A 115,343-nucleotide genomic window follows, 5' to 3' on the forward strand; every position below is an offset into this window, starting at 1 on the left:
CAAGCGTCCCTGCGCCAGCACGGTAATCCGGTCGCAAATCTCGAACAGCTCGTCGAGTTCTTCGGACAGCACCAGCACGGCCACGCCGCGCGCCGACAGGTCCAGCAATTGCTGCCGGATGAAGGCCGCAGCCCCGACGTCCACGCCCCACGTCGGTTGCGCCACCACCAGCACCCGCGGCTCCTGCAAAATCTCGCGTCCGACGATGAACTTCTGCAAATTGCCGCCCGAGAGGCTTTGCGCGGCAGCGTCCGGGCCACCGGCCTTCACGTTGAAGCGCTCGATGCAAAGCGTGGCGAACTTACGCAACGTGCCACGACGAATCCATCCCCCGCGAAGCAAGCCAAGATGCGCCGTGCCCGACGCGCCCAGCAGGGCGTTATCCGTGAGCGACAGGCTCGGCACTGCCCCGCGCCCAAGACGCTCCTCCGGGACGAAGGCGAGTCCGAGCCGTCGCCGTGTGGCGGCGCCCATGCGGCCGACCGCGCGGTCGTGCAGCGCAATGGCCTCCGCTTGCGGTGCGCGCGCTTCGCCCGAGAGCGCTGCCAGTAGTTCCGCCTGCCCGTTGCCGGACACCCCCGCGATCCCCACGATCTCGCCCGCATGTACATCGAGATTGACGTCATGCAGCGAGGTCCCGAACGGATCTTCACTCGGCATCGAAAGGTTCTTGAGCGACAGCAGCACGTCGCCCGGCTGATGCGCGCGACGTTCGATCTGAGGCAACGCGCGTCCGATCATCATCTGCGCCAGCGTCTCGGCCGTTTCCTCACGCGGCACGGCGTGACCGGAGACGCGCCCGCCGCGCAACACGGTCGCGCGGTCGCAGAGGTCGCGAATTTCGTCGAGTTTGTGACTGATATAGACGATGCTGCATCCCTCGGCGGCGAGGCGGCGCAACGTCGTGAAGAGTTTCTGGACGGCCTGCGGCGTGAGCACCGAGGTCGGCTCATCCATGATGAGCAGACGAGGATTCTGCAACAGGCAGCGCACGATCTCCACGCGCTGACGCTCGCCGACCGACAAGCTATGTACGTGGCGCACCGGATCGACCTCAAGCCCATACTGGGTCGAGACCTCGCGGATGCGATTGGCCAGCGCCTTGAGATCGCGACCGGCGTCGTCGAGCGCAAGCGAAATGTTCTCGGCGACGGTCAGCGTCTCAAACAATGAGAAATGCTGGAAGACCATGCCAATGCCGAGCTTGCGCGCCGCGGCCGGACTGTCGATGCGAACCGGTTGGCCTTCCCACAGGATTTCCCCGGCGTCGGGGCGTACGGCACCGTAGATGATCTTCATCAACGTGCTTTTGCCTGCGCCGTTCTCACCCAGTACAGCGTGGATCTCGCCGGGTAATACGCTCAACGCGATGTCGTCGTTGGCCACCACGCTCGGATAGCGTTTGGTGATGCCGGTCAGCGCCAGACGTGGCGTCGATTGCATGGAAAGGGTCACTGGCGGAGTCTGACTGAGTCTGAGTTCGGGACTTGGGCGGTCCGAAAATACCCAATTCACGGCGAAATGTCGAGTCTGTGTCATTAACAAGGACATCTAAGGCCACCTTACGAACGACGCGCGTCTATTTTAGTGATAGGGACTTTCCGCTATAGAGGCCCCCGGCCTTGTCCTTCATAATGATTTACTTATGCACTACAGGGTCCGACATATTCGGATCGTTATATTTCTCATGAGCCAAAACCGCGAACCGATTGACACTTATTTGCTGCGCGTTCTTCACACTTTGTTGATCGAGCGCAGCGTGACGCGTGCGGCCGTCAAACTGAATCAGTCGCAGCCGGCGATCAGCGCTGCGCTGCGCCGTTTGCGCGACATTACCGGTGATCCGCTGCTGGTTCGAGGCAAATCGGGCATGGTGCCGACCGAGTACGGCCAGTCGTTGCTGGAGCCGACGCAAAACGCATTGCGCGAAATCGAGCGCATTACGGTGCAGCAATCGAATTTCGACCCAGCCACAACGGTGCGCACGTTCCGTATCGGCTCGCCCGACTATCTGAATACGCTGTTCGTGCCGACGGTCGTCGAACGTTTTCGCCAGCAAGCCCCCAACGCGCAACTGGAACTGCACTCGCTCGGCCCCGCCTTCGACTATGAACACGCGCTCGAAGACGGCAAAGTGGATATCGTCATCGGCAACTGGCCGGAACCGCCCGAGCAGCTTCACCTCTCGAATCTGTTCGTCGACCAGATCGTGTGTCTGGTCCGTAATACGCATCCGTACGCCAAGCGCGGGCTCACGCTGGAGCAATACCTCGGCAGCCCGCACCTCGCGCCGACCCCCTACTCCGTCGCCCAGCGCGGTGCGATCGACATGCACCTCGCGCGCGAGCGTCTGAAGCGCAATGTGGTCGTCACGATTCCGTACTTCAATCTGGCGCCGTATGTCCTGCTCAAATCCGATCTGATTTTCACGACGACGCGCCTGTTTGCCGACCACTACGCGGAATTCCTGCCGCTCACGGTGCTGGAAACGCCCATCGATTTCCCGCCGATGCAGTACTACCAGTTGTGGCACGAGCGTACGCACTATTCGGACGAAGTGCGCTGGCTGCGCAGTGTGATTTCCGACGCAACGCGCACTCTGCTGGAATCGCGTACGCCGTCCTGATATCGATTCGCTCTGAGGGGCTGTGCCGTTTTTACCGGCGGAGCGGCCCCCACCGCCCCGCCGAACCGCACGGCAGCGTTCCCCATGCACAGGAACGCCACCCCGACTTCCCGCTTGCCCATCGCCACGCCGGAACCGACTCACCCGAATCTGACGATTAGGGTGAGCAGTCCCGCGACCTCACACCATGAATGTGCGGCCGGTGTGGCAACGCCTTATCGGGAAGCCTCGGCCAGTTGCCGCGCCAGCGCGTTGTGATGCGTCACGAGCGACGGCAGGTCGAGCGTCGTCAGACGCCCTTCGCGCACCACCACCCGTCCGTTCACCACGCTGTACGCGGCTTGTCCAGGATTGCAGAAAACGAGCGCCGCCACGGGGTCGTGCAGACCACCCGCCATGCCGACGCCACGCGTATCGAACGCTACGAAATCCGCCGCCATGCCCGCCGCGAGCACGCCGATGTCGTCGCGCCCCAGCACGCGCGCGCCGCCGAGCGTCGCGATCTCCAGCGCTTCACGCGCCGTCATCGCGCTCGGGCCGAATCCGACCCGTTGCAGCAGCAGCGCCTGACGCGCTTCGTTGATCATGCTCGCCGCATCGTTGGACGCCGAGCCGTCCACACCCAGCCCGACAGGCACCCCGGCGTCGCGCATCCGGCGAATCGGGGCGATGCCCGACGCGAGCCGCATGTTCGAGCACGGGCAATGTGCCACGCCAGTGCCGGTTTTCGCGAAGAGCGCGATCCCCGCGTCGTCGAGCTGAACGCAGTGGGCGTGCCACACATCGTGACCGACCCAGCCGAGATCCTGCGCGTACTCGGCTGGCGTCATGCCGAACTTCTCGCGGCTGTAGGCAATGTCGTTGACGTTCTCGGCCAGATGGGTGTGCAACGACACGCCGTAGTGGCGCGCCATCGTGGCCGACTCGCGCATCAGGTCACGGCTCACCGAGAACGGCGAGCAAGGCGCGACGACCACACGCAACATCGCGTAACGGCCTTCGTCGTGGTACGTCTCGATGAGACGCTGCGTGTCTTTGAGAATGGCATCTTCACGCTCGACCACACGGTCGGGCGGTAGTCCGCCCTGACTCTGACCAACGCTCATGCTGCCCCGGCTTGCGTGAAAGCGCATGCCGATCTCAGCGGCGGCTTCGATGCTGTCGTCGAGCTTGCAACCGTTCGGGTAGATGTAGAGATGGTCGCTCGACGTGGTGCAGCCCGAGAGCAGCAGTTCGGCCATCGCCGTCTTCGTTGAGACGCGAATCATCTCCGGCGTGAGGTTTGCCCACACCGGATAGAGGTTCGTCAGCCAATTGAACAGTTCGCCGTCCTGCGCAGCCGGAATGGCCCGCGTGAGGCTCTGGTACATGTGGTGATGCGTGTTGACCAGACCCGGAATGACGACGTGCCCCGTCAGATCGAGCACCTCATCGGCGCTCGTCGGCAGCGTATCGCTGGTGCCGACGGCCACGATCCGATTGTCTTCGATGTACAACCCGCCGCGCGCGATTTCGCGGCGACCGGCGTCCATCGTGACCAGCACTTCGGCATTCTTGACAAGCAAGGTTTTCATCAATGCGCCTCCAGGCCCATACCCGATCCGTTCTTCTCACCGTGGCCGTTGCCATGCGTCACCGGCGCTTTGAAGCCGTTGAAGTAGGCGTTCAGGATCACGGCGGACAGCGTAGCGAGCAGAATCCCGCTATGCAGCAACGGCGCGAGCTGTTCCGGCATCTTCGCAAAGAACTTGTTCGAGGCGACCGGAATCATCGCCATACCGATGCTGATGGCTACGATATACAGGTTGTAGCGGTTATGCGAGTAGTCGACCTTGGACAGGATCTTGATGCCCGTGGCGAGCACCATGCCGAACATCACAACGCCCGCGCCGCCCAGCACGAACTGGGGAATGGACGCCACGACGACCGACATCTTCGGAATCAGGCCGAACACGAGCAGGATGACGCCGGCCGAGGCACATACCCAGCGGCTCTTCACGCCCGTCACGCCAACGAGACCGATGTTCTGCGAGAACGAGGTATGCGGGAAGGTGTTGAACAGGCCGCCGATGACGGTTGCGACACCGTCGACACGCAAACCAGCGACCAGCGCCTTCTCATCCACCGGCTTGCCGACGATCTCGCCCAGCGCGAGGAACATACCCGTCGACTCGATGAACGTAATCAGAATCACGATCGTGAGCGTCACGATGGCCCACGGATCGAACACCGGCATGCCGAAGTGGAACGGCAGCACGACGTCGAACCATTTCACCTGATCGAGACCGTCGAAGTTCACTTTGTGCAGCAACAGTGCAATGCCGAATCCGAAAAGGATGCCGAGCAGCACGGCGATGTTCGAGAAGAAACCCTTCACGAAGCGCGTGATCAGCAAGATGAAGATCAGCACCGCAAACGACACCCCGAGGTAGACCGGGTCGCCATAGTCCGGGTTGCCCACGCCGCCGGCCGCCCAGTTGATGCCCACGCCGATGATGGTCAGCCCGATGGACGTAATGACGATGCCCGTCACGATCGGCGGGAAGAAGCGCAGCAGCTTGCCAACGAGTGGCGCGATCAGCGTACCGATGATGCCGGAGGCAATGGTCGCCCCGAAGATACCGGGCAAGCCTAGCGAGGGGTTCGTGCCGATGGCGAGCATCGGCCCGACGGCGGCAAACGTGACCGCCATGATGACGGGCATACGGATACCGAAGCGGCCCACACCGACGCTTTGAATCAGCGTGGCGATGCCGCAGCACATCAGATCGGCAGAGATCAGAAACGCAATCTGATCTTTAGGCAGACCCAGCGCGCCGCCGATGATAAGCGGCACGGCGACTGCGCCCGCGTACATCACCAGAACGTGTTGCAGGCCCAGCATGAACAATTTTCCGATCGGCAGTCGCTCGTCGACCGGATCCACGGTATTGGTTGTCACACTCATTGCGTCTCCGTCCCTCGGGGGGCTGTTTAATATCTATTTTTGGGTGACTCAATGGTGCAGGTCGACGCACTTTGCGGCAAGACCACGGGAGGCTATAGTGTTTTTTTCATGGAACGTATGCATGAATGCTTATCTTGCGTCTCGGGTTTTCCCCAAGCATGCACGTAACCATTGGGCTTCCCGGGCGATCCGTCCCCTGTCGCGAAAACGGCTCATACGTGATGCGTTATACGCTGGATAACCGAATCCAATAGTCCTCCAAAAAATCCCAATTCCGGTGCACGCGGCGTACGCTTCAGACGTCGGGATGCCATATTGAAGCGCGTCATCTTTTTGTCCTGCATAACGGGGTATGTGCGCGTTTTTATCTTTGGTATTGCGCGCGTTGCCGAGCCGCCATCTCCCTACAATGCACCCATCCATCACAGGAGACATCATGGGACGACTGACTACCCACGTACTAGATACATCGCACGGCAAGCCGGGCGCGGGCATCCGTGTCGAGCTGTGGCGCGTGGACGGCGAGCGCCGTTCGCTGCGCGACGTGCAAACGAATGCCGACGGCCGCTGCGACAAGCCGCTGCTCGAAGGTGAGGAATTCGCCGCAGGCGAATACGAGTTGGTGTTTCACGCGGGCGACTATTTCGCCGCACAGGGCGTGGAAGTGCCGTCGCCGCGCTTCGTGGATCGTGTGGTGCTGCGTTTTGGCATCGCGGAGCCTTCCCAGCATTACCACGTGCCCCTTCTGGTGTCGCCGTGGAGCTTTTCAACGTATCGCGGTAGCTAAATCGCGAACGTGAACGTCAGGCAGTTGAGGAGAACATAAGATGGAAGCGTTTATTACCGACTGGGTCAATCTGTTGCTGCGCTGGCTGCATGTGGTGGCGGCCATTGCCTGGATTGGCGAGTCGTTCTATTTCGTGATGTTGGACAACGGTCTGAAGCCGCCCAAAGCCGCCGAGGACAAACAGAAAGGCGTGTTCGGCGAAATGTGGTCGGTGCACGGCGGCGGTTTTTACCACGCCCAGAAGTATCTGAATTCGCCGCCGCAGATGCCGGAAGATTTGCACTGGTCCAAGTGGAAGTCGTACACGACGTGGCTCTCCGGCTTCGCCCTGTTCTGCGTGCTGTACCTGCTGCAACCGCAGACGTATCTGATCGACAAGAACGTGATGGATCTGCAACCGGGTCAGGCCGTGGGCCTCGCGGTCGCGTTCCTGATCGGCGGCTGGTTCGTCTATGACTTCCTGTGCCGTGCGCTGGGCAAGAACGAGCGAGTGCTGGGTATTGGTGTGGCACTGTTCGTGGTAGCCGCAACGTATGCAACGACGCACATCTTTGCCGGTCGCGCCGCCTTCCTGATCGTTGGCGCAATGATGGCGACATCGATGTCGGCGAACGTCTTCTTCTGGATCATTCCGGGCCAGCGCAAGAGCGTGGACGCGCTCTCGAAGGGCGAAGTTCCGAACCCGATCTGGGGCAAGCTCGGCAAACAACGTTCGGTGCACAACACGTACTTCACGCTGCCGGTCGTGTTCATCATGATCAGCAACCACTACGCGTTCACGTACAGCAACCCATACAACTGGGTGATCCTCACGGTCATCATGGCCGCAGGCGCAATGATTCGTCAGTTCTTCGTGCTGCGTCACGCAGGCAAGAATCTGTACGCGCTGCCGGTTGCCGGTGCTGCACTGCTCGCAGGCGTTGCCGTGTTTGCCGCCCCGCGCCCCGCCCCGGCACCTGCCGCCGGTGCGCACGGCGAAGCCGCTGCCCCGGCCGTGAAGCTCTCGGAGATTCAGCCGATTCTCACGCAGCGTTGCGCCACCTGCCACTCGGCCAAGCCGACGATGATGGGCAGCGCACCGGCCGGCGTGATGCTCGATACGCCCGCCGAGATCTCGCAGAACGCACAACGCATTTATCAACAATCGGTCGCGCTCAAGTCAATGCCCCTGGGCAACGTGACGCAAATGACCGATGAAGAGCGCCAGAAGATTGCCGCGTGGTTTAACGGCGGCGCACAACAATAACGGCGTTACCGTCTTTCTTGCTGGACCCATGTTGGGGCGCTTCGGCGCCCCTTTTTTTATAGTGACGTTCCCATGATGTCAGCCGCGACTTGACGTCGAGCGAGGGAACTTCGGCGTGACACCGCTTGTCTGTCATACGCGCCCGGCTTTGCGGGCCGAACGACAAACATCATGAATTTCCTCCTCTTCTGTTCCTCCCGGCAAGGCGTCGTCTGGGTGCATCTGCACCAGGCGATGTTCCCTCCGTCCGTCTGACTGCCTCGCTGACGTCCACCCGCCCGGGTGCCACGCAGCGGGGCGGAGCGCTTACGCCATCGCTTGCGCGTGAGCGACTACCCTCTCCATCCCGAAGTCTCTGAAGTTCTGAAGTCTTTGATGTGCAAGCCACGGTGAGCCGCGTCCCGACACGACGCGGTGCGAAGTCATCGGGGGGACCATGTCTCTTTCCACGTCTACCAATCATTGCAATCATTCGCAGGGCGCCAGGACGTCTCTGCTCAAGGAATTTACGTCTCTCGCGGTTCCGACGATCCTCTCCGGCTGGGTCTACACGATCTACACCCTGATCGACGGGATCTTCATCGGCCGCTATGTCGGCCAACAAGCACTCGCCGCGCTGAACCTCGTAGTGCCGCTGCTCTATGTGCCTTATGCGGTCAGCGTGATGGTCGGCGTAGGGGGCGCAACGCTCATTGCTCGTCTGTTGGGCGAGCGGCGCCATGCCGACGCGCGTCGCGCGTTCTCGCAGGTGCTCTGGGTGATGCTCGTCTCGGGCGTCCTGATGAGTGCCGCCGTGCTCATCTTCAGGCACGAGATCGCTGCCGCGCTGGGTGCACAAGGCGCGATCACGGCGGATGTCGTCGCCTACCTGTCCGGCTGGGGTTGGTTCGTGCTGTTTGCGAACGGCCTCTACGCCATGGAGTTGTTCCTGCGCGTCGAAGGTGCGCCCGCCGCCCGTTTCGGTCTGTATGCGATGTTCATGGGCGCGCTCGCGAACGTCGCGCTCGACTATTGGCTCATCGCCGTTCGTGAGATGGGGATGCACGGTGCCGCACTGGCCACCGGGTTGTCGATGATGGTGTCGAGCAGCGTGATGTTCGCGTATCACCTCTTCCTGGCGAAGCGAGTGGTGCCCGCCCGTCGCGCCTTCGGTGGGGGCGAAACACATGTGTGGCGCGCGATGTACAACGGCGCGTCGGAGTTCCTCGGCGCGATCGCACCGGCGGTGACGGTGTTCGTCTTCAACCGCGTGATTCTGGTGAGCTTCGGCGAGCCGGGGCTGGCTGCTTACGCCATCCTCGAATACATGACGCTCGGGGCCACGGTGACGATGGTCGCACTCGTGCAGAGCATGCAGCCGATGATCAGCTTCTATCGCGGTGCGCAGAATGCGAAGGCGCTTCAGGGATCGTTCCGTCTGGGTGTGATCGCGGTGATGGGGTTCTCGCTGCTGGTCGCGGTGGCGATGGCAACGCTGGCGCGTCCGCTGACGTTCCTCTTCCTGCCCGCCGGTGGCGACGCGTGGTCGATTCTGGAACACGCGGTCATCTGGTACGCGCTGGCGTTTCTGCCGGCGGCAGGCAATCTGATCGTGGCGGGCTATCTGACGGCGGTCGAAGCCCCTGGCCCATCGGCAGCCATTGCAATGCTGCGCAGCTGGATTCTGCTGCTGGGCATTCTCTGGCTGCTCGACGCGCTCTTTGGCGGCAGCGCGATCTGGTACACGCTACTCGCGACGGAAGCAGTCACGCTCGCCGTCAGTGCATGGTTGTATCGGAAGCAGCACCGCAGTCTCGGATTGGCGTGATGGCTGCGCAAATGCGCGTCGTGCAAAGGCCGACGCGCGTCTGCGCATTGCGTGTCAGGACGGCATCTTGAGCGATACCGTCTGCGCGAGCGACTGAACGCTCCTCGTTTCATCCGCTCCGGGCATGCCTTCGGGCGGTTCGGCCCGCGGCGGCAGCGACGCGGGCACACTGGCCACGCTGGACGTCGCCCACTGCGGCTCGGGCAGTTCGTCGAACACTTGACGCAGACGCGAGCCCCACGTGTCGTGGATCATCTTGTAATAGACGTTCTCGTCGTCGAGCGACGCGAAGCGCGTCACGCGCAAACTATCTTCTTCGTAGACGAGCAGATCCAGCGGCAACCCGACGGAGACGTTCGAGCGCAGCGTGGAGTCCATCGAGATGAGGGCACATTTCGCGCCGTCGTCGAGCGATGTTGCGGGCGTGATCAACCGGTCGATGATGGGCTTGCCATACTTCGACTCGCCGATCTGGAAGTACGGATTGACGGAGGACGCCTCGATGAAGTTGCCCGCCGAGTACAACTGGAACAGACGGCTGCGCGCACCGGCGATTTGCCCGCCCAGCAGGAAGCTGCAATTGAAGTCGACGCCAAACGCTTCGAGCGACTTGGCGTCGCGCGTATAGACGTCGCGAATGGCCTGCCCGACGACCCGCGCCACGTCGCTCATGGTCTTCGCGGTCCACAGCGTTTCGGTGTCGCGCGCCTCGACCAGTTGCTGGCGCACCGCCTGCGTCAACGCGAGATTCCCCGCCGAGAGCAGCACGATGACGCGCTCGTCCGGACGCTCGAAGACGAGCATCTTGCGGAATGTGCTCACATGATCGACGCCCGCGTTTGTGCGGGTGTCGGAAAGAAAGACCAGCCCGGCATCGAGCTTCATGGCCACGCAATACGTCATGTCGTTCCTGTCTTGCCGTGCAAGGCGCGCTGCCTCGCTACGTTCAAAGCTATTGTTGTTGATCGAGCGGTGCTGTATCGACGCTGACCGATACGTGCAGCTTCTCGGTCGCACCGCCGCTGCGCATTCCTCTGACGGGCGCCGCCGACTCGTAATCGCGCCCCACCGCCAGACGGCAGTAGTTGCCGCTCGCGAAGCAGGCATGCGTGACGTCGATGCTAACCCACCCTGCCCCCTCAACCCACACGTCAACCCAGGCATGGCTGGCCGCGTGCGGTACGTCGCCCGGGTCGATGTACCCGCTGACGTAGCGCGCAGGCACGCCACGTGCGCGGCATACGGCCAGCATGAGGTGCGCGTGGTCCTGACAGACGCCGCGTCCCAGCGCGAGCGCCTGCGCGGCGGTGCTGGTCACGGCGGTGATCCCCGACTCGTAATCGACCTGCTCGCAAATGGCCGCCGCCAGCGCCAGCAACTCTCCCGGCGTGGCAACCCCGGCGTCGCCCGCCAGCGCGTCGATGCCGTCGCTGCGACCCGTGAGGGGCGTAGGGCTGGCGAAGCATAACACTGGTACGGCATGGCTCGTTTCCCCCAGCCTGCCATCGATGAGCGGTGTCGTTTCGACCTCGCCTTCGGCGAGCAAATGAATCTCATCGTGCGGTTGATGCAGCACGAGCGTATGCATGTCGTTGCCAAAGGCGTCCCGCGCGGGCGTGAGCTTGCCCGGCGCGCTCAGTCGCCATTGCACGATGCGCTGCACTTCCGACGCACTCGGCGTGAGCCGGAGCTGCTGGATGGTGTAGCGCACCGGCGTGTCGTAGCGGTAAGTCGTTTCGTGGCGGATAGTCAGGCGCATAGCATCAGGCAGCGAGCGGGATCAGGAAGGTCTGGCTGATCTTGTTGCCGAGCACGTTAACTCGCTCGAGGAATTCGGTCAGCACAGGGTGTAAGCCTTGCTGTCGAATTTGCTGGATGTCGGTGTATTTGAGTTCGGACTGAAGTTTGCCTGCGTAGCGTTCGACGTCGCCGGACTGGGCGTTGGAGAGCGTGGCGAGGTTCTCGCACACACCGGTGAGGGAAGCGAGCAACGAGCGCGGCATGTGTGCGTTGAGCATCAGCAACTCGACCACACGCTCGGGTGTGATGACGTCACGGTACACCTTCCGGTAGATTTCGAAGCCGGAGACACTGCGCAGCACAGCCGACCAGTAGTAGAAGTCGGTCGGATGCGACGCATCCGGCCCCGCCTTGTCGGCACGCACGGCTTCGTGGAAACGGACGTCGAGAATGCGGGCGGTGTTGTCGGCACGCTCAAGGAACAGGCCGAGCCGGGTGAAGTAGAAGGCGTCGTCCTGAAACAAGGTGCCGAAGCTCACGCCTCGTGAGAGGTGCGAGCGCACTTTGACCCATTCGAACAGGTGCGCAGGGTCACGCTCAAGCAGATCGAGGATGCGCGGGAAATCCAGCCAGGTGCTGTTGACGGTCTCCCACAGCTCGGTCGTGAGGGTGCCACGCACGGCACGGGCGTTCTCCCGCGCGGCGGCCAGGCAGCAGGCGATGCTCGACGGGTTCTCGGGGTCGCGCACGACGAAGTCCAGCACGTTGGCCCGCGTCGCGCGCCCGTGTTTCCGATTGAACGCTGGCTCCAGCTCGGAGATGCGCAAGGTGGCGCGCCAGCCCGCTTCATTGTCGATACCGCCAGCGAGGACCTGCGTCATGTCGGTATCGTCTTCGTCATCGATGGCATCCTGCGGAAGCAGGAGGTTTTGCAGGTTGACGTCGAGCAGGCGAGCAGTGTTTTCAGCCCGCTCCATATAGCGGGCCATCCAGAACAAGTGGTCGGCGGTACGGCTAAGCATGATCTCTTCCCGATAATTTTCCGATGTGCGCGGTCAAGTTGACTTATATGCGCGCTTTGACCTTTGCCGCTTACTTTTCCAGTACCCAAGTGTCCTTCGTCCCTCCACCCTGCGAGGAGTTGACGACCAGCGACCCCTCTGTGGGCGCGACTCGCGTCAGGCCACCCGGCACCATCGTCACGCCCTTGCCCGAGGACAATACGAACGGCCGCAGGTCGATGTGTCGTGGCGCGATACCGGCTTCTACAAATGTCGGGCACGCGGAGAGTGCAAGCGTGGGTTGCGCGATGTAGCCGTCGGGTTTCGCAATAAGCCGCTGGCGGAAGGCTTCGATTTCGGCCTTGGTGGACGCCGGACCGACGAGCATGCCGTAGCCGCCCGCACCGTGAACTTCCTTGACGACAAGCTCACCGAGGTTGTCGAGGGTGTACGCAAGGTCGTCGGGCCGACGGCACTGGTAGGTCGGCACGTTGTTCAGGATCGGCTTCTCTCCGAGGTAGAACTCGATCATGTCGGGGACGAACGGGTAGATGGATTTGTCGTCGGCGACGCCCGTACCGATGGCATTGGCCAGCGTCACGCGTCCCGCACGATAGACGCTCAGCAACCCCGGCACGCCTAGCGTCGAGTCGGCACGGAAGGCCAATGGATCAAGGAAGTCGTCGTCGATGCGACGATAGATGACGTCGACACGCTTAGGACCGTTGGTCGTGCGCATGTAGACGAGATTGTCCTCCACGAACAGATCCTGCCCTTCGACCAGCTCGATCCCCATCTGCTGCGCCAGGAACGCATGCTCGAAGTAGGCGGAGTTGTAGATGCCAGGCGTCATGACGACGACGGTCGGGTCGTCCACGCCCATCGGTGCTACGGCGCGCAAGCTGTCGAGCAACAAGTCCGGGTAATGCTCCACGGGTGCGATGCGATTGCGCGCGAACAACTCCGGGAACAATCGCATCATCATCTTGCGATTCTCCAGCATGTACGACACGCCAGATGGCACCCGTAGGTTGTCTTCCAAGACGTAGAAGACACCATCGTCTCCGGATCCCGCTCTGACGACATCGACACCCGCGATGTGCGAGTAGATGTCGCCGGGGACGTCTACACCCTGCATCTCAGGACGGTACTGTGCATTCTTCAACACCTGATCCGCCGGGATAACGCCGGCGCGCAGGATGTTCTGGTCGTGGTAGACGTCGTGGATGAACTTGTTGAGCGCCTCGACTCGCTGACGCAAACCCGCCTGCAAGGTCTGCCACTCATGCGCAGGTATGATCCGAGGGATCAGATCGAAAGGGATCAGACGCTCCGTGCCCGCCTCACTCCCATACACAGCAAACGTGATCCCGACGCGCCGAAACGCCAGATCGGCCTCGGCTCGCTTATGGTGCAAGACATCGTCTGACTGACATTTGAGCCAGTCGTCAAACCGACGGTAGTGCGAACGCGTCGCACCCGTGATGCTCGCCATCTCGTTATAGCTCTCGACCATACGCTTCTCCGCAGATTGCTGTGTCGAGATCGAGCAATATCCATGCCCGAGCTGTTTTTACGCCCTTTTTTCGACCTTCTTCTACCCTTTTCCAACCTTTTCACGCTTTGCGCACGCTTTCGGTGCGCCCACTCTCCTGCTCCGCCGCCCACGCACCACATCGGTGTTTCGAAGTATAGGAGTTGGGTTTCGACTCGGACTGTTGTGTTTACCCCTGCCCCATACCCCCGCCCAATACCTCCGCCCAATAAAAAACGCCGGGCACCGCCCGGCGTCCTTTTGTCCCACTGACTTCATTCCTCACGCAGCCTTCTGCGCTCCCTGCACCGCATCCAACTCAACCTGCGTCAGCAAGTACACACCCGGCAAATCCTGCTCGTCACAGTTGTGGCCGTCACCACCCCGGTCCACCACCACGAAGTCGCTCACCTCATCCAACGCCAACAACGGGTGATGCCACACGCCTCTCGCATAGTTCACGCCCTGCCAGCCATCCGAGACGAACGCACGCATCTTGCTTACGTCCAACTCGCCTGCCGGGGCGACAACCACCAGATACGGCGTCGTCTTCAACGGGATGAACGCCTGACTGCCCAACGGGTGACGCTCCAACATCTTCACCTCGTACGGCAACTGCCTCGGCTGGCCTCGGAAGACGTTCACCAACGTACGCCCCCCCTCCGGACCCAGATCCACCGTCGCCAAATCATGGAATCGCTCGGTCGTCCCGCCATTGATCGCGAAATGCTTCGCACCCTCCAACTCGATCACATCGCCGAACGGCGCGAACGCCTCCCGCGTCAATCGCTCGATCTTCAATGCCGGTCCCACCATGTCACGCTCCTTGTTCTCTCTGTTCGTTTTGCTCTGCGACTTCTAAACCATTACGCCTTCTTGTCGCTCAACCGGCCCCACAGCCGCAGACGCGATACACCACCATCCGGAATGATGTTGAAACGGATGTGCGTGATCGCCCCCAACTTCTGCACCTGCTCTTCAAAGTAGAACTGCTTGTCCATCGCCAACTTCTGCTCCGGCAACAACACCGGCCAGAACATCGATTGCGTAATCAGCGACTGCTCAGTGCCGCCCGTCACATACGCCGCCTGGATGGAGCAGCGGTCCGGGAAGTTGCCCTTGAAGTGCGCCGTATCCACTTCGATCTTGCCAATTTCACCCGGCTGCGCCAACGCAATAATCGCCCAGTCGTTACCCGGCTCACGACGACGGCGCGTCTCCCACCCATCCCCCATGTTCACACCTCGGCCCGGCATCAGCAGGTTCGACGCCAAACCGAAGTGCTGGTTGTTCGCTGCCACGACGTAGCCGCCGTTTTCCATCGCAATCAGATCGATCAGCTCATCTCGCGAACGGCCCGCCCAGTCGCTCTGCGGCAACCCATACAAGCGCAGACGCGCGAGACCACCATCCGGGTACAGGTTCACGCGCACGTGCGTCGCTGCGCGCTGCTGCGTGATGGCATGGTAGTGGTGCGAGTTGCCCTGCAACGTGGTCGACGGCAGCAGTTCGAACCATTCGGCCGACTCGTTCGGTGCGCCGTCCGGGCTGTAGCAGCCCTCAAGCGACGCGGCCGGTGGGAAGTTGCCCGTGAAGTGGCTCGTATCCAGATCGACACCGAACAACACGCCCGGGCGCGCCAGCTTGACGATGCACCAGTCGTAACCGTTCACACGCTTGCGACGCGTCTCCCAACCATCCATCCACTTGCCGTTCTCGTCGTACTTGCCCGGGATGAACACCGCCGGTTCCGGGTTGAGCATGCGCTCTTTGGCCGCGAAGAATTCGTCGGTGGCGACGAGCGCTTCAGCCCCCAGACGCGGGTCGGCCAGATTCACATAACGGCGCACGAAGTCCGGTGCGTTCGGGTCTTGCGGGACGAGGGCCATGCCAACTCCTTGATGCTCGGTAATGTCTGAAACGTGAGATATGACGGTGTCGTGCGCTCAGTCGCGCACGAGGTCTTGCAGCCGGAAACCGGCGATACGGAAAATCTGGCGCAGGCACTCTTCGATTTCGTCCGCGCGGCTGTTCTCCAGACGCGTCGCGAAGTTCTCGATGATGCTGCTGCGGGTATGGCCACGCACGGCCAGAATGTACGGGAAGCCGAATTTGACCTTGTAAGCGTCGTTCAGCTCTGTCAGGCGCGCAAACTCTTCTGCACTGCACTGGCCCAGTCCGGCGCCTGCCTGCTCACGCGTCGATTCGGCCGTCAGTTCGCCACGCACGGCCGCTTTGCCAGCCAGCTCCGGGTGGGCACGGATGAGGTCGAGTTGCGGCGTCTCGCCAGCATCGATCACAGCCTGGCACATGGCGTCATGCAGTGCATTGACGGTTGCGAACGGGCGATCTTCCCACGCAGCTTCGGCCACCCACGGGGAATGCTCAAAAATGCCGTCGAGCGCGGCAATGAACTCGGCACGCGGTAGCGCCGACAGCTCGGCAACGGTACGTTGGGTCATAGGCAACGGGGCGTTCATTAACTGCTCTCCTGGAGAACAAAGGTGGCGCCCCGCCGCACTCCTCGCGCAGCCCGATGACGCCTGTCGGATTCGAATTCGATGTCGGCGGCACGTCCCACGGGACATGACCGCCCTATCAATTACCTGGTCTGCGATTCAATCGCCCGCTCACGCCGCCACGAACGGATGGCGCTCTTGCCAGTGGCGCGCCACGTCGATACGACGGCACACCCACACGCGATCGTGTTTTTCGATGTGATCGAGGAACCGCTGCAACGCCGCGAAACGGCCCGGACGGCCCAGCAACCGGCAGTGCATACCGATCGACAGCATCTTCGGCGCTTCGTCACCCTCTGCGTACAAGACGTCGAACGCGTCGCGCAGGTAATGGAAGAAGTGGTCCGCCGTGTTGAAGCCCTGCGGCGCGGCAAAGCGCATGTCGTTGGTATCGAGCGTGTACGGCACCACAAGGTGCGGCTTGACGTCGCCACTGCTGGTCTGCACCTGCGTCCAGAACGGCAGGTCGTCGCCATAGTTGTCGGAGTCGTACACGAAACCGCCCTGCTCCACGACGAGACGACGCGTATTCGGACTGTCGCGGCCGGTGTACCAACCCAACGGCGCGCTACCCGTCATTTCCTTGAAGATGTCGATGGCGATGCGCATGTGCTCACGCTCGGTCGCCTCGTCCATGTTCTGATAGTGAATCCAGCGCCAGCCGTGACACGCAATCTCGTGCCCAAGCGCCTGGAATGCCGCCGTCACCTCAGGGTGACGCTGCATGGCCATTGCCACGCCAAACACGGTCAGCGGCAAGCCTCGACGCTCGAACTCGCGCAAGATGCGCCACACGCCCGCGCGCGAACCGTATTCATAGATGGATTCCATGCTCATGTGACGGGCCTCGTAGGCGGCCGCGCCAATGATCTCGGACAGGAACTGCTCGGACGCCTTGTCACCGTGCAATACACAGTTCTCGCCGCCCTCTTCGTAATTCAGCACGAACTGGACGGCAATGCGCGCACGTCCCGGCCAGTCGGCAAACGGTACATGTCGGCCGTAGCCGATAAGGTCGCGGGGATAATCCTTGGAATTCGCGTTGCTGCTGGCCATGATGTCTTGGCATCCTTCTGATGGCGGAACGATCGAAGAAGTTTAGCCAAATACATCCGCACGAAACATAGCCATATTCAGATATTCAGGCTGCGCTTAAACATATAGTCGCCCCCGCAACGGCACCGTCAACGCGCCGAACCGCCCTACCAAAAGCACGCGCGGCACGCATTTTCCTGCTACCGCCCCACATGGCAATTCCATTCAAACACCCACCAAATCACTCTCAACGTCAGCAAAATCACGTCATTCTTACGGACAACAAAAAAGCACGCCGGGTGACGAAGTCCTCCCGGCGTGCTTCTGTTTCTCGCGATTGCGCCATTTCCGCATGCCCACGCACACGGCATTCGTGCTTCACCCCGCGATATAGGGATATCCCGTAAGCGTGAGCGTGACCTGTGCCCCCGACGTCGACAATTTGGCCTGCCCACCCACCGGCAAGGTCAGTTTGTCAGGACAATGACCGAACGGCATTCCCGTGACGATCGGGATACCGATGACCCGGCGCATGCTCTCCACCATGGTCGCCATGTCGTAGCCGTTGTCGTAGTCGGTCAGACGATATTGCGAAAAGTCCCCCATCACCAACGCGCGCTGACGCGCCAGAACGCCCGACTGATGCAACTGGTACAACATGCGCTCGACGCGGTACGGCGGTTCGTTCACATCCTCCACGAACAACACGCCACCGTCGATCTGCGGCAGGTATCTCGTGCCGATCAGGCTGCACACCATCGCCAGATTGCCACCCCACAAGGTGCCCGATACATCGATGTCGCCGCTCGCACCGTCCCCTGCCCATTGAACGACGTGGGACCCGGACTGCAACACCGACTGGAATTGGGATACGGTGAACTCGCTCAGCGTCTCTGCGCCGAAGTCGGCCAGTAGCATCGGGCCTGCAAACGTCGTCACATGCGATTGCGACAACAACGCCAGTTGCAATGCCGTGAAATCGCTGTGCCCGACGATCGCCACGCGCTCGCCGCACAACCGGTCATGCAACGCCTTGTAGTCCAACTGGTCGAGCAGATGTACCGCGCCATACCCCCCTCTCATCGCGAGCACGACGTCCGGCAGCGGATGATCGCGCCGCGCAAGCGCGTTGATCTCCGCGACACGCTCGGCGTCGGTGCCCGCAAAACGCAGGAAGCGCCGCGATGTGACATCGCGATTGCCGACGGTGTAGCCGAGTTGCTCCAGCGCCGCAATCCCGCGCGTGGCAACGTCGGAATCCGGGGCGTACCCGGACGGTGCAATCAGTTCGATAAGACGAGTCTGCGTCAATTGGAAGTTTCCGATGGGGGGACGGAAGTATCGCCAGCCACCTCGGCCGCTGGCGACGACTGAGCCAGACGACGCGCTCTCGCTGCCGCGCGACGCTCGCTGAAAAACGTTTGCAGAATGCCGACGCACTCGTCGCGCATAACTCCGCCAATGACTTCGGCATGATGGTTCAGGCGCGGTTCCGCAAACAGATCGACGACGCTGCCACACGCCCCCGTCTTGGGATCGGAGGCACCGAATACAACCCGCTTGATGCGCGCATGCATGATCGCGCCCGCGCACATGACGCACGGCTCAAGCGTCACGTACAACTCGCATTCGGGAAGACGGTAATTGCCCAGCGCCAGCGCCGCAGCACGCAAGGCCTGCATCTCGGCATGGGCCGACGGATCGTGACCGCCCACCGGACAGTTGTGCCCGACGGCAACCACCTGCCCGTCACAAACGACCACGGCGCCAACGGGCACCTCTCCCTGCGCCATCGCAGCGCGGGCCTGCGCAAGCGCCAGTCCCATGTAGGTCTCGTCGGTCGCGGGTAAATCTCGGTTCATGAAACGTTACGAAGTTGCAGAAGTTGCAGAAGTTGCGGAAGTCGGACGCGCTCGCTGCGCATCGCCGATCTCGGAATCATCCCGGCGTCCGCGAAGCCCGGCGCAATCGACCTCAAGGGACAGTGCACCATTCTCGCACAGCGCCCGCTCAGGCAATTCACCGGACGCGCTTTATAGGTGGTCAGCGCATCGACGTCAGAACGACGCACGCGACAGGAAGCTGAGATCTTCGCGGGCGAGCGCCTTGATCTCGTTGCGCGTGGTGAGGATGTGCGCTTCGAGCATCGATACGACGGCCGCCACATCACGTCGACGACAGGCCGCAAGAATCTCGTAATGATCGTGCTGCGGCTTTTCCTTGCCAGTCGCCTGCGACATTGCCAAATGCGAATACCGGTCAGTGTTCAGGCAATACTCTTCGATGAGGATCCGCAAACGGCGATTGTTTGCCGGTGCCGAGAGCGCCAGATGGAAACGGCGGTTGTATTCCGCCCATTCGGAGACGACCTCGGATGCCGAATACTCGGCCAGGATCTGCTCCATCAACTGGAAATCGCGCTCCGCCATATTTGGCACCGCCAGCTTGGCGGCATGGCATTCGAGCGCCACGCGAATATCGAGCATCTCCATAAGCTGTTCGAGATTCATGCTCGCAACCGTCGCGCCACGGTTCAGATGGTGCGTGACCAATCCCTCCGCTTCGAGCTGCCGCAGCGCTTCGCGCACAGGCACCCGGCTTGAACGAAAACGCTCGGCGAGCGCTTCTTGACGCAGTTGAAATCCACCCGGGAGCACGCCACTCAAGATCTCGTCTCGAAGCGTGTCGCGGATGGCCTGATGAAGGGCTTGGGGTCCGGGGGTTCGCATATGGCGCGATTAGAGCATATTTTTTACCCATATTGCGATTCTGGATCCAATCGTCTAGCATTGGATCCAATATATTATTTTGGATCCAAAATAACCCTGTTCCGACAGGTGCAAAAGGGTTCCACCAGGGGAGACAGTTCGAATGACGATGCAGGTCGTCATGCGGCGCTCCCCTGAGCGTCGCCGCCGACATGTGGACGCACGGTCATCGGCCAAACGCGCTTTTTTCTGCAGGCTCAACTGACTTTTTTCGGGGGAAATTCATGTCATTGAAACTTCGTAAGTTGATCGTCCCGGCCGCACTGGCGCTTGCCTTTGCTTCGCATGTCCACGCAGCAGACGATACGGTCCGCATGGGGGCGGTCCTCTCGCTGACCGGCGCGAACGCCACGGTGGGCGAAGATGTGCGCCGCGCCGTCGCACTTGCGGTGGAAAAGGTCAACGCTCAAGGCGGCGTGATGGGTAAGAAGTTCGACGTCGTCGTCGAAGACTCCGGGGGCAATCCGACCACCGCCCTGAATGCCGCGCGCAAGCTCGCCACCGTCGACAAAGTGCCGGTGGTCATCGGCGAATATTCGTCCGGCATTACGCTGCCGATGGCGCAATATCTGGTGAAAGAAGGTGTGACGCACATCAACATCGCCAGCACGAGCGTGAAAGTGAAGGATCTGGGCACGACGTCGTTCAACCTGATCGGTCTGGAGAATCTCGGCAACAAATTCTCCGCGAAGGACGCGTGGGATCTCGGTTATCGCAATATCGCCCTGATCGCCCCCAACAACGCCTATGGTCAAGGCGTGGCGCACGGCTTCCGTGAGGAATTCGAAAAGCTCGGCGGCAAGGTCGCCACGGAACTGCTTTACACCGCTGGCCAATCCACGTATCGCCGTGAACTTCAACAAGCGTCGCGCAGCAATCCGGACGCCTTCATCTACACAGCCTACGGGCAGGAATCTGCCGTCCTCAATCGCGAAGCGTTCGAACTCGGCTTGCGTCAAAAGCCCTGGTACGCGATTTTGCTGTCGATGAGCCTCTCGGATACCCCCGCGAACATCGCCAACGGCCAACTCGGTATGGAAGTCGGCTCAGTACAGGGCGCCGTAGGCAAGCAATACATCGACGCATTCCAGGCGAAGTACGGTCAGGCACCGAAGACGTCGTACACGGGTTACGCCTATGACGCCGTCATGCTCACCGCCGCCGCCATCAACAATGCAAAGTCGACTCAGCCTGCCGCCGTGCAGGCCGCATTGAAGAACGTTGGCAACAACTTTGCCGGGGTCACTGGCCCGATTTCGTTCGACGCGGATCGCCAACGTATCGACCCGCCGTACGCAAAGCTGAAGTACGACGGCAAGGTGGTGCCGCGCTAATCCGCCCCGCCTCTCGTTGGCTTAGTTAGCCACGTCGGTCTGAACGTGATGCACATCGGCAACGCCATGACCGGCGTTGCCGATGCCGTATCCGGTGGCGTCGAATGATCGCCGCCCGTACCAACGCTTCACTGCGAATTCAATTCATGCTCCAACTTCTTGTCGATACGCTCTTACGCGCGTCCGATCTGGCCCTGATCGCCCTCGGGCTGTCCATGGTCTACGGACTCGTCAAGTTTCCGAATATTGCCCACGTGCAGTACGCAATGGCGGGCGCCTACATCACCTACGCGATGGCGACTTTCGGTCTGCCGCTCGGGGCATCGCTCATTCTTGCGGCGCTCGTGACCGGCACGCTCACCCTGGTCATGCACCGGCTCGTCTTTCGCAAACTATTGCGCGGCGGACCGGCCATCGCCATGATCGGCTCGCTCGCCGTGTCGATGCTCGTGATCGCCTTCTGTCAGGGCATCGCAGGCTCGTTCCCCAAAATGTTCAATCTGCCGCTCACACCCCCGATGCTCATCGGCGACGCCCGCATCACCCATTTGCAGCTCTACTCAGTGTCGACCACGGTCGCGTTGCTCGCCGTCTTCGCGCTGATCCTCTTTTACACACGCGCCGGACGCGCCATGCGCGCGCTCGCTACGAACCCGTCGCTCGCCGCCGCGTCGGGCCTGAACGCCGAATGGATCACGCGAGGCGTCACCTTCGCCTCGGGCGCAGTCGCCGGGCTAGGCGGTGGGCTTCTGGCACTGTCAGCCGGTGCGCACGTGCAACTCGGCAACGACATGCTGCTTCCCGTGTTCGCCGCCGCGATTCTCGGCGGCCTGGGTAATCCCCTCGGCGCAGTGGCTGGAGCGGTGCTCATCGCGCTGACGGAAACACTGGTGACGAACCTGAATTTCGGCCCGATGCTGGGCAAGACCGTCGCCTTCCTGCCGGTGGGTTACATCAATGCCGGGGCGTTTCTCATCTTGTTGCTGGCATTGCTCTTCAAGCCCTACGGGCTGTTCGATCGCGAGGTGCGCCGTGTTTGAGTTCATTGTTGCCACACTCACAGTGGCCGGTATTTACGGGATCATGGCGCTCGGCCTGAACCTTCAGGCAGGCTACGCCGGGCTGCTCAACTTCGGTCACATTGCGTTCGCCGGTCTCGGGGCCTACGCCACCGCCATCACGATGCAAGCAGGCGGATCGCCGCTCCTCGGCATGGCAATCGGCGTCGTTGCTGCTGTCGCGCTCGGCGCGGGCATCGCACGTCTTGGACGTCAGCTCGGTGCCGACTATTGGGGCATCGCAACTCTCGCGATTGCGGAAATCCTGCGCACCATTGCCACCAACGAAGGTTGGCTCACGGGGGGCGCGAATGGCATCAGCCCGATTCCGATGCTCTTCGATTCGCTGCCGCGCCCCTACGACACGCTGGCGTTTCTGGCCCTTGTGCTCGCCGTGCTAGCGGCCTTCACATGGCTCACCAAGCGCCTCGCTGACGGTCGTTTCGGTCGCGCCCTGCGCGTGATGCGCGAAGAGCCGAAGCTCGCCGCATGCTTTGGCTACAACCTGCGCTCGCTCAAATCGCGCGCCGTCATGACCAGCGCCGCCGTCACCGCAGTCGCCGGTTCGCTGTACGCGCACTTCATGAGCTTCACCGGCCCCGACTACCTCCTCTCGTCGGAGACGTTCGCGTTGTGGACGATCCTGATGATCGGTGGCATCGGCAACGTCTGGGGCGTACTCGCAGGCACGGCAATCGTACAAGGGGCGTACACGCTGGTCCCGTTTGCCAAGGACTACCTGCATTTCAGCTCAGACAGCGCCGGTGCGCTTCGACTGGGCGTCATCGGTCTGATCCTGCTGGCCTGCCTGATGTGGCGCAGCGAAGGCCTCGTACCGGAAAAACTGAGGAAAATGGCATGACGCATCCCGTGAAACCTCTACTGGAAGTGCAAGCCGTCGCCAAAGCATTCGGCGGCAACAAGGTCCTTCAGGATGTGACGTTCGACGTCATGCCCGGCGAAATCGTTGGACTGCTGGGCCCGAACGGCTCAGGAAAGAGCACGCTGCTCAACACGATTACCGGCTTCGAAAGCCTCGATGCCGGGCGCATTTCGCTCGACGCGCATCGCATCGATACGCTTCGGGCGGACCGCATCGTGGCACAAGGCGTCGCGCGAACGTTCCAGTTGCCGTCCATGCCCGCACGCATGTCGGTGATGGAAGTCGCCATGGCCGCCGCCACGGCGCACCACGGCGTGTTCTCGACACTGCTGGGCGCGCGCGCTGCGCGAGAAGCGGAAGCCGCCGCGCGCGTCAGAGCAACGGCCCTGCTCGACGAACTGTTGCTCACCCATGTCCGTGACTTACCGTCCAGCGCGCTGTCAGGTGGTCAAAAGAAGCTATTGGGTATCGTCTGCGCCCTGATGGGCGGGCCACGCATGCTGATGCTCGACGAACCGACGGCCGGCGTGCATCCGAATCTGAGACGCGACATCGTGGCTGCACTCAAGCGTTTGAATGCCCAGGGCATGACGCTCGTGGTGGTCGAGCACGACATGCACTTCATCCGGGAGCTTTGCACCCGCTGCATCGTGCTTGATCGAGGGCACATCGTCGCCAGTTGCCATCCCGAAGATCTGTCGTCCAACGAACGGGTGCTGCAGACCTATCTTGGGGGTGGCGCTCACACGGCAACGCCAGGCGCACGCATCAGAGAAACGGAGTCCGCATGATTCAGATCGACAATGTCGTCGCGGGATATACCGCAGAAGTCGACATACTTAAAGGGATGACGCTGCATGCGGCGTCGAACGAAATCGTCACGCTGCTCGGCCCGAACGGTTGCGGCAAATCAACGCTCCTGAAGACCATTGCGGGCTTCGTGTTGCCGCGTGAGGGCCGCATCGTTCTGGAAAACGCAGACGTGTCGCAGCTTCCGGTGCATCGCAAGATCCGCCAGTGCGGCGTCGGCTTCGTGCCACAGACGGATAATGTTTTCGGTACGCTGACGATTCGCGAAAATCTTCAGGTCGGCGGACACTATCTGAGCGACAGCGAGCGCAGCCGACGCATCGATGAACTTTGCGAGCTCTACCCCGTGCTCGGCCGCAAGCGCAATGCGCCAGCGGCGTCGATGTCCGGCGGCGAACGCCAGATCCTGGCGCTTGCACGCGCGCTGATGCCCCGCCCGCGCCTGCTGCTGCTCGATGAGCCGTCTGCGGGCCTCTCACCCAAAGTGCTGCACGAAGTATTCGACGCCATCGTCCGTGTGCGGGACCAGGAGCAAGTCACCATTCTGATGGTCGAGCAAAACGCGATGGAGGCGCTCCGAATCTCGGATCGTGCCTACGTGCTGTCGATGGGAACAGTCGCGCTCACGGGCGCAGCGAACGCCCTGCTAGAAGATGAACAGGTACGCGAGCTGTACCTGGGAGGACGCGCCGCCTGACGCAGCGGGCATCGCGACGCGCAGCAGGACGCGCGTTGCGATGCCGATCACCCGAACCTACTTGCCCGCACGCGCTTCAGCCAGCGCGATGGTGAGATGGGCAACCTTTTTCTTGAGCGCATCGCGCTCGGCCGTCATCGCCTTGAGTTCCTTCGACAGCCGCGTCAACTCGTCGGTCGGATCGACACTCGTGTCCCACGGCGGCGTACCGTCATCTTCTTCGACGATCTCTTCCTCTTTCTTCTTGCGCGGCTTGACCGGACGCGCCTCGCGCACGGAGCGCGCCAGCTCACGTAACTCCTGCTTGCCCGCCACCACCGCTGCGACCTGCGCCGCCTGCGGCAAGGTCGACACCGCCGCCGCCGCATTGATCGACACTTCACCACGCTTGACCGCGTCCACCAACTCCGGTGCCGCCGCATTGTGGATCTGCTCGATCTGCCCCAGCGTATTGCTCGACAGGCGGGCCGCGCGTGCCAGCGCTGCACGCGTGAGCGCCATGGTGTGCGCCGGGATCGACGACTTCGCTCCGGCCGCTTCCGATGCCGATGCCGATGCATCACCCGCCGCAGGTGCCGTCGGCTCAGCCCCCGCCACCGGTGCATCCGGGGTATCTCGTCCCTCAAGAATGGTCTTCTTGCGCAGCGCCAGCACACCGCGCTGGTAATCGGATACGCTGCGACGCCCCAGATGGTTGTCGATCATCCACAGATGCACGTCGTCCATCGACTGGAACGTCGAATTCTGGACGGTTCTGAATTCGATGTCGTGCTTGCGGCAGATTTCGTAGCGATTGTGGCCGTCGACCAGCACGTCGCCCCACAGGACAAGCGCGTCGCGGCAACCTTCGGCAAGCAGACTCTGTTCGAGGGCAGCGTATTCATCAGGCGTGAGCGGATCGATGTACGCCTTGAGTTCTTGGTTAATCTGGACTGTCATGAATGTGTGTGACGATGCCGCTGCCCGAGGCAACGGCATGGAAAATCCGGGCAGGCGACATTATCGCCTGTCCGGCCAGGATTGACGAAATCGCCAGACGCGCTCAGGACAGCACGCCGTGGTCCGTCAGAAATGCCTGAATCCGCGCCAGACGCGCCACCGGATCGGCAATGCCCAGCAGCGTCTCCTTCTCATGCGCGGGCAACGGCAGCAGTTCGGCCCATCGGTCAGCCACCCAGCCGCATTCATCCAGACGGTACGGCGGCGCCAGCGGCAGCTTGGCCGCGCGGGCGGGATCGCGCTGCAACCCGGCGATCAGCTTGCCCAGTGTGTCCGCGCTGACTTGCAGCGTGTCGGGAATGGCGACGCTGTCGTCGGCAGGCAACATTTCCGCCTCGCCCGTCCACAACCCATACTTGCCCAGCTCGACAGACGACAGCCGGAACTTGGTCGTGCCCCGACACACCAGTTCGAGCAACGCTGGCATGGGTGCGCGCCAGTCGTCGATGCGCGCCATGGTGCCGATCATCGCGGGCTCCTCGACGCTGTCCGGCAGCCTGACCTCGCTGCCTTGTCGCAGCACCACGACACCGAATTCGGTGCCGTCCGCCAGACATCGCTTAATCATGTCGAGATAGCGCACCTCGAAGATGCGCAAATGCAACACCCCGGAAGGGAACAAGGCGTTGCCGAGCGGGAAGAGCGGGATCTGTGCCATGCCATATGATGACATGAAGTTGTCCTCTGTAAGTGTCATGTGACGCGTCGCCCCGACGCCCCGGAACACCCCGCAACGCCCTGATCTAGCTCCGCCAAGACTTACCGTGCCCCGCACGGCACGATGCCCGCTTCGGCCCCATGGCGCACCAGACAAACATCCGGCAGCGTCGCCGCCTCCTGTGCGAAACGCTCGATCAGGAAGTCGAGCAAGGCACGCACGCGCGGCACCATGTAACGCGTGCGGTGTCGCACCGCATAGACACCGGCCTCCTGCGCAACGAATGTCGGCAGCAATATCTTCAGCCGCCCGGCGCGGACGTCGTCGGCGGCGTCCCACAACGTCTTGCGCACGATTCCCCGGCCATCGAGCGCCCACCGACGCGCGATCGTGCCATCGTTCGTCTCCCACGCCTGCGCCATCGGCACCGAGAACCGCCACGTCGCTTCGTCCTTTTTGAAATGAAATTCGTTGAGCGGCCCCGAGGACGTAACCAGCACGATGAACTGATGCGCCCCCAGCGCGTCCGGGGTTTCCGGCTCGCCGTAGCGCGCCAGATAGTCGGGCGACGCACACAACACACGGCACATCGGCGCGAGACGCCGCGCCACCAGCGTGCCGTCCTCCGGCTCACTGAAGCGAATGGCGATATCCACATCGTCCTGTACGAGATTGGAGATCGAGTCGGTCAGTGCCAGCGATAGCCGAATGTCCGGGTAACGCTCGACGAATGCGTCTAGCCACGGCGAGAGCTTATGGGTGCCGAAATCGGTCGATGCCGACAGCCGGATCTTCCCTCGAATCGCATCGCACCCCGCCTGAAGCGCCGCCTCGCCATCGTCGATGGCCTGCAAGGCGACGAGGCAGTGCGACAAGTAGACGCGCCCCTCCTCCGTGAGCCGAAGCTGACGCGTCGTACGCACGAAAAGACGGGTCTGCAACGACGCCTCCAGCTTCGCCAGCCGCGCACTCGCCGCCGCAGGCGACAGCCCCAGCTTGCGCCCGGCCGCCGAGAGGCTGCCCAGTGTCGCAGCCGTGGTGAAGAGGCGCATGTCGCCCAGTTTGTCCGTCGCCATTTTCTATCTGCTTTTGAGAGTTATTCAAATTGGCGACAGATTATCAAATGCAACGAGCATCGGCAGACTACCTCACATCGTCCCGTCGGGACATTCACGCTCAACGTCCGACCATGCCCGCTTCCTCGCCAGCCGTCCCACCGTCATCCCCCTCGACCGCTCACAAGCATCAGAGCGACGCCACCGTATGGGCTTCGCTCACCGCGCTGATGCTCGCGACATTTGTCGCCGCAGCGAACGAAACCGTCCCCGCCGGATTGCTGCCGCAACTGGCAGACAGCTTTCACATCTCCGAATCGTGGGCCGGTCAGATGGTGACGCTGTGTGCGTTGGGCGCAGGCCTCGGTGCCGTGCCGCTCACCGTGTTGATGCGCAGCCTGTCGCGTCGCACAGTCCTCGTTGTCGCCCTGCTCGGCTTCGCTGTGTGCAACGCCGTCACGGCGTTCTCGTCGGACTTTGTGCTGACGCTCGCCGCACGCTTCGTCGTCGGACTCGCCACGGGGCTCGCGTGGAGTGAAATCGCCACGTTCGCACGACGGCTCGTGAGTCCGTCACGACAAGGTCGCGCCCTCGCGTTCGCCATGCTCGGCGTGCCGCTGGCGCTCGCGCTCGGGGTTCCCGCCGCCACGACCCTCGGCCACCTGATCGGCTGGCGCTGGGTCTTCGGCGGCTTGTCGGCGTGCGCACTGATCCTCGTCGGATGGATGCTGCTGATCGTGCCGGAGGTGACTAATGGAAACGCGACCAGCGCCCCCGCAGCCCGCGCCCGTGCGACGGATGTGTTGCGTTTGCCGGGCGTGCGTCCGGTGCTTGCGGTGGTCATGCTGTGGGTCGTTGCGCATTACACGCTCTACACGTATATCGCGCCGTTTCTTGCGTCGTCCGGCATGAGCGAACGGCTCGCGACGATGCTCTCGACCTTCGGTATCTTCACGCTCGTCGGGCTCTGGGGCGTTGGCCTGTGGGTGGACCGGTGGCTGCGCCGACTCGTGCTGACGGCACTGGCAACGTTTGTCGTCGTCATCGTCGCCTTTGGCTGCTGGCCGACGTCATGGCCGGTGCTGATGGCGGGCGCGGTGCTCTGGGGACTGAGCTTCAGCGGTGCGCCGACGATCTTGCAGACCGCGTTAGGCAACGCTGCAGGCGAGCACGAGAACGTGGCGCAGTCGATGCTCGTGACTGTCTTCAATCTTTCGTTTGCCGCGAGCGGCGTGCTTGGCGGCACCGTGCTGTCGACGTGGGGTGCCGCAGCACTGCCGCATGTGCTCGTGATGCTTGCCCTCGCTGCGTGGGTCGTCGCGTTCGTCGCACGACGCCACGGATTTGCGACGCGCACGCCGCATTAGATCGCAAACACGCAGCAGGCGCCCTCCTCAGCCTGCGGATGCCGTCAAACGCCGTGCGAGGGCCATCGCCTCGTCGCGCGTGGCGACGGCTTCGTGCGGGATACCGAAGGCCTTCACCGCTGTCTCTCCCATCGCGCGGACGGCCGCACGTCGCGTTTCATTCGGCTCGATACTCACCAGCGCTTTGCAGACCTCAGCCAGCGCCGCCTTGTGTTGCTTGAGCCAGATGGCGCGTTGCTTGCGGTCTTCGTGGGTCTCGTCGCGTGTGAGTTGGTCATAGACGACCACGAACGGCTCGCCGTGCTTCAGTAATGCCGTCATCTCAGCCTCCCAGTCACGTGCGTAGCCCGGCTCGGCCGCCTCCTGATTGAAAAGGACGAACGGCAGTTCGCGGACGTCGTGGATCGAAAAGAGATGGGGATCGAGTGTCATGAGGTTCGCTCCTAAGCGATGAGATCAAAGGGAAGCACGGGAAGCAGGTTGAACGGGGACGGTGTCCGGCGCCCACCCCGCGCCCAGTGCCTTGTAAAGCGCGATGGCGTTAAGCACCTCACCGCCCTGACTGATGGCAAGGGCGTCACGTGCACGATTCGCGGCACGTTGCGCCACGAGCACGGGGAGATAGGCACTCAATCCGCGTTGGTACAGACGCGTCGTGCGGACCAGCGCCTGCTGACTGTCGTCGACCGCCGAATGCAGCGCGACTTGTCGCGCACGCTCCCCATGCAGGCCCGTGAGCGCGTCTTCCACGTCGCGCAGTGCGAGCCGGACATCCCGCTCATACGCAAGCCGCGCTGCGTCAGTGGCCGCCTGCGCCACGGTGACACTGGCGCGCGCCCTTCCGCCGTCGTAGAGCGTCTGGCTGCCGATCAAGGCGGCGGACCACGCGACGCTCGCGCTGGAAAACAAGTCGTGGAGCAGACTCGCCGTCGTGCCGAGACTCAACGGGATGCTGAAGTGCGGGAAGCGCTCGGCCTCCGCCACACCGATCTGTGCCGTAGCGGCAGCAAGCCGACGCTCGGCCGCGCGAACGTCCGGGCGCTGACGAATGACGTCGGACGGTAACGACATCGGTAGCGCTGGCATGACCGGCAATACGGCAGACGGCGCGGCCAGCGTATCGCGCCATTGCGCAGGAAATCCACCTGCCAGTACGCCGATCGCGTGACTTAACTGTTCGATGTCGGCCTGCAATCGCGGCGGCTCCGCCTGCGCGAGTTCGCGCTCTGCGCGGGCCTGCGCCACTTCGGCGGAGGTTCCAAGACCTTGCGCGAAGGCGCGTTGCGCCAGACGTTCCCCTTCGAACAGCGTACGGATGTTCTCCTGCGCGATGGACAACCTCGCTTGCGTAGTCCGCAACATGGCGTAGTCGGCCGCCAGTTCGGCCAGCAGGCTCACACGCACAGCCGCTCGGTCGAACGCCACCGCTTCGACGTACGGGTCGGCCGATTCCACCGCCCTTCGCGTACCGCCGAAGACGTCGAGTTCCCAACTCGCGTCGAATCCCAATTGCCATGTGCGCGACTGCCCGATGCCCGGCGGCCAGTCCAGACGCTTGCTGGAGCGCAACGCCTGCGCCGTCCCGCCAGCCGAGATCGTCGGCCCCAGCCCGGAAGCGATCTGGATCCGCTGCGCGCGCGCCTGCACGAGATGCGCCTGAGCAATACCGAGATCGCGGTTGTTTTGCAGCGCTGTGTCGACGAGCTGGTCGAGCAGCGGATCGCCGAACGACCGCCACCACTCGCGCAGCCGCGAGGTATCGGACGTGCCCAACGTATCGAACGCATCTCGCGCCTCATGCCACTGGGCAGGCACGTCGGTCTGGGGCGTGTGGTAGTCAGGGCCTAGCGTCGTGCAGGCGGTGGTTGCGAGCAGCAGGCTTATCCCGCCCAACGAAACCGCTCGACGAAGCGCATGACTCGGCACCTCGTAAGAACCGTTTGACGCAGGCAAAGCCGCCAATGCACCCGGCCATTTCAATGCGAGTTTCATGACGTCACATCCATCGCATCAGCAGGCTGGCGAGATGCCCCTTCGGCATGCCTGTGGCCTCGGATCGGCCGACGTCTACGCTGCACGTCATGCCCGCTGCCAGCACCACCCCGGCAGGCACCCGGTCGATGGCGATGCGCACCGGGATGCGTTGCGCCAGACGCACCCAACTGAAGCTCGCTTCGACGCTTGGCAGACCCTGTGCGTCGGCATGCTCGTTGGCATCGGTGATGCCACGGCCAATGCCCGCGACATGGCCGTCGAGCATCTCGTCGAACCCCATCAACCGGATACGTGCTGGCGCACCGGTGCGGATACCATGAAGCTTGGTCTCCTCGAAGTAGCCCGTCACCCAGAAGCTGTGCGCATCGATCAGCGCGACGTTACCTCGTCCTGCAACGGCGTAGTCTCCCGGACGCAGCCGCAAATGGGTGATGTACCCATCTGCGGGGGCCCGCAATTCGGTGCGCGTCAGATCGAGCCGGGCTACGTCGAGTGCGACCTGCGCGCGACGTTGCTCGGCCTGCGCGATGGCGACCGCGTGGTTCGCGCGCTGAATGTCCTCGCTGGGCACGAGATCGTCCATGCCGCGCCGACGCTTCGCGTCCTGCATCTTTTGCTGCATGACGGCCGTTGCCGCACTCAACTGCGCTTCGGCCTGTGCCACGGCATAACGGAAACGCTCGGGGTCGATGCGATACAGCAACTCGCCGCGCTGAACGCGTTGGTTGTCGACCACGGCCACGTCGCGCACCGTCCCCGATACTTCGGGCGCAATATGCACCACCTCCGCGCTAACGCGAGCGTCACGCGTCCAGGGTGCGACGACATACACCCGCCAGAGCGCCGCGACCAGCGCCACCGCAAGAGCTACTGCCACCAACGTACCCGCAGCCCTCGCCGCGGGACGCAACCACATCATTCGATCAGACATAAATCACCAGCAGAGAGACCAGACAGAGAGAAATGGCGAACTCGAAGAGCGCCGGATGCCAGACGCGGCGCATCACCCCCGCGCGCGTCATGACGAAACGAAGACCCAAGAACACCGGCAAGGCAATGCAGGCGTAGACGAAGAACGGCGGCAAATAAATGCCCGCCACGGCAACTTCACTGAGCATGAGATTCGGGAGCCAGAGGTTGGGGTTGGCAGAAATAGTCGGCGTGCGCGTCGAGCGTCGCGGCGATGTCGACGAGCGCCGCCACGACACGCTTGAGACGGCTAGCATCGACCAGCGATGCGGGTGATGTGGGTGATGTGGGTGACGTCGCCTCAATTCGCACCAGCCGTCGTGCCGCATTGCGTGCATGGCGCGCTGCGAACGCGGGTTTGGGGTGACGCGCCAGCAAGCGGCGTTGCATCCGGTCCAGTGCGACGGCAACGACTCGCCGTACCTCCGCGAACTGGGCATGACACCCCTCACCGGCCATCCAGGCGCGCACCCGCCACACCTCGCGCCCAAGATGGAGACTGACAAGTGCGTCGGCGATGTCTCGATGCATGGCGTCCGGCTGTGATTTTCGGAGCGCCCCCAACGATGCGATGCGGTGTTGCTGACGCCATTTCCATATCTCGGCCGCAGTCAGCAGGCTGCGGGACGACGCAGTCGGCGTGGATGGACGAAACGTACGCAAGGCTTCATCGCGAATTCGCATCCGCAGCCGTGCGATGTCCCACGGCAATACCCGAGGCAGCAGCAAGCGAAACCCCATCCACGCAACGAGCGTCCCCAAGATCCAAGCGGCCGACCCGTTGAGAAACAGCGGCAGGTTGTAGTGCATGGGATTGTCGGCCGCTGTGAGCGTATTGAAACCGACGAGGTACGCCAGCGCCGCCAGGCCATGCTGCGGCAGTGTCGTTGCGTAAATCCCGGGCAGCCAGAACACGGCCAGCACGACAAGCAGCAACGGTAGTCCGTCGATGTGCGGCAGCACGCCGAAGGCGCACACGAACGCGGCAGGCACCGCAAACACCGATCCTTTGACGAACTGCCATGCCCCGGCAGCAGGGTTCGGTGCTGCGGCAAGCAACGCACAGTACGGCGCGACGATCAGCAGCATCATGTCGCCATGCGGCCAGCCCGTGACAATCCAGATGGCCCCTGCGGCGAACAACGTCAGGGCGGAGCGCAGACCGTTCTGCCACGCAGCGCGCGGATCCCTGTGGAAGCTGACGACCGCCGCCGCGCCCGCCGGTCGCGGACGATGCAGCGATGCAAGCCCATCCAGCGCGGCGAGGTAATCGTCGACCTGTTCGATCTGTACGTCGATGGCAATGAACGTTGCCGACGATGTGGCGTCAGTCCACGCGCGCGCATCGATAAGCCGCTGTCTTGCGTCTCGCATCACGCTCTCAGCGCGTTCCAGCCCCTGCGAACCGGTGCCGACGGCCTGTGCAGCTTCGCGCCACGCGGCGGTCAGCATTGACGACAATGTCTTCCCGAGCGGTGCGCGCGAGCCACTGGCCAGTGCTGCAAACAGCGACGCCATTGCGTGCCGTACGGCATGCGCACGATGCGCGAGGTCCACCGACTCCGCCTTGCCGACGGCCAGCAGATCGTCCACGCCGTAGATCTCGGTCATCAACTGACGTTGGGCGTCGGCGGCAGCGGCGTGTGCTTTCTCCTCGTCCGCCACGCTGAGTGCGGCCAATACCTCCGCAGCCCGTGCGGTCATTCGCGTCAGCGCACCCTCCAGCTTCCCCCGCATGCTGCGGGCACTGAACAGCGCAGACACCACCGACAGACACACCACCCCCACCATCACGGTCGAGGCACGTCCGATGACGTGGTCGAACGTGAGCTGCGGGTGTTGCAGTGCGCCGAACGTGGCCAGCCCGACGGTGTACCCCGCGACTACTAGGCCCGACGCCCGGAAGTGCCTCAGCATCGTCATACCGGCAACGCACAGACCCAACCATACGGAGAATCCGAGGAGAAAGAGCCACGGCATCTGTCCGAAAGCGGACATCAGCATGAACGACGCGACCATGCCCGCGAGCGTGCCGAGAACACGCCACGCGCCCTTGCCGATCACAGCCCCCTGCACCGGGTTGATGACGAGCAGTACGGTCGTCGCGGCCGAGAACGGCATCTCCAGTTCGAGGAGATACGCAACGCACAGCGCAAGCCATGCGGCGACGATGGACCGGAAGACATAGGTGGCGCGCGGTGACGTGAAGTCCGTACGCGAGACGATGGCGGTCAGCCAGCCCAGCCGCGATGCTTTAGACGCGCCGGACCCGGTGACCGAAACAGGTGTCGATGACACGATGACCCTTGAACACAGTGACGATGCTCATCACTGTAGGGTCGGCGTCTGTCATGCGAAAAGTGACTTGATTGGAATGAACGATTGCGCCTAACGCATCGATGATCGAATCAGTACGTCTCGCAGATCCTGCGGACGGTGCGGCGCAGCCATTGATGCGCCGGATCGGCCTGAAAGCGCGGGTGCCATGCCTGTGTCAACACCACCGTCTCAAGCGGCACCGGAAAATCGAACTGACGCAGACGCATCCCCGCTTCCAACGCGCTCTGTGCAAGGTGTGACGGCAGCGCGAGCAGCAGGTCACTGCTAAACAACGCGAAAAGCGCGGCGGATGGCGTCGGTACGACCAGAGCCACGTGGCGTCGCAGCCCCAGCGACTCCAGCGCACTGTCGATCGGTCCGGCGAACTTCCCCCGTCGCGACACGCCGATGTGTCCCCATCGGGTGATGCGCTCAGGCGTAATGTCGTCGTCGAAAATCGGATGATCGTGACGTGCCATGCCGACGAAGCTGGTCGTGAACAGCGGCTGTACGCGAATCTCCGGGCCCAACGGTCGAGCCGCACTGATGAACAGATCGATCCGCCCGCTACGCAACGCCTCGTCGTCCATATCGTCTTCTTCCGGCGAGAAGCGCAGCATGGCGCGCGGCATCTCTGCGGCCATCGCCTCAAGCAATCGTCCCGAGTGCAGGCCCACGACGATATCGTTTGCACGCACATTGAAGCGCCGGTCAAGCGTCTTGAGGTCGACGCCATCGCCGGGTGTAAGCACCTGTCGCGCCTGCTCGACCACCAGCCGCACCTGCTCGCGCATCGCCAACGCACGCGGCGTAGGCACCAGCTTGCGGCCCGCCTGCACGAAGACAGGATCGCCCAGCGTTTCACGAATCCGGCTCAGCGTCCGGCTCATGGCAGGCGGGCTCAGATGCATGCGGCGCGCAGCGCCGACAACGCTGCCCTCCTCCAGCAGGATATCGAGCGCGTGAAGCAGGTTGAGATCGGGAAGCGACATGACGGCGTCCGTAGTCATTGCATAAAACGCAATGCTAGCGCGTGTCTCGTGTCTCCCGCAAAAGCCACTCGTGGACGTCGGCGATTTGCGCTGCGTGCCGGGTGCGGCGGGGATACACGATGTAAAAGCCCGCCCCGGTACGCAGTTCGGTATCGAATAGCCGCACAAGACGACCGGCCGCAATATCCGCTGCAACGAAGTCACGATGGGCGAGCGCCAGTCCTTGCCCTGCGACGGCGGCGTCGATGGCAAGCGCCGTCTGGTTGAACCGTACATTCTTCGCTTCCGACATCTGCGCCTTCGGTAACGTGAGATCGAGAAACTGCGGCCAGGCGTTGTGGGCGTCGTGAAGCAAAGCATGACCTCGCAGGCTCCCCGCGCGACCGGCGCCATCCGTTTTGCCAGGATGACCGGCGGCCGCAATCACGGCAGGACTCGCGACCGCGACTTGCGCCTCCTCAAACAATGGCTCAACGACGAGCCCGCCACCAAACGGAGGACGGCCGTAGCGAACGGCCAGATCGACAGCGTCTGCCTGAAAGTGCGACAACCGGTCGGTCGCGAGGATACGCAGATCGATGTCGGGATGCGTTTCAAGGAATGCGGGCAGTCGGGGGATCAGCCATTTCGATGCGAACGTCGGCGTCACGCTGATCGTCAGCCGCAGCGGTTCCGGGCGCAGCGCTTGCGTTGCTTCCGTCAGCATCTCGAAAGCGCGCCGCACACCGCTTGCATAGCGTCGCCCGTTCTCGGTCAGCGACAGCGCGCGCGGATGCCGCTCGAACAACTTCATCCCCAATTCCGCTTCGAGGCTACGCACTTGTTGCGCCACAGCGCCTTGCGTCACACCCAGTTCTTCCGCCGCAAGCCGGAAGTTCAGATGCCGACTCGCCGCTTCGAAAGCACGCAATGCGTTGAGCGACGGTAATCGGCCGACGGCTTCCGTCATGGTGTAGTTTTTCTACTGAATAAAGTGTCGAAATCTGATTCGTCTGACGGGTCGCGCAGTGTTACGCTTTGAACACTTGAGAACAGTGTTCACCCGTCTGACGTGTCCATCGAGCGGCACTCGACGTCATCGGAGGATAACAGCATGACAGTAGAAAAAGTGGCATTGATTACGGCCGGTGGCAGCGGCATGGGTGCAGCGGCGGCGCGACGCCTCGCAGCGGACGGCTTCAAGGTCGGCATTCTGTCGTCGTCCGGCAAGGGCGAGGCGCTGGCGGCTGAACTGGGTGGCGTTGGCGTGACGGGGTCGAATCAGTCCAACGAATCGCTCAAGGAACTTGTCGATCTGGCGGTGCAGCGTTGGGGACGTATCGACGTGCTCGTGAACAGTGCTGGCCATGGCCCGCGCGCCGCCGTCCTGGAGATCAGCGACGAGGACTGGCATCGCGGCATGGACACGTATCTGATGAACGTGATCCGCCCGACGCGTCTGGTCACGCCGATCATGCAAAAGCAAGGTGCAGGCGCGATCATCAATATTTCGACGGCATGGGCGTTCGAGCCGAGCGAGATGTTCCCGACGTCGGCCGTATTCCGTGCGGGGCTGGCATCGTTCACGAAGTTGTTTGCGGACAAATACGCGAAGGACAACGTCCGCATGAACAACATTCTGCCGGGCTGGATCGACAGCCTGCCGCAGCAGGAAGTACGCCGCGAAAGCGTGCCGATGCAGCGTTATGGCAAAGCCGAAGAAATTGCGGCGACGGTGGCCTTCCTGGCGTCCGAGGGTGGCGGTTACATCACGGGCCAGAACATTCGCGTCGATGGCGGCCTTACGCGCTCGGTGTAACGTCGAGCAGGAACGGGAGCGCATCGGCCAGCAGCACGTCCGGCGCTTCTTCCGCAATGTAATGACCGCAAGGCAGCGGGTGCCCGCGCACGTCGGACGCGACGCGTTGCCACTCGTCGAGCGGTCTGAAGCATCGGTGCACGACGCCCTGCTCTCCCCATAACGCCAGCACCGGCATGGACAATCGATGCCCGGCGTCGCGATCCGCGCGGTCGTGATCGAGGTCGATCGTCGCTGCGGCCCGGTAGTCCTCACAGACACCGTGCGCTGCGCCCGGCAGCGACAAGCAACGCTGATACTCCGCCAGAGCGCGCGCATCGAACGGTGCCAATCCAGCGCTCCGACGTCCCATGACATCGCGTAAATACGCGACCGGATCGGCTTCGATCAGGCGCTCAGGCAACGGCGCGGGCTGGATCAGGAAGAACCAATGCCAGTAGGCGCGCGCAAAGGCGTCGCTGGCTTGTTCGTACATCGCGAGGGTTGGCGCGATATCGAGCAGCACCATGCGCCGCACGATATCCGGATGATCCGCCGCCAGTCGATGTGCGACGCGCGCCCCACGGTCGTGCGCCAACACCGAAAACGTCGAATGTCCCAGCGCCTGCATGGCGGACACCATGTCCTGCGCCATGACACGCTTGCTGTAGGCCACATGATCGGCGTCACCCGCCGGTTTCGCCGAATCCCCGTAGCCGCGCAGATCAGCCAGCACCAGCGTGAAATGCCGGGCCAGCGCCGGCGCAACCTTGTGCCAGATCGCGGACGTTTGCGGGTGGCCATGCAGCATCAGCAGCGCCGGGCCACTGCCGCCCGTCAACGCGTGAATGTGCTGCCCGTCAGGCGTCGGCAAACGATAGGCGGTGAAACCGGGGAACAGCGCTTGGGAAGTCATAGACCCTTTTACCTTTTTCTGCGTGCGGGTTCGGTGCGATGCCTGTGCGGTATTCGCGATCAACCACGTGTCATGTACATCCTATATTTGATGCAAAACGACATAAAGTGACTCAGAATCACTTCATTGTTAATTGCAGGACACGAATCGCCATGTCAATCGACGGATTTTCCGATCTGCGCTTTTTCGCGACGCTCATGAAAGAAGGCAGCATGGCGGCCGCTGCACAGCAGATGGGGATTACGCCGCCGGCGGTCAGCCGTCGGCTCGCGCAACTTGAGCATCGTCTTGGCGTGCGATTGCTGCATCGTACGACACGACGCATCAGTCTCACGCCCGAGGGCGACATGTACTTGCAGGACGGCGCACGTATTCTCGGCGAGCTCGAAGCGTTGGAACATGCGGTGACCGGTGCGCAGTCGTCCCCTCGCGGTCTGCTCCGACTGGCGGCAACGCTCGGTTTCGGGCGGACGCACATCGCCCCGGCGCTGTCCGCGTTTGCGCGCGAGTATCCGGAGGTGGAGGTGCAACTGCACCTGACGGACCGTCCGGTGAACCTCGTTGAGCAAGGGTTCGATGCGGCGATCCGTTTTGGCGACTTGCCGGATTCGCGATTGACGGCGCGTCAACTGATGGCTAATGCGCGGGTGTTATGCGCGTCGCCCGCGTATCTCGATGCATCGGGCGAACCAGCACAGCCATCGGACTTGGCGGCGCATCAATGCATCGTGATTCGGGAGAGCGACGAGACCTACGGCACGTGGCACTTCCGTCAGGCGGATCGTCAGGAGACGGTCAAAGTGCGCGGCATGCTCAGCACCAACGACGGTGCAGCGGCAACGACATGGGCGCTGAACGGCCACGGCATGCTGATCCGGTCGATGTGGGATATCCGTCCGTATCTGGCGTCAGGTCAACTTCGCACTGTGATGACTGATTGGACGCTGCCTGCCGCCGATATCAAGCTCGTCTATCCAACGAAAAGCCACCTTTCTGCGAAAACGCGTGCGTTGGCGGATTTTTTGGTGAGGTGGTTTAGGGATATCGCTGCGCGGCCGGAATGCTAGTCGCGACGGGGAAAACGAGGCGACTACCTAAAACGCGGTATCGATTCGGGCGGGATCGTCGTGATACCGTCGTTGCGAACCTCGATGCGCAAGCGACCTGGAGACGCTCTGAGCGCTGCGCGCCTTACCGGCTTTCCTGGCTTCTCTTCCGTTCCGGAGTTCTCTCGCATGACCGCGTTCCAACCTCACCGCAGACGCACACTCAAGCTCGCTGCCGCCTCGCTCGCTGCGCCCGCACTTCTCGCGCAGTCCCCCAACGCAATGTCGGCCAGCCGTCCGACGCTCGACGACGCCGTCCTGCGCTTCGGAAAACACGAACCGGCGACATCGAGTTGTCTGGTCATCGCGGACGTCCCCAATGGGACCGGCTGGACCTCGGCCTACGAACCCAATCGATATCTTTTCGTCGGGAGTGCCGTCAAGACGTTCATCCTGGCGCAATTCCTCATCGACACCGAAGTGGGCCGCAACGGCCTCTCCGGCACGAAACTTTGCGACGTGAACGACACGGTTCGCACGCCGGGCAGCCCTGTGTTGATCGGATTGAGCGGTCAGACGCAATACCGCACGGCGCTTGAAGCGATGATCGCGCACAGCGATAACATCGGTACCGATATTACCCTCGCGGCAGTGGGACCGCAGCGCGTGCGAGAGTTGATCCGTCAGGCTCAACTAAGTACGCCGCACGTTCCCGATTCCACGCGAATCCTCTTCTCATATCTCGCAGGCGCCGCCTCGGGCACCGACCTCGGCTGGGCGGGCATGCAAAAGCTCGAGCATGGCGATAATCTTGGTCTCACGCCGCGTCGGGACGTCATCAACGACAAACAGACCATGACGAGTTCTGCCACCGATCTCGTGAACTGGTATCGCGACACGCTGAATGGCCGCTTCTTCCACAAGCCCGAGACGCTGCTCGAATTCAAGCGCATCTCGGCCATGGCAGATGCGGCATGGATGACGGTGCCCGATGGCCTGCCCGCCTATGGCAAAGGCGGCAGCCTGGATTGGGAGAACTTCCACGCGCTGTGCTTCGCCGCGCAGATGCTCGTGGGCAAGACACGCGTGACATTTTGCTTCACATGGAATTGGCTGGACGGGAAGACCAGTGTCGAGCGTACCGGCGAATTCATCGACAGCGTTCGCGACGTACTCAAAGCCGCAGCCGACGCCGCGCAGACCTGAGACCCGTTCCCGTCGCGCTCATTCACAGGCCCGGACGATCGATCGTCCGGGCCTTTGTCATATCGAGGCCTCGCGGATCAGAAGTGCTTGGCCAAGCGCAATGCAGCGCTTTGTACCGTCTGCGACGGGGCCGTGCGAAGACTGTACTCCGCACGGACTTCGAGGCCTTTGTCCGACAGCAATTCGATGCCCGCCGAGAAATTGCCGTAGGCACGCGGCTGCGACGCGCTGACCGCAAACGACGCACCGGGGAACTGCACGAACGAGACATCGTTACTCAGGCGGCGTGCCGATGCGAAGCTCATGCCTAGCGACAGATACGGACGCAGTGTCGCGCCTCGCAGATCGAACCGCCCACCCACTTCGACGGAAGGGCTGAGGATGGCCGTCGTGTGTCCCTGTCCCGGGACGGCGAGATCGAACACGCCCGCCCCGGTTTCGCGATAGGCACCGCTACGGTCGTACACAACGTCCAGATCCGCATAGGGCTTCACATACCACCCCGAAAGGTTCAACTGATAGGACAGTCGCGATCGCGCGCCGACGAAAAATGCGTTCGGCTGGCTGCTCGCACGCGCGGTGGCTTCCGGGTAATCGATGATTCGGTTCTGCGTGCCGCTCTCATAACCGCCAAGCAACGCGAGCGCGACCTGCCACGGGCCCATCTGCCGCTTGAGCGTGACCCCGGCGCGAAAGCCATCGCTGGAGACATCCAGCGACTGGTCTGACGACCGCGCGTGCGTTACGACGTAACTTGCCGAGCCGCCCAGGAACCAGTCCGGTGCAATCTCCTTTTGTACGCCGAACTGGTAGGTCACCTGCTGGCTGCGAAAACCGACATCGTCGGCCGTATCGTAGCGGTCCGCGCGCGTGCCGATCACGCGTGCCCAAACGCAACTCCCCTCGGACAAACGCGTTCCGCCGCTCACGAACTGCGGGCAACTCATCAGGCGATTCAGGAAATCGAAGTTCTCCTGCCCGCGTGATCCTGCACGCATGAGTGACGCCGCGCCGGACAGCGTGTTGAGCGCGCGTCGGTAGCTCGCCGCGTCTCCCACACTCGCAAAGGGCTGGAACAGCGGACCGGCGTCGACAAGCCCCTGATCCCAAAGCCATTGCAAGTGATTGGCAAACGACGACTGATTACCATTGAGCGCAACGCCTTGCGGTTTGAAGTTGGCGTCGACGGAGATCAAGGGGTCCTGCGTGCCGCCGTAGTGGTCCTTCATCTGATAGCTGAAGACGAGCGCCGTGCTTTTCGCTGTTGCAGACTCGCCCGTTGGCGCACGGTCGAAGTGACCAATTCCGAGCCAGATGTTCTTGACCGGATTGTGCAGCACCGGCACGACGCTGCCACCGAACGTCAACGCACCGGTAGTCACCAGAAAATCGCTGTTGTGACGCGTGAAATCGAGGTCGGGCGCGTACACACCGGTGCCCGTTTGCGAAAACGCGCCGTCGACGGTCGATGCCTGAAACACGCCCGGACCGCCCGGATTGAGCGTGCCGTAGTTCTGCAACAACCCCGTCGTGACGCGGCTGGCCGTGTGCAGTGCACCGCTTTGCTGGTTGACGAACGTGCTGTCGGAAGTAAGCTGTACGTTCCCCTGGACCCGCCCGGTATTGCTCACACTTGCACGGCTCGCCGATTCGATGGCCGTGGCTGCCGTAAGTGTGCCCGCGTTATCGACGCTCACGCCGTCGGTCGTGATCGCCAGCACACCGATCCCGGACGTCGCGTTGGCGGCTACAGTCGCCCCGCTGCCGATGGTCACGCTGATCGGCTTGCCTTGCGTGGTCTCGCTCGCATTACCTCCGGTGCGGCCCGTACTGATTGCAGCGATTGCGGGGGAGCCCGCACCCATCGCCACGACCGTCGCGCCCGGCGCAATCGCGACGCTCACTGTGCCACCACTGTTCCCGCTCGCATTGCCCGAGTTCTTGAGCAGGATGCCACCGTCGCTGAACACCGCCCCGCCCCAAGACTCATGGCGAGGATGGCCGGAGCATTGGCACCGTATGTGGCGACGCCACCCGCAACGTTGACGGTCACTGTGCTTCCCGTGCCCACCGCCCCCGCGATGTCGGCCAGATGGACAACGCTCGTCCCATAAGTGACGGACGCCGCATCGCCAGCAATGCCACCGCCGCCACCGACACTTTGTGCGAGGACGCCGACCGCGCCGTCGCCGGTCGTCTTCACCTTGCCTGCGACCGATACGTCGACGGTGCCGCCATCGTTCACGCCAGCGGTCGTGAGCGTGTTGTTGAGCGACGCAAGCGTCACGCGACCGGGCGCCGTCGAAAGGCCAGCGATGCCACCGCCGCCCCCCACGCTTTGCGCGACGATACCGAACGCGTTGCGCCCCTGCGTCTGAATCGCGGAGCCTGCGTCCGCCATCACACTGACCTGTGCCCCCGCGCCGCCGGTTTGCCCCTGCGCGCCTAACAGCAAACTGGTGATCGGCAACGACGACGGCTGCCCGTCGCTCACCGATGCGGCATAACCGCCGCCCCCGCCAATGCTTTGTGCGAGCACACCGAACGAAAGCGCACCAGCCGTCGCTATCGTTGTCGGAGCGCCGAGGGAGACGGTCACATTGCCAGCCATGCCCAAAAGGCTGTTGGCCCCCGATTGAGACGCGCCGAGTTGCATCACCGGTCCCGCAAGCAACGCCATCGCGCCGCCGCTTGCGACCCACCCGGCGGCGCCCCCGCCGCCCGACACCGATTGCGCGAAGATGCCATGAGAGAGCGCCCCCGTGGTCTCGATGGTCGCGGTATTTGTCACCGTCGCCGTACCGCTGCGAACGAGCGCGGGTGCGGCCATGCCGGTCACCGACGCACCCAGCGACAATGCCGGTGACGTCGCCCCCTGTCCTTGCGCGAGATACGTGCTCGCGTTCCCGGCCAGATTGGCGACGGCAACGCCACCACCGCCCGCAATGTTCTGAGCGAGCACGCCGCTCGAATCGTCCCCGTGGGTGCTGATGGCCCCCCGCTTTTCACGACCACCGGAAACGACGTGCCGCTCACGCTGCTAATCGTCGAGTCATAAGCTGCGCCGAGCGAGAGCGCCAACGCGGGTTGCGTGGCCCCGGCCGTCGCGCCGAATGTGCTCGGTCCGAACGTATAGGCACTTGCGCCAGCGAGCCCCCCTCCACCAGCAATCCCATGCGCAAGGATGCCCGGTGAGTTGTCACCGAGCGTTTGAATCTGGCTCGACGCACTGCTTGCATCTACGGTGACCAACCCCGCATAGCCTGCGCCACCGCCTTTCGCACCAACGCTCACGTTCACGTTGTGTTGGGCGCTCGCCAGATTGGAGCCGAGAAGATCGACGATGCGGGTGATGTCGCTCAGAATGCCGGGGGCGTCCTTCGCGGCCCAGTTGGACAGGAAGACATCAAGATTCTGCGCAGTCGAAACGCCAGCACCGCCCCCGCCACCGATGCTTTGGGCAACGATGCCGGGGGAGGCGAAACCCTTCGTGACGATGGTGCCCGTTTGGGTTACACCGACCGGCCCGCCGTTGCCGCCGCTGCCGCCCGATCCGCCCACAGCAACATTGGTACCAGTGTTCGGTGACACCTGAAAATACTGTCCGATCTTCCCCGTCACCACACCGAGCAAGCTGTCGATGCTCGACATGAGGCTCGACGCGCTTGTCGACGTGGCCGTCCCGCCACTACCGCCCCCGCCGCCGACGCTTTGCGCGACGATGGCCGCTGCGCCGTCTCCCGTGGTCGTGACTTGCCCGTTGTTGAACACGCTGGCGCCAACGCCGTCACCGCCGCTGCCGCCCGAGCCGCCAACGCGCACGTCGACACCGACCTTGAGCGAGCCGAATTTCACGTTCAACGACTGACCGGACGTCTCCAGCCACTGCATGATCGTCTGCAACGTGCCTAGTGCGGATGTCGGCGAACCCAGCGTTGCCGAGAACGACTGGGCGGTCTCCTGCTGCACGCTGCCGCCATTGCCGCCGCCACCGCCGACACTCTGCGCCAGAATGCCGATGGCGTGATCGCCGGATGTCTCGACGATGCCCGTGACGCTATTCGTCACAGTGGCGACGCCGCCTGCGCCTCCGCTCCCCCCGCACCGCCGATAGACACGCCGACGCTCACGTCCAACCGGCTCCCCGGTGCGGACACCGTCTTCGCGCGTAACGGGGCGGCGGCGTTGCCGCCTGCGCCACCGCCGCCGCCAATACTCTGGGCCAGAATGCCGAGACTTCGGTCACCCTGCGTCACGATATTCCCGTCGTTTTCGACCTGCGCAAATCCGCCGTTTCCACCGCCTCCGCCACGTCCCCCGAGGCTGACGTGCGGACTGATCGTGCCCGTCGGGAGATCGGGCCCAAGATCGGGAGCGATGGTGATGCTCGAAGCGCTGGCAAGGCCACCGTAACCGCCACCGCCGCCGATGCTCTGCGCGACCACGGCATCGCTGCTCACGCCTTGTGTGGTGATGCTCGCGTCGTCGTCCACGCTCACGCGGGCCGTGCCGCCCGTGCCGCCCTGTCCCCCGCTACCACCGTGACTGACGGCAACACCAAGTCCGATACCGACCGTGATCGCGGACGACGATCCACCCACCCCACCGCCGCCGCCGATACTCTGCACGACCGCGCCAGCCGCCCCCGCCCCCGCTGTGGAAATCGCGCCCGCCTGATCGAGCGTAGCGGTGCCACCATCGCCGCCCGCCCCACCGCGACCGCCAGTGGCAATGCCTACGATAATGCCCGTGGTATCCGCGTCGCCGCCGTGCCCACCACCGCCACCGATACTCTGCACCACGGCGGCAGGGCTCTGGTCGCCCGTCGTGAAAATCGCGCCGTTGTTCTGGACGTAGACATTGCCGCCTTGTCCGCCGTTGCCGCCCGCGCCGCCGCCAATGTTCATCAAACCCTGACTGATTTCGGCATTCCCAGCACCACCGCCGACGGCGTGCGTGAGGATGCCGATCGCATCGCGTCCGTTCGTGAGAATGTTGCCGTTATTGACGATGTTGACCGCGAGCGCCCCGGTATTGCCGCCAGCACCACCATCGCCGCCGTGCCCCGACCACGGCCCGGACGCTCCGCCGTTACCACCGCTGCCGCCAACGACCACCACGCGAATGCCGGTCGAGCCGAGCCCCTGCGTTGCGATGCTGCCGGAGTTCGTCACGGAAGCGCCGCCCGGTGTGCCACCGTCGCCGCCGGGGAATCCGCTCCCCGAATTGCCATCGCCACCATCACCGCCATCGCCGCCAAGGCTGTAGACGGCGATACCCGGCGCGTTGACACCGTCGGTGGAAATTGCCGCCCCGCTTTGTACGGAGACGTGCCCGGCATTGCCTCCATTCCCGCCTTTCACATCGATGCCCGCTCCTTTCGGGCTGCTGCCTCCGACGGCCCGGGCCAGAATTCCAGCCTCGCCGTTGCCGTGCGCGGTGATCGTGCCGTCGGCAATCGTCACATTGACATTGCCTGCATTGCCGCCCCATCCGGAATCGACATAACCGGCAATGTCGTCGTCGACACCAAGGCCACCCTGACCGCCAAGCGATTCCGCGCGAATCGCAGCGCCCCCCGTACCACTCACCGTGATCACGGCGCCGCCTTTGACCGTGATGTTTGCGTCTCCGGCATTGCCTCCGTACCCTGCGTTCAGGCCGGGAGTCAGGCCGCCCGAGGAAGGAATCGCGCTGTCCTTTCCGTTACCGCCGACGGATTGGGCCGAAAGTCCGTAGCCGATAGCGTTGACCGAGCCGCCGATCAGCGTGAGGGCGGCCAGATGACCGTCACCGCCAATGCCATGACCATCGCTGCGATTGCCCCAGAGGCCGCCATCGCCGCCAGCAGAGAGCACACTGACGCCGATGCCGGTGCTCATCACCGTGCTTTGTGCGAGTGTGAAGTCGATGATGCGGCCGATGCCACCATTGCCACCCCAGTGGTCACGGCCGTCGTCGTCGTCGTGGGGGTTGCCGTTTCCGCCATTACCGCCACTGACATCGACCAGCACGCCCGTGGCGCCGCCCGTCGTCTGAATGTTCAGTCCCGTCACGGACTGCGTGACGTCCTGACGGCCGTTTTCGCCGTTGTATCCGTTGCTGGACGTACAGCAGCCCCCGGTCGCGCCGCGATAGTTGAGTACGTAGGGGCCAGACGACTGTGCTGAGGCGTGACCGGCGAGGACGACGCTGGCCACCCCGCAGAGGGCCTTGAGCCGCAGTGGTGCCGTCAACGCGGCGGATTTGTCTCGCACGCTTCCCCCGAAATACCAGGCTGTGTTGCCGCTACGACAAGCGGTGTACCCGGCATGCAAATATGGCGCGCTTTCGCGGAGCTTCGCCGGGTACGCTGAGTTTCGCAGCAACATACCACCCGTTCGGCACGGCATTCCATCCCCAGAAATGAGTAATACGAAGAATTGACGGTCGATGTCGGTCGGGTGCCCCATCGACCTCCCCTGTTTCGGGGATGGCAGACGCGTTCGCAGGCGTGCTATTTTGCGATACCGATGCTACGCCCCCCGTCTCTCCCTTCTTCCCCTTCGTCAGCCATGTCTGCCAGCACGCTTGCGAATATCGAACCGGTATTGCCCGGTCCGTTGTTGCTCGTAGAAGACGATCCGAGCATGCAAATTCGCATGCGCGCCATTCTCCATTCCCTTGGCTATACCGATGACGCGGTGCAAGTCGCCGGGAGCCTTGCGCAGGCGCGGGCGGTGCTCGCCGACGAACCGTTCGCACTCATATTGATCGACGTCGGCTTGCCCGACGGCAGCGGCATCGACCTGATCGGCGAGTTGCATGCGCGCGACCCCGCCCTGCCGATTCTGGTAATCTCCGCGTGGAGTACGGAACAGATCATCGTTGGGGCCCTGCAACGCGGTGCCACGGGATATCTGCTCAAGGAGCGCGAGGACACAGAGATCGCGCTATCGATTCGCAGTGCGCTGCGCGGGGGCGCACCGATCGATCCGTTCGTGGCACGGCACATTCTGGGGCTGGTTGCACTCGCGCCCGGCGTGTCAGGCACACCGGTGCCGCCTTCCGGTACCGGCAGCGGCCTGGCGGCGGCGCGAATGTCCGATGTTCCGTCGGCGCTAAGCCCGCGCGAAGTCGAGATTCTCGGACTCGTGGCCAAAGGCATGACGAACCGCGAGATTGCAGCATTGCTCTCCATCTCCAGCCTCACGGTCGCATGTCACATCAAGAACATCTACAAGAAGTTGGCGGTCAATTCGCGCACACAGGCCGTGTTCGAAGCCCGCGTCTCCGGCTTGTTGCCCTGACACTGATCAAGCTGATCACACTGATCGCCCTGCTCTGGCTGTTTGCCGCCACTGCGCACGCGCAACGCTCCATCGCCCCACGCCCGGTTTCCGACGCCTCGTTGCCGTTCGAGCACATTGAAGCCGTGCGCGGCGACTGGCAAGCGACGCAGCCACCGAATGCCGGTTGGATTCCTGTAACGCTGCCGGACGTATGGACATCGCACTGGCCGCGTTTCGATGGCGTGGTCTGGTACCGGCTGACATGGCAGGAGCCGTCGCCCGTCAAGGCACGGGGCCTGATGCTGGAATACCTGAATATGGCCGGCATGGTCTATCTGAACGGCAGCCTGATCTCACGTGACGATTCGCTGGTCGAGCCGCTGAGTCGTGCCTGGAACACACCACGCCATTGGGTCGTCGACGCGCCGACGCTTCGTGCCGGATCCAACGTGCTGCTGGTGCGTGTCTCTGGCCTTGCGGCGTATAGTCCGGGACTCGGTCCGGTGCTGCGGGGATCGCCTGACGAAATCCGTTCGGCGTACGACAAGGCACGATGGCTGCGCCACGATCTGCAGCTTTTCAGTCTGGCGATCACCGTCACGCTCGGCGTGGTAGTGCTTACGCTTTGGCTATACCGTCGGCAGGAGACGTCGTATGGGTGGTTCAGCCTCATGTCCTTCGCATGGTGGCTCTACGCCGTCAATCAGATCGTCACGCGACCTTGGCCCTTTGCGACCAACGATGGCTGGCAGTTGTTCGTGTCCATCGCGTTTCTCTTTTACTGCGCGTGCTTCACCATGTTCGTGCTGCGCTTCTGCGGCAGACGCATGCCTCGGATCGAGGCCGCGATGTGGATCACGTTCGGAGTGGGCGCAGCAACGCTGATCGTTGCACCGCGAACCTATACGGAAACGCTGCGCGCGATCTGGGCCGTCGTGCCCGGCATGACGTGGCTGGCAACCTGCGTGCTGCTGTTCGTCCTGACGTGGCGCGAACGGCAGACGGAACAACGAATCGTCTCGCTTTGTGCGCTCGTGTTCGTCGCCGCCGGGTTGCATGACTTTCTCGTGTTCTTCGGCATTCTGGACTCCAACGTCTACTACACCGCACAAACCTCACAGATTCTGATGATCGGCATGGCCGTTGTGCTGGCACGACGATTTGCCAACAACGCCCGACGCATCTCACAGTTCAATGACGAACTCAAGCAGGCGATCGACGACGCCCGAGGCGAACTGTCGTCCACCCTGAATCGTCAGCATGAACTGCAAGTCGCCAACGTCAGGCTTGCCGAGCGGCTCAATCTCGCGCACGACCTGCATGACGGGTTGGGCGGTACGCTGGTGTCGGGCATTGCCGCTATCGAACATGCGCCACACACGCTGCCACCGGAGCGCTTTCTTGCGCTGCTGAAGGAATTACGGGACGAGTTGCGCTTCGTCGTCGACAGCGCAACGGTGCATCAGGCGGGAGAGCAGGCACTGGCCGAGCAGATTGCTTCCTTGCGCCATCGAATGACTGCGCGTTTCGAGATTCAGATGATCGAGTGCGAATGGCGCGTGGAAGGCATCGAGCGATGCGAAATGGGCGCCGCCCGATCTCTGGAAGTGCAACGCATTTTGCAAGAAGCGCTGACCAATGTCCTCAAGCACAGCAAGGCCAGCTGCGTGCGCGTGGATCTGCATGACGTCGACGGCGAATTTACGCTGCGAGTGGAAGACAACGGCGTTGGCTTCGACACTGGTCGGTTTGACGACGCTGGGGAAACCGTCCCTCGCGCGTCACACGAAGGTACCGGCTTGCACAGCATGAAACGGCGCGCGCAAAAACTGGGCGGCACGATGACGATTACGCGGGAAGGAGGTTGCACAGTCTTGTGCGTCAGGATGGGAACCGCTTAGGTGATCTGAGTTTCGTCTCGACCACCGACTAAGGGCGCAAGATTCTTGGTGGCGGCTCAGATTGCCTGAGCCGCCAAACCTCGCTAAACCTTTAGCTAAACTTCTATTTCACTATCGTCTCGTGCGGATTTCGATATATCCCGAAACGGTGTGAAGCGACGCCGGGATTACTCCCACTCAATCGTCGCAGGCGGCTTACCCGAGATGTCATAGACGACACGGTTCAAACCACGCACTTCGTTGATGATGCGGTTCGAGACTTTGCCGAGCAGTTCGTGCGGCAGGTGTGCCCAGTGCGCCGTCATGAAGTCTTGCGTCTGTACGGCGCGCAGCGCCACGACCCACTCGTACGTGCGGCCATCGCCCATCACGCCAACGCTCTTGACCGGCAGGAACACCGCGAACGCCTGGCTCGTCAGTTCGTACCAGGTCTTGCCGCTGTTCGGCTCGACGGTGTTGCGCAGCTCTTCGATGAAGATCGCATCGGCGCGACGCAGCAGGTCCGCGTATTCCTGCTTCACTTCACCCAGAATACGCACCCCCAGACCCGGGCCCGGGAACGGGTGACGGTAGACCATGTCGTGCGGCAGGCCGAGCGCCACGCCCAGTTCGCGCACTTCGTCCTTGAACAGATCGCGCAGCGGTTCCAGCAACTTCAGACCCAGCGTCTCCGGCAGGCCGCCCACGTTGTGGTGGCTCTTGATCGTCGTCGCCTTCTTCGTCTTCGCACCGCCCGATTCGATCACGTCCGGATAAATCGTGCCTTGCGCCAGCCACTTCGCGTTCTTCAGCTTCTTCGCTTCCGCCTGGAACACTTCCACGAACTCGCGACCGATGATCTTGCGCTTTTGCTCCGGATCCGTCACGCCCGTCAGGTGGCCCATGAACTGTGCCGTCGCGTCGACGTGCACAACCTTCGCGTGCAGACGGCCCTCGAACATTTCCATCACCATCTTGCCTTCGTTCAGGCGCAGCAGACCGTGGTCGACGAACACGCACGTCAGCTGATCGCCAATCGCACGATGAATCAGCGCCGCCGCAACGCTCGAATCCACACCGCCCGACAGACCGAGGATCACTTCCTCGTCGCCCACCTGCTCGCGGATCGCCTTGACGGCTTCCTCAATGTGGTCGCGCATGATCCAGTCCGGCTTCGCGCCTGCAATCTCCAGCACGAAGCGCTCAAGCAGTTCGCGGCCCTTCACGGTGTGCGTGACTTCCGGGTGGAACTGCACAGCGTAGTAATGACGCTTGACGTCGGCCATACCGGCGATCGGGCAGCTCGGCGTCGACGCCATCAGCGCAAAGCCTTCCGGCAGTTGCGTGACCTTGTCGCCGTGGCTCATCCACACCTTGAGCATGCCGTGACCGTCGTCGGTACGGAAATCTTCAAGGCCGTCGAGCAGCGGCGTATGGCCATGGGCGCGCACTTCGGCATAACCAAACTCGCGATGGTTGCTGGCTTCGACCTGACCGCCCAACTGGACCGTCATCGCGAACATGCCATAGCAGATGCCCAGTACCGGCACGCCCAGATCCCAGACGGCCTGCGGCGCACGCAGATCCTGATCCTCATACGTGCTCGCGTGGCTACCCGACAGAATGACAGCCTTCGGATTGAATTCGCGGATGAATTCGTCCGTTACGTCGTTCGGGTGGATCTCGCAGTAGACGTGCGCTTCGCGAACGCGGCGTCCAATGAGCTGGGTGACTTGCGAGCCGAAGTCAAGAATGAGGATTTTGTCGTGCATCGTGAGGTACGGATGAAGTGGATTCGTTGGACGTCGGCGCCGTGTCGGAAGGCACGGGCGTGACAATGCCGGTGGCGCCCACAGGCGCGACCGGCGTGCTATTGACTGGTGCGGAGCCGCCGCGAGGCGTCTCCATGCGCGGCTCAGCGCGCGTGCCACGGGCCTCGTCGACGACCCGCGCATCGGCATAATCTCTCGGTGCGTCGCGTCGCGTGTCGCTCACGACACCGCCTCGCACCCGCTCGCCTGCCTGCTGCGCCGCCTGTACGCGCTCTTTCGTGCGCACACTCGACGCGAGCTTGACGAGAATCCCGCCCACGACCAGCAGGACAGCCCCGAGCATGGCAAGCATCCACTTGCCCCCGCTCGACACCACCAGCTGGCCGGAGATCAGCCACCCCAGCACGAACGCACCGCTGATCCAGTTGATATGTCCCGTCACTTTCGCGACGGTTGACGTCAACTGGCCATTCACGGTGGCGTGCCATTGCAGCCAGGCCACGCCAATGAAGGCCACACCAAGTACCTGCGCATACAGCACAGGCGATGGCGCGGGCACATCAATGGCCGCATACAGCGATGACCAGAACGACGCAATCAGCAGCACACCAAGTGCCAGATTCAACGCCGCATCGAGGAACAGTACCGTACGCAACATGGCCTTCATGGGCAATTACTCCACGTGGTAGTTGGGGGCTTCCTTCATGATCTGGACGTCGTGCACGTGCGATTCGCGCATGCCGGCGGCCGTGATTTCGACAAATTCTGCCTTCTCGTGCAAGTCCTTGATCGACGGGCAACCCAGATAACCCATCGACGAGCGGATACCGCCGGTCAACTGGTGCAGGATCGCGTTCACGCTACCCTTATAGGCCACGCGGCCTTCGATGCCTTCCGGCACGAGCTTGTCGGCATTGTTGGCCGGGTCCTGGAAGTAACGGTCTGCTGCACCGTCCTTCATCGCACCCACTGAACCCATGCCACGGTAGCTCTTGTACGAGCGGCCCTGATACAGGAACACTTCGCCCGGCGCTTCTTCCGTGCCGGAGAACATGCTGCCCATCATTACGGTGTGCGCACCGGCGGCCAGCGCCTTGGCCACGTCGCCGGAGTAACGGATACCACCATCGGCGATCAGCGGAACGCCCGTTTCCTTCAGTGCTTCGGCCACATTCGCGATAGCCGTGATCTGCGGAACACCGACACCTGCAACGATACGCGTCGTGCAGATCGAGCCCGGGCCGATACCGACCTTGACGGCGTCTGCGCCGTGCTCGACCAGCGCCAGCGCGGCGCTTGCCGTCGCAATGTTGCCGCCGACGACTTCAATCTGCGGGAAGTGCTTCTTGACCCACTGCACGCGGTCCAGCACGCCCTGGCTGTGACCGTGCGCCGTATCGACCACGATCACGTCGACACCGGCCGCGACCAGCAGCTCGACGCGCTCTTCATTGTCCGCGCCCACGCCAACGGCAGCGCCGACACGCAGCTTGCCGTGTTCGTCCTTGCTTGCCAGCGGGTATTCCGTCGCCTTCGTAATGTCCTTGACCGTCATCAGGCCGCGCAGTTCGAACGCGTCGTTGACGACCAGCACGCGCTCGAGGCGGTGATCGTGCATCAGACGCTCGGCGTCGGCCGGCGATGCGCCTTCACGCACGGTGATGAGCTTTTCCTTCGGCGTCATGATCGCGCGCACCGGCTCGTCCAGGCGGCTCTCGAAACGCAGGTCGCGATTGGTCACGATACCGATGAGCTGCGCGCCCTCGACGACCGGGAAACCGGAAATGCCATGCTGGCGCGACAGCGCGATCACATCGCGCACCTTCATGTGCGGCGGAATCGTGATCGGGTCACGCAGAACGCCCGACTCGAAACGCTTGACCTTCGAGACTTCCCGCGCCTGCTCAGCCGGCTTCAGATTCTTGTGAATGATGCCGATACCGCCCTGTTGCGCCATGGCAATGGCCAGACGCGCTTCGGTCACCGTATCCATGGCGGCCGACAGCAAAGGCATGTTCAGGGTAATGTTGCGCGTAAGCTTGGTTTTCAGGCTGGTGTCGCGCGGAAGAACGGCAGAGTAGGCCGGGACGAGGAGCACGTCATCGAATGTGAGTGCTTTTTGGATCAGACGCATGGCAAATCCTATAGGCGCAAAACCGAATTATACAGAAATCGCGCGTTGCATGGCAGGTCTGCCCCACATGTCAAGGGGCTTTTTCCCCGAGGGACGGATTCGGCACCGCCGCAAGGCAAAACCAGCCGTCGCCCGGTCGAAAGCCGTGACGCGGGCCTTCCCCCGCCAAGTGCCGGATTTCACAATCTGCCTGCACGGAGCGAGTGCTATTCTTGCGCCCTTTCCGGCAGGCATTCGACCGGACGCTTCCTGTATTAACCACCATCCACGAGCTAGATTTCATGGGCAAAGGCATTTCGTACGGACTGGCCGCGGGCGCACTATGGGGACTAGTGTTCCTTGCCCCGCGCCTGCTGCCCGGCTTCTCGCCGCTGGAGTTGTCGGCAGCGCGCTACGTCCTGTACGGATTGGTCTCGGCGGCGTTCCTCGCCCCGCTCTGGCCACGTTTGCGTCATTCCGTCACGAGTAACGACTGGCGGGCGTTATTCCGCCTGAGTCTCGTCGGCAATCTGGTCTATTACCTGTTTGTCGCCGCGTCGGTGCAGATGGCGGGCATCGCGCCGGCGTCGCTGATCGTGGGCGTGCTGCCCGTGACCGTCACGCTGGTCGGCAGCCGCGATCATGGCGCCCTCCCGCTGCGGAAGCTGGCAGGCCCTCTGGCCCTGGTCGTCGCTGGCATCGTCTGTATCAACGTCGACGTCTTCACGCATGCCGCTGCGAGTGGCGGCGACTGGCGGATGACGCTTGCCGGTGTCGTTTGTGCGGTGGGGGCACTCGCGAGCTGGACATGGTATGCCGTCGCGAACGCCCGATATCTCGCGAAATTCGGACATTTCACGAGTCAAGAATGGTCGTTACTGACGGGAGTGGCGACGGGGGTGCTGGCGTGCGCACTGGCGATTGCCGCCTTGCTGCTGCCGCATCCGGTGACAGCGGACGTTCCGCGCGACTGGCAGATGTTTCTGATCGTGAATATCGCCGTGGCCATCGGCGCATCGACCATCGGCAATGCATTCTGGAATGCAGCGAGCCGGACGCTGCCGCTCACGCTGTCAGGGCAACTGATCGTGTTTGAAACGCTGTTCGCGCTCGTCTACGGCTTCATCTATGAGCACCGGCTGCCGCGTCTGCTGGAGATCGCCGCGGTGGTGTTGTTGCTGGCAGGTGTCAGTGCGTCGGTGCGATTGCATTCGCGGGGATCGACGCACTGATTGACGGCCGATTCCGATCGGAATGTCCGGTCCGGCTCGACCTTGCCTCACCGCCCTCAGCCACCCTTGCGGGCGCTGCCCAGCCACTTCTGCCCTTCGCGGCTGCCCTCGTTGCGGACTTTTTCCACGCGTCGCTGGCGCGCCAGCTTCGGATCGGCCTTGAGCGTGCGGTAGATCTCGACACGGTCGCCCGCCTCCACCGCCGCATCCAGCGCGCGCACCTTACCGAATACGCCGACCTTCATGCGGCCGAGATCCAGCTCTGGAAACCGTTGGAGCAGTCCGCTGCCCTCGATTGCATCGCGCATCGTCGCGCCTTGAGCCAGCGTCACCGGGACAATCGTTTGCTCGCCGGGCAGCGCGTAGCAGACTTCGACGTTCAGCTCACTTGGCATAAACCGTCTCCGCACGTTTGACGAAGGCGTCTACGAACGTATTCGCAATGTGACTGAACACCGGACCGATGACCTTTTCGAGCAGGAAATTCGCAAACTCGTAGTGCAGACCGAATTCGATCTTGCAGGCGTTCTCGCGCAGGGCCGTAAACTTCCACGTACCGTGAAAACGTTTGAAAGGCCCCTCGACGAAGGTCATCTGTATGGAGTGCGGACGCTCCTGGAGATTGCGCGTCGCGAACGAATGCTTCAGGCCTTTGAAGTCGATGATCAGCGACGCTTCCATGCTGTGCTCGTCCTGATGCCGAATATCGACACCGCCGCACCAAGGCAGGAATTTGGGGTAATCGGCGACATTGGTCACCAGATCGTACATTTGCTCGTCGGAAAAATGCACGAGAACGGTTTTACTGACTTCGGCCATCGTCTGTCGGGCTGTGAGTGCGAGCGAAACGTGCGCTGTCGATCCGCATGCGTCGCAAGCCGCCTCTTGCCGAGACTCTTTGTTAAAATCGCTATTTTACCCGAGCCCGACTCACCGGGTCCGACCAAGTTACCCCGCCAAGGATCCATGAGCATCATCGACAACAGAAAGGCCTTCTTCGACTACTTCATCGAGGAGCGATTCGAAGCAGGGATCGCGCTCGAAGGGTGGGAAGTCAAGGCAATTCGCGCCGGGCGGGCGCAGATCAAGGAAGGCTATGTCGTCATCAAGAATGGCGAGATCTTTCTGATCGGCGCGCACATCAGCCCGCTGCAATCGGCATCGACACACATCAACCCCGATCCGGTCCGCACCCGAAAACTGCTGCTCAAAGCCGACGAAATCAAGAAACTCATCGGCAAGGTCGAGCAACGCGGCTACACGATCGTCCCGCTTAACTTTCACTACAGCAAGGGCCTCGTGAAATGCGAGATCGGACTGGGCAAGGGCAAGAAGCTGCACGACAAGCGCGAGACGGAAAAGGAACGCGACTGGAATCGCGAGAAAGCACGACTCATGCGCAATCCGACCTGAGATTGACGCTAAACGACAAGTGACGAGCGACAGCGCTCTCGCGCAAAAGAAAACGGCCCGCTCGGGCCGTTTTCATGTCGTCAGTCACCTGTGCAACAGAGAACGCCTTCCGGCCCCTCCTCATCCGCCCGCTTGCACTCAACGGCGCGGCACAGAATTACCGAAGCCACCGGCGCCACCGTCGACGGGTGCATTCGAACCACCTTCGGTGCCACGCACGATCTTGAGCGCCGAGGCGATCATGCCGCTCATGTCCGAAAAGTTGCCCGGCACAATCAGTGTGTTGCTCGTCTTGGCGACCTTGCTGAACGCGTCGACATACTGCTCTGCGACCTTCAGGTTGACGGCTTCCATGCCGCCTTGCGTCTGAATCGCCGTGGCAATCTTGTGGATGGCTTCGGCGTTAGCTTCTGCAACCGCAAGGATGGCCGCCGCCTCACCCTGCGCCTGATTGATCGCCGCCTGACGCTCACCTTCCGACTTCTGAATCGCCGCCTCACGCGCACCGGACGCCAGGTTGATCTGCTCCTGCTTCTTCCCTTCCGATGCTGCGATCAGCGCACGCTTCTCACGCTCCGCCGTGATCTGCGCCTGCATGGCGTGCAGAATTTCCTTCGGCGGGGTCAGATCCTTGATCTCGTAGCGCAGAACCTTCACGCCCCAGTTCGCCGCCGCTTCGTCAAGCGCATTCACCACGCTGTGGTTGATGAACTCCCGCTCCTCGAACGTCTTGTCCAGTTCCAGCTTGCCGACCACGCTACGCAGAGTCGTCTGGGCGAGCTGCGTAATGGCCACGATGAAGTTGCTCGAGCCGTACGACGCCTTCATCGGATCCGTCACCTGGAAGTACAGAATGCCGTCCACTTGCAACTGCGTGTTGTCCTTGGTGATACAGATCTGGCTCGGCACGTCGAGCGGGATTTCCTTGAGTACATGCTTGTAAGCGACACGGTCGACAAACGGCACGACGATCGACAGGCCCGGCGTAAGCGTCCCGTGATACTTACCGAGACGCTCCACCACCCACGCGTGCTGCTGCGGCACGATCTTGATCGACCGAGCCGCGATGATCACCGCAATGATGAAGAGAATGAAAGCGACGTTGGATAACATGTTTTCCCCTGAAGCGCCGACCTTGATGGTCAGCTAGTTCCCCGATGCCCCGCAATGGCGGGACATGTCGTCAGACAGCAACGACGCCGAAGTGTTCTGTACACGCATCGACGTCAGGCGAAAGGCTTCGACGTCGACCATTGAACCGTACGATCTATGCCGTCACATGCGCGACGTACAACCGGCTACCGCGCACCTCGCGGATGACGAACCACCCCGCATCGGGTGCCTCCCCCGGCATCAATTCCACATCCCACTCAGCGCCCCGATACATGGCACGCGCCTGACCATCAGGACGCCATCCGTCGACATGCAAACGCTGGCCGATATCGAGATTGGTGTTGGGGTCGGCCGAGGCATCGACCTTGATGCGACGCTGGCCAAACCGGCTGCGCCGCAACAGCCAGACCGCCACCCCGGCGACGATCGCCGCCACGACCCACTGCAACGGCCCGTCGGCACGCAGCAGCGCCGCAATGCCGCCGGCTGCCACGCCAAGCGCCACCATGAGGAGATAGAACGTCCCGCTCGCCAGCTCCAGCACCACGATCAATCCGGCAACGCCGAACCAAAGCCAAGCCTGCTCCATCGCAACCCCCAGAAACGAAAAAACCCCGGTGTTATACCGGGGTTTATAGCACGAAACCCACCGAGCAGCGCACGCGTCCCAAGGGATTGCGCAGCGTTTCAGTGGCGTCCGAGATGCCGCTCGGACGCTTCCTATTTCAGGTGTTTCTCGCGACGCTTACTTTGCCACCTTGGCGAGTTGCTGCCACGTTTCCACGACCGTGTCCGGGTTGAGGGACATCGAGACGATACCTTCCTTGACCAGCCACTCGGCCAGATCCGGATGGTCCGACGGGCCCTGACCGCAGATGCCAACGTACTTGCCTTGCGCCAGGCAGGCCTTGATGGCACGGCTGAGCATGAACTGCACTGCCGGGTCACGCTCGTCGAAGTCCTTCGCCAGCAATTCCATCCCCGAATCACGGTCCAGACCCAGCGTGAGCTGCGTCAGGTCGTTCGAGCCGATCGAGAAGCCATCGAAGTACTCGAGGAACTGGTCGGCCAGAATCGCATTCGACGGCACTTCGCACATCATGATCAGCTTGAGGCCGTTTTCACCACGCTTCAGACCATAGCCTGCGAGCATGTTGACCACGCGCTCCGCCTGACCCAGCGTGCGCACGAACGGCACCATGATCTCGACGTTCGTCAGACCCATTTCGTCGCGAACGCGCTTGAGCGCACGGCACTCCATCTCGAACGCTTCGGCGAAGTCTTCCGAGATGTAACGCGACGCGCCACGGAAACCCAGCATCGGGTTTTCTTCATCCGGCTCGTAACGCGAGCCGCCGATGAGCTTCTTGTACTCGTTGGACTTGAAGTCCGACAGACGCACGATGACGCTCTTCGGATAGAAAGCTGCCGCAATCGTGGCGATGCCTTCAGCGAGCTTGTCGACGTAAAACGCACGCGGCGACGCATGACCGCGAGCCACCGATTCCACCGCCTTCTTCAGGTCGGCGTCGATATTCGGGTACTCGAGAATCGCGCGCGGGTGCACGCCGATGTTGTTGTTGATGATGAATTCCAGACGCGCCAGACCCACACCGCTGTTCGGGAGTTGCGCGAAGTCGAAGGCCAGTTGCGGATTGCCCACGTTCATCGTGATCTTCACCGGGATCTTCGGCATTTCGCCACGCTGAATCTCGGTCACTTCGGTCTCGAGCAGACCGTCGTAGATCTTGCCTTCGTCGCCTTCTGCGCACGACACGGTCACGAGCGCGCCGTCCTTCAGCAGGTCGGTGGCGTCACCGCAACCGACCACGGCCGGCACACCCAGCTCACGCGCGATGATGGCCGCGTGGCACGTACGACCGCCGCGGTTCGTCACGATGGCTGAAGCGCGCTTCATCACCGGCTCCCAGTTCGGGTCGGTCATGTCGGCAACCAACACGTCGCCCGGCTGAACGCGTTCCATCTCGCTCGGATCCATGATCACGCGCACCGGACCCGCGCCGATCTTCTGGCCGATCGCGCGCCCCGTGGTCAGCACCGGTGCGTCGCCCTTGAGCTTGAAGCGTTGCTCAGCCTTGCCGACGGACTGGCTCTTCACCGTCTCCGGACGCGCCTGAAGAATGTAGATCTTGCCGTCCTTGCCGTCCTTGCCCCACTCGATGTCCATCGGACGACCGTAGTGCTTCTCGATGATCAGCGCGAACTTGGCCAGCTCGACGCAATCGTCGTCGTTGATCGAATAGCGGTTACGCAATTCCATCGGCACGTCGACGGTCTTCACACGGCCCGGTTCGCCCGGTTGCGTGAATTCCATCTTGAGCAGCTTCGAGCCGAGCGTGCGACGGATGATCGGGTACTTGCCGGCGTTGAGCGTCGGCTTAAAGACGTAGAACTCGTCCGGATTCACCGCGCCCTGAACGACCGTTTCACCCAGGCCATAGCTGGCCGTGATGAACACCACGTCCTGGAAGCCCGACTCGGTGTCGATCGTGAACATCACGCCCGATGCGCCGCAGTCCGAGCGCACCATGCGTTGCACACCGGCCGACAACGCCACTTCGGCGTGCGTGAAGCCCTTATGAACGCGATACGAAATGGCACGGTCGTTATACAGCGACGCGAACACGTGCTTCATGCGATCCAGCACGTCATCGATACCGACAACGTTCAGATAGCTTTCCTGCTGACCGGCGAACGAGGCGTCCGGCAGATCTTCGGCGGTTGCCGAGGAACGCACGGCAAACGACGCATCCGGCTGGTCGGCCGTGATGCGTGCGAACTGTTCGCGGATGTCCTTCTCGAGCTGCGGTTGCAGCGGCGCGTCGACGATCCATTGACGGATTTCGGCACCGGCTTCTGCGAGCGCCTTGACGTTATCCACGTCGAGACCCTCGAGACGCTTTGCAACGCGCTCGGTCAGGTTGTTGTGCTGGAGGAACTCGCGGAATGCGAAAGACGTCGTGGCGAAGCCACCCGGCACGCGAACACCTGCGTTGGCCAGTTGGCTGATCATTTCGCCAAGCGATGCATTCTTGCCGCCGACCGACTCGACGTCGGTCATGCGCAGATGCTCAAACGGCACCACGTAGGCGCCGTCGTGTGCTGCGTTAGTCATAAAAGCCCCTAAGGTAAGAAAAAAAATTCTCGGCGGACCGGCTGGGACTGACGTGGGCCGGTCGACCTGTTGGATAAGAAATCGCGCCTTGGCAGCGTCGGGGACCAGGGGCTGAGCGCCCGACGTCCTGCATCGGACCACCGTCATTTCCCGGAGCGCCCCGTCAGACGGGGCTGACATGGAACCGGGCGCGATGGCCGCGCAATTGCTTATCCAACAAGTTGCCGCTATTCTACCGTGCAATGCACCATTTTGCGATTCTGCGCATGAGCGACGCCATCACTCCCGGAAATTCCCCTACACCCGCCCCTGAGGCCCCCGCCGCGCCGGTCAAACCGGTTGCCGCAAGGCCCGTCTTCATCGTCTCCGATGGCACAGGGATTACGGCCGAAACGTTTGCGCATTCGATCCTTGCGCAATTCGAGATGCGTTTCCGTCAGATTCGCGTTCCGTTCGTGGATTCCGTCGATAAAGCCTATGAAACGGCCCAACGCATCAATGAAATGTATCGGACGGAAAACGTTCGTCCGATCATTTTCAGCACGTTGGTGGACGCGAGGGCCAACGAGATCCTGCGCAATTGCCAGGGCGTGATTCTCGACATGTTCCAGACGTTCATCGAGCCGCTGGAGCAGGAACTCAATCTCAAGTCGATGCATGCCATTGGCCGCGTTCACCAGAACGCCGACAGCGAAGCGTACAAGAACCGTATCGAGGCGGTGAACTTCTCGCTCGCCCACGACGACGGGCAGTCCAACAAGAACCTGCAAAGCGCCGACGTGATTCTCGTGGGCGTCTCTCGCAGCGGCAAGACGCCGACGACGCTCTATCTCGCCATGCAGTACGGCGTGAAGGCGGCCAACTATCCGCTGATCCCGGACGATTTCGAGCGCGAGAAACTACCCTCCACGCTTGACCAGTACAAAGAAAAGATTTTCGGACTTTCCATCGATCCGCAACGGCTTTCGGAAATCCGTAACGAGCGTCGTCCGGGCAGCAAGTATGCATCGCTCGAAAACTGCCGCTATGAGGTCAACGAAGCCGAAGCAATGATGCGTCGCGAAGGGATCAAGTGGCTCTCCTCGACGCACAAGTCGATTGAGGAAATCGCGACGACGATCCTTCAGGAAATCAAGCTGGAGCGCGACGTCTACTAACGTCCAACAACGTCGACCGACGCCCGCCTGAGATCTATTTGGCACGATGGCAACGCAAAAGGGACGCATTAGCGTCCCTTTTTCATTCGCACCGGCCGACATCAGACTTACGACAATCGCTGCCGCACGGCTTCAAACAAGCAAATAGCGGCGCACGCTGCGACGTTCAACGACTCCATCCCGCCCGGCTGAGGAATGCGGATCGGCGTCTGCACTCGCTCGAGCCAATGGGGCGACACGCCCGCCCCTTCGTTGCCGAAAACCCACGCCACCGGACTACGCAAATCCTGCTCGTAAAGCGACGTGCTCGCTTGCAAGCTTGTGGCCAGCAATGGCACCGACAGTCGCGGCGCCAGCGAATCCGGCGTGCAATGCTCGACGATGTTCAAAGAAAAATGTGCCCCCATACCCGAGCGCAACACCTTGCTGGACCAGGTAAGCGCAGTGCCTGACATGCAGTAGACGTCGCGCACGCCTGCGGCCGCCGCGCTGCGCAGGATCGAGCCTACGTTACCGGCATCCTGAACGGCATCGAGAATCACGCAATCCGTCGTCTGTGACGCCGGCAGACGCCCCGAAGGCATCTCCACCACGAAGAGCAGCGACACGCCGTTGACCAGCGTCGACAACGGCTCGAACAGCGCCTCGGGCAAACACACGCGCCGATCCGCCTCGACCCGCGCCCAAATCTGCGCGACCTCGTCGTTATCCAACGCCGAGTCTGCCGCCACGCAAACGAGTGGCTGTCCTAGCGCGCCGAGATAGGCGTCAGCAAGATGCACGCCTTCGAGCAGCGTCTGGCCCAGCTTGCGGCGCTGCTGGTTCGACTGCGCGAGTAACTTCAGGCGCTTGTAGAAGGGATTGTCTTTGGAACTGATGAGCTTCATGACGTACGGACCACGCGTGACACCGTCAACGCGCCGAAAATTTCAAACGCTTCGCGCACAGGCGCAAACGACTGGCGGTGATGCGGACTCGGTCCGTGGGTGCGAAGCGCTTCGAGGTGCCTGGGCGTACCGTATCCGACGTGCTCGTCGAAACCATACTGCGGAAACTCCTCGTGAAGTGCCGCCAATTGACGGTCACGTGTAACTTTCGCCAGAATCGACGCCGCCGAAATCGCGGGCACCTTGTCGTCCCCCTTGATCACGGCTTCGGCACGCATCGGCAACACCGGGCACCGATTGCCATCGATAAGCGCCAATGCTGGCACGCGCGAAAGTCCGTTCACCGCACGCTGCATGGCGAGCATCGTCGCATGAAGGATATTCAGAGAATCGATTTCCGCCACGCTCGCCTCGGCGATACAAAATGCCAGCGAGCGCTCGACGATTTCCTCGTAAAGCGCCTCGCGACGAAGCGCGGTGAGCTTCTTCGAGTCAGCCAGCCCTTTGATCGGGCGCGACGGGTCGAGAATCACCGCCGCTGTCACGACCGGACCGGCCAGCGGTCCGCGACCGACTTCGTCGACGCCGCAGGTCAGATCGGCTGCGATATCCGCGAACAGATCGAACGTCATCTGCGCAGTCGTAGCTTTCACCGTACGCGTGCGGGGCTTCACGGCGGGAGACGTTACGCTATCGCTCACGGAAGTTTTACGCGTCGTGCGACGCACTTTCACGTCGTCCGTCATAGCCGTCCCTTTTCGCGCAGTACGCGCTCGATGACCTCTGCCGAGCGTGCCGCCGTGTTCTGACGCAATTCCTCGTGAATCTTCGTGAAACGCGCTTGCAACGATGCGCGCAGCGCCGGATCGGTCAATTGCTGCCAGACGGCATCGGCCAGGGCTTCCGGCGTTGCGAAATGCTGCAAAAGCTCTGGCACGACGAATTCGCCGCACAGAATGTTCGGCAAGCCGACGTAAGGCAAATAGCCCTGACGCTTCATGATCTGCGCCGTCAGCCAGGGCACCTTGTACGAGATCACCATTGGCTTCTTGTACAGCGCGGCCTCCAGCGTTGCTGTACCGCTAGCAAGAAGCACGCTGTCTGCGGCTTCCAATGCCAGCGGTGCGCGTCCGTCGATCACCGTCAGATTGAGGTCGCTGTGGGCATCGAAAATCGGCTGCATCAGCACGCGCAGACGAGGCGTTGCAACCGGCAGGACGAATCGAATCGACGGCTCTCGCTTGGCTAACAAACGCATCGCCGCAAAAAACACCGGCGTGAGACGCTGCACTTCAGACGTACGGCTACCCGGCAGAATCGCAACGACAGGCCCGTCGCCCTGAAGTCCCAATGTGGCGCGCGCCCCCGCGACGTCGGGCACCATCGGAATCTTGTCCGCCATCGGATGACCGACAAACGTGGCGTCAATTCCAGCGCGGTGATAGATCTCTGGCTCGAACGGAAACAGGCACAGCATGTGATCGACGGCGCGCTTGATCTTCTTAATGCGTCCGCCGCGCCACGCCCAGATCGACGGACTCACAAAGTGAATCGTCGGGATGCCCGCTTCACGCAGCTTGATTTCGAGATCGAAGTTGAAATCCGGCGCATCGAAGCCAACGAACGCGACCGGCTTTTCCGCCAGCCAGCGCTCGCGCAATTGCTTTCGAATCGAGAGGATTTCGCGCAGATGCTTGATGACTTCGACGTAGCCCATGACGGAGAGCTTGTCGATCGGCCAATAGGCGTCGAAGCCCTCTTGCGCCATATGCGGACCACCGACACCCGCGTAGGCGATGTCGGCCGGAAGACTCTGCTTGAGTCCGGCAAGCACGTTGCCGGCAATGAGATCGCCTGACAGCTCCCCGGCCACCATCGCCAGGGTTCGCTGGCCGGCGCCGGGAAGGGTCGGCGACATAGGTCAGCGCACGATACCGCGCGTGCTTGCGTTGAGGAAATCGAGCAGTGCGCGCACTGCCTCGAAAACGTCCGGAGCGCCGGCATTGCCGAAGGCTTCGATCTGCACCTTGGCTTCGTCCAACGTCAACCCGCTCTTGTAGAGCAGCTTGTACGCGTGGCGCAGCGCCGTGATTGCATCGGCGGAAAAGCCGCGACGACGCAACCCTTCGACGTTGATGCCGTACGGTACCGCACGATCACCGGAAGCGATCACGAACGACGGCACGTCCTGCACGAGCACCGACGCACCGCCCACCATCGCGTGAGCACCGATACGCACGAACTGATGCACACCGGTCATACCGCCAATGATGGCCCAGTCGTCGACATGGACGTGGCCCGCCAACTGCGCATTGCTCGAAAACACCGTGTGATTACCGACGTGGCAATCGTGCGCGATATGCACATAAGCCATGATCCAGTTATCGTTGCCGACACTCGTCAGGCCACCGTCCTGCACCGTACCGGTGTGGATGGTCGTGAATTCGCGAATCGTATTGCGGTCGCCGATGACGAGCTTGGTCGGCTCGCCCGCGTACTTCATATCCTGCGGACTGCCACCGACCGACGCGAACGGGCCAATCTTGTTGCCCTCGCCCAGCGTCGTATGACCGTCGATCACCGTATGCGCAAGAATCTGTGTACCCGCACCGACCGTCACGTTCGGGCCGACAATCGCGTACGGACCGACAACGACATCGGCCGCCAGTTGCGCCTTCGGATCGACGACGGCTGTGGAATGAATGTTCGTCATGAGCGTCTCAGTTCCGGTTATTCGCCGTTCTTCTTGACCATGCACATGAACTCGGCTTCGGCAGCCAGCTTGCCATCCACCGTTGCCTCACCCTTGAACTTATAAAAGCCGCGCTTGTGGCTGATGAAATCGACCGAGAGAATGAGCTGATCACCCGGTTCGACCGGACGCTTGAAGCGTACGTTCTCGATACCCACGAAATAATAGAGCGTGTTTTCGTCGTGCACCGCCTCTTCCGAGAAAGTGAGCAACGCTGCGGCCTGCGCCAACGCTTCAACGATCAGCACACCCGGCATCACCGGACGCTGCGGGTAATGGCCGGTGAAGTACGGCTCATTGATCGTGACGTTCTTGATGACCTTGATGTTCTTGTGCGGCTCCAGTCCGATCACGCGATCCACCATCAGCATCGGATACCGATGCGGCAGCAGCTTCATGATCTTGTGGATGTCGATAGTAATAGTGGTCTCGCTCATTTATCTTGCAGGTCCTTGACCTTCGCTTCAAGTTGACGCACGCGGTCGCGCATCTTGTCCAGATTGCGCATGATCGCCGCGTTTTTATTCCATTCTGCGTTCGGGATCGCCGGAAACGCGCTGGTGTAAGTGCCCGGGCCGGGAATCGATTTCGATACACCCGACTTTGCCGTCACGATGACCTTGTCTCCAAGCGTCACATGGCCCGCAATGCCGACGTTGCCGCCCAACATGCAGAATTTACCGATCGTGCTGCTCCCGGCAATACCGGTGCATGCTGCAATGACCGTAAAGGCGCCAACGCGCACGTTGTGCGCGATCTGTACCTGATTGTCGATCTTGCAACCGCGCTCGATCACGGTATCCGCCATGGCGCCACGGTCAATGGTCGTCGACGCGCCGATCTCGACGTCATCTTCGATCACCGCACGCCCCACCTGCGGAATCTTCACCCATTCGCCGCCTGTCGCGGAGAAATCGGGCGCAAAACCAAACCCGTCCGAACCGATGACCGTGCCTGCGTGAATCACGCAACGCGCACCGATCACACTCGTGTGATAAAGCGTGGCATTCGGATAGACGAGCACATCGTCGCCCAGCGTCGTGCCCCGGCCGACGAACACATTCGCCATCAGACGGACACGCTCGCCCAGACGCACGCCCGCTTCGATCACGACGTTCGGTCCGATTACGCACGAAGCCGGCACGACGGCGGACGCATCGACGACAGCACTTGGATGGACGCTAGCAGGCGGCACCGGTGTCGCCGCGTCGGCGAACATCTGTGCCACGCGGGCGAAGTACGCGTACGGATTCGGCGCGACGATCCACGCACGGCCTTCATGCGAAGGCAGCTTGTCGAAGTCTGCTTTGGAGAGAATGACAGCAGCCGCGCCCGAGTTGGGCACTTCCGCCAGATAAAGCGGATTGGACAGGAAGGCCAGTTGCTTTGCGCCCGCGCGATCAAGCGGCGCCAGGCCTTCGACGGCAACGTTGCCATCGCCCACCAGCTCGCCGCCAAAGCGTGCGACCAGTTGGGCCAGTGTGACCGATGGCACAGATGGAGTAGACGACGATCCCGACATCGAATGCACGCCCGTCACTTGCCGCTGGTGCCGCCACCCGAACTTGCGTTCAGCGTCTTGAGCACCTTGTCCGTAATGTCGATACGCGGGCTGACGTAGACCGCTTCCTGCACGATCAGATCGTACTTGTCCGCCTCGGCAATCTGCTTGATGACGCGGTTCGCGCGATCGAGCACGGCCGCGAGTTCTTCGTTACGACGCTGGTTCAGGTCTTCACGGAACTCGCGTTGCTTACGCTGAAATTCGGTGTCGGCAGCGGCCAGATCACGCTGACGCTTGGCGCGCTCGGCGTCGCTCAACGTCGGATTGTCCTTGTCGAGCTTGTCCGACATCGCCTTGAGACGTTGAGCCATGTCTTGCAGCGCCTTGTCCCGTGTGGAGAACTCAGCCTCAAGTTTGGCTTGTGCGGCCTTGGCCGGCGTGGAATCGCGCAGAATGCGATCCGAATTCACAGCGGCGATGCGCGCATCCTGAGCCGTGGCAGCAAAGGCCGCACCGGCCAGCAACGCCGCGGCGACGCCGCGAAGGCAATGCTTACGGATACCGTTCAATGTATTACCCCTTACAACGATGAAACGTTCGGAACCGGTCGATCTGCCGTTATTAGAACGACGTACCGACCTGGAACTGGAATTTCTGATACTGGTCGCCCGTCTTCTTGACGAGCGGGAAGCCCATCGAGAGCTTGAGCGGGCCAATCGGTGAAATCCACGACAGACCGAAACCGTAAGAATAGCGCAGGTTATTGAAGGTAATCGCCTGGCCGTTATCGAACACGTTACCGCCGTCGAAGAACGTAAAGATGCGCAGCGTACGATCGTAACCCGTGCCCGGCAGCGGGAACGTCAGTTCGACGTTACCGATCAGCTTCGATGCACCCCCCAGCGGTTCGCCGTTCGTGTCCTTCGGACCCAGCGAGCTCGGCTCATAACCACGCACCGAACCGATACCGCCCGCGAAGTAGTTCTTGAAAATCGGGAACGGCTGACCGCCCATACCGTGGCCGTAGCCCACTTCGCCGTTCAGCGCCAGCGTAAAGCCGCGGCTCACCGGGTAGTAGTACTGGTGCTGATAGTACGCGCGGAAGTACTTGGTCGTTCCGATCGGCGTACCGATTTCGATGTTCGCCTGCTGGTAGTGACCACGGTTCGGGATCAGCGCGCTGTCACGCGAGTCGCGCGACCAGCCCACCGTCAGCGGATAGTTGTTGCTGACGTAACCGAACTGGTTGGCATAGTCGATGTAGCGTTGCGGCGTCGTGCCGTCGCTCGTCAGATGCAGACGCGTCTGTTCGAAGCCCAGACCGAAGAAGACCGTGTCGACTTCCGAGAACGGCACGCCGAACTTCAGGTTGCCGCCCAGCGTATTGATACGGAAATCCGAATCGCTGGTCAGCAGCAGCGGCTGATACGTACGGTAGTAGATGTCGGTAATACGGCTCACACCGTCAACCGTGAAATACGGGTCGACTTGCGTTACGGCCAACGTACGATACGTCTTACCGGTGTTCACGTTCACGGACAGCGACGTACCTGAGCCGAACACGTTGTCCTGGCTGATACCTGCCTGCAACACCACCTTGTCGGTCGAGGAGAAGCCGGCACCGACGTTGATCGTGCCCGTCGGCTTTTCTTCCACCTTCACCTGGAGGTCGACCTGATCGTTCGAACCGGCCACCGGCTCGGTCGTGACGTTCACGTCGGTGAAGTAGCCCAGACGGTTGATACGGTCCTGCGACAGCTTCAGGCGGTCGGCGTCGTACCACGAGCTCTCGAGCTGACGCAGTTCGCGGCGAATCACTTCGTCACGCGTACGCGAGTTGCCGACGATGTTGATCTTGCGCACGTACACACGACGGCCCGGATCGATCGACAGATTGAGCGCGACGGTGTGGTTGTTACGGTCGATGTTCGGTTGGGCGTTCACGTTCGCAAACGCGAAACCATAGTTGCCCAACAAATCGGAGATGGCTTTCGTGCTCGCCTGCAGTTTGGCCGCCGAGAAGGTATCGCCGGCCTTGAGTTGGATGAGCTTCTGGATGTCGTCTTGCTTACCGAGCATTTCGCCCGTCAGCTTGACGTCCGACACCTTGTAGGGCTCGCCTTCGTGAATGTTGATCGTGAGGAACATCTCGTCCTTGTCCGGCGTAATCGAGACGTCGGTGGAGTCGATGTTGAATTCCAGATAACCGCGGTTCAGATAGAACGAACGCAGCTTTTCCAGATCGCCCGTGAGCTTGTCCTTCGAGTACAGGTCGTTCTTCGAATACCACGACAGCCAGTTCGGCGTGCCCAGTTCCATCTCGGCCGTCAGGTCCGACGACGAGAAGGCCTTGTTGCCCACGAAGTTGATCTGCTGAATCGTCGCCTTCGGACCTTCCGTCACGGCGAACTGGATGCCCACGCGATTGCGCTCGAGCGGCGTGATCGTCGTCTTGACCTCGGCAGCGTAGTAACCGCGCGTAAGGTATTGACGCTTAAGTTCTTGCTCAGACTTGTCGAGCAGGTTGCGGTCGAAGGTGCGACCTTCAGTCAGGCCGACCGAGCGCAGTGCCTTCTTCAGACCGTCTTTGTCGAATTCCTTGATGCCGAGGAAGTCGATGGAAGCAATTGCGGGACGCTCGTTGACGTGCACCACCAGCACGCTGCCCTGCGCTTCAACGCTCACGTCCGAGAACAGGCCCGTGGCATAAAGGGCACGAATTGCTTCGGTGCCCTTATCATCGTTGAACTTGTCACCGGGTTTGACCGGCAGGTACGAGAAGACAGTACCGGGTTCAATACGCTGCAAGCCCTCCACTCGGATATCCTTGACCACAAACGGCTCGACGGCCCGTGCCAGGAAACTGTGTGCCGCCAGAACCGCAATCACCAGGGTCTTCGGAACAAGGTGGTATTTATTCGACAACTTGCTTCCCCAAGAAACAATTGAATCGTAAAAACTCGGATTTGCCTGCGACCGGCAGGCACGTGACGCTGTCCTAGTGCAACAACTTCGACAGGTCGTTGAAAAGTGCTACGGCAGAGAGCGCAAGGATGCAAACGATGCCCACTCGTTGCAGCGCGCCCTGCCACCGTTCGGAAACTGCCCGACCGGTAATCGCTTCGACCGCATAATATAACAGATAGCCACCGTCCAAAACCGGAATCGGCAATAGATTCAATACGCCGAGGCTAATGCTGACAAGCGCCAGAAAGGCGATGAAATAATCCAGACCGAGCCGAGCCGAACGCCCTGCGTAATCCGCAATCGTCACCGGACCGCTCAGATTCTTGAGCGATGCCTGCCCAATGATCATCTTCCCAAACATGCGCACGCTGAAGGCTGTCACATCCCACGTGCGCTGCGCCCCGCGGCCAATCGCCTCGAATAGCCCGTAGCGGACGGTCACCGAATCGACCTGACTGGCCAGCGCTGCGCCGATCTTGCCCACACGCTCGCCCCCCGTCGTTGCCGAATCGACTTCCACATTCGGCGTCAGTGTGACGTTTTGAGGGCTGCCGTCCCGGCGCACCGTCAGGGTCATCGGCTTGCCCGGGTGGGCACGAACGGCATCGACGAGCGCCTTGGCGGACGTCACCGGACTGCCATCCACCGCCGTAATCTCGTCGCCCACGCGTAACCCGGCAAGTCCGGCAGCACCGCCTGCGATGATCTGTCCTACCTTGACGCGCGCTGAGGGCACCAGGCCCAGACGCTGCATGAAGTCCTGTTCGCCATCTGCGTCGAAATGCTGCCCGGCCGCGTCCAGCGTGTATTCCGCACGGCCATCGCGCGTGCGCGCCACCAGCGTCACGCGCTGCCCTTCGATCATCGGGTCGACCAGGCGCCAGCGAAGATCTTCCCAGGAACGCACTGCCGCTTCCTCGCCGACGGCCTCATCGGGACTTCGGCCGTTTTCCCGCACCCCGGTGATCAGTTCGCCGCCGGACAACCCTGCACGGGCTGCAAGCGTGCCGGCCGCAGGCGGCGCGATTCGCGCGACAGGCTCCGCCACCCCCGCCAGATTCAGGCTCGCATAGAGGGCAATGGCAAGGAGGAAGTTGGCGACCGGACCGGCCGCCACAATGGCGAAACGCTTGTAGACAGACTTTTGATTGAACGCACGCGCCCGGTCTTCCGGGGCGACGATCTGCGTTTCGTCACGCTCGTCAAGCATGCGGACGTAACCGCCGAGCGGCAATGCGCAGACCGTCCATTCGGTGCGGTCCCGCCCCATCGTCCATTTGAGGAGCGGCGTCCCGAAGCCCACCGAGAATCGCAGAACCTTCACGCCGCAAAGCCTTGCGACCGTGTAGTGGCCCAACTCATGGAACACCACCAGAACACCAATGGCGATGGCGAACGCTAGCAACGTGGTCAGCAGATTCATGAGCGGACGAGCCCCGGGGAAATTACGACATGGGCAGCGGCGTCAGGAACGCGCTGGTGCAGGCAAACCGGCAACGATCTCCGTCGCGAGTTCGCGGGCACGATGGTCGGCTTCAAGCACGACCTCGAGCGAGGTGGCCTCACCCACGGCGACGGTGTCGAGCACGCGCTCGACCACCTGCGCAATCGCGGTGAAACGGATGCGTCCTTCTAGGAACGCCGCCACGGCCACTTCGTTGGATGCATTGAGCAAAGCACCCGCCGTACCGCCGCGATGCAGCGTGTCGAACGCCAGACGCAGACATGGGAAACGGCGCAGATCCGGCGCCTCAAAGGTCAGCTTGCCGATGTCCGCGAGATTAAGTCCGGCAACACCAGACGTCACCCGATCGGGAAACGCCAACGCGTGAGCGATCGGCGTGCGCATATCGGGGTTGCCAAGCTGCGCCAGTGTCGAGCCATCTGTGTACGTGACCATCGAGTGAATCACGCTTTGCGGATGAATCAGTACCTCGATCTTCTCCGGCGGCATATTGAACAGCCAGTGCGCCTCAATGACTTCAAGGCCCTTGTTCATCATGCTCGCCGAGTCCACCGAGATCTTGCGGCCCATCACCCAGTTCGGATGCGCGCATGCTTCGTCGGGCGTCACATTCTCGAGCGACGCCAGCTCGCGCTCACGGAACGGGCCACCCGAAGCGGTCAGCACCAGTTTCTCGACACCACGTGTCGAAATACGGTTCTCCCCGGCGACTTGCGGCAAGCATTGGAAAATGGCGTTGTGTTCGCTATCGAGCGGCAGCAACGTGGCGCCCGCGCGCTCTGCGGTCGCCATGAACAACGCACCGGAAAGCACCAGTGACTCTTTGTTCGCGAGCAGAATGCGCTTGCCTGCGCGTGCAGCAGCGAGCGTCGATTGCAGACCTGCCGCACCCACGATCGCCGCCACAACCATCGTGACCTCGCCGGCCTCGGCGATTTCGATCAGCGCTTGCGGGCCATACGTCACGTCGATCTTCAGGCCCGCCTCGGCCAGACGCGCCGACAGCGCGCGTGCGCCATCTGCATCGGCCACGACCGCCACTTGCGGACGATGAGCGACACACTGCTCAAAAAGACGATCGAGATTACGGTGCGCCGACAGCGCATAGACCGAGAAGCGATCCGGATGACGCCCCACGACATCGAGCGTGCTAACGCCAATGGAGCCAGTGGAGCCGAGAATGGAAAGACGTTGCGACATGATCAGACGAAGAGCATAGCCAGTGGGAGCACCGGGAGCAGCGCATCGATTCGATCGAGCACACCGCCATGACCGGGCAGCAGCGCGCTGGAATCCTTCACGCCGGCTTGCCGCTTGAGTTGAGATTCGAACAGATCGCCTACGACCGAGAAAGCCACCAGCACCGTCAACGCCAATGCGCCGAGTGCGAGGCCCAACGTGCTGGCGAGATGAGAAACGATGGTCGGCGCCTGCAATCCGCTGACGAGCACTGCCGCAGCAATCACGAGGACCAGCAGCCACCCGCCGATAGCACCTTCCCACGACTTTCCGGGACTGATGGACGGCGCGAGCTTGCGTTTGCCGAAAGCTCGTCCGGCGAAATAAGCGCCGGTGTCGGCGAGCCAAACGATGATGAGCACCGACAGCAGGAAGGCGACGCCACGCTCACGCGCGAGACAAAGCGCCTGCCAGGCGGCAATCAGCAATACCGGCCCAGCCACCAGCAACAGACCACGCCACGCGCCTTGCGTCGCGGGCTTACGTGCGAGGGTGTAGGGTCCGGCGAGAATCCAGAAGACAGCGGCCGGTTTGAGCCAGATCGACGACAGCGTCCAGCCCCCTGCCCAGGTCAGCCCGACACCCAACAGGGCCAGCGCGCCATAAAAAACGGCACCCGTGCCGTTCAGTCCGACCAAACGCCCCCACTCCCACCCGGCGGCAGCAACGATAACGGCCGCGAGCAGCGCGAACTGCGCCGGCGTACCGACGAAGATCACGGGCAAAAGGATGGCAAGAAGTACGACAGCGGTAATAACGCGTGTCTTGAGCATCAGGCGGATTGTCCCGAGGGGTTCTGGACTTGCGCGCTGGTACGGCCAAAGCGGCGCTCGCGCTGCTGAAACTCGGCGACCGCCCGCTTAAGCGTATTGGCGTTGAAGTCCGGCCAGAATTCTTCGGTGAAATACAGTTCAGTGTACGCCAGTTGCCAAAGCAGAAAATTACTGACGCGCTGGTCGCCGCCGGTACGGATAAAGAGATCCGGCTCCGGTGCATAAGCCATGCTCAGATAGGGCGCGAGATCGTCTTCCGAAAACGACGTATCGAGCGCTGCAGCCCCCCCCTGCGCGACACGCGCAGCGGCGAGCTTCTGAGCTGCCTGGAGAATATCCCACCGCCCGCCATAATTGGCGGCGATGGTCAAAGTGAGACCTTTGTTGTCCTGCGTACGCTCTTCCGCACGCCTGACGAGTTCCTGAATGCGCGGCTCGAACGCTTCGAGCGCACCAATGACGCGAAGACGGATGCCGTTGCTGTGCAGCTTCCCCACCTCGCGCTCGAGCGCGAGAATGAAAAGCTGCATGAGCGTCGAGACTTCATCCTGCGGACGACGCCAGTTCTCGGAACTGAACGCAAACAGGGTCAGGTACTCGACGCCAAGCTCGGCACATGCCGTCACCGCTTCACGCACGGCGTCAACACCACGCTTGTGCCCCGCAACGCGAGGCAATTTACGACTGGTAGCCCAACGCCCGTTGCCGTCCATGACGATGGCAACGTGGCGCGGAATGCTCGCTGTCTCAGGAGCAGAAAGCGTAGAGCTGAGAAAACCCATTGAGTTACGGCGCGGAGTCGGGCGCGAAAGTCTGCGGAGATTGAGCGGTAAGTGCCGTGAGCACTTAAACCGTCATGATCTCAGCGTCCTTCTGCTTCACCAACTCGTCGATTTCGGCGACGAATTTGTCGGTGAACTTCTGGACATCGTCGCCACCACGGCGCTCGTCGTCTTCAGAAATCTCCTTGTCCTTCACCATCTTCTTGAGCTGCTCGTTCGCGTCGCGGCGCAGGTTGCGCACGGCAACCTTGGCGTTTTCGCCTTCCGACTTGACCAGCTTCGTCATTTCGCGACGGCGCTCTTCGGTCAGTTGGGGCATCGGCACGCGAATCAGATCGCCCTGCGTCGCCGGGTTCAGGCCCAGATCCGACTCGCGGATGGCCTTTTCGACCTTGGGGACCATGTTCTTTTCCCACGCCTGCACACCGATCGTACGGGCGTCGACAAGGCTCACGTTGGCGACTTGAGAGATGGGCACCATCGAACCGTAATAATCGACCTGGACGTGATCGAGCAGGCCAACGTGCGCGCGGCCGGTACGAATCTTCGCCAGGTTGTTCTTGAACGACTCGATCGAGCTCTTCATCTTTTGCTCGACATTTTTCTTGACGTCAGCAACGCTCATGGCAACCTCCAAACCTAAATTGTTACGCAAACATAAATGATACGGCGTCGACGCGCCAATGCGCGTCGACGCCGCAATTTGAACTCAAACGTGGACGAGCGTTCCCTCGTCCTCGCCGAGGATGACGTGCTTGAGCGCGCCCGGCTTCACGATCGAGAAAACGCGCACCGGCATCTTCTGATCGCGACACAGCGCGAAAGCCGTCGCGTCCATGACCTGCAGGTTCTTCGAGATCGCCTCGTCGAAACTGATGGTCGAGTACTTCACTGCGTCCGGAACCTTCTTCGGGTCGGCCGAGTACACGCCGTCGACCTTGGTCGCTTTGAGCACGACTTCGGCGCCAACTTCCGAGCCACGCAGCGCAGCGGCTGTGTCGGTCGTGAAGAACGGGTTGCCCGTGCCAGCGGCGAAGATCACGACTTTACCCTCTTCGAGCTGACGAATCGCGCGGGGGCGGATATACGGTTCGACGACCTGGTCCATACGCAGCGCGGATTGCACACGCGCTTCGATGCCAGCGTGACGCATCGCGTCCTGCAGCGCCAGGGCGTTCATCATCGTGGCGAGCATGCCCATGTAATCGGCCGTCGCGCGGTCCATACCTGCGGCACCGCCTGCCACCCCCCGGAAAATATTGCCACCGCCGATCACGACGGCCAATTGCGTGCCCAGGCGAACGACTTCAGCAATGTCACCAACCATCCGCTCGATGGTTGCGCGGTTGATGCCGAACGAATCGTCACCCATGAGGGCTTCACCAGAGAGCTTGAGAAGTACGCGTTTGTAAGGAGTAGACATGGCGGTCCTTAAGAAGTCTGGTCGGGCACTGTTGGGGTATTCTGGATGAAACAACGGGGACGACACTGTCGCCCCCGGATACTACGGTACTGCTTGAATTACGACTGCTTGGCAGCGGCCACTTGAGCAGCCACTTCAGCAGCGAAGTCGTCTTGCTTCTTCTCGATGCCTTCGCCGACCACGAACATAGTGAAGCCCTTGACCGTGGTGTTGTTGGCCTTGAGCATCTGCTCGACGGTTGCCTTGTCGTCCTTCACGTACGTCTGGTTGAACAGCGAGACTTCCTTCAGGAACTTCTGCACGCTGCCTTCCACCATCTTGGCGACGATCTCGGCCGGCTTGCCCGATTCTGCGGCCTTTTCGGCGGCGACCTTGCGTTCCTTCTCGATCAGATCTGCCGCGACTTGATCGCCCGACACGGCGACCGGCTTCATGGCGGCGATGTGCATCGCGACGTTCTTGCCCACTTCAGCGTCAGCACCTTCGTACTCGACGATCACGCCGATACGCGTGCCGTGCAGGTACGATGCCAGCTTGGCCGACGTTTCGTAACGCTGGAAGCGACGAATCGTCATGTTTTCGCCGATCTTGCCGATCAGGTCGGCACGGACCTGGTCAACGGTCTTGCCGTCGAGCGGCAGAGCCGACAGGGCAGCGACGTCGGCCGGGTTGTTCTCGGCGACCAGCTTGGCCAGGTTTTCTGCGAACTTCAGGAAGTCGTCGTTCTTCGAGACAAAGTCGGTTTCGCAGTTGATTTCAACCACGGCACCCTTGCCACCGTCGATGTAGGCCGAGATCACGCCTTCAGCCGTGATACGGCTTGCAGCCTTGCTGGCCTTGCTACCCAGCTTGACACGCAGGATTTCTTCAGCACGGACCATGTCGCCGTCGGCTTCGGTCAGCGCCTTCTTGCATTCCATCATCGGCGCATCGGTCTTGGCGCGCAGTTCGCCCACCATTGCTGCAGTAATTGCCGGCATATCGTTACTCCTGTATATCGAATCAGTCGGGAGAGGGTTTCACAAGAGCGGCCTCACTGCCCGCCCTTGGCGCCCCACTCACCCGACGCGGGGAAATCGGACTAAAAAAAAGGGGCGCCACAAGCAGCCCCTTTTGTTACGCAGCGGTGGCCGCTTACGCCTCTTCGTTCACTTCGACGAACTCGTCGCCTTCGCCGCGAACGGCTTCGACGACTTCCTTGACGGCGTTTGCACGGCCTTCGAGGATTGCGTCGGCAACGCCTTGCACGTACAGCTCGACAGCCTTGCTCGAGTCGTCGTTACCCGGGATCACGTAATCCACACCTTCCGGCGAGTGGTTCGTATCGACCACGGCGATCACCGGAATGCCCAGCTTGTTGGCTTCGGTGATGGCGATCTTGTGGTAGCCGACGTCGACGACGAAGATGGCGTCGGGCATGCCGCCCATTTCCTTCACGCCACCGATCGACTTTTGCAGCTTGGCCATTTCGCGATCGAACAGCAGCGCTTCCTTCTTGCTCATGCGCTCTTGCTCGCCGGCTTCCAGAGCCTGCTCCATGTCCTTGAGCTTCTTGATCGACGACTTCAGCGTCTTGAAGTTCGTCAGCATGCCGCCCAGCCAACGGTTGTTGACGTAAGGCATGCCGGCACGTGCCGCGGCTTCCGCCACGATGTCACGCGCTTGACGCTTCGTGCCCACGAACAGGATCGTGCCGCGGTTTGCTGCCAGTTGACGCACATACTTCAGCGCGTCCTGGTACATCGGCAACGTCTTTTCGAGGTTGATGATGTGAATCTTGTTGCGATGGCCGAAGATATAGGGGGCCATCTTGGGGTTCCAGAAACGGGTTTGGTGACCAAAGTGGACGCCCGCTTCCAGCATCTGACGCATCGTGACAGACATGTGATTCTCCGTGAGGGTTAGGTCTTAGACCGGCTGCCGTACCCGTTTCGTCAGACTGCCATACAGCTTTGCATGACCCGCCTGCGAAGATCGGGCACCCTGGGTGCGCCGGCCCGCGATTTCAAAATTCCCAAGCCGAGAAGACAGATCGCTGCCCGTCGAATCACCGAATTTGGCGCCTTTCAGCACCAACTTGGGGCCAAACACCCCAAAACTCCGGCGAATCGCGCCAAAAACCAAGGGGAAACCCTTGACCATATTGACAACTCGTCCTCGACTTAGCCCGAGATTATAGCATCGCACCGAGCCATCACTCAAGAGGCTCGTGAACTTGTGGTGACAGACCGCGAATGCCCGATTTGCGCGGCATACCGGCCAGTTCGGGATGGCTTCCGGCGCCCCCATCGGAACTGCGGAAGTTCACCGTCGGAATGCTCCGAAATCCACGCTACACAAGGCCGAAACCCGGCCAAAACCCTCCATTGGTGCGATAATGCGTCACTGTTTCCGCAATTTGCCCGATTCCGCAATGGCCATCACTCTCAAAAATGCCCACGACATTGAAATGATGCGCGTCGCTTGCCGTCTGGCCAGCGAAGTGCTCGATTTCATTACGCCGCACGTGCGCGCCGGCGTCACCACCGGGGAGCTCGACCGCCTCTGCCACGAATTCATGATTAAGGAACAGGGCACCGTCCCTGCCCCGCTGAACTACCAGCCGCCCGGCTACCCGCCCTACCCGAAGGCCACCTGCATCTCGGTCAATGACGTGATCTGCCATGGCATTCCCGGCGACAAGGTACTCAAAAACGGTGACGCGCTGAACATCGACATCACTGTCATCAAGGACGGCTACTTCGGTGACACGAGCCGCATGTTCATCGTCGGCGATGGCACGATTCTGGCCAAACGCCTGGCGCAGGTCACCTATGAGTGCATGTGGCTTGGCATCAACCAGGTGCGTCCGGGCGCGCGTCTCGGCGACATCGGCCAGGCGATCCAGACGCACGCCGAGGCGCAGGGCTACAGCGTTGTGCGCGAGTATTGCGGGCACGGGATCGGCCAGGTGTTCCATGAAGACCCACAAATCCTGCACTATGGACGTCAGGGCACTGGCCTGGAATTGCAGGCCGGCATGATCTTCACCATCGAACCGATGATCAACGCTGGCAAGCGCGAAATTCGGACGATGCCCGATCAGTGGACCGTCAAGACGCGCGACCGCAGCCTGTCGGCTCAGTGGGAACATACCGTGCTGGTGACGGAAACGGGCCACGAGGTGCTGACGCATTCGGCCCAGACGCCTGCACCTCCGCCCGGCTCGTCGTACGTCACGTCGTTCGCAGCAGCAGCTTAACAACGTAAGAACCGTTAGATTCCAACGAAGCAGTAACGTCCGGCCGCCGGCAACTCTGGTGGCCGCCCGGCCCGGCCTCGCCGCATTTCGCAGCGCGTTGCCGGACCTGACTCGTTTATCCACTCCCTGGAAGCCGCCATGCACGCACGTGCACACGCCCCTTCTCCGCTACGTCAGGCCCTCAAGGACCGAAAGGCCGAACTCGTCGAACGATTTGTCGCAAACGGCAAGATCGACGGGCTTCTTCACGGTTTGTGCCACGCCGTCGATCAGGCCATGCGCGATGCGTGGGCCGAGTACCGGATGCCGGACGACTTCGCGCTCGTGGCGGTCGGCGGTTACGGACGCGGCGAGTTGTATCCGTATTCGGACGTGGACATTCTGTTGCTGCACCCGGGCACCGATAGCGAGGCGCTGACGTCGCACGTCGAGCCGTTCATCGGATTTCTCTGGGATATCGGCGTCGAGATCGGTTCATCGGTGCGCACTGTCGACGAGTGCATTTCCGAAGCACAGGCCGACATCACAGTGCAAACGAGCCTGCTGGAAGCGCGTCTACTCACCGGCAATCAAGCGCTGTTCGACGAATTTCAGGCACGTTTCGCCGACGACCTCGACCCGCTCGCGTTCTTTCGGAGCAAGCAACTCGAGATCCGTCAGCGCCACGCCAAGTATCAGGACACGCCATACAGCCTGGAGCCGAACTGCAAGGAAAGCCCGGGCGGCTTACGCGACCTGCAAGTGATTCTGTGGATGACGAAGGCGGCCGGGCTCGGCAATAGCTGGGCAGAGCTGTCCACGCGCGATCTGCTGACCGATCGTGAACTCAAGGAGTTGCGTCGCAACGAGCAATTCCTGAAGGGTTTGCGAGCGCGACTCCATCTGCTGGCACGTCGTCGGCAGGACGTGCTGGTATTCGACCTTCAGACGGCCCTTGCGCAAAGCCTCGGCTTCGACGCCACGACCACGAAGCGCGCCAGCGAGCAACTCATGCGGCGCTATTACTGGGCGGCAAAGGCGGTCTCACAGCTCAATACGGTGTTGCTGCTGAACGTTGAAGCCCGACTGTTCCCGCAGACTAGCGGCGTTACTCGCGTGATCAACGAGCGCTTCGTCGAGAAGCAAGGGATGATCGAGATCGTCGACGACGAACTGTACACACGTCATCCGAATGCGATTCTCGAAACGTTCCTGCTGTACGAGCAGGTCGTCGGGGTAAAAGGATTGTCCGCCCGAACCCTACGTGCGCTCTACAATGCGCGCGAACTCATGAACGGACAGTGGCGTGCGGACCCCGAGAACCGTCGCACGTTCCTCCAGATTTTGCAGCAGCCGCAGGGCATCACTCATGCATTGCGGCTGATGAACCAGACCAGTGTGCTGGGTCGCTACCTGATCAACTTCCGTCGCGTGGTCGGGCAGATGCAGCACGACCTGTATCACGTGTACACCGTCGATCAGCACATTCTGATGGTAGTGCGTAATATTCGCCGTTTCGCGGTCGCGGAGCATACGCACGAGTATCCGTTCTGCAGTCAATTGATCGCGAACTTCGACCGTCCGTGGGTGCTGACGATCGCCGCCCTCTTCCACGATATTGCGAAGGGCCGCGGCGGTGACCACTCGACGCTCGGCATGGTCGATGCGCGCACCTTCTGCACACGCCACGGCATCTCGAAGGAAGACACCGATCTGATCGTCTGGCTGGTTGGTGAACACCTGACGATGAGCACTGTGGCGCAGAAGCAGGACACCACCGATCCGGAAGTCATCCGACGTTTTGCGGAAAAAGTGGAAAACGAGCGTCGCCTGACGGCGCTTTACCTGCTCACCGTGGCGGACATTCGCGGTACCAGCCCGAAAGTCTGGAACGCCTGGAAAGGCAAGCTGCTCGAAGACCTTTATCGTCTGACATTGCAAGTGCTGGGCGGCGCCAACCCGGACCCGCACGCACAATTGAAGGCGCGCAAGGAGGAAGCGCTCGGACTGCTGCGCCTCTATACCGTGCCGGAACGCGCGCAGGAAGCGCTCTGGAACACGCTGGACGTCGCGTACTTTCTGCGCAACGACCCGGCGGACGTGGCGTGGCAAACGCGCCATCTGTGGCGGCATGTCGACAGTGCGTCGCCCATCGTCAAGGCGCGTCCGTCGCCCATCGGCGAAGGGCTGCAGGTGTTGGTTTATGTCCGCGATCAGGTCGATCTGTTTGCGCGTATCTGTGGCTACTTCGAGCGCAAGGGCCTGTCGATTCTTGACGCCAAAGTGCACACCACTAGCCAGGGCTTCGCGCTCGACAGTTTCCTGCTGACCGACCCGGGCCTCGACACCAGTTATCGCGACATCATCAATCTGGTGGAAAGCGAACTGGTGTCGCTGCTCACACGGGAAGAGCCCCTGGCAGAACCGAGCAAGGGGCGTCTGCCGCGCCGTTCGCGCAGCTTTCCGGTCACGCCTCGTGTCGATCTTCGGCCCGATGAGCGCGGCCAGTACTACTTGCTATCGGTGTCGGCCAACGACCGCACCGGTTTGCTTTATGCGGTCGCTCGCGTGCTTGCGCGTCACGGCGTCAGCGTGCGAACCGCCCGCATCAATACCCTCGGCGAACGTGTCGAAGACACGTTTCTGCTCGACGGCAGCCGTTTGCAGGATAGTCGCCTGCAAATTGCCGTCGAGACCGAATTACTCGAAGCATTGGAACCATGAGCGATACCCCGCGCGCCAAACTGAGCGCCAAACACCCCCGCACCCTCGACAAGACGCGCTCCCCTGTGCGCTCGGCTGGCGCATTGCGCCGTCCGACCAAGTCAGTGCCTGCGTCGATGCTCGACGCCAGCGGCGCGAAGAAACCTGCAGGGAAACCGGCGCGTCCGCGTCCGGTGGACGATAACGCGACGCCGGGTGGCGCTCGTCGCCCGGTCGGCAGCGGTGCGGCGCCGCGCAAGCCGGCAGGTGGCGGCGCGCCCTACGAAAAGCGTCCGATGGGTGAACGCCCGCCAGCACGCGGGCAACGCGAGCGCGTTGCCGGGGCACGCCCTGCCCGTTTCGACGACGAATCCCGCGCACGTCGCGACTTCGATGATCGCGCACCGCGTCGCTTCGACGAAGATCGTCCGCGTCGTAGCACCGAAGGTGGTGCACGCGGTGACTTCGCCCGTCCAGTGAAGCGAGACTTCGACAATCGTGCACCGCGTCGCTTTGACGAAGATCGTCCGCGGCGTAATACCGAAGGTGGTGCACGCGGTGACTTCGCCCGTCCGAAGCGTGACTTCGATGACCGTGCACCCCGTCGCTTCGACGAAGAGCGTCCGCGTCGCAACACCGAAGGTGGCGCACGTGGTGACTTCGCCCGTCCGGTGAAGCGAGACTTCGACAATCGTGCACCGCGTCGCTTTGACGAAGACCGCCCCCGTCGCAACACCGAAGGTGGCGCACGTGGCGACTTCGCTCGTCCGGTGAAGCGAGACTTCGACAATCGTGCACCGCGTCGCTTTGAGGAAGATCGTCCGCGTCGTAATACCGAAGGTGGCGCACGTGGTGACTTCGCCCGCCCGGTGAAGCGTGAATTCGATGATCGTGCACCGCGTCGCTTTGACGAAGATCGTCCGCGTCGCAACACCGAAGGTGGCGCACGTGGTGACTTCGCCCGCCCGGTGAAGCGTGACTTCGATGATCGTGCACCGCGTCGCTTTGACGAAGATCGTCCGCGTCGTAATACCGAGGGTGGTGCACGTGGCAGCTTCGACAATCGCGCACCGCGTCGCTCTGACGAAGACCGTCCGCGTCGCACTAATGAAGGGGCCCCGCGTGGTCGCTTCTCGCGCGATGATCGCGACAATCAGGCGAACCGCACCGCACGTCCCTCGCGTGCACCGCGAGTTGAGCGCGACGACGATGACGACGATATCAAGATCCACCACGACGCCGCAGGCTCGCTGCGTTTGTCCAAGCGGATGTCTGAACTCGGCCTGTGCTCGCGTCGCGAAGCGGACGAGTGGATCGCCAAGGGCTGGGTCCGTGTCGACGGCAAGGTGGTGAAGGAACTAGGCACGAAGATCCTGCCGACGCAGGAAATCACCGTCGTGCAAGCCGCGCAGAAGGAACAGGCCGGTCGTGTCACGATCCTGCTGCACAAGCCGGTGGGTTACGTGTCGGGTCAGGCAGAAGACGGCTACGATCCCGCTGTCGTGCTGGTGACCAGCGAACACCACTGGGCCGAAGACGACGCCGGCGTGCGCTTCTCGCCGTCGCATCTGCGCAGCCTGGCACCTGCCGGACGCCTCGACATCGACTCCACGGGTCTGCTCGTTCTCACACAGGACGGCCGCATTGCCAAGCAGTTGATCGGCGAGGATTCGGACATCGAGAAGGAGTATCTCGTGCGCGTGTCGTACAACGAGCACTCGCAAAACGTGCAGGCGCACTTCCCGGCCGATCGCCTGGCGCTGCTGCGTCATGGACTGGAGCTTGACGACCAACCGCTCAAGCCCGCACAGGTGGATTGGCAGAACCCGGAGCAACTTCGCTTTGTGCTCAAGGAAGGCAAGAAGCGTCAGATTCGCCGCATGTGCGAACTGGTCGGTTTGCACGTGACGGGCCTCAAGCGAGTCCGCATGGGACAAATCACCCTGGGCAACCTGCCCGTGGGCGAATGGCGTTACCTGCGCGCCGGCGAAGGGTTCTGATTCGGCGACGATTCCCCCATCGCGACCATGAAAAAGCCCGCCATCTCGGCGGGCTTTTTTTTTTTTGTGTCGTTTCCGGCAAGCGCCGGGTGAAACGTCAATCGCAGATCAGCGACACAGCGATTCCGGCGTCGCACTCAATCGTCACTATTCGGATCGAGCCCCGGGAAGAGGATCTCGGTAAAGCCGAACTTGCTGAAGTCGGTAATCCGCATTGGATAGAGCTTGCCGATCAGATGATCGCACTCGTGCTGCACGACGCGCGCATGAAAGCCTTCCGCCACGCGGTCGATGGCGTGACCGTGCTGGTCAAATCCTTCGTAGCGCAGCATCGAATAGCGGTTGACCATACCGCGAAGCCCCGGCACCGACAGGCAACCTTCCCAGCCCTCTTCCATGTCCTGCGTCAACGGCGTAATGACCGGGTTGATCAGCACGGTTTCAGGCACTTCCGGGGCGTCCGGATAGCGCTCGTTATGCTCGAAGCCGAAGATCACCACTTGCAGATCGACGCCGATCTGCGGTGCGGCAAGCCCGGCGCCGTTGGCATGCTTCATGGTCTCGAACATGTCGGCAATAAGCTCGTCCAACTCGGGCGTGCCGAACTGTTCGACGGGTTTGGCGATGCGCAGCAAGCGCGGATCGCCCATCTTCAGAATATCGCGAATCATCGGTTCGATCCTCACATCAAAGCGCGGCCAACATCGCGCGCATAGCGTCCTCGTCGAGCACGGGCACACCCAGTGCTTCGGCCTTTGCCAACTTGCTGCCCGCCTCTGCGCCCGCGACCACGTAGTCCGTTTTCGCAGACACCGAGCCAGCAACCTTTGCTCCTTGTGCTTCGAGCATCGCCTTCGCTTCGTCTCGCGAGAGCGTCGGCAATGTTCCGGTCAACACAAACGTCTTGCCCGCCAGCGGCAACGGCGCAACGGCCGCCGGTTCCGACTCCGGCCAGGTGACCCCCGCCGCCCGCAGTTGCTCGATCACTTCGACATTATGATCTTCGCAGAAGAAATTGTTGATCGACTCGGCCACAATCGGTCCGACGTCCGGAACGGCCAGCAGTTCCGTCAAATCGGAATCGCGTTTGCACACGGCGATCAGGTTGTCGAGCTTGCCGAAATGCCGCGCGAGATCCTTCGCCGTCGCTTCACCAACGTGACGAATGCCCAGTGCAAAGATAAATCGCGCCAGCGTGGTATGACGCGCCGTCTCCAGCGCCGCGACGAGATTGGAAGCCGACTTGTCGGCCATCCGGTCGAGCGCAGCGAGCTTTGCAACGCCCAGTTTGAACAGGTCGGCCGGGGTCCGAATGATCTGCTGATCGACCAGTTGCTCCACCAGCTTGTCACCGAGCCCCTCGATATCGAGCGCGCGACGCTGCGCGAAGTGCAGCAACGCCTGCTTGCGCTGTGCGGCGCAAATCAGCCCGCCGGTGCATCGTGCGATCGCTTCGTCCGGGAGCTTCTCGATGGCGGAACCACAGACCGGACACTCAGTGGGCATGACGAAAGCGCGCGCGTCGTCCGGACGACGATCCAGCACCGATCCGACCACTTCGGGAATCACATCGCCCGCGCGACGCACAATCACCGTATCGCCGATCATCACGTCCTTGCGACGAATTTCGTCCTCGTTGTGCAGCGTGGCATTCGTCACCGTCGCACCGCCAACGAACACCGGCGCGAGTCGCGCCACCGGCGTGATCGCCCCCGTACGCCCCACTTGCACTTCAATGTCGAGCAATGTCGTCAGCGCTTCCTGCGCCGGAAATTTGTGCGCCAATGCAAAGCGCGGGGCGCGCGAGACGAAGCCGAGACGATCCTGCTCGTCGCGACGGTTGACCTTGTAGACCACGCCGTCGATGTCGTAAGGCAATGAGGCGCGCGCATCACCGACTTCACGGTAAAACTTCAGCAGTCCTTGCGCACCCTGCACGACTTCCCGCTTGTCGTTGACCGGAATACCCAGCGTCACATACCAATCGAGCAAGGCCGAGTGCGTCTCCGGCATCGGCACGCCAACCAGTTCCCCCACGCCATAGGCGAAGAACGACAACGGGCGCTTGGCCGTAATCTTCGAATCGAGCTGGCGCAGACTTCCGGCAGCCGCATTGCGCGGGTTAACGAAAACCTTCTCGCCAGCCGCCTCCTGCGCCTCATTAAGCTTGTCGAAGTCGGCGCGGAACATCAGCACTTCACCGCGCACTTCGAGCACCTCAGGCGGATTCTCGCTCTCGAGCTTGAGGGGGATTTTCTTGATGGTGCGGATGTTGGCGGTGACATCTTCGCCCGTCGTGCCGTCGCCGCGCGTCGCGGCTTGCACGAGCACGCCTTGCTCGTAACGCAACGCGATGGCCAGACCGTCGAACTTCAGCTCGGCGGCATATTCGACCGGCGCACCAAACAGGTCGCCAGACGACGCATTACCCGCCCCGGCAGCACCCACCGCATCGGGACGCAGACCGTCACTCACTCGTCGGTCGAACGCCTCGACGTCCTCATCGGCGAACCCGTTGTTGAGCGAAAGCATCGGCACACGGTGCACCACTGGTGCGAATCCGTCGACTGGCTTACCGCCGACACGCTGGGTGGGCGAATCGGCCCGTTGCAACTCGGGATATGCGTTTTCCAGCGCGACGAGTTCGCCAAAGAGACGGTCATACTCCGCGTCGGGAATGAGCGGCGCGTCGTCTTCGTAATAAGCGCGGTTGTGGCGGGCTAGCTCGTTACGCAACTCGGCTGCACGTTGTGCGGCGGCCGTAACATTGGCTGGCGTAGGGGCGTTCGCGCCCTGACCCGGAACGGAAGTTTGGGACATGCGTGCAAGGCTCGGTATACGAGAAGTCAGAACATTATGCCTTCGACGTACGCCAGTGCGCGTCGTCGATAGGTGCAATCAATCGGAACAAAAACGCCGCTCACCCGACGGTGAACGGCGTGCATCGAACGCGGTGGCAGGCCGAGTGAAGCTCGCCCTGCCCGAACGCAGCAAATCGCGCTGAACTTACTGGCTGAACAGACGGCGCGTGACGGGCGAACCCGCCGGCAGACCGCGCGCTTCAAGGCGTTCGTACAGCTTGAGCAACTGCTTGTCGACGTTTTGCAGCGCAGCATCCGAGAGTGGACGGCGTTGATCGTCCACCACGCGGCCACCGATACGCTGTCCGATCGAACGCGCGTAATCGCACATCAGACGGAACGGCAGGAGGTCTTCGTCGGCCACCGGCACGTCGAGCAGCATGGTGATCAGGTCGCCGCCCTTGTACGTCAGGTCGTCGCGCAAGAAGTTGGTGTCACCGAATTGCAGCATGAACACCGGGTTCTGACGCGAATCGAGTTTGACGAAACGCATGCCATCGCGCGAGAGCAGCAATCCATCCTGCGTGGCGACAGCCTGCACGTAATTGGCCGACCACGGTGCGCCGTCCGACAGCACGTTCACCGACAGCTGAGCGTCGCATTGCGCGGCAAAGCTGTCGAGTTCACGGCCACGGGCGACCGTTTCCATCATGTCGGGCAATTCCGGCAAAGCATCGACGGCATCCGCCAGCGTCTGCACGAGATTCGAGAACTCGGAGAACTCGACTTCGTTGAGGGCGCCCGCGCGATTGGCCAGTTGCACGGCCATGCGCAGTTGGTGATATCGGCCACCCGTGCGAATCGGCTCCCATGCGGACGCTTCGTCGACACGCCCTTCCACGTTCACGGGCTTGCTGCCCGCGCGACGCATGCGCACCGTCAGCGGCATCAGCCGTTCGGCAGCCACCATGTTCGCCAGCGGCAACTCGACGATGCAGTCGATGCGTTCGTCGATGATCGGCGGCGGACCGCTCGGTACTGCCGGACGTGCAGCCGCTACCGGTGCTTCTGGCGCTGCCGGTGCAGGCACCGCCACATCGGTGGATGTGGGTGCCGTATCGACGTGCGCTGCCTGCGCTTCGGCATCGGGTGCCGCTGCGGCGCTAGCGGCAGCGCCCGCCGTGGCAGCGTCTACCGTATCGTCGGCGGCCAGTTCGGCGTCGACGCGTGCGACTGCGCTGGCTGCCGCTGCGTCCTGTGCATCGCGGCGTTGCGCCGCTTCCGCGTCATGCGGCTGGACGGGCGCCGTGTCGGCAACCACGTCCGACTCGCTGCCTTCCGCAGCCCGCGCCGCTGCTTCCTGCGCGGCACGCTTGCGCGCTGCCGGCGGGGCATCCCAGGCATCTTCGTTGATAGCGAAAGCATCTTGCACCGACGTTCCGGCGGCGGCCGGTCCAAGCGTCGGCTCGCGACGCTCGCCCGACTGTGCGGGCACGCGCGGCGGCGACAGCGTCGGTTCGATGAACGGGCGGTCGTCGTCGGCATCGGGCGTACCGGCGGTCGCGTCGATACCCGCACCGTCGACCGGCATGCGACGCGGTATGCGCGCGCGTGCCTTGCTGCCTTGCCAGGCGTTATAGGCCACCACTCCCAGCAGTACCACTACCCCTGCGGCAATCAAGCTCAGCTGCAGTTCATTCATGCGCGGCGTTCCTCTCTCTTCTCCATCGTAGGCGCGGGGTCAGGCGATCTCGGCCAGATTGATCGCAGACTCCATGTCCACCGCCACGATCCGCGACACCCCTTGTTCCTGCATGGTGACGCCGATGAGCTGATTGGCCATTTCCATCGCGATTTTGTTATGCGAAATAAATACGAATTGGGTACGGTCCGACATGCGCGCCACCATCTTGGCGTAGCGCTCGGTGTTGGCGTCGTCGAGCGGCGCGTCCACCTCGTCAAGCAAACAGAACGGCGCAGGATTGAGCTGGAACATCCCGAACACCAGCGCAATGGCCGTGAGCGCCTTCTCTCCTCCTGACAGCAGATGGATCGTGGAGTTCTTCTTGCCCGGCGGTTGCGCCATGACCTGCACACCGGCGTCGAGAATTTCGTCGCCAGTCATGATGAGTTTCGCCTGGCCGCCACCGAACAGCATCGGGAACAGTTCGCCGAAATGCTTGTTCACTTCGTCGAACGTGCCTTGCAGCAGCACACGCGTCTCTTCGTCGATCTTGCGGATGGCGCCTTCTAGGGTCTCGATGGCGTCGTTCAGGTCGGCCGATTGCGCATCGAGGAAGACCTTGCGCTCGCGCGCCGTCTCCAACTCTTCGAGCGCGGCCATGTTGACCGGTCCGAGCGCGTTGATTGCGTTGTTGATGCGTGTGACTTCGCCTTGCAGATACGACGGCTTCATATCCGCCGTCAGCTTTGCGGAGAGCGCCTCTTCGTCCACTTCGGCCGTCGTCAACTGCTCAACAAACTGCTCGCGATTCAGGCGCGCAGCCTGCTCCTTTAACTGCAATTCCGTGATGCGATCGCGCAGGGGCTGCAAACCACGCTCTGCGGCCAGTCGCTCTTCGTCGCTTTGACGCAGCTTTTGCGTCAGCGCGTCGAGTTCGATGCGAGCTGCACCCAGAATCTCTTCCTTCTCGGCGCGCAGTTCGAGTGCGTCCTGCAAACCGTTTTCGGCCGTCTGCTCGGTGATCAGCGCGAGTTCTGCCTGCGCCTGCTCGATCGAGACGACGAGACGCTCAGCCTGTTCGAGTGCCGTCTGAATGCTACGTCGATGCTCGTCGATCTTGCTGGAGATACCCTTCTGGCCGTACGACGCTTCCTGCGCCAGACGTTCCAGTTCACGGGCGCGATTACGCGCATCGGACAACTGGCTGTCGAGGGATTCGAATTCGAGCTGACCGTCTTCGAACGTGGCTTGCAATTCGGCCAGACGCGCGTCGCTTTGCTCGAAGTTTGCCTCCGACTCGGCGCGCATCGCCAGTTGCTCTTCGATCTGCGCGGCGATTTCACGCAGTTCTTCGTCGATCTGCGTACTGCGGGCGTTGTAACGCTCGTAAGCCTGCGTGAGCTTGAGCACGTCCATCTGCAATGCGTGCACGCGTTGCGTGGCGCGCTCGGCACGTCCGCGCACCTCGCTCAGCGACTGCGCTGCCTGACTGTATGCCGCCTCGGCACGCACGGCAGCCGATTTGGCTTCGTCGGAAAGTAATGCCTGCGCACGCAGCTGCTTGCCCAGATTCTCGATTTCCTGCTGACGGGCGAGCAAACCGGCCTGCTCGGAGTCCGCCGCATAAAGCTGGACGCCGACACGCGTAACCTGATGGCCTGCCTTGACGACAATCGATGCGCCTTCGGGCAACTGTGCGCGGGCAACCATCGCCTGCGCGAGATCGTCGGCAACGAACACGTGACCGAGCCATTCCTGCAGCACGGCGCGCAGGCCCGGATCGTCGATGCGCAGCAACGACAACAGCGGACGCAGCGACGCCGGGGCTTCCATCGGACGTGCGGCCGGCGGCGGCGAATAGAACGCCAGCTTGGCCGGCGGCGCATCGCTCGCGAAGGCCTTCACCCAATCGAGATTGCTGATTTCTAGCGCAGCGAGACGTTCGCGCAGCACCGATTCGAGCGCCGGCTCCCAGCCCGGCTCGATATGCAGCTTCTTCCACAGACGCGGCAATTGCGCCAGCTCGTGCTTGTCGAGCCACGGCTGCACCTTGCCCTCCGTCTGGACACTTTCCTGGAGTTGCTTGAGCGCGGTCAGACGTGCCTCAAGCTGAGCGATCGTCGCCGCTTCCGACTGCACGCGCGCCTGCGCTTCAGCACGCTCGGCCTCGAGTCGCGGCAGACGCTCTTCGGCATCGGCCAGTTCGGCCTGCGCATCTTCGAGCATCGCCTGATGTTCGGCGAGGTCGCCGCGTTGCATCTCAAGCTCGGCTTCGTCGGGCTTGTCGAGCCCGCGCGCCTCGCCCTGCAAACGCTCCTGACGCTGCTGCAACTGCTGCAACGCCTGATCGGCATTGCGCTGATGCGCGGCTTCAAGTTTCAGGCTCTGCTCGACCTGCGCGATCTCACTGCGTTGCTCGTTGAGCAGGTTCTGTGCGTCGCGCCAGCCGGATTCGAGCGCGGGCAGCGCCTCGTTCTGATCGGCGGCCTGGTCCTGCGCAGTCGCCGCGCGTTCCTCGGCGATGATGAGCTCTTCTTCGGCGAGTGCGAGCTCTTCTTCCGACTGCGCCGAACGGGCCTGCCACTGCTCGCGCTGCGAGGTCAGCGCCGCCAACTGGGCCTGCACGCGATTGCGCGACTCGACCACGTAACGAATCTCGGCTTCCAGACGGCTGACTTCCGAGTTCGCTTCGTACATGGCGCTTTGCGCGGCCTGTACGGCGTCGGTGGCCGTGTAGTGCGCGGCACGCAGCGTTTCGAGATCGGACTCGGAGCCGCGCAGACGTGACATCTGCGCTTCCAGATCGACCTGCGCCGACTCGATGGCACGCTGCTGGCGCTCTTGCTCGTTCTGCGCTTCGTTCTTGCGAAGCAGCCAGAGCAACTGCTGCTTTTCTTCGCCGTCGCGCTGCAAGTCCTTGAATCGATTGGCGACGACCGCCTGCGATTCAAGCTTTTCGAGGTTGGTTCCGAGTTCGCGAAGAATGTCTTCTACGCGCGTCAGGTTTTCGCGCGTGTCCTGCAAACGGTTCTCGGTCTCGCGGCGGCGTTCCTTGTACTTGGAGACGCCCGCGGCTTCTTCGAGGAACACGCGCAGCTCTTCCGGCTTCGCCTCGATGATTCGCGAAATCATCCCCTGGCCGATGATGGCGTAGGCGCGCGGCCCAAGGCCCGTGCCGAGGAAGATGTCCTGAATATCGCGGCGGCGTGCCGGCAGGTTATTGATGTAATAGCTGGAGGTGCCATCGCGCGTGAGCACGCGCTTGACGGCGATTTCGGCGTACTGGCTCCACTGCCCGGCGGCGCGCCCGGCGCTGTTGTCGAACACCAGTTCGACGCTCGCGCGGCTCGCCTGCTTGCGGGCAGTCGATCCGTTGAAAATCACGTCCTGCATCGATTCGCCGCGCAGCTCGGAAGCGCGCGACTCGCCGAGCACCCAGCGCACGGCATCGATGATGTTGGATTTGCCGCACCCGTTCGGGCCGACGATCCCGACCAGTTGGCCGGGCACCGCGAAGTTCGTCGGGTCGACGAAAGATTTGAAGCCAGCGAGTTTGATGGAAGTCAGACGCACGGCAGGTTCGCTTTATCGGTCATTGAATGATAGGAAAGACGCAGACGCGCTAGCTGGTCCTGTCGGGCCTGCGCACGCTGGCGTGCACGGGCCACTTTTCTTGCTGCTGTCTTGCCGCATTTTTGCCGCTTTAGGCGTGCTTACGACGTTACAACGACGGTACGCATCATACCATCGCATCCCCCGCCGTCGCGGATTTACAACGTCGTGAATCGGGCAATATTCCGGACAGCACGCCCGCCGCCACGATGCACAGCCCACCGGCGATTTCCCGCACCCCCAGGCCTTCGCTGGCCAGCCACCAGGACGATATCGCCGCCACCACGATTTCGAAGAGCATGATGAGCGCCGCCTGATTGGCCGGCACCCGCGCCAGACCGAATTGCACGATGACGTTGGTCACGGCGATGGTGCAACCCAGCGCCAGCGCAACTGCAGCCGTCGCAGCACCAGACGTGAGCGCCGAGACCGCCGCCTGTCCGGCCTGCACCCCGCCGTCGAACGGCAAGACCAGCAAACCGCCCACGACGCAGCCCAAATAGAGCGTCCAACTGCGCATTTCGGCCGGCACGCCGGGCAACGCCTGGCTGACTCGCCGCAACAACACGTTATTAAGCGCAAATGCCGCCCCGGCAATAGCACCGGCCCATTCGCCCGGATTGTTCGGAACAGGCCAACCCAGTTCGGGCGACCAGAGCATCAGGCCCGCCCCGCCCAGCGCCAGCGCTATGAGTCCCACACCACGCAGGCCGACCCGTTCGCCGAGCAACCAGTGGGCAAACAACGCCGTCCAGACCGGGGTCAGATAGAAAAGCAGCAACACGCGCATGACGTGGCCGTGCGTAGTGCCCCAGACGAAGGCGACGTTGGTCGTGCCCCCGGCGAACGCCACGCCGACAAGCAGCCACGACCAGCGCAGCGTGCCGAGCGAGCGTCGGTAGACGAGCGAGAGCAGCAGGATGGCCACGGTGGCCGTGCAGATCTGGGCGGGCACCGCTGCAACGCCCCACTGAGCCAGAATGCGGTACGGGAACCAGGCCAGCCCCCAGACGGACGATCCGATAAGAATGGCCAGGGCGGGCGCTGCCCGGGTGCCAAAGGTAGTGCTGGAGGCGCCGGATGCGGATTCCGGGCCGCCCGCGCCGTTGCCGGCTACGGTCATACGCTTAACTCCTGAAAAACCTGAGATACTCCGCAGACTTGCCCCATTGGCGCCTCGGAATATGCTGAATTACGCGCTGGTCGCGCTTTGTGGGCGCCGTAACGGTATAATTTTCGCTTTGCCGATCTTGCCATTCTTGAACGCGTCCGGGAACCCCTTGGCGTGATGAAGCGGATAAGCGCCAGCCTATGCCCGGCCTGCGATCCGCCGAATCTGAGGCAGGAAAGGTACGGTGTCGCGCAGCGCGCCGGTGCGCCTTCCGCCTCGCCCAGCCGCCCTGTGCGTTCCCGGGTGGCCCGAATCCGCTCGACAACGCCTCGACTGGCGTTGCGAACCCTAGCCCTGAGTCTGTTTGAATCCAAGTGAACCCATTACTCGACAAGCTCCAGCCCTATCCCTTTGAACGCCTGAAGGCACTGGTGGCGGACGTCACGCCCGCCAATACCTACAAGGCCATCAGTTTCGGCATCGGTGAGCCCAAGCATCCGACGCCGCAGTTCATCAAGGAAGCCCTGATCGAAGGGCTGGGCGGTCTCTCGAACTATCCGGCCACGGCCGGCGGCGAGCCGCTGCGCGCGGCCATCGCCCAGTGGCTGGAACGCCGTTACGCGCTGCCCAATGTGAACCCGGCCACCGAAGTGCTGCCGGTCACGGGCTCGCGCGAAGCGCTCTTCTCGTTCGCTCAGGCCGTTGTCGACGGCAGCAAATCAGGCGCGCGCGTGCTTTGCCCGAACCCGTTCTATCAGATCTACGAAGGCGCGACGTTGCTCGCGGGCGCTACGCCCTATTACGCCGACAGCGATCCGGCGCGCAACTTCGCCCCCGACTACGACGCCGTGCCAGCCGACGTCTGGCGCGACGTTCAGCTCGTCTACCTTTGCTCGCCGGGCAACCCGACCGGGGCTGTGCTGAGTCTGGCCGACTGGAAGCGTTTGTTCGAATTGTCGGACGAATACGGCTTCGTGATCGCATCCGACGAGTGTTACTCCGAGATTTACTTCGACGAAGAACGCGCGCCGCTGGGCGGTTTGGCTGCCGCCCATCAACTGGGCCGGAGCTTTGAGCGGCTGGTGGTCTTTTCGAGCCTCTCGAAGCGCTCGAACGTGCCAGGCATGCGCTCGGGCTTCGTGGCGGGCGACGCTGCAATCCTCAAGAAATTCCTGCTGTACCGCACCTACCATGGCTGCGCCATGAGCCCAGCCGTGCAGGCCGCGAGCATCGCCGCCTGGAACGACGAGGCGCACGTGCGCCTGAACCGCAGCAAGTACCTGAAGAAATTCCAGACGGTTACGCCGATGCTCGCCGAAGTGCTCGACGTGCGGCTTCCCGACGCCGGTTTCTATCTGTGGGCCAAGGTCGACACGAAAACCGGCCTGTCGGACACGGAATTCACGCGCCAGTTGCTGGCGCAATACAATGTGGCCGTCTTGCCCGGATCCTATCTGGGACGCGCGGCGCACGGCGCCAATCCGGCAGAGAACTATGTCCGTATCGCCCTCGTGGCCGATGTGGACGAATGCACCGAAGGCGCCCAGCGCATCGTGCAGTTCTGCCAATCCCTTTAATTCCAACTGCAACTGATTCTCGCCATGTCGCAACAACTGCAAACCATCATCGATCAAGCCTGGGAAAACCGTGCCGAGATTTCGGCCAAGGCCGCGCCCGCCGACGTGCGCGAAGCCGTCTCCCACGTCATCGCCGAACTGGACAAGGGCGCGCTGCGCGTCGCCCAGAAGCAAGACGGTCAATGGATCGTCAACCAGTGGATCAAGAAGGCCGTGCTGTTGTCGTTCCGTCTGGAAGATAACGCCGTGATGCCCGCCGGCGGCTTCAGCCAGTTCTACGACAAGGTGCCGAGCAAGTTCGCCAACTACACCGCAGAAGACTTCGCCCGTGGCGGCTTCCGCGTCGTGCCGCCCGCCGTGGCTCGCCGTGGTTCGTTCATCGGCAAGAATGTGGTGCTGATGCCGTCGTACACCAACATCGGCGCATACGTCGACGAAGGCACGATGGTCGACACGTGGGCCACCGTCGGTTCGTGCGCCCAGATCGGCAAGAACGTTCACCTGTCGGGCGGTGTCGGCATCGGCGGCGTGCTCGAGCCGCTGCAAGCCAATCCGGTCATCATCGAAGATAACTGCTTCATCGGTGCCCGCTCGGAAGTCGTGGAAGGCGTGATCGTCGAAGAGAACTCGGTGATCTCGATGGGCGTGTATCTGGGTCAGTCGACCAAGATCTACGACCGCGAAACGGGTGAAGTCCATTACGGCCGCGTGCCGGCCGGTTCGGTCGTCGTGCCGGGCAACCTGCCCTCGAAGGACGGCAAGTACAGCCTGTATTGCGCCGTGATCGTCAAGAAGGTCGACGCGCAAACCCGCGCCAAGACGGCCATCAACGACCTGCTGCGCGGCGAATAATTCCACGCAAGCGCCAAGGAGCCAACGTCGCAGCGGGTGCTGCGGCGCTGGCTTTGACCTTTGCGCGATGAAGTTCACGTCGATGATCGCATCGACGTTGTTGTGCCTATTGTTTTGCAATCGCCATCTCAGGAGTACCGGCAATGACCGCTGTGCTGTACGGCATTCCCAACTGCGATACCGTGAAGAAGGCGCGCACGTGGCTCGACGAGCACGGCGTGGCGTACGACTTCCACGACTTCAAGAAGGCGGGCGTGAACGACGCACTGCTGGGCACGTGGCTCAAACAAGTGCCGCTGTCCACGCTACTCAACCGCAAGGGCACGACGTGGCGAAAGCTCACGCCGGAGCAACAGGCGGCCGCCGCCGACGAGTCCGTCGCTCGCACCCTGATGATCGAAAATCCCTCGCTCATCAAGCGCCCCGTGCTGATGGCCGACGGCAAGGTTTCCGTGGGCTTCACGCCCGACAGTTACGCCTCACGATTCTGATTTCATGACTTCCTCCCAAGGCGCCACGCTGGCGCTTACCGAGCAACTGATCGCCCGCCATTCGGTGACGCCCGAAGACCGAGACTGCCAGGCCATTCTGGCGCGCCGCCTCTCGGCCATCGGCTTTGCCTGCGAAACCATCGCCTCGAACGGCGTGACCAACCTGTGGGCGGTCAAACGCGGCACACGCGGTACCGACGGCAAGCTGCTCGTCTTTGCGGGCCACACCGACGTTGTGCCGACCGGCCCGGTCGAGCAGTGGCATTCCGATCCGTTTGCGCCCACGCATCGCGACGGCATGCTTTACGGTCGCGGCGCTGCCGATATGAAGACTTCGCTGGCCGCGTTCGTCGTCGCCTCGGAGGAATTCGTCGCGCAGCACCCGGATCACGCTGGCGCGATCGGCTTCCTGCTCACGAGCGACGAGGAAGGCCCCGCCACCGACGGCACGGTGAAAGTAGTCGAAGCCCTGACGGCACGTGGCGAGCGCCTGGATTACTGCGTGGTCGGTGAACCGACGTCCAGCCAGCGCCTAGGCGACATGGTGAAGAACGGCCGTCGCGGCTCGATGTCCGGCAAGCTCATCGTCAAAGGCGTGCAAGGCCACATCGCCTATCCGCATCTCGCCAAGAACCCCACACATTTGTTTGCCCCGGCGCTCGCCGAGTTGACGCAGACCGTATGGGACAACGGCAACGAATACTTCCCGCCCACGACGTGGCAAATCTCGAACATTCACGCAGGCACCGGTGCGACCAACGTCATTCCGGGCGAACTGACGGTGATGTTCAACTTCCGCTTCTCGACCGCCAGCACGTCCGATGGCCTTCAGCAGCGCGTACACGAGTTGCTCGACCGCCACGGCCTGACCTACACGCTCGACTGGTCGATCAGCGGCCAGCCGTTCCTCACGCCGCGTGGCGATCTGTCGGACGCGCTGTCGAGCGCCATCCGTGAAGAGACCGGCCTCGAGACGGAACTGTCGACCACGGGTGGCACGTCCGACGGGCGCTTCATCGCACGCATCTGCCCGCAGGTCATCGAATTCGGCCCGTGCAATGCCAGTATCCACAAGATCGACGAGCACATCGCGGTCGCGGACATCGAACCGCTGAAGAACGTCTATCGCGGCGTGTTGAAGCGTCTGGTGGCATAAGACACAGGCACACGAGGCGAATCCATCATGACGACTCAGAAGACCCACCCATTCCAGACGTTGCGCGATCTGCTGCGCTACGCGGTCTCGCGCTTCACCGAGGCCGAGCTGGCTTTCGGGCACGGCACCGCTACGGCGTACGACGAAGCGGCGTACCTGCTGCTGCACACGCTGCACCTGCCCATCGACACGCTCGATCCGTTCCTCGACGCCCGCTTGCTGCCGGACGAAATCGAGCGCGCACTGTCGGTCATCAACCGTCGCGCGGGCGAGCGCGTTCCCGCGTCGTACATCACGAACGAAGCGTGGATGCACGGCCATCGGTTCTATGTAGACGAACGGGTTATCGTGCCGCGCTCGTTCATCGGCGAATTGTTGGAAGACGCATTGCAGCCGTGGGTGAATCATCCGGACGACGTCGCCGACGTGCTCGAACTGTGCACCGGCTCCGGATGCCTTGCGATCCTCGCTGCCGAGACGTTCCCGGCTGCGCAGATCGACGCCGTCGATATTTCGCACGATGCGCTGGACGTGGCAAAGATCAACGTGGCCGACTATGGTCTCGACGACCGCGTCGCGTTGCATCTGGGCGACCTGTACGCGCCGCTGCCGGAGGGCAAGCGCTACGAAGTCATCATCACCAACCCGCCTTACGTCAACGAAGGCTCCATGCAGGTGCTTCCCGCGGAGTATCGCCACGAGCCACGCCTTGCGCTCGCCGGTGGTGACGACGGCATGGACATCGTGCGACGGATCATCGCAGGAGCCCGCGAACGCCTGACGGACGACGGCGTGCTGGTCGTGGAAATCGGTAACGAGCGTCACTTTGTCGAAGCGGCGTTCCCCGAGTTGCCGATCACATGGCTGGCCACCAGCGCCGGCGACGACATGGTCTTCCTGGTGCAAGCTGCCGATCTGCCGTAACAATACGTTTTGCCTCAAGGGCTCGTGCCCCCCCGATGTCGATATTGTCGTCGGTGCCGCGAGCCCTCGCCTAAGTCCACGCACCCCGGTTACACTCAGGGTCCCGAGTCGGCGCGACTCACGGCATGGAGGTATCTGAACCGTCATGGTGCTCAACTGGCTCGACGTCGGCTTTGCCGTCGCCTGTCTCCACGCACTGGGGATCGCCGCCGCGATCCATGCCGTTCTGACGGTGCGCACCTCTCAGGGCGCCGTCGCCTGGGCCGTCTCGCTCGTGACGATGCCCTATCTCACGCTCGTCCCCTATCTGTTCCTCGGACGCTCGAAGTTCATCGGCTACGTGGAAGCACGTCGTGCGCGCAATGAAGTACTGCAATCCCGAATGGGCGAGACGCAGTGGAGCGGCGAGCCACCTGTCGCAATGGAAGCGCACCCGGAGTTTGCAGCGCTCACAGCCATGACAGGAATGTCGTTCGTGGCAGGTAATCGCGTCAGGTTGCTCGTCAACGGACGAGCCACGTTCGACGCCATCTTCGCCGCAATCGACCGCGCACGCGATTACGTCATTGTGCAGTTCTTCATCATCAAGGACGACGCGCTCGGGCGCGCCCTGTCCGCTCGCTTGTTGGCGCGCGCCGCAACGGGTGTGAAGGTCTATCTCCTGTACGACAGCATCGGCAGCCACGACCTGCCGCGCAGTTATTGTCAGAAGCTGCGCGAAGGTGGCGTGCAGGTGCACGAGTTCGCCGCCAAAAAGCGCGGCATCTTCGTCAATCGCTTTCAGTTGAATTTCCGCAATCACCGCAAGATCGTGGTGATCGACGGCAACGAAGCGTTCATTGGGGGGCACAACGTCGGGGTGGAATATCTCGGCGAGAAGCCGCCGCTCGCACCGTGGCGTGACACGCACATTTCCGTGCGTGGACCGGCAGTGGTGGGTATTCAGCGCGCCTTTGCCGAGGACTGGCACTGGTCTACCGGAATGGTGCCGGAGCTCAACCGTCAACCTGTCGCCTCCGGTGAAGACATGCACTGTCAGGTGGTGCCGAGCGGCCCGGCGGATCGTCTTGAGACGTCCTCGCTCTTCTTCGTGACGGCGATCAATGCTGCACAAAAGCGTATTTGGCTCACCACGCCCTACTTCGTCCCTGACGAAGCCGTATTCGCCGCGCTGCGCCTGGCGGTGCTGCGCGGTGTCGACGTGCGCATACTGATTCCGGACCGGGCGGACCATTATGTGGTGTTCGAGGCGACGACATCGTATGCCTACGAGGCGGCGCGTAGTGGCATCAACGTCTATCGCTATCACCACGGCTTCATCCATCAGAAGGTCGTGCTGATCGACGACAACGCGGCGGCGGTCGGCAGCGCAAACCTCGACAACCGGTCGTTCCGCCTGAACTTCGAACTCATGCTACTCACGGTGGACCGCGGTTTCGCCGATGACGTCGCTTTCATGCTCACGCACGACTTCGAACACGCCGGGCTGCTGAACAAAGACGACTTCCGGAAGATGCCGAAATGGCGTCAGATCGTGATGCGCGTCGCAAGGTTGTTTGCACCGATTCTCTAGGCGGCCGGGGGCCTGCCCCCCCTACCCCCCATCATCAATGGTCGAAGCCCAAGGTCGGCGCCCCCCCGCGCGCAAAACTGAGCAAGGATCGACGCAAGCCGTAGCACCCGACGCGCGGCACTGTAAAATGTGCACTTTCGCCGTGCGCGTGCGCTGGCCTCGTTCCATTACGTTTTTCGTCTGCCCCCAATTCCCCTTTCGCTGTGATCCGATTCGAACACCTCAGCCTCGCCCGCGGCACCAAGTCGCTCTTCGAAGACACCTCCGTCACGCTGAACCCGGGCGAGCGCGTCGGCCTCGTCGGCGCGAACGGCGCAGGCAAATCCACGCTCTTCGCGCTGCTGCGCGGCCAGTTACACGCCGATAGCGGCGACGCCTTCGTGCCCAGCAGTTGGCGCGTCGCGCACGTCATGCAGGAGACGCCTGCCGTCGATCGCACAGCGCTCGACTACGTGCTCGATGGCGACACTCGTTTGCGGGAAATCGAAGCGAAGCTCGCCGCCGCCGAAGCCGCCCACGACGGACACGCCCAAGGTGAAGCCCACGCTGCCTTCGCCGACGCCGACGGGTACACCGCCCCCGCACGCGGCGAGGCCCTGCTCCTCGGCCTCGGCTTCACGCTCGCGCAAACGCAGTTGCCGGTTGCCAGCTTCTCCGGCGGCTGGCGCATGCGTCTGAATCTGGCGCAGGCGCTGATGTGCCCGTCCGATCTGCTGCTGCTCGACGAACCGACCAACCACCTGGATCTGGACGCGATTGTCTGGCTCGAAGACTGGCTCAAGCGCTACGCAGGCACGCTGATCGTGATTTCCCACGATCGCGAATTTCTGGACGAGGTCTGTAACGTCACCCTGCATCTCGAGAACCAACAGATCAAGCGCTACGGCGGCAACTACAGCCAATTCGAAATCACGCGCGGCCAGCAACTGGCGCTGCAACAAAACGCCTTTGATAAGCAGCAGAAGACGATTGCTCACCTCGAATCGTTCATCACGCGCTTCAAAGCCAAGGCGACCAAGGCGCGTCAGGCGCAGAGCCGCATGAAGGCGCTCGAAAAGATGGAGCGCATCGCGCCCGCACACGTCGCGTCGCCGTTCACGTTCGAATTCCGACCGGCCGATAGCGCACCGAATCCGATGCTCGTGCTCGAAGGCGTTCGCTGCGGCTATCACCTCGATGATGGCGGCGAAAAGGTGATCTTGCCCCATGTGACGATGTCGGTGCAGAACGAGCAACGCATCGGCCTGCTCGGCGCGAACGGGCAAGGGAAATCGACACTGATCAAGACATTGGCCGGCACGCTTGAAGCACTTGCCGGAGACGTGAAGACCGGCAAGGGATTACAGATCGGCTACTTCGCGCAACATCAGGTCGAAACCTTGCGTCACGACGATTCGCCGTTGCAGCACCTGCAGCGTCTCGCGCCCGACACGCGCGAGCAGGAATTGCGCGACTTCCTCGGCGGATTCAACTTCCGGGGCGATATGGCGACGTCGTCCATCGCGCCCTTCTCCGGCGGTGAAAAGGCGCGTCTCGCGCTCGCACTGATCATCTGGCAAAAGCCGAACCTTCTGCTGCTGGACGAGCCGACCAATCACCTGGATCTGGAAACGCGCCACGCGCTGACGATGGCGCTCGCACAGTTCGACGGCACGCTGATTCTCGTCTCGCACGACCGGCATCTGCTGCGCGCAACGACCGATCAGTTCCTTCTCGTCGCCGGCGGCGAAGTGAAGCCGTTCGACGGTGATCTCGACGATTACCGCGACTGGCTGCTGCAGCACGCGGCCGATCAGCGCGCAGCCGCACGCGAAGCCAGCGCAGGCGCCGGCGATAGCGCGAGTGGCGACGATGGCGTCAATCGCCGCGATCAGAAGCGTGCCGAGGCGCAAGAACGCCAGCGTCTGTCGCAACTGCGCAAGCCGCTCCAGCGCAAGATCGAAAAACTGGAAGCATCGATGAGCCAACTGTCGGACGAGAAGGCCCGGCTCGATGCCATCCTCGCGGACAGTGCCACATACGAAGACGCGAAGAAATCGCTCCTGACCGATAGCCTCAGGCAGCAGGCCGATGTGACCGCCAGGCTCGCCAACGTCGAAGCCGAATGGCTCGAAGCGCAGGAAGCCATGGAGCAGATCGTCTGACAGGTGTCGTGGCGATACCTTCTACCGATCTGAAACCGATTCGAACACGATGTCGACATCAACGATTGATGCACGCATGGATGCGCTGATCGCATCCATGACGACGACTGAGACAGTGCTTAAGACACTTACTCAAACGGACCGCACAGCGCTTGGGCTCGCTCAGGCGGCACTGAGCGCGTCGAAGCCGCAGTCGGTCGGTAAGCCCACCAGCTCGGCCGCATTGGGTGAAATTGCCGGAGAAATGCACTTCCTGTCGCACGTCTCGATGAATGACCTGCTCGACGAGTGGCGTCGCCTTTATGCGGAAGGCCCCATGCAAGCGCCGCAAGCCGCCAACGATATGGACGCAGCGCCACGGCTAGTGGAACATCAGGCGATCTTCCGCACGATGGTCGCGCATTTGAAAACCATGGCGACCGTCAGAAATCGAGAGGCAGACACCTTGCGCACCGCCTTCGCTTCGCTGGCTGAACTGATCGGGCAAAACGCCCCCGTCGAGAAGACGTTGATTGCGCGCATGCGTGCCGTCGGCGCGCAGTTACTGCACAACGAGACGTGGCTGAGCGCTGGCACCAATGCTGGCGCTCAAGCGCGCAACGTGACCTATCAATCGCTGCAGCGCGAGGGGATGACGTCCAATGCACAAGCCGAGCAACTCGTCGAACTGATCCAACTCGATTTGATGCGCCTGAAGTGGGTGAGCGAGTTCGAACCCGCTCTGAAGGCACAGACGGAGGCGCTTGCCTCCGCCAGCGCGGCACTCGGCGACAGTTGATGCCCGCCGGGCCGCTCACGTCGGCACACGATGCGCCGACGCGTCGTTCGACGCTACGACGAACGTGAACTACAGTCCTGCCACCACCGAGATGGCTTGTTCCAGACGGTCGACGGCATGGACCTCCAGCCCGTCGATCGGCTGCTTCGGCGCATTTGCCTTCGGAATGATCGCAATCGAGAAGCCCAGCTTAGCCGCCTCTTTGAGACGATCCTGACCGCGCGGACTCGGCCGGATTTCCCCGGCAAGCCCCACTTCCCCGAACGCCACGATGCCTCGTGGCAGCGGTTTGTTGCGCAATGACGAATGGATCGCGAGCAACACCGCCAGGTCGGCAGCCGGTTCGGTAATCTTCACACCGCCGACGGCATTCAGAAACACGTCCTGATCGAAACAGGCGATGCCCGCATGACGATGCATCACCGCCAGCAACATGGCCAGGCGGTTCTGCTCCAGACCCACGGCCAGACGTCGCGGATTCGGCACCTGCGCAGTATCGACCAGCGCCTGCACTTCGACGAGCAGCGGCCGTGTGCCCTCCTGCGTCACCAGCACACACGAACCAGGCACGCTTTGCTCATGCTGCGAGAGGAAGAGCGCCGACGGGTTGGCCACGCCACGCAACCCCTTTTCCGTCATTGCAAACACGCCCAGCTCATTCACAGCGCCGAAGCGGTTCTTGAACGCGCGCACCAGACGATACGACGAATGCGTATCGCCTTCGAAGTAAAGCACCGTGTCCACAATGTGTTCCAACACGCGTGGCCCGGCGAGACTACCTTCCTTCGTCACGTGGCCGACCATGATGACCGTCACGCCACTCTGCTTGGCGGTGCGCGTCAGTTGCGCTGCGCACTCTCGCACTTGCGCGACCGATCCCGGGGCCGACGTCAGCGCTTCGGAATAGATCGTCTGAATCGAGTCGATGACGACGACGTCGGGTTTTTCCGATTCGATCGCACCGAGAATCTTCTCAAGCTGGATTTCGGCGAGCAGATCGAGTTCGCCACCGCCCTCGCCAGCCGCCCCAAGGCCGAGCCGCTGCGCACGCAACGCAATCTGCGCGCCGGACTCTTCGCCGCTCACATACAACGCCCGACGCTCACGCGCGAGATGCGCGAGCGATTGCAGCAGCAGCGTCGACTTGCCGATCCCCGGGTCACCGCCGATCAACACCACACCGCCCGCGACGAGACCTCCGCCCAGCACGCGATCGAATTCGCTCACGCCGCTGGAAAAACGCGGTACATCAGAGGCTTCGATTTCCGCCAGTTTGCGAATCGGCGTGCTCTTGGCCAGCGATTGATAGCGATGACCGGTAGACGCTTCCGCTACCGATTCGACGAGCGTATTCCAGCCATTGCAATTGGGACACTGGCCAGCCCACTTGGGGGTCTGGCCACCGCACTCGGTACAGATATAGACGGTCTTGGCTTTAGCCATGCAGGCAATCCTGTCGCGCGGTTCAGACGGCGTGGATCGGTACGCGACGCGCCACCGCACACATCAGTTCATAACCCAGCGTACCAGCCGAGGCGGCGACTTCGTCGATGCACAGGCCGCGCCCCCACAAGGTAACGGACGCCCCCACGCGCGCCTGCGGCACCGGGGTGAGATCGACAGACAACATGTCCATCGATACGCGGCCAACGGTGCGCGTGCGCACGCCGTCCACCAGAATCGGCGTACCCGTGGGCGCGACACGCGGATAGCCGTCGGCATAACCACATGCCACGGTGCCTACGCGCATCGGCGTCTGCGCAACGAACGAACTGCCGTAGCCCACTGAGCCACCGGCAGGCACGTCCTGAATGCCGATGAGTTCGGCTTCGAGTGTCTGCGTCGGCTGAAGGTCGAGTTGCGCGGCCGTGACTTCCAACCCCTTCGGCGAAGAACCGTAGAGCATGATGCCGGGGCGCACCCACGCACCATGCGCAGTCGGATGGAACAGCGTGGCGGCCGAGTTAGACAGGCTGCGCTCGCCCGGCACGTCGCAAGCGCCGCGCTCGAACGTCTCCATCTGGTGCGCGATGCCCCGCTCGCCGTCGGCGTCGGAGAAGTGCGTCATCAGCACGATCTGACTCACACCGGGGATGGCACGTGCGCGCTCCCACGCGGCGCGAAAGCGCTCCGGCGCGAAACCGAGGCGGTTCATGCCGGAGTTCATCTTGAGCTGGATATTGAGCGGCTTCGTTAACCGCGTGGTCTCGAGCATGCGCAACTGTTCGTCGCTATGCACCGTGGTCGTCAGACCGTACTTGTCGACGATGGCGAGGTCTTCGGGCTTGAAGAACCCTTCGAGCAGCAGGATCGGACCAGCCCAGCCCAGCTCTCGCAGGCGCACGGCCTCATCGAGGTCGAGCAGGCCGAAACCATCGGTGTCACGCAATCCGGGGTAAGCGTTTTCGATGCCGTGTCCGTAGGCATTGGCCTTGACCACCGCCCAGACTTTGCTGTTGGGGGCGTGACGGCGGGCGACATCGAGATTATGGGCGAGTGCTGCGGTATGAATCGAAGCTTTGATTGGACGAGGCATGGCAGGATCGAATCTTAGGAGAAGCTGCGCCAGCATGGGCCGGCGGCATAACGCATCGGCATATTTTCGTGTTATAAAGCCGTGCGCACAACTTGTTTTGCCGAAATCTTTTTCCCGATAACAATATCGGTCTCAGACCGAGGGCGACCGGGCGCCCGGCACGGGGGCTTCAAGACCGAACATACGGTCCATTAGCGACTTTTGCATGGCCGATGAGCGCAGATACCCCTGTGTTTAAGCCCGGTTTCTTCCCGTATGGGTATCCCTGACGGGATACCGCGGATTCCGACAACCGAGACACGCAAGTTTTACGCCGCACGGGATCGACTCAAGTACCGATGAAGAAAGGCTTTTATACCATCATGGCCGCGCAGTTTTTTTCGTCGCTGGCCGACAATGCATTGCTAATTGCCGCAATCGCACTCCTGAAGGATCTGCATTCCCCGCAGTGGATGACACCACTGCTCAAACTCTTCTTCGTTCTCTCGTACGTCATTCTCGCCGCCTACGTCGGTGCATTCGCCGACTCGATGCCCAAGGGCAAGGTCATGTTCATCAGCAACACGATCAAGGTCGTGGGCTGCATGATGATGCTGTTCGGCTCGCATCCGTTGATTGCGTACGGCGTGGTGGGCTTCGGCGCAGCGGCGTACTCACCTGCGAAGTACGGCATTCTCACGGAGCTATTGCCCGCCGAGAAACTCGTCGCGGCGAACGGCTGGATCGAAGGGTTGACCGTCAGTTCGATCATTCTCGGCACCGTACTCGGCGGTGCGCTTATCAGTCCGCACATATCCGCATGGGTGCTGCATCACACCCCTGAGGTGATCAGCTCGCCGGCGATGGCCGCGATGATCATCATCATGGGCATTTACGTGATTGCCGCGCTGTTCAATCTGCGTATTCCCGATACCGGCGCACGCTATGCGCGTCAGGAACGCAATCCGATCAAGTTGATCTCCGACTTCGCCGATTGCTTCGTCACGCTGTGGCGCGACAAGCTGGGCCAGATCTCGCTCGCCGTCACGACGCTGTTCTGGGGAGCCGGCGCGACGCTCCAGTTCATCGTGCTGCGCTGGGCCGAAAAAGCCCTCGGCATGACGCTTTCCGAAGGCGCGATCCTGCAAGCCGTGTCGGCTGTGGGTGTGGCCATCGGCGCGGTCGTCGCCGCCTCGCGCATTCCGCTCAAGCGCTCGCTGTCAGTGCTACCGGTCGGCATTGCCATGGGGATTGCCGTCATGGCGATGGCGTTCTTCTCGAAGGACCTGCTGCCCTGGGGCACCGAATGGAAGGTGCCGCTGTATCTGATCGTCTCGTATATCTTCCTGATCATCGTCGGCGCGCTCGCGGGTTTCTTCGTGGTGCCGATGAATGCCCTGCTCCAGCACCGTGGCCACGTGCTGCTCTCGGCCGGTCACTCCATCGCCGTGCAGAACTTCAACGAGAACCTGTCGGTGCTGATCATGTTGTGCCTCTACGCACTGCTGATCTGGTTCAATGTGCCGGTCGGGGTCGTGATCATTCTCTTCGGGTTGTTCGTGTCGGGCACGATGTGGCTCGTCATGAAGCGTCATCAGGCCAATCAGCGCGAATTCGATTCGGTCGCGCTCATTGGCGAAGTCAAGCATTGATATGAATTTGCGGCAGCCTTCCCAAGCACGTCAGTCGTCCATTCCCATCGCCCTCACCATCGCCGGTTCTGACTCCGGCGGTGGCGCAGGCATTCAGGCCGACCTCAAGACCTTTTCCGCCCTCGGTGCCTACGGTGCCAGCGTGATTACGGCGCTCACCGCACAGAACACGCAGGGCGTGACAGGTATTCACACGCCGCCCGCAAGTTTTGTGACGGCGCAGATGGACGCCGTCTTTCAGGATCTGGAGGTCGATGCCGTCAAGCTCGGCATGCTCGCTAACGCGGATGTCGTGCGCGCCGTGGCCGCCGGGCTGCGTCAGTACAAGCCGCGCTTCGTCGTGCTCGACACGGTCATGATCTCGAAGAGCGGCCACGCGCTGCTGCAACCGGATGCGGTCGCAGCCTTGCGCGACGAACTGCTGCCGCTGGCCGATCTCATCACGCCGAATCTGCCGGAAGCGGCAGCATTGCTGGGGGTAGAAGCCGCGACGGACGAAGCCGAGATGGAGCGCCAGGCACAGGCACTGCGGGCGCTCGGCGCACGCAACGTGCTGGTCAAAGGGGGGCATCTGGCGGGAGATCTGAGCCCGGACTGGCTCGTGAGTGCGGCTGGCGTCGAGCGGTTCAACGCGCCGCGCATCGCTGCCCATAATACGCACGGCACGGGCTGCACGCTCTCCGCTGCGCTCGCCGCACTCCGCCCGCGTCGCAACGGCTGGTCGGACACCGTGCGCGACGCAAAGGCGTATCTCAACGGCGCGCTTGCCGCCAGCGACGAACTTCAGATCGGCAAAGGCATTGGGCCGGTCCACCACTTCCACGCCGTCTGGCCGAAAGACTGAGCGCAAGATCAAGAAGCGGATGCGGCGCACCCGATGCGCCGTACGGTCGTGTCGCAGTCGCCCGATCCAGCGTCAGAGCGATGGCGCGGCGTCGGCACTCTGCGCCAGTGCGCGTCGCGCAGCGGCGTCTGCCCGCTCACTGAGTTCTTCGATGCGATGCCGTGCACGCGGTGCCCAGAAGTCGGGGACGATGAAACCCCGCTCGCATTCGAACCAGGCCCCGTCAGCCTCCCCGCCAACACCTCTTCTCAACGCAACGAGCAGCAGCGGCTCCGCGACGCCTCGCTCATGCCAGTGCGTCTCGATGCGGGCGCGCATGGCCTCCAGCGAGAGCACCGCCGAAGCTTCGACGCGTGCGGGCGCAAGCCAGCGCGCGCGCGGCAGCATGGCCCACGCCTGATGCGACGACGCCGACTGCGCGTGCGACCACCACGCATCGGGCGTCGCCCACCAGCCTCTGCCATGCCCCTCGGACACCAGTTGCGGCAGCTGCCCCTGCTGCCCGAGCGGATGAAATAGCCATCCCTTGAGATACACCTGAGGCAGCCACGGCCCGTCGGCAGGGAGTGCACTGCGTGCGGCGTCAAGCGTGGTCAGGCGCAATTGATGACCGAGCAACCGCGCCACCTTGTCTGCCAGACTGTCGGCGAGATTGGGGCCCAGCCAACGAAACTGGAGCGCGCGCTCGTCGAGCGTACCCGGCGCGCCCGGCATATCCGCCATATCCGATGATTCCGGCGGAACGAACAGATACAGCTTCACGGCCAGTTCCCAATGCAACAACTGGCGATCGGCGCGACGCGTCAGAAGAAAGTCGCACTCTCCAAGCGTCATGTTGCCGCGCCGGGCGTCGCGAACCTGCAGCCCGGCAGCGTGCAGATCGAATTGCGGGCTATGCAGCAACGCGAAGTGCAGCAATTGCTCTGCATAGCGCCCCAGACGGTGGCTCTCTCCGCGCGCCAGCATCTCATGCAACGGCGCGGGATCGGCATCACAGGCGAGCAGCCAGTCGTGAAGGACTTGAGAGGGGAAGACGGGTTCGGCGTTGAAGTGCGCGAGTGCCGCCGGGAATCGGGCGGCACTGAGCAGATCGGCGGACAGCAATAACCACGCGAGGTCGCGCACCGGCGCCTCGCGCAGCGTTTCGATCAGTTCGCCGTAGGCTTGTGGTCCGGAGTCGATTCGCACACGGCCTCATAGGTAGCCCGCGCCAGGCACCAATCCGTCCAGGCCTTGGCCTTGTCGGGCAGACTGCGTAACAGATAGGCCGGATGGTACGTCACGATCACCGGCACCCCTTCGTACTCATGCACGCGTCCGCGCAAGCTGGCGATGCTCGCCTGCGTGCGCAAAATGCTCTGTGCCGCAAAGCGGCCCATCACCACGATCACGCGCGGCTTGAGCAACGCGACCTGACGCTTCAGATAAGGCTCGCAACTCGCCACTTCCGCCGGTTCCGGATCGCGGTTGTTCGGTGGACGGCACTTGAGCACGTTGGCGATATACACGTTCTCGCCTCGCCGCAACGCCGACGCCCTGAGCATGTTATCGAGCAGCTTACCCGCCTGACCGACGAACGGCTCACCCTGCAAGTCCTCCTGCTGCCCGGGCGCTTCGCCCACCAGCAGCCAGTCGGCCTCGCGGTCGCCAACGCCGAAGACCGTCTGTGTGCGCTTCTCGCACAAACCGCACAAACGGCAACCGGCAACGCGCTCCGTGAGCGCTTCCCAGTCCAGCGTCTCCACGCCCGGCAATGCGGGACGCGACGGCGCGTCCTCGCCCGCATCGCGCACGATCGACCACAGCGCGGCATCGGCGGCGGCATCGCCATCGCCGTTACCTTCGCTGTCAAGCCACATCGGGATGTCGTCGGGCGGCATGTCGGAGGAGGCGCGACGCGAAGTCTCCCGTGCCACCGGCGCCGGCGCGAAGTCGCGCGGCGCGGGGGGTGTGGGAAGTGTGGCAGATGAAGGACGGGCAGGCGCATCGTCGAACGCGGACGGACGAGCAGCGGCAGGACGCGCAACACTCACCGGCGCGCCTGATGGCACCGCCGACGGTGTGACGTCCCACGGCGGCAAGTCGTCACCTTGTGCAGCGCCCGGCGCATCGAGCGTCGCCACGTCGCCATGCTCGGCAGACGCCGCAGCCGCAACACCGGCGGACTGCGCCGTATGAGCTGCATTCGCCACAGCATCATTGGACATCCATACCGGCCACAGCCCGAACTCTTCCAGAATCGCTTTAGGCCACGGCACGATCGGTCTCCCACGACAGGCGCATCACAATGGCGTCTTCACGACGCCCACTCGCCGGATAGTATCCCTTGCGCCGGCCGATCTGCACGAAACCGAAACGCTCGTAAATGCGCAACGCGCGCACATTGGACGGACGCACCTCCAGGAGCACGCCGCCCATGCCCTGCTCACGCGAGACACGCACGATCTCCTGCAACAACTGCACGCCGAGCCCGTTGCCCTGCATTTCGGGCACGACACAGACATTGAGTAGATGCGATTCGTCGACGACCGGCATCAGCAAGAAATAGCCGAGCAACGTACCGTCGACCGCCCGCAGGCAAACGCCCTGATGCCCCGCATCCAGTGAATCCGCGAAGTTCTGGCGCGTCCACGGAAACGGGTACGCGCGCACTTCGACCGCGACGACTTCGTCGAGGTCTGCCGGTGTCATCGGCAAATAGTGGTTCGGTCCAGCCTGCCGCATCAGGACACCCCCTTGCCGCTCGCCTGCGCCGCTGCCTGCTTGATGGCTTCGCGCTCGGCGGTCGTCTGCGCCACTTTGTTACGGATGTAGACGGGCATGGCCTGATCGGCCGGGATGGCCTCGCCGCGAGCGAATGCCCGGGCGGCGAGCTCGGCGACGTGACGGGCGCGCGGCATGGCATCGGCCAGCACGGCCTGCGCCTGCGCGCTCGCCTGCAGACGTTCGCCGAAGGCCGCGACGGCGTTGCCTGCGATGACGAATTCGGCGTCCGGTGCGCGCACCTGTTCGGCGGCATCCAATGACGGTGCCTGCACTTCCCGCCAGTCGCCCGTCGCGTCGTCCCAGACGTAATTGGCCCAGTAGGCTTCATTCATGCGCGCGTCGAGCGCGACGAGCACGCGCTGCGTGCCCACGCGCATGGCGCGCGCCGCTTCGGCACAGGCGACGAGCGTGCCCACGGGGACGACCGGCAACCCGGCACCGAACGCCAGCCCCTGCGCTACACCACAGGCTGTACGCAGCCCGGTAAACGAACCTGGCCCCGCGCCAAAGGCAATCGCGTCGCAATCGGCCAGCGTCAGGCCAGCCTCGCGCAACACCTCGCGGGCGGCGGGAAGAATGTGCGTACTGGAAACCGGGCCAGTGTCGAGATGGCGTTCGGCTATAAGGGCCGGTGCGCCGCTGGCGGGATCATGGCGATACACGGCGACCGAACAGAACTCGGTCGAGGTATCGAGGGCAAGAAGCGTAATCGATGACATGGCGCTATTGTAATCGGCGGCGCGGCGCGCGATCCAGCGCGATGAAGGGATGGCCCGCAAGGAATACCGGGGCATGCCAGCGGACGCCTGACGACGCCCCGGGCCGGTTTGCGGTGCATTTGCCCCGCCGCAGAGCGCCCTTCCACAGACGCCTCACCACTCCGTGCAAATCCGAACGTGCATTTTTTCTGAAATGGGTATATAATCCGCGCTTCGCTTCGCGGGGCACCAAGTGTTACCCCGCCTGGCGACGAAAAACTGCGTTTTGCCCCAATCCTGTGATAAGCCGCTGTAGTTCTTGCCGGTACTGGCGTTCTTAGGAACGACCCGCCACCGTCCCCCGGCTTACGATACGGATTTCGATCCGCTTTCTGCCCCATCCGCGATTTGCTTCCTGCTTGCGACGAATTGGGTTTGCCGATTGGCGCCAACGCCCCGACATAACCCTTAATCCGCAAGAGGATTCATGGAACAGCCTTCCAAGCGGTCTGCCATCGCGCAGACGTATTTCCCGTCGTCCGAAGAAAATGAAAACGGCGCTGCCGCATCTGTTGAAGTCGCTACTGCCGACAACAACGACGGCAAGCCCACGTTCGCCGAACTCGGCCTGAACGAAGCCATTCTCTCCGCCCTGACCACCGCCGGTTACACCCACCCGACGCCTGTCCAGCAGCGTGCGATTCCCGCCGCGCTGGCCGGTCGCGATCTGCTGGTGTCGAGCCCCACGGGTTCGGGCAAGACGGCCGCATTCATGCTGCCGGCCATCCACCGCTTCGCAGAAATGCAAGCCAGCGGCGAGCTGAGCGCCCGCACCGCACCGGCCGCGCATCCGCGCAACCAGCCGGCTGCCCCGGGCGAGAAGCCCCGCAAGGGCCAGCGCGTGCGCCGCGTCGCCGCGCAACCGCTGCTGCTCGTGCTCACGCCGACGCGTGAACTGGCACAACAGGTGTCGACCGCTGCCGATACCTACGGCAAGCAACTGCGCCGCCTGCGCACGGTGAGCATTCTGGGCGGCATGCCCTACCCGCGTCAGCTCGAAATGCTGGCGAAGCAGCCGGAGATCATCGTGGCGACGCCGGGCCGTCTGCTCGACCACATCTCCAGCGGCAAGATCGATCTGTCGCAACTGATGATGCTGGTGCTCGACGAAGCCGACCGCATGCTCGACATGGGCTTCATCGACGACATCCAGACCATCGTCGACGCCACGCCGGAAGCACGTCAAACGTTGCTCTTCTCGGCAACCATCGACGGCCGTATGGGTGAAATCACGCGTCGCCTGCTGCGCGATCCGGAAACCATCGAGATCACGCGCGGTAGCGACCAGCGTACTAACGAAAACATCGAGCAAACGCTGCACTATGTGGACGACCGCGCCCACAAGGACCGTCTGCTCACGCACCTGCTCGGCAACGATTCGCTCGACCAGGCCATCGTGTTTACGTCGACCAAGCGCGACGCCGACCTGCTGGCCGACCAACTCGAACAAGCCGGTTTCGACAGCGCCGCACTGCACGGCGACATGCCGCAAGGCGTGCGTAACCGTACGCTGCGCGCCCTGCGCGAGCGTCGTGTTCGCGTGCTGGTGGCCACGGACGTCGCCGCTCGCGGCATCGACGTGCCGGGTATCACGCACGTGTTCAACTACGATCTGCCGAAGTTCGCAGAAGACTACGTGCACCGAATCGGCCGTACGGGCCGTGCCGGTCGTCGTGGCGTGGCCGTGAGCCTCGCCGCACACGCTGAAATCGGTGCGGTGAAGCGCATTGAACGCTACACGCGTCAGCCGCTGCCGGTGAACGTTGTGGCGGGCTTTGAGCCGCGCCGCTCGCCGCCGAAGGCTGGCGCTGGCGGCAAGCGTCCGGGGGGTCCGGGCCGTGGCGGTCCGCGTCATGGTCAGGGCAACGGTGGCGGCCGCTGGAGCAACAACGGCCCGCGTCAGGGTAATGGCGGCGGCTACGGTGGTGGCAACGGCGGCGGCTATCAGGGCGGTCAACGTTTCGGCGGCAACAAGCCGGCCGGTACGTTCGAGCGTCGCGAGAACACGGGCTACCAAGGTGGCTACCAGCAAGCCGAAGGTGGCAACACGGGTGGCAACGGTTTCTCGAACGGTAGCGCAACGGATCGCTTCGAGCGTCGCTCGCCGCGTCCGTTTGACGGCAACCGTCAGGATCGCGCCCCGCGTTCGTTCGAAGGTGGTCGTCCGTCTGAAGGCGGCTATCGCCAGGACCGTGGCACCCGCAGCTTCGACGGCCAACGTCAGGATCGCGGCTTCGGCGGCAATCGTGGCAACGGCGGTAACGGTGGCTACGGTGGCAACGGCGGCGGCTACAACAAGCGTCGCGGCGACTAAGCCAACGGATATCGGCGAGACGGGATAATCTCCCGTCTTACGCGAATCGACAAAAACCCCGGCATCGACGGCCATCGTCGACGTCGGGGTTTTGTTTTGTTCCTACGATTCGAGGCTGCGCGTCATCAGTCCTCCAAAGCGAACCGATCCGTCGCTTCGATCAACCAATGCAGGATCGTCGGCTCGCTGAAGGCATGTCCGGCATCCGGTGCCCAGTAGAAGTCAGCTTCAGGCCACGCCTTGTGAAGCTCCCACGCGGTGCGGGCGGGCGTCGCCATGTCGTAGCGTCCCTGCACGATCACGCCGGGGACGTCGCGCAACGCATGTGCGCCCCCGATCAGTTGGTTCGGCTTCAGGAAACCGTCGTGCACGAAGTAGTGATTTTCGATGCGCGCAAATGCAATCGCGTAATGCGGATCGCCGAACGCTTCGGCCAACTGATCGTCCGGCAGCAGCGTGATCGTACTGCCCTCCCACATGCTCCATGCGCGCGCCGCTTCGATGCGCACCGACTCGTCGCGATGCGTGAGTCGCTTCTGATACGCGCGCATCAGATCCCCTCGCTCCTCGAGCGGAATCGGTGCGAGAAACTTTTCCCAACGGTCCGGAAACAACCAGGACGCGCCCTTCTGGTAATACCAGTGCAGCTCTTCGCGGCGCACCGTGAAAATCCCGCGAACAACCAGTTCGCTCACACGACTCACATGCGCCTGCGCGTAAGCCAACGCAAGCGTACTGCCCCACGAGCCGCCAAAAACGAGCCATTGCGCGTAACCAAACTTCGTGCGCAAGGCTTCGATGTCGTCGACCAGATCCCATGTCGTGTTGTGGTCGAGACTTGCGTGCGGCAATGAGCGTCCGCAGCCGCGCTGATCGAACAACGTGATGCAGTACTTCGAAGGATCGAACAAGCGACGGTGATCGGGCGAACAGCCGCCACCGGGGCCGCCGTGCAGGAACACCGCCGGCTTGCCCCTGGGATTGCCGCAGCGCTCCCAATAGATGTTGTGCCCGTTGCCGACATCGAGCATGCCGGACTCGAAAGGCTCGATGTGGGGATACAAACGGCGTGGCGACGCCGGGATTTCCTCGACGATCTTGCCGGGTCCGCGAGGCGCGTGCATCGGCGCAGCGGTGTCGGAAGCATTGACGGAAGTCTCCGGAACCTCTGGAATATCGGGCGACATCGGCATCCTCTCAAAACGTGGACGAGTAGGACGAGGACCAGCACCTCAAAGTTCAGTGTAGCGCGGCGACTCAGACAAGACAAAGCACGCGCAAAACAAAATGGGACGATGTCGCCATCGCCCCATTGCGTTGTCTTTCTCCCGTTCCGGCATCTGATCGTCGTACCGTCATGCTGCCCGCGATCCGCTCAGCATGACAGCAAACTCGACCATCAAACCTCTTCGTAAAGCGGCAGCGTGAGGAAGTCGACGAAGCCCTCGCTCGTGCTCATTGTCTCGAAGATCACGGCGGCGCGGTCGTACGTCGGTGCGACCTGCCCCACGAGCTCCTTGACGTTAGCGAGTTCCTGCGGAATCAGTTCGCGCACCAGTTCGGCGGTGACCTTGCGGCCGTCGTCGAGCTTGCCCTTCGGCGAGCGGATCCACTGCCAGACCTGCGAGCGCGAAATCTCGGCGGTGGCAGCGTCCTCCATCAGGTTGTGGATCGGCACGCAACCGTTGCCCGCCAGCCAGGCACCCAGATAGTGGATGCCGACGTTGATGTTGTTACGCAGCCCCGCTTCGGTGATCGGCGCTTCCGGCTTGAACTCCAGCAGATCACGGCCCTTGACGCTCACGTCGTCGCGCTGCTTGTCGATCTGGTTCGGACGCTCGCCCAGCACCTTCACGAACTCTTCCATCGCGACCGGCACCAGCCCCGGGTGCGCGACCCAACCACCGTCGTAACCGTCGGTCGCATCGCGCGCCTTGTCGCTGCGAATACCGGCCATCGCCTTTTCGTTCGCTTCCGGATCACCCTTGATCGGGATCAGCGCGCTCATGCCGCCAATCGCAGGTGCATTGCGACGGTGACACGTCTTGAGCAGCAGCAACGCGTAAGCGCGCATGAACGGCACCGTCATGTTGATGCGGCTGCGGTCGGCGAGGCAGAAGTCGGCGTCGACCTTGAACTTCTTGATGCACGAGAAGATGTAGTCCCACCGGCCCGCGTTCAGGCCCGAGCTATGCTCGCGCAGCTCGTACAGGATTTCGTCCATCTCGAATGCTGCGAGCACCGTCTCGACGAGCACCGTCGCCTTGATGGTCCCTTGCGCCACGCCCAGTTCGTTCTGCGCAAGCACGAACACGTCGTTCCACAGACGCGCTTCAAGATGGCTCTCAAGCTTCGGCAGGTAGTAGTAAGGACCGAAGCCGCGCTCAAGCGACGTCTTGGCATTGTGGAAGAAGTGCAGGCCGAAGTCGAACAGGCTGCCCGACAGGCGCACGCCGTCCACGCTCACGTGCTTTTCGTCGAGGTGCCAACCGCGCGGTCGCACGATCAGCGTCGCGACCTTATCGCCAAGTTGGTAGCGTTTGCCGTTCTGCTCGAGGCTGATGGTGCCGCGCACGGCGTCGCGCACGTTGATCTGCCCTTGCAGCTGGTTATGCCAGTTCGGGGTGTTCGAGTCCTCGAAGTCGGTCATGTAGCTGTCCGCACCCGAGTTCAGCGCGTTGATGATCATCTTGCGCTCGACAGGCCCGGTGATCTCCACGCGCCGGCACTGCAGGGCATCCGGCAGCGGTGCAATACGCCAGTCTGCGTCGCGGATGGCCTGCGTCTCAGGCAGAAAATCGGGCACTTCACCGGCATCCAGACGCGCCACGCGCGCTTCACGGGCGGCGAGCAACGTCTGACGTTGCGACTCGAACGCGCGGTGCAGCTTCGCGACGA

At 62.4% G+C, this 115,343-nt stretch carries 98 protein-coding genes (2 of these 98 running past the window's edge); 32 read left to right on the top strand and 66 right to left on the bottom strand.

All coding sequences use genetic code 11. From position 1 onward, the window contains the following. Positions 1-1,443, bottom strand: partial view of an ABC transporter ATP-binding protein gene (locus tag NA29_RS12900; RefSeq protein ID WP_084103722.1) — the 5' portion only. It extends 105 nt beyond the left edge of the window; the window shows 1,443 of its 1,548 coding nt (coding positions 1-1,443); the start codon lies at positions 1,441-1,443; its stop codon lies off the left edge, out of view. Positions 1,444-1,687: 244 nt separating this feature from the next. Here NA29_RS12900 and NA29_RS12905 point away from each other — a divergent pair, with 244 nt between their 5' ends. Then, positions 1,688-2,626, top strand: a complete 939-nt coding sequence (locus NA29_RS12905; protein ID WP_039398644.1) for a LysR substrate-binding domain-containing protein — start codon at positions 1,688-1,690, stop codon at positions 2,624-2,626. A gap of 215 nt (positions 2,627-2,841) precedes the next feature. Here the strand turns inward: NA29_RS12905 and NA29_RS12910 are convergent, their stop codons facing one another. Both NA29_RS12910 and NA29_RS12915 read right to left on the bottom strand, forming a co-directional pair. Further along, positions 2,842-4,200, bottom strand: coding sequence for an 8-oxoguanine deaminase (locus NA29_RS12910; RefSeq protein ID WP_052252904.1), 1,359 nt, complete (start codon positions 4,198-4,200; stop codon positions 2,842-2,844). After that, on the bottom strand, positions 4,200-5,573 hold the full coding sequence (locus NA29_RS12915; protein WP_039398648.1) for a nucleobase:cation symporter-2 family protein: 1,374 nt from the start codon (positions 5,571-5,573) through the stop codon (positions 4,200-4,202). Before NA29_RS12915 ends, NA29_RS12910 begins: the two co-directional genes overlap by 1 nt. Positions 5,574-6,009: 436 nt before the next feature. On the opposite strand from NA29_RS12915, the gene uraH reads away from it, so the two are divergent. From uraH to NA29_RS12930, 3 genes are all read left to right on the top strand, one after another. Further along, positions 6,010-6,360 carry a hydroxyisourate hydrolase gene (gene uraH, locus NA29_RS12920; RefSeq protein ID WP_039398651.1) on the top strand — a complete coding sequence of 117 codons (351 nt, stop codon included), beginning with the start codon at positions 6,010-6,012 and terminating at the stop codon, positions 6,358-6,360. Between the two features lie 40 nt (positions 6,361-6,400). Beyond that, on the top strand, positions 6,401-7,606 hold the full coding sequence (locus NA29_RS12925) for a urate hydroxylase PuuD (RefSeq protein WP_039398653.1): 1,206 nt from the start codon (positions 6,401-6,403) through the stop codon (positions 7,604-7,606). A gap of 436 nt (positions 7,607-8,042) precedes the next feature. After that, a complete protein-coding gene (locus tag NA29_RS12930) occupies positions 8,043-9,413 on the top strand; it encodes an MATE family efflux transporter (protein WP_052252905.1) in 1,371 nt (456 codons plus the stop codon). A gap of 54 nt (positions 9,414-9,467) precedes the next feature. On the opposite strand, the gene NA29_RS12935 is transcribed toward NA29_RS12930, so the two are convergent. From NA29_RS12935 to NA29_RS12985, 11 genes are all read right to left on the bottom strand, one after another. Next, the gene (locus tag NA29_RS12935; protein WP_039398655.1) at positions 9,468-10,316 is read right to left on the bottom strand and encodes a proteasome-type protease; all 849 of its coding nucleotides are present in this window, start codon (positions 10,314-10,316) and stop codon (positions 9,468-9,470) included. 49 nt (positions 10,317-10,365) lie between these two features. Further along, the gene (locus tag NA29_RS12940) at positions 10,366-11,172 is read right to left on the bottom strand and encodes a transglutaminase family protein (RefSeq protein WP_039398657.1); all 807 of its coding nucleotides are present in this window, start codon (positions 11,170-11,172) and stop codon (positions 10,366-10,368) included. Positions 11,173-11,176: 4 nt separating this feature from the next. After that, positions 11,177-12,175, bottom strand: a complete 999-nt coding sequence (locus NA29_RS12945) for an alpha-E domain-containing protein (protein ID WP_039398659.1) — start codon at positions 12,173-12,175, stop codon at positions 11,177-11,179. Positions 12,176-12,245: 70 nt separating this feature from the next. Continuing rightward, positions 12,246-13,670 carry a circularly permuted type 2 ATP-grasp protein gene (locus NA29_RS12950; RefSeq protein ID WP_039398660.1) on the bottom strand — a complete coding sequence of 475 codons (1,425 nt, stop codon included), beginning with the start codon at positions 13,668-13,670 and terminating at the stop codon, positions 12,246-12,248. Positions 13,671-13,970: 300 nt separating this feature from the next. Continuing rightward, positions 13,971-14,504, bottom strand: coding sequence for an ureidoglycolate lyase (locus NA29_RS12955; protein ID WP_039397128.1), 534 nt, complete (start codon positions 14,502-14,504; stop codon positions 13,971-13,973). A gap of 50 nt (positions 14,505-14,554) precedes the next feature. After that, entirely contained in the window at positions 14,555-15,577 is a 1,023-nt protein-coding gene (alc, locus tag NA29_RS12960) for an allantoicase (protein WP_039397131.1), read from the bottom strand. A gap of 57 nt (positions 15,578-15,634) precedes the next feature. Then, a complete protein-coding gene (gene uraD / locus NA29_RS12965; RefSeq protein ID WP_224786932.1) occupies positions 15,635-16,168 on the bottom strand; it encodes a 2-oxo-4-hydroxy-4-carboxy-5-ureidoimidazoline decarboxylase in 534 nt (177 codons plus the stop codon). A gap of 150 nt (positions 16,169-16,318) precedes the next feature. Beyond that, positions 16,319-17,263 (bottom strand): allantoinase PuuE, encoded by a 945-nt coding sequence (gene puuE / locus NA29_RS12970; protein WP_039398664.1) that lies wholly within the window; start codon positions 17,261-17,263, stop codon positions 16,319-16,321. A gap of 357 nt (positions 17,264-17,620) precedes the next feature. After that, positions 17,621-18,553: a muramoyltetrapeptide carboxypeptidase gene (ldcA, locus tag NA29_RS12975; RefSeq protein WP_039398666.1), complete on the bottom strand. Its 933-nt coding sequence runs from the start codon at positions 18,551-18,553 to the stop codon at positions 17,621-17,623. Then, the gene (tadA, locus tag NA29_RS12980) at positions 18,550-19,104 is read right to left on the bottom strand and encodes a tRNA adenosine(34) deaminase TadA (RefSeq protein WP_072633281.1); all 555 of its coding nucleotides are present in this window, start codon (positions 19,102-19,104) and stop codon (positions 18,550-18,552) included. The genes ldcA and tadA overlap by 4 nt, the downstream gene beginning before the upstream one ends. Before the next feature lie 195 nt (positions 19,105-19,299). Beyond that, positions 19,300-19,899, bottom strand: a complete 600-nt coding sequence (locus NA29_RS12985; RefSeq protein ID WP_231965182.1) for a GntR family transcriptional regulator — start codon at positions 19,897-19,899, stop codon at positions 19,300-19,302. 335 nt (positions 19,900-20,234) lie between these two features. Between NA29_RS12985 and NA29_RS12990 the strand changes: the two genes are divergently transcribed. The 5 genes from NA29_RS12990 (at position 20,235) to NA29_RS13010 (ending at position 24,792) form a co-directional block, all read left to right on the top strand. Further along, positions 20,235-21,344, top strand: a complete 1,110-nt coding sequence (locus NA29_RS12990; protein WP_039398670.1) for an ABC transporter substrate-binding protein — start codon at positions 20,235-20,237, stop codon at positions 21,342-21,344. Positions 21,345-21,490: 146 nt separating this feature from the next. Then, positions 21,491-22,384, top strand: a complete 894-nt coding sequence (locus tag NA29_RS12995) for a branched-chain amino acid ABC transporter permease (protein ID WP_039403374.1) — start codon at positions 21,491-21,493, stop codon at positions 22,382-22,384. Further along, positions 22,377-23,264, top strand: a complete 888-nt coding sequence (locus NA29_RS13000) for a branched-chain amino acid ABC transporter permease (protein WP_039398672.1) — start codon at positions 22,377-22,379, stop codon at positions 23,262-23,264. The genes NA29_RS12995 and NA29_RS13000 overlap by 8 nt, the downstream gene beginning before the upstream one ends. 8 nt (positions 23,265-23,272) lie before the next feature. Next, the gene (locus tag NA29_RS13005; protein ID WP_039403384.1) at positions 23,273-24,076 is read left to right on the top strand and encodes an ABC transporter ATP-binding protein; all 804 of its coding nucleotides are present in this window, start codon (positions 23,273-23,275) and stop codon (positions 24,074-24,076) included. Beyond that, on the top strand, positions 24,073-24,792 hold the full coding sequence (locus NA29_RS13010) for an ABC transporter ATP-binding protein (protein WP_039398674.1): 720 nt from the start codon (positions 24,073-24,075) through the stop codon (positions 24,790-24,792). The genes NA29_RS13005 and NA29_RS13010 overlap by 4 nt, the downstream gene beginning before the upstream one ends. Positions 24,793-24,849: 57 nt before the next feature. Here NA29_RS13010 and NA29_RS13015 read toward each other — a convergent pair whose 3' ends face one another. The 3 genes from NA29_RS13015 to NA29_RS13025 all read right to left on the bottom strand — a co-directional run bounded on the left by NA29_RS13015 (position 24,850) and on the right by NA29_RS13025 (position 27,525). Then, the gene (locus NA29_RS13015; protein ID WP_039398676.1) at positions 24,850-25,731 is read right to left on the bottom strand and encodes a ParB N-terminal domain-containing protein; all 882 of its coding nucleotides are present in this window, start codon (positions 25,729-25,731) and stop codon (positions 24,850-24,852) included. Positions 25,732-25,834: 103 nt separating this feature from the next. Next, complete coding sequence (locus tag NA29_RS13020; protein WP_039398678.1) at positions 25,835-26,449, bottom strand: LON peptidase substrate-binding domain-containing protein; 615 nt, start codon at positions 26,447-26,449, stop codon at positions 25,835-25,837. 101 nt (positions 26,450-26,550) lie between these two features. Next, positions 26,551-27,525 carry a LysR family transcriptional regulator gene (locus NA29_RS13025; protein WP_052252907.1) on the bottom strand — a complete coding sequence of 325 codons (975 nt, stop codon included), beginning with the start codon at positions 27,523-27,525 and terminating at the stop codon, positions 26,551-26,553. A 47-nt stretch (positions 27,526-27,572) separates the two neighbouring features. Between NA29_RS13025 and NA29_RS13030 the strand changes: the two genes are divergently transcribed. After that, on the top strand, positions 27,573-28,871 hold the full coding sequence (locus tag NA29_RS13030) for an MFS transporter (protein ID WP_224786933.1): 1,299 nt from the start codon (positions 27,573-27,575) through the stop codon (positions 28,869-28,871). 27 nt (positions 28,872-28,898) lie between these two features. Here NA29_RS13030 and NA29_RS13035 read toward each other — a convergent pair whose 3' ends face one another. From NA29_RS13035 to gcvA, 7 genes are all read right to left on the bottom strand, one after another. Beyond that, the gene (locus tag NA29_RS13035; protein ID WP_039398683.1) at positions 28,899-29,303 is read right to left on the bottom strand and encodes a hypothetical protein; all 405 of its coding nucleotides are present in this window, start codon (positions 29,301-29,303) and stop codon (positions 28,899-28,901) included. 24 nt (positions 29,304-29,327) lie between these two features. After that, positions 29,328-30,863: an efflux transporter outer membrane subunit gene (locus tag NA29_RS13040; RefSeq protein WP_084103724.1), complete on the bottom strand. Its 1,536-nt coding sequence runs from the start codon at positions 30,861-30,863 to the stop codon at positions 29,328-29,330. Between the two features lie 4 nt (positions 30,864-30,867). Next, the gene (locus tag NA29_RS13045) at positions 30,868-31,782 is read right to left on the bottom strand and encodes an HlyD family secretion protein (protein WP_039403394.1); all 915 of its coding nucleotides are present in this window, start codon (positions 31,780-31,782) and stop codon (positions 30,868-30,870) included. Positions 31,783-31,789: 7 nt separating this feature from the next. Beyond that, positions 31,790-31,984, bottom strand: coding sequence for a DUF1656 domain-containing protein (locus NA29_RS13050; RefSeq protein WP_039398684.1), 195 nt, complete (start codon positions 31,982-31,984; stop codon positions 31,790-31,792). Next, positions 31,974-34,133: an FUSC family protein gene (locus tag NA29_RS13055; protein WP_224786934.1), complete on the bottom strand. Its 2,160-nt coding sequence runs from the start codon at positions 34,131-34,133 to the stop codon at positions 31,974-31,976. Before NA29_RS13055 ends, NA29_RS13050 begins: the two co-directional genes overlap by 11 nt. Before the next feature lie 110 nt (positions 34,134-34,243). Next, positions 34,244-35,146: a LysR family transcriptional regulator gene (locus tag NA29_RS13060; RefSeq protein WP_039403398.1), complete on the bottom strand. Its 903-nt coding sequence runs from the start codon at positions 35,144-35,146 to the stop codon at positions 34,244-34,246. Between the two features lie 34 nt (positions 35,147-35,180). Next, entirely contained in the window at positions 35,181-36,095 is a 915-nt protein-coding gene (gene gcvA / locus NA29_RS13065) for a transcriptional regulator GcvA (RefSeq protein ID WP_039398685.1), read from the bottom strand. A gap of 144 nt (positions 36,096-36,239) precedes the next feature. On the opposite strand from gcvA, the gene NA29_RS13070 reads away from it, so the two are divergent. Next, positions 36,240-36,944 carry an SDR family oxidoreductase gene (locus NA29_RS13070; RefSeq protein ID WP_039398686.1) on the top strand — a complete coding sequence of 235 codons (705 nt, stop codon included), beginning with the start codon at positions 36,240-36,242 and terminating at the stop codon, positions 36,942-36,944. Here the strand turns inward: NA29_RS13070 and NA29_RS13075 are convergent. Further along, on the bottom strand, positions 36,928-37,839 hold the full coding sequence (locus tag NA29_RS13075; protein WP_039398687.1) for an alpha/beta fold hydrolase: 912 nt from the start codon (positions 37,837-37,839) through the stop codon (positions 36,928-36,930). The two genes, NA29_RS13070 and NA29_RS13075, sit on opposite strands and share 17 nt — an antisense overlap. A gap of 158 nt (positions 37,840-37,997) precedes the next feature. Here NA29_RS13075 and NA29_RS13080 point away from each other — a divergent pair, with 158 nt between their 5' ends. Further along, a complete protein-coding gene (locus NA29_RS13080; RefSeq protein ID WP_039403399.1) occupies positions 37,998-38,906 on the top strand; it encodes a LysR family transcriptional regulator in 909 nt (302 codons plus the stop codon). Between the two features lie 168 nt (positions 38,907-39,074). Continuing rightward, positions 39,075-40,091 (top strand): serine hydrolase, encoded by a 1,017-nt coding sequence (locus NA29_RS13085; protein ID WP_039398688.1) that lies wholly within the window; start codon positions 39,075-39,077, stop codon positions 40,089-40,091. 77 nt (positions 40,092-40,168) lie between these two features. On the opposite strand, the gene NA29_RS13090 is transcribed toward NA29_RS13085, so the two are convergent. From NA29_RS13090 to NA29_RS13105, 3 genes are all read right to left on the bottom strand, one after another. Beyond that, positions 40,169-42,061, bottom strand: a complete 1,893-nt coding sequence (locus NA29_RS13090; RefSeq protein WP_157127398.1) for an autotransporter outer membrane beta-barrel domain-containing protein — start codon at positions 42,059-42,061, stop codon at positions 40,169-40,171. Between the two features lie 865 nt (positions 42,062-42,926). Continuing rightward, positions 42,927-44,159, bottom strand: coding sequence for a hypothetical protein (locus NA29_RS13100; protein WP_072633285.1), 1,233 nt, complete (start codon positions 44,157-44,159; stop codon positions 42,927-42,929). Continuing rightward, on the bottom strand, positions 44,156-46,348 hold the full coding sequence (locus NA29_RS13105) for a hypothetical protein (RefSeq protein WP_157127400.1): 2,193 nt from the start codon (positions 46,346-46,348) through the stop codon (positions 44,156-44,158). The genes NA29_RS13100 and NA29_RS13105 overlap by 4 nt, the downstream gene beginning before the upstream one ends. A gap of 297 nt (positions 46,349-46,645) precedes the next feature. On the opposite strand from NA29_RS13105, the gene NA29_RS13110 reads away from it, so the two are divergent. Next, the gene (locus NA29_RS13110) at positions 46,646-47,380 is read left to right on the top strand and encodes a response regulator transcription factor (RefSeq protein ID WP_039398690.1); all 735 of its coding nucleotides are present in this window, start codon (positions 46,646-46,648) and stop codon (positions 47,378-47,380) included. After that, a complete protein-coding gene (locus tag NA29_RS13115; protein ID WP_052252909.1) occupies positions 47,290-49,263 on the top strand; it encodes a sensor histidine kinase in 1,974 nt (657 codons plus the stop codon). Before NA29_RS13110 ends, NA29_RS13115 begins: the two co-directional genes overlap by 91 nt. Before the next feature lie 167 nt (positions 49,264-49,430). Here the strand turns inward: NA29_RS13115 and guaA are convergent, their stop codons facing one another. From guaA to guaB, 3 genes are read right to left on the bottom strand one after another with little or no spacing between them, the layout of a single operon-like run. Further along, entirely contained in the window at positions 49,431-51,014 is a 1,584-nt protein-coding gene (gene guaA, locus NA29_RS13120) for a glutamine-hydrolyzing GMP synthase (RefSeq protein ID WP_039398693.1), read from the bottom strand. Continuing rightward, on the bottom strand, positions 50,989-51,681 hold the full coding sequence (locus NA29_RS13125; RefSeq protein WP_052252910.1) for a hypothetical protein: 693 nt from the start codon (positions 51,679-51,681) through the stop codon (positions 50,989-50,991). Before NA29_RS13125 ends, guaA begins: the two co-directional genes overlap by 26 nt. 6 nt (positions 51,682-51,687) lie before the next feature. After that, positions 51,688-53,148 (bottom strand): IMP dehydrogenase, encoded by a 1,461-nt coding sequence (gene guaB, locus NA29_RS13130; protein WP_039398694.1) that lies wholly within the window; start codon positions 53,146-53,148, stop codon positions 51,688-51,690. A 281-nt stretch (positions 53,149-53,429) separates the two neighbouring features. Between guaB and NA29_RS13135 the strand changes: the two genes are divergently transcribed. Continuing rightward, complete coding sequence (locus tag NA29_RS13135) at positions 53,430-54,359, top strand: DMT family transporter (RefSeq protein WP_039398698.1); 930 nt, start codon at positions 53,430-53,432, stop codon at positions 54,357-54,359. A gap of 56 nt (positions 54,360-54,415) precedes the next feature. Here NA29_RS13135 and NA29_RS13140 read toward each other — a convergent pair whose 3' ends face one another. Further along, the gene (locus NA29_RS13140) at positions 54,416-54,754 is read right to left on the bottom strand and encodes an RnfH family protein (protein ID WP_039398700.1); all 339 of its coding nucleotides are present in this window, start codon (positions 54,752-54,754) and stop codon (positions 54,416-54,418) included. Then, positions 54,744-55,178, bottom strand: a complete 435-nt coding sequence (locus NA29_RS13145) for a type II toxin-antitoxin system RatA family toxin (RefSeq protein ID WP_039398702.1) — start codon at positions 55,176-55,178, stop codon at positions 54,744-54,746. Before NA29_RS13145 ends, NA29_RS13140 begins: the two co-directional genes overlap by 11 nt. A gap of 147 nt (positions 55,179-55,325) precedes the next feature. Between NA29_RS13145 and smpB the strand changes: the two genes are divergently transcribed. Further along, on the top strand, positions 55,326-55,772 hold the full coding sequence (smpB, locus tag NA29_RS13150) for an SsrA-binding protein SmpB (protein ID WP_039398704.1): 447 nt from the start codon (positions 55,326-55,328) through the stop codon (positions 55,770-55,772). Between the two features lie 138 nt (positions 55,773-55,910). On the opposite strand, the gene NA29_RS13155 is transcribed toward smpB, so the two are convergent. The 3 genes from NA29_RS13155 to ppsA all read right to left on the bottom strand — a co-directional run bounded on the left by NA29_RS13155 (position 55,911) and on the right by ppsA (position 60,021). Beyond that, positions 55,911-56,885, bottom strand: a complete 975-nt coding sequence (locus NA29_RS13155) for an SPFH domain-containing protein (protein ID WP_039398706.1) — start codon at positions 56,883-56,885, stop codon at positions 55,911-55,913. Positions 56,886-57,039: 154 nt separating this feature from the next. Beyond that, entirely contained in the window at positions 57,040-57,474 is a 435-nt protein-coding gene (locus NA29_RS13160; protein WP_039398709.1) for an NfeD family protein, read from the bottom strand. A gap of 156 nt (positions 57,475-57,630) precedes the next feature. Continuing rightward, positions 57,631-60,021, bottom strand: a complete 2,391-nt coding sequence (gene ppsA / locus NA29_RS13165; protein WP_039398710.1) for a phosphoenolpyruvate synthase — start codon at positions 60,019-60,021, stop codon at positions 57,631-57,633. Between the two features lie 266 nt (positions 60,022-60,287). On the opposite strand from ppsA, the gene ppsR reads away from it, so the two are divergent. Continuing rightward, positions 60,288-61,178, top strand: a complete 891-nt coding sequence (gene ppsR / locus NA29_RS13170) for a posphoenolpyruvate synthetase regulatory kinase/phosphorylase PpsR (RefSeq protein ID WP_084104225.1) — start codon at positions 60,288-60,290, stop codon at positions 61,176-61,178. Positions 61,179-61,285: 107 nt separating this feature from the next. Here the strand turns inward: ppsR and NA29_RS13175 are convergent, their stop codons facing one another. The 17 genes from NA29_RS13175 to NA29_RS13255 form a co-directional block, all read right to left on the bottom strand. After that, on the bottom strand, positions 61,286-62,065 hold the full coding sequence (locus NA29_RS13175; protein ID WP_039398712.1) for a TrmH family RNA methyltransferase: 780 nt from the start codon (positions 62,063-62,065) through the stop codon (positions 61,286-61,288). After that, positions 62,062-62,697 carry a ribonuclease HII gene (gene rnhB, locus NA29_RS13180; RefSeq protein ID WP_052253263.1) on the bottom strand — a complete coding sequence of 212 codons (636 nt, stop codon included), beginning with the start codon at positions 62,695-62,697 and terminating at the stop codon, positions 62,062-62,064. The genes NA29_RS13175 and rnhB overlap by 4 nt, the downstream gene beginning before the upstream one ends. A gap of 110 nt (positions 62,698-62,807) precedes the next feature. Further along, the gene (lpxB, locus tag NA29_RS13185) at positions 62,808-63,983 is read right to left on the bottom strand and encodes a lipid-A-disaccharide synthase (RefSeq protein ID WP_039398716.1); all 1,176 of its coding nucleotides are present in this window, start codon (positions 63,981-63,983) and stop codon (positions 62,808-62,810) included. Positions 63,984-63,986: 3 nt separating this feature from the next. Beyond that, positions 63,987-64,778 carry an acyl-ACP--UDP-N-acetylglucosamine O-acyltransferase gene (gene lpxA, locus NA29_RS13190; RefSeq protein ID WP_039398718.1) on the bottom strand — a complete coding sequence of 264 codons (792 nt, stop codon included), beginning with the start codon at positions 64,776-64,778 and terminating at the stop codon, positions 63,987-63,989. A 17-nt stretch (positions 64,779-64,795) separates the two neighbouring features. Next, the gene (fabZ, locus tag NA29_RS13195) at positions 64,796-65,254 is read right to left on the bottom strand and encodes a 3-hydroxyacyl-ACP dehydratase FabZ (RefSeq protein ID WP_039398720.1); all 459 of its coding nucleotides are present in this window, start codon (positions 65,252-65,254) and stop codon (positions 64,796-64,798) included. Beyond that, on the bottom strand, positions 65,251-66,339 hold the full coding sequence (lpxD, locus tag NA29_RS13200; RefSeq protein ID WP_039403411.1) for a UDP-3-O-(3-hydroxymyristoyl)glucosamine N-acyltransferase: 1,089 nt from the start codon (positions 66,337-66,339) through the stop codon (positions 65,251-65,253). The genes fabZ and lpxD overlap by 4 nt, the downstream gene beginning before the upstream one ends. 14 nt (positions 66,340-66,353) lie before the next feature. Beyond that, positions 66,354-66,890: an OmpH/Skp family outer membrane protein gene (locus tag NA29_RS13205; RefSeq protein WP_371328934.1), complete on the bottom strand. Its 537-nt coding sequence runs from the start codon at positions 66,888-66,890 to the stop codon at positions 66,354-66,356. A 52-nt stretch (positions 66,891-66,942) separates the two neighbouring features. After that, a complete protein-coding gene (gene bamA / locus NA29_RS13210) occupies positions 66,943-69,246 on the bottom strand; it encodes an outer membrane protein assembly factor BamA (protein ID WP_039398722.1) in 2,304 nt (767 codons plus the stop codon). A 73-nt stretch (positions 69,247-69,319) separates the two neighbouring features. Beyond that, complete coding sequence (rseP, locus tag NA29_RS13215; protein WP_039398724.1) at positions 69,320-70,711, bottom strand: RIP metalloprotease RseP; 1,392 nt, start codon at positions 70,709-70,711, stop codon at positions 69,320-69,322. Between the two features lie 42 nt (positions 70,712-70,753). Then, positions 70,754-71,953 carry a 1-deoxy-D-xylulose-5-phosphate reductoisomerase gene (gene ispC, locus NA29_RS13220; RefSeq protein WP_039398726.1) on the bottom strand — a complete coding sequence of 400 codons (1,200 nt, stop codon included), beginning with the start codon at positions 71,951-71,953 and terminating at the stop codon, positions 70,754-70,756. Between the two features lie 2 nt (positions 71,954-71,955). Further along, positions 71,956-72,765 carry a phosphatidate cytidylyltransferase gene (locus NA29_RS13225; protein ID WP_039398728.1) on the bottom strand — a complete coding sequence of 270 codons (810 nt, stop codon included), beginning with the start codon at positions 72,763-72,765 and terminating at the stop codon, positions 71,956-71,958. Then, positions 72,765-73,547: a polyprenyl diphosphate synthase gene (gene uppS / locus NA29_RS13230; protein WP_039398730.1), complete on the bottom strand. Its 783-nt coding sequence runs from the start codon at positions 73,545-73,547 to the stop codon at positions 72,765-72,767. The genes NA29_RS13225 and uppS overlap by 1 nt, the downstream gene beginning before the upstream one ends. A gap of 64 nt (positions 73,548-73,611) precedes the next feature. Continuing rightward, complete coding sequence (frr, locus tag NA29_RS13235; protein ID WP_039398732.1) at positions 73,612-74,172, bottom strand: ribosome recycling factor; 561 nt, start codon at positions 74,170-74,172, stop codon at positions 73,612-73,614. Between the two features lie 84 nt (positions 74,173-74,256). Further along, positions 74,257-74,970, bottom strand: coding sequence for a UMP kinase (gene pyrH / locus NA29_RS13240; protein ID WP_039398734.1), 714 nt, complete (start codon positions 74,968-74,970; stop codon positions 74,257-74,259). A gap of 98 nt (positions 74,971-75,068) precedes the next feature. Further along, positions 75,069-75,950 carry a translation elongation factor Ts gene (gene tsf / locus NA29_RS13245; RefSeq protein WP_039398736.1) on the bottom strand — a complete coding sequence of 294 codons (882 nt, stop codon included), beginning with the start codon at positions 75,948-75,950 and terminating at the stop codon, positions 75,069-75,071. 154 nt (positions 75,951-76,104) lie between these two features. Then, positions 76,105-76,854, bottom strand: coding sequence for a 30S ribosomal protein S2 (rpsB, locus tag NA29_RS13250; RefSeq protein ID WP_039398738.1), 750 nt, complete (start codon positions 76,852-76,854; stop codon positions 76,105-76,107). Positions 76,855-76,878: 24 nt separating this feature from the next. Then, a complete protein-coding gene (locus tag NA29_RS13255) occupies positions 76,879-77,112 on the bottom strand; it encodes a hypothetical protein (protein WP_039398740.1) in 234 nt (77 codons plus the stop codon). A gap of 271 nt (positions 77,113-77,383) precedes the next feature. On the opposite strand from NA29_RS13255, the gene map reads away from it, so the two are divergent. The 3 genes from map to NA29_RS13270 all read left to right on the top strand — a co-directional run bounded on the left by map (position 77,384) and on the right by NA29_RS13270 (position 82,893). Continuing rightward, positions 77,384-78,211 carry a type I methionyl aminopeptidase gene (gene map / locus NA29_RS13260; RefSeq protein ID WP_039398742.1) on the top strand — a complete coding sequence of 276 codons (828 nt, stop codon included), beginning with the start codon at positions 77,384-77,386 and terminating at the stop codon, positions 78,209-78,211. A 138-nt stretch (positions 78,212-78,349) separates the two neighbouring features. Then, positions 78,350-80,914, top strand: a complete 2,565-nt coding sequence (locus NA29_RS13265; protein WP_039398744.1) for a [protein-PII] uridylyltransferase — start codon at positions 78,350-78,352, stop codon at positions 80,912-80,914. Next, positions 80,911-82,893 carry a pseudouridine synthase gene (locus tag NA29_RS13270; RefSeq protein ID WP_039398746.1) on the top strand — a complete coding sequence of 661 codons (1,983 nt, stop codon included), beginning with the start codon at positions 80,911-80,913 and terminating at the stop codon, positions 82,891-82,893. The genes NA29_RS13265 and NA29_RS13270 overlap by 4 nt, the downstream gene beginning before the upstream one ends. Positions 82,894-83,030: 137 nt before the next feature. On the opposite strand, the gene def is transcribed toward NA29_RS13270, so the two are convergent. The 5 genes from def to NA29_RS13295 form a co-directional block, all read right to left on the bottom strand. Continuing rightward, positions 83,031-83,564, bottom strand: coding sequence for a peptide deformylase (gene def / locus NA29_RS13275; RefSeq protein WP_039398748.1), 534 nt, complete (start codon positions 83,562-83,564; stop codon positions 83,031-83,033). Positions 83,565-83,580: 16 nt separating this feature from the next. Next, positions 83,581-85,713, bottom strand: a complete 2,133-nt coding sequence (gene ligA, locus NA29_RS13280; protein ID WP_039398750.1) for an NAD-dependent DNA ligase LigA — start codon at positions 85,711-85,713, stop codon at positions 83,581-83,583. A 186-nt stretch (positions 85,714-85,899) separates the two neighbouring features. After that, complete coding sequence (locus NA29_RS13285) at positions 85,900-87,396, bottom strand: cell division protein ZipA C-terminal FtsZ-binding domain-containing protein (protein ID WP_039398752.1); 1,497 nt, start codon at positions 87,394-87,396, stop codon at positions 85,900-85,902. Positions 87,397-87,435: 39 nt separating this feature from the next. Beyond that, complete coding sequence (gene smc / locus NA29_RS13290; RefSeq protein ID WP_039398754.1) at positions 87,436-90,951, bottom strand: chromosome segregation protein SMC; 3,516 nt, start codon at positions 90,949-90,951, stop codon at positions 87,436-87,438. Between the two features lie 166 nt (positions 90,952-91,117). Then, positions 91,118-92,113, bottom strand: a complete 996-nt coding sequence (locus tag NA29_RS13295) for a DMT family transporter (RefSeq protein ID WP_084103728.1) — start codon at positions 92,111-92,113, stop codon at positions 91,118-91,120. A gap of 362 nt (positions 92,114-92,475) precedes the next feature. Between NA29_RS13295 and dapC the strand changes: the two genes are divergently transcribed. From dapC to NA29_RS13335, 8 genes are all read left to right on the top strand, one after another. Next, the gene (gene dapC, locus NA29_RS13300) at positions 92,476-93,678 is read left to right on the top strand and encodes a succinyldiaminopimelate transaminase (RefSeq protein ID WP_039398756.1); all 1,203 of its coding nucleotides are present in this window, start codon (positions 92,476-92,478) and stop codon (positions 93,676-93,678) included. 24 nt (positions 93,679-93,702) lie between these two features. Next, the gene (dapD, locus tag NA29_RS13305) at positions 93,703-94,530 is read left to right on the top strand and encodes a 2,3,4,5-tetrahydropyridine-2,6-dicarboxylate N-succinyltransferase (RefSeq protein WP_039398758.1); all 828 of its coding nucleotides are present in this window, start codon (positions 93,703-93,705) and stop codon (positions 94,528-94,530) included. Between the two features lie 143 nt (positions 94,531-94,673). Further along, the gene (locus NA29_RS13310) at positions 94,674-95,021 is read left to right on the top strand and encodes an ArsC family reductase (protein WP_039398760.1); all 348 of its coding nucleotides are present in this window, start codon (positions 94,674-94,676) and stop codon (positions 95,019-95,021) included. A 4-nt stretch (positions 95,022-95,025) separates the two neighbouring features. Further along, positions 95,026-96,177, top strand: a complete 1,152-nt coding sequence (gene dapE, locus NA29_RS13315; protein WP_039398762.1) for a succinyl-diaminopimelate desuccinylase — start codon at positions 95,026-95,028, stop codon at positions 96,175-96,177. 27 nt (positions 96,178-96,204) lie between these two features. Then, the gene (gene prmB / locus NA29_RS13320) at positions 96,205-97,101 is read left to right on the top strand and encodes a 50S ribosomal protein L3 N(5)-glutamine methyltransferase (RefSeq protein ID WP_039398764.1); all 897 of its coding nucleotides are present in this window, start codon (positions 96,205-96,207) and stop codon (positions 97,099-97,101) included. A gap of 145 nt (positions 97,102-97,246) precedes the next feature. Next, on the top strand, positions 97,247-98,674 hold the full coding sequence (gene cls / locus NA29_RS13325; protein ID WP_039398766.1) for a cardiolipin synthase: 1,428 nt from the start codon (positions 97,247-97,249) through the stop codon (positions 98,672-98,674). 203 nt (positions 98,675-98,877) lie between these two features. Then, a complete protein-coding gene (locus NA29_RS13330; protein ID WP_039398768.1) occupies positions 98,878-100,818 on the top strand; it encodes an ATP-binding cassette domain-containing protein in 1,941 nt (646 codons plus the stop codon). A 76-nt stretch (positions 100,819-100,894) separates the two neighbouring features. Continuing rightward, positions 100,895-101,596 (top strand): hypothetical protein, encoded by a 702-nt coding sequence (locus tag NA29_RS13335; protein ID WP_039398770.1) that lies wholly within the window; start codon positions 100,895-100,897, stop codon positions 101,594-101,596. A 69-nt stretch (positions 101,597-101,665) separates the two neighbouring features. Here the strand turns inward: NA29_RS13335 and radA are convergent, their stop codons facing one another. Together radA and alr are read right to left on the bottom strand one after the other, a co-directional pair. After that, complete coding sequence (gene radA, locus NA29_RS13340; protein WP_039398772.1) at positions 101,666-103,039, bottom strand: DNA repair protein RadA; 1,374 nt, start codon at positions 103,037-103,039, stop codon at positions 101,666-101,668. A 22-nt stretch (positions 103,040-103,061) separates the two neighbouring features. Continuing rightward, positions 103,062-104,132 (bottom strand): alanine racemase, encoded by a 1,071-nt coding sequence (gene alr / locus NA29_RS13345; protein ID WP_039403417.1) that lies wholly within the window; start codon positions 104,130-104,132, stop codon positions 103,062-103,064. A gap of 338 nt (positions 104,133-104,470) precedes the next feature. Here alr and lplT point away from each other — a divergent pair, with 338 nt between their 5' ends. Together lplT and thiD are read left to right on the top strand one after the other, a co-directional pair. Beyond that, the gene (gene lplT, locus NA29_RS13350) at positions 104,471-105,763 is read left to right on the top strand and encodes a lysophospholipid transporter LplT (protein ID WP_039398774.1); all 1,293 of its coding nucleotides are present in this window, start codon (positions 104,471-104,473) and stop codon (positions 105,761-105,763) included. A gap of 1 nt (position 105,764) precedes the next feature. Then, positions 105,765-106,607, top strand: a complete 843-nt coding sequence (thiD, locus tag NA29_RS13355; RefSeq protein ID WP_052252913.1) for a bifunctional hydroxymethylpyrimidine kinase/phosphomethylpyrimidine kinase — start codon at positions 105,765-105,767, stop codon at positions 106,605-106,607. 72 nt (positions 106,608-106,679) lie between these two features. Here the strand turns inward: thiD and NA29_RS13360 are convergent, their stop codons facing one another. From NA29_RS13360 to tsaB, 4 genes are read right to left on the bottom strand one after another with little or no spacing between them, the layout of a single operon-like run. After that, positions 106,680-107,795 (bottom strand): DUF1853 family protein, encoded by a 1,116-nt coding sequence (locus NA29_RS13360; protein ID WP_052252914.1) that lies wholly within the window; start codon positions 107,793-107,795, stop codon positions 106,680-106,682. Continuing rightward, entirely contained in the window at positions 107,756-108,814 is a 1,059-nt protein-coding gene (locus NA29_RS13365) for a uracil-DNA glycosylase (RefSeq protein WP_371328975.1), read from the bottom strand. Before NA29_RS13365 ends, NA29_RS13360 begins: the two co-directional genes overlap by 40 nt. 37 nt (positions 108,815-108,851) lie before the next feature. Next, on the bottom strand, positions 108,852-109,331 hold the full coding sequence (rimI, locus tag NA29_RS13370) for a ribosomal protein S18-alanine N-acetyltransferase (protein WP_039398777.1): 480 nt from the start codon (positions 109,329-109,331) through the stop codon (positions 108,852-108,854). Beyond that, positions 109,331-110,092: a tRNA (adenosine(37)-N6)-threonylcarbamoyltransferase complex dimerization subunit type 1 TsaB gene (tsaB, locus tag NA29_RS13375; protein ID WP_039403424.1), complete on the bottom strand. Its 762-nt coding sequence runs from the start codon at positions 110,090-110,092 to the stop codon at positions 109,331-109,333. Before tsaB ends, rimI begins: the two co-directional genes overlap by 1 nt. A 466-nt stretch (positions 110,093-110,558) precedes the next feature. Between tsaB and NA29_RS13380 the strand changes: the two genes are divergently transcribed. Further along, positions 110,559-112,445: a DEAD/DEAH box helicase gene (locus tag NA29_RS13380; RefSeq protein ID WP_052252915.1), complete on the top strand. Its 1,887-nt coding sequence runs from the start codon at positions 110,559-110,561 to the stop codon at positions 112,443-112,445. 125 nt (positions 112,446-112,570) lie between these two features. On the opposite strand, the gene pip is transcribed toward NA29_RS13380, so the two are convergent. Together pip and aceB are read right to left on the bottom strand one after the other, a co-directional pair. Further along, positions 112,571-113,509: a prolyl aminopeptidase gene (gene pip, locus NA29_RS13385; RefSeq protein WP_039403428.1), complete on the bottom strand. Its 939-nt coding sequence runs from the start codon at positions 113,507-113,509 to the stop codon at positions 112,571-112,573. Positions 113,510-113,844: 335 nt separating this feature from the next. Beyond that, a protein-coding gene (gene aceB / locus NA29_RS13390) for a malate synthase A (protein WP_039398779.1) crosses the window boundary here: on the bottom strand, positions 113,845-115,343 show its 3' portion. The gene runs 97 nt beyond the window's last position; the window shows 1,499 of its 1,596 coding nt (coding positions 98-1,596); its start codon lies off the right edge, out of view; the stop codon is at positions 113,845-113,847.

The organism is Pandoraea sputorum (assembly GCF_000814845.2).
In the GTDB taxonomy this organism is placed as follows: Bacteria; Pseudomonadota; Gammaproteobacteria; order Burkholderiales; family Burkholderiaceae; genus Pandoraea; species Pandoraea sputorum.

Excerpts from the sequence above, each read along its gene's own strand:
- NA29_RS12905 (WP_039398644.1), top strand. The coding sequence starts at position 1,688 with ATGAGCCAAAACCGCGAACCGATTGACACTTATTTGCTGCGCGTTCTT.
- NA29_RS12910 (WP_052252904.1), bottom strand. The coding sequence starts at position 4,200 with ATGAAAACCTTGCTTGTCAAGAATGCCGAAGTGCTGGTCACGATGGAC.
- NA29_RS12915 (WP_039398648.1), bottom strand. The coding sequence starts at position 5,573 with ATGAGTGTGACAACCAATACCGTGGATCCGGTCGACGAGCGACTGCCG.
- uraH (WP_039398651.1), top strand. The coding sequence starts at position 6,010 with ATGGGACGACTGACTACCCACGTACTAGATACATCGCACGGCAAGCCG.
- NA29_RS12925 (WP_039398653.1), top strand. The coding sequence starts at position 6,401 with ATGGAAGCGTTTATTACCGACTGGGTCAATCTGTTGCTGCGCTGGCTG.
- NA29_RS12930 (WP_052252905.1), top strand. The coding sequence starts at position 8,043 with ATGTCTCTTTCCACGTCTACCAATCATTGCAATCATTCGCAGGGCGCC.
- NA29_RS12935 (WP_039398655.1), bottom strand. The coding sequence starts at position 10,316 with ATGACGTATTGCGTGGCCATGAAGCTCGATGCCGGGCTGGTCTTTCTT.
- NA29_RS12940 (WP_039398657.1), bottom strand. The coding sequence starts at position 11,172 with ATGCGCCTGACTATCCGCCACGAAACGACTTACCGCTACGACACGCCG.
- NA29_RS12945 (WP_039398659.1), bottom strand. The coding sequence starts at position 12,175 with ATGCTTAGCCGTACCGCCGACCACTTGTTCTGGATGGCCCGCTATATG.
- NA29_RS12950 (WP_039398660.1), bottom strand. The coding sequence starts at position 13,670 with ATGGTCGAGAGCTATAACGAGATGGCGAGCATCACGGGTGCGACGCGT.
- NA29_RS12955 (WP_039397128.1), bottom strand. The coding sequence starts at position 14,504 with ATGGTGGGACCGGCATTGAAGATCGAGCGATTGACGCGGGAGGCGTTC.
- alc (WP_039397131.1), bottom strand. The coding sequence starts at position 15,577 with ATGGCCCTCGTCCCGCAAGACCCGAACGCACCGGACTTCGTGCGCCGT.
- uraD (WP_224786932.1), bottom strand. The coding sequence starts at position 16,168 with ATGAACGCCCCGTTGCCTATGACCCAACGTACCGTTGCCGAGCTGTCG.
- puuE (WP_039398664.1), bottom strand. The coding sequence starts at position 17,263 with ATGGCCAGCAGCAACGCGAATTCCAAGGATTATCCCCGCGACCTTATC.
- tadA (WP_072633281.1), bottom strand. The coding sequence starts at position 19,104 with ATGAACCGAGATTTACCCGCGACCGACGAGACCTACATGGGACTGGCG.
- NA29_RS12990 (WP_039398670.1), top strand. The coding sequence starts at position 20,235 with ATGTCATTGAAACTTCGTAAGTTGATCGTCCCGGCCGCACTGGCGCTT.
- NA29_RS12995 (WP_039403374.1), top strand. The coding sequence starts at position 21,491 with ATGCTCCAACTTCTTGTCGATACGCTCTTACGCGCGTCCGATCTGGCC.
- NA29_RS13010 (WP_039398674.1), top strand. The coding sequence starts at position 24,073 with ATGATTCAGATCGACAATGTCGTCGCGGGATATACCGCAGAAGTCGAC.
- NA29_RS13015 (WP_039398676.1), bottom strand. The coding sequence starts at position 25,731 with ATGACAGTCCAGATTAACCAAGAACTCAAGGCGTACATCGATCCGCTC.
- NA29_RS13020 (WP_039398678.1), bottom strand. The coding sequence starts at position 26,449 with ATGGCACAGATCCCGCTCTTCCCGCTCGGCAACGCCTTGTTCCCTTCC.
- NA29_RS13025 (WP_052252907.1), bottom strand. The coding sequence starts at position 27,525 with ATGGCGACGGACAAACTGGGCGACATGCGCCTCTTCACCACGGCTGCG.
- NA29_RS13030 (WP_224786933.1), top strand. The coding sequence starts at position 27,573 with ATGCAACGAGCATCGGCAGACTACCTCACATCGTCCCGTCGGGACATT.
- NA29_RS13035 (WP_039398683.1), bottom strand. The coding sequence starts at position 29,303 with ATGACACTCGATCCCCATCTCTTTTCGATCCACGACGTCCGCGAACTG.
- NA29_RS13040 (WP_084103724.1), bottom strand. The coding sequence starts at position 30,863 with ATGAAACTCGCATTGAAATGGCCGGGTGCATTGGCGGCTTTGCCTGCG.
- NA29_RS13045 (WP_039403394.1), bottom strand. The coding sequence starts at position 31,782 with ATGTGGTTGCGTCCCGCGGCGAGGGCTGCGGGTACGTTGGTGGCAGTA.
- NA29_RS13050 (WP_039398684.1), bottom strand. The coding sequence starts at position 31,984 with ATGCTCAGTGAAGTTGCCGTGGCGGGCATTTATTTGCCGCCGTTCTTC.
- NA29_RS13060 (WP_039403398.1), bottom strand. The coding sequence starts at position 35,146 with ATGTCGCTTCCCGATCTCAACCTGCTTCACGCGCTCGATATCCTGCTG.
- gcvA (WP_039398685.1), bottom strand. The coding sequence starts at position 36,095 with ATGACGGAAGCCGTCGGCCGATTACCGTCGCTCAACGCATTGCGTGCT.
- NA29_RS13070 (WP_039398686.1), top strand. The coding sequence starts at position 36,240 with ATGACAGTAGAAAAAGTGGCATTGATTACGGCCGGTGGCAGCGGCATG.
- NA29_RS13075 (WP_039398687.1), bottom strand. The coding sequence starts at position 37,839 with ATGACTTCCCAAGCGCTGTTCCCCGGTTTCACCGCCTATCGTTTGCCG.
- NA29_RS13085 (WP_039398688.1), top strand. The coding sequence starts at position 39,075 with ATGACCGCGTTCCAACCTCACCGCAGACGCACACTCAAGCTCGCTGCC.
- NA29_RS13110 (WP_039398690.1), top strand. The coding sequence starts at position 46,646 with ATGTCTGCCAGCACGCTTGCGAATATCGAACCGGTATTGCCCGGTCCG.
- NA29_RS13115 (WP_052252909.1), top strand. The coding sequence starts at position 47,290 with ATGTCACATCAAGAACATCTACAAGAAGTTGGCGGTCAATTCGCGCAC.
- guaA (WP_039398693.1), bottom strand. The coding sequence starts at position 51,014 with ATGCACGACAAAATCCTCATTCTTGACTTCGGCTCGCAAGTCACCCAG.
- NA29_RS13125 (WP_052252910.1), bottom strand. The coding sequence starts at position 51,681 with ATGAAGGCCATGTTGCGTACGGTACTGTTCCTCGATGCGGCGTTGAAT.
- guaB (WP_039398694.1), bottom strand. The coding sequence starts at position 53,148 with ATGCGTCTGATCCAAAAAGCACTCACATTCGATGACGTGCTCCTCGTC.
- NA29_RS13135 (WP_039398698.1), top strand. The coding sequence starts at position 53,430 with ATGGGCAAAGGCATTTCGTACGGACTGGCCGCGGGCGCACTATGGGGA.
- NA29_RS13140 (WP_039398700.1), bottom strand. The coding sequence starts at position 54,754 with ATGCCAAGTGAGCTGAACGTCGAAGTCTGCTACGCGCTGCCCGGCGAG.
- NA29_RS13145 (WP_039398702.1), bottom strand. The coding sequence starts at position 55,178 with ATGGCCGAAGTCAGTAAAACCGTTCTCGTGCATTTTTCCGACGAGCAA.
- smpB (WP_039398704.1), top strand. The coding sequence starts at position 55,326 with ATGAGCATCATCGACAACAGAAAGGCCTTCTTCGACTACTTCATCGAG.
- NA29_RS13155 (WP_039398706.1), bottom strand. The coding sequence starts at position 56,885 with ATGTTATCCAACGTCGCTTTCATTCTCTTCATCATTGCGGTGATCATC.
- NA29_RS13160 (WP_039398709.1), bottom strand. The coding sequence starts at position 57,474 with ATGGAGCAGGCTTGGCTTTGGTTCGGCGTTGCCGGATTGATCGTGGTG.
- ppsA (WP_039398710.1), bottom strand. The coding sequence starts at position 60,021 with ATGACTAACGCAGCACACGACGGCGCCTACGTGGTGCCGTTTGAGCAT.
- ppsR (WP_084104225.1), top strand. The coding sequence starts at position 60,288 with ATGAGCGACGCCATCACTCCCGGAAATTCCCCTACACCCGCCCCTGAG.
- NA29_RS13175 (WP_039398712.1), bottom strand. The coding sequence starts at position 62,065 with ATGAAGCTCATCAGTTCCAAAGACAATCCCTTCTACAAGCGCCTGAAG.
- rnhB (WP_052253263.1), bottom strand. The coding sequence starts at position 62,697 with ATGACGTTCGATCTGTTCGCGGATATCGCAGCCGATCTGACCTGCGGC.
- lpxB (WP_039398716.1), bottom strand. The coding sequence starts at position 63,983 with ATGTCGCCGACCCTTCCCGGCGCCGGCCAGCGAACCCTGGCGATGGTG.
- lpxA (WP_039398718.1), bottom strand. The coding sequence starts at position 64,778 with ATGACGAACATTCATTCCACAGCCGTCGTCGATCCGAAGGCGCAACTG.
- fabZ (WP_039398720.1), bottom strand. The coding sequence starts at position 65,254 with ATGAGCGAGACCACTATTACTATCGACATCCACAAGATCATGAAGCTG.
- lpxD (WP_039403411.1), bottom strand. The coding sequence starts at position 66,339 with ATGTCGGGATCGTCGTCTACTCCATCTGTGCCATCGGTCACACTGGCC.
- rseP (WP_039398724.1), bottom strand. The coding sequence starts at position 70,711 with ATGAATCTGCTGACCACGTTGCTAGCGTTCGCCATCGCCATTGGTGTT.
- ispC (WP_039398726.1), bottom strand. The coding sequence starts at position 71,953 with ATGTCGCAACGTCTTTCCATTCTCGGCTCCACTGGCTCCATTGGCGTT.
- NA29_RS13225 (WP_039398728.1), bottom strand. The coding sequence starts at position 72,765 with ATGCTCAAGACACGCGTTATTACCGCTGTCGTACTTCTTGCCATCCTT.
- uppS (WP_039398730.1), bottom strand. The coding sequence starts at position 73,547 with ATGGGTTTTCTCAGCTCTACGCTTTCTGCTCCTGAGACAGCGAGCATT.
- frr (WP_039398732.1), bottom strand. The coding sequence starts at position 74,172 with ATGAGCGTTGCTGACGTCAAGAAAAATGTCGAGCAAAAGATGAAGAGC.
- pyrH (WP_039398734.1), bottom strand. The coding sequence starts at position 74,970 with ATGTCTACTCCTTACAAACGCGTACTTCTCAAGCTCTCTGGTGAAGCC.
- tsf (WP_039398736.1), bottom strand. The coding sequence starts at position 75,950 with ATGCCGGCAATTACTGCAGCAATGGTGGGCGAACTGCGCGCCAAGACC.
- rpsB (WP_039398738.1), bottom strand. The coding sequence starts at position 76,854 with ATGTCTGTCACGATGCGTCAGATGCTGGAAGCGGGCGTCCACTTTGGT.
- NA29_RS13255 (WP_039398740.1), bottom strand. The coding sequence starts at position 77,112 with ATGGTCAAGGGTTTCCCCTTGGTTTTTGGCGCGATTCGCCGGAGTTTT.
- map (WP_039398742.1), top strand. The coding sequence starts at position 77,384 with ATGGCCATCACTCTCAAAAATGCCCACGACATTGAAATGATGCGCGTC.
- NA29_RS13265 (WP_039398744.1), top strand. The coding sequence starts at position 78,350 with ATGCACGCACGTGCACACGCCCCTTCTCCGCTACGTCAGGCCCTCAAG.
- NA29_RS13270 (WP_039398746.1), top strand. The coding sequence starts at position 80,911 with ATGAGCGATACCCCGCGCGCCAAACTGAGCGCCAAACACCCCCGCACC.
- def (WP_039398748.1), bottom strand. The coding sequence starts at position 83,564 with ATGATTCGCGATATTCTGAAGATGGGCGATCCGCGCTTGCTGCGCATC.
- ligA (WP_039398750.1), bottom strand. The coding sequence starts at position 85,713 with ATGTCCCAAACTTCCGTTCCGGGTCAGGGCGCGAACGCCCCTACGCCA.
- NA29_RS13285 (WP_039398752.1), bottom strand. The coding sequence starts at position 87,396 with ATGAATGAACTGCAGCTGAGCTTGATTGCCGCAGGGGTAGTGGTACTG.
- NA29_RS13295 (WP_084103728.1), bottom strand. The coding sequence starts at position 92,113 with ATGACCGTAGCCGGCAACGGCGCGGGCGGCCCGGAATCCGCATCCGGC.
- dapD (WP_039398758.1), top strand. The coding sequence starts at position 93,703 with ATGTCGCAACAACTGCAAACCATCATCGATCAAGCCTGGGAAAACCGT.
- NA29_RS13310 (WP_039398760.1), top strand. The coding sequence starts at position 94,674 with ATGACCGCTGTGCTGTACGGCATTCCCAACTGCGATACCGTGAAGAAG.
- dapE (WP_039398762.1), top strand. The coding sequence starts at position 95,026 with ATGACTTCCTCCCAAGGCGCCACGCTGGCGCTTACCGAGCAACTGATC.
- prmB (WP_039398764.1), top strand. The coding sequence starts at position 96,205 with ATGACGACTCAGAAGACCCACCCATTCCAGACGTTGCGCGATCTGCTG.
- cls (WP_039398766.1), top strand. The coding sequence starts at position 97,247 with ATGGTGCTCAACTGGCTCGACGTCGGCTTTGCCGTCGCCTGTCTCCAC.
- NA29_RS13335 (WP_039398770.1), top strand. The coding sequence starts at position 100,895 with ATGGATGCGCTGATCGCATCCATGACGACGACTGAGACAGTGCTTAAG.
- radA (WP_039398772.1), bottom strand. The coding sequence starts at position 103,039 with ATGGCTAAAGCCAAGACCGTCTATATCTGTACCGAGTGCGGTGGCCAG.
- alr (WP_039403417.1), bottom strand. The coding sequence starts at position 104,132 with ATGCCTCGTCCAATCAAAGCTTCGATTCATACCGCAGCACTCGCCCAT.
- lplT (WP_039398774.1), top strand. The coding sequence starts at position 104,471 with ATGAAGAAAGGCTTTTATACCATCATGGCCGCGCAGTTTTTTTCGTCG.
- thiD (WP_052252913.1), top strand. The coding sequence starts at position 105,765 with ATGAATTTGCGGCAGCCTTCCCAAGCACGTCAGTCGTCCATTCCCATC.
- NA29_RS13365 (WP_371328975.1), bottom strand. The coding sequence starts at position 108,814 with ATGTCCAATGATGCTGTGGCGAATGCAGCTCATACGGCGCAGTCCGCC.
- rimI (WP_039398777.1), bottom strand. The coding sequence starts at position 109,331 with ATGCGGCAGGCTGGACCGAACCACTATTTGCCGATGACACCGGCAGAC.
- tsaB (WP_039403424.1), bottom strand. The coding sequence starts at position 110,092 with ATGTCATCGATTACGCTTCTTGCCCTCGATACCTCGACCGAGTTCTGT.
- NA29_RS13380 (WP_052252915.1), top strand. The coding sequence starts at position 110,559 with ATGGAACAGCCTTCCAAGCGGTCTGCCATCGCGCAGACGTATTTCCCG.